This is a genomic window from Haemophilus parahaemolyticus, assembly GCF_002015035.1.
Classification (GTDB): Bacteria; Pseudomonadota; Gammaproteobacteria; order Enterobacterales; family Pasteurellaceae; genus Haemophilus_A; species Haemophilus_A parahaemolyticus.
In genome coordinates this window covers 671610-786952 of sequence record NZ_MUXY01000001.1, presented here as the reverse complement: position 1 = coordinate 786952, position 115343 = coordinate 671610, and the positions used below count along the sequence as shown (strand labels likewise).

The window sequence follows — 115343 nt, the reverse complement described above, 5'->3', positions numbered from 1 at the left end:
TGATTTGGTGGTACGGAATCAGGCGTTTTATAAGCTGTTGCGTGATGGTGTACGGGTGGAATATACGCTAAATGGTGAGCAAAAAATCGAGATGGCGCGTTTGGTGGATTTCGAGCATTGGGGAAACAACCGTTTTGTCGCCGTCAATCAATTGGAAATCCGCAGCCGTAAAGGGAGCAAGCGGATTCCTGATATTATCGGCTTTGTAAATGGCTTACCGTTGGTGGTATTTGAGCTCAAAAATCCGCTGCGTGAATCGGCGGATTTGTTGCAGGCGTTTAATCAGTTTGAAACCTATAAAGATGAAATTGCCGAGCTGTTTGTTTACAACCAAGCTTTAATTATTTCAGACGGCATTGCTGCCCGTTTGGGTTCGCTTTCGGCAGATTTCCAACGCTTTACGCCGTGGAAAGTCGTGGATGAAAAGGCAAAAAGTAAGCGGTTGGATTTTGGCGATGAATTGCAAAATCTATTAAACGGCTTGATGACACCGCAAAAACTGCTGGATTATGTACGTTATTTTGTGCTGTTTGAACGCGGTTCTAATGGAGCGTTAATCAAGAAAATCGCGGCGTATCATCAGTATTACGGTGTGAATGAAGCCGTAGAATCCACAATTTTTGCCACAAGCGAGCAAGGCGATAAACGCATTGGCGTGATGTGGCATACGCAGGGTTCGGGCAAATCCATTTCAATGCTGTTTTATGCTGGCAAATTGCTCTCCCAACCTGAATTGAAAAATCCGACGATTGTGGTAGTTACCGACCGCAACGATTTGGACGGTCAGTTGTTCCAAACTTTTTCTTCGGGTAAAGATTTAATCAAACAAACACCGCAACAAGTGGAAGATCGCGAACAACTGCGCCAACTGCTCGCACAAAATGAAGTGGGCGGCGTGTTTTTTACCACCATTCAAAAATTCGCTCTAAATGAAGAAGAAAGCCGCTTCCCTGTGTTAAATGAACGCAGCAATATTATTGTGATCAGCGATGAGGCACACCGCAGCCAATATGGCTTTACACAAAAGCTGCATAACGGCAAATTTCAGGCAGGTTATGCTCGCCATTTGCGCGATGCGCTGCCTAATGCTTCGTTTATTGGCTTCACGGGTACGCCAATTAGCCTTGAAGATCGCGATACACAAGATGTTTTCGGTCAGTATGTATCTATTTACGATTTGCAAGATGCGGTGGAAGATGGTGCAACCGTGCCGATTATTTACGAAGCTCGCCAAATCAAGCTGGCGGAGAATGCTAATCACGATGAATTATTTGCAGAAATTGATGAACTGCTGGAAGGCGAAGAAAACCCGAAATTACGCTTGCGAGAAAAATTGCTTGGTTCGGAAGCACGATTGCACGATTTAGCGGTCGATTTTGTGCAACATTTTGCAAAACGCAATGAAGTGGTGGACAGCAAAGCGATGATGGTGGTTTCCAGCCGTCAGATTTGCGTGGACTTATACAATGAAATCATCAAACTGCGTCCTGAATGGCATTCGGACAATATTAACGAAGGGGCGATTAAAATTGTGATGACGGGTTCTGCTTCCGATGCGCCGGAAATGCAGAAACACGTTTACAGTAAACAAGAAAAACAAACGCTGGAACGCCGTTTTAAAGACCCGAACGATCCGCTGAAAGTGGTGATTGTGCGCGATATGTGGCTGACGGGCTTTGATGCACCGTGCTGTAACACTATGTATCTTGATAAGCCAATGAAGGGGCATAACCTAATGCAAGCCATCGCACGAGTAAACCGTGTATTCGCTAACAAAAGTCGCGAAAACGGTGGACTTATCGTGGATTATGTTGGTTTAGCAGAAGAATTACGAGCAGCCACACAGCAATACACCAACTCTACCGGCAAAGGGCAATTAGCGGAAGATGTGCAAAGCGTGTTCTTTAAAATGAAAGAACAGCTTGAATTTATCCGAATTTTGTTTGCGATACCAATTGAAGGCGAAGCATTTGATGTTCAGATCGCAATTTCTGAACAAGAACCTGCATTGTTGCTAAAAGCTATAGCGACAGCAGCAAACCATATTGCTACGCTCGACCAACTGCCTAATGAAGGCAAAGCATACGATCAACATTGGCATAATGCAGATGATATTGAGCCACGTAAAAAAGCCTTTTTGAAAACGGCAGGAAGCTTGAAAAAAGGTTACGCTTTATGCGGGGCATTACCTGAAATCGAACCATATAGTCAAGAAGTGGCTTTTTATGATGCGGTGCGTGCTGTGCTTGCCAAACGTGAACAAAACGGAAAAGGGACAACGGAACGCTTAATTCAGCTTAAAGCATTAATCAATCAAAGTATTATATCTGAAGGTACCATTGATTTATTTGATTTGTTGGGCAAAGAACAAACTCAGATTAATTTGCTTTCCGACGAATTTTTGCAAGCGATCAAAAACAGCGAGACTAAAAGCCTGTGGGTGTTGGCGATGGAGCGTTATTTAAAGCAGGAAATTAAAGCCAAAGCCAGCAGAAATCTGACCGCACAAAAAGATTTTGAGCAACGTTTGCAAGAAGCTCTCACGCAATATCACAATCACAACTTGAGCGTGGTGGAAATTCTTGATGCACTTGTGCAGATGGGGCGGGATTTCTCCGAACGCTTATCGCGAGGCGAAAAACTCGGTTTAAGCACGGCAGAATTAGCGTTTTACGATGCACTTTCTCAAAATGAGAGCGCCAAAGAATTGATGAACGATGAAGTGCTTTCTAAACTCGCTAAAGAGATTACCGATATTTTACGCCGCTCAGTCAGTATTGATTGGCAACACAAAGAAGCCGTGCGGGCAAGAATTAGATTACTCGTTCGACGTGCCTTACAAAAATATAAATATCCACCTGATCAGGCAGAAGGTGCAGTGGAGTATGTGTTGAAGCAAGCGGAAGAGATTGCGGATGAGCTTTCAGCTTAAGTAAGAATAATGACTATCTGAATCAGTAGAAGATAGTCATTTTTTTCTGTTCTCAAAGAATAAAAAATTATGATTTCAACAAACTTCCCTTAGACGCTTTCAGATATTGCAACATCGACCAAATTGTTAATGCAGATGCAATATAAAGTAGAATAAACGCAAGCGTTTCCATTAAATCGCTTTGTCGCCAGAGCATTCCACCTAAAGCAAGCATCTGTGCAGTGGTTTTAATTTTTCCCCAAATAGAAACAGCAACGCTAGTGCGTTTACCCAGTTCAGCCATCCATTCACGCAAAGCAGAAATAATAATTTCACGGGCAATCATAATGCAAACAGGGATGGTAATCCACCAAGTGTGGTAATATTCCACCACGCAAACAAAGGCAACTGCGACTAAAACTTTATCTGCAACGGGGTCTAAAAATGCACCAAGTGGAGTGGTTTGGTTCCATTTTCTTGCCAAATAGCCATCGAACCAGTCGGTAATGGATGCAATAAAAAAGATGAATGTTGTGATTTCGGGGGAATATGTGATTGGCAAATAAAAAACAACTACAAAAAGTGGAATTAAAGCCAAACGGAAAAGGGTTAGATAGGTTGGAAAGTTTAATTTCATTATGTTTGCAGGTTGGGAAAATTTATTAGCGAAAGTGTATCATATTTTCACTGTAGATTTCGATTGACTTTCGTATAATTTATAGATAATTTGCATTTAATTTATGGTTCTTTGCCCATAGATAAGAGAAAATATTTCGTTTTTCAAACAAGTTAAAGGAGAACTTATGGAAAACCGTTTAGAACAGGGCTACGCGGGTAGCCAATCGTTGATTAGCACACACAAAGTGCTACGTAATACCTACTTATTATTAGGAATGACACTAGTCTTTTCTTCTCTTGTTGCCTTTATTGCAATGAGCACAAACGCACCCGCATTACCTTGGTGGGGGTTATTAGTAGGCTTTTACGGCTTACTTTTTTTAACTAATGCAACGGCAAATAGTGCCACAGGTCTAGTGAGCGTATTCGCCTTAACTGGCTTTTTAGGCTATACCTTAGGCCCAATTCTTAACCGCTATGTTGGTGCAGGCTTAGGCGATGCAGTTGTATTAGCATTAGGTGCTACAGCATTAGTGTTTTTTGCTTGTTCAGCTTATGTATTAGCCACCAAAAAAGATATGTCATTCTTAAACGGGATGATGATGGCACTTTTCGTGGTCGTTTTAGTGGGCGTTATCGCAAATATTTTCTTAGCAATGCCCGCATTAAGCCTTGCATTAAGCGGTTTATTTGTGATTTTCTCAAGCGGTGCGATTTTGCTGACAACTAGCAACATCATTCAAGGTGGTGAAACCAACTATATTCGTGCAACCGTTGATCTTTACGTTTCACTTTACAACCTTTTTGTGAGTTTCTTACAAATTTTTGGCGTGTTAGGAAACGATGACTAATGGCACAAATTGAGCTGAATGGCACATTTTATCAAGTAGATAACGATGGTTATTTGTTAAACCTTGATGATTGGTCAGAAACATTTGCAACATTGATGGCGGAGCGTGATGGTATTACGCTCACGCCTGAGCATTGGGAAATTATTCAGCTGGTGCGAGAGTTTTATCAAGAATATAAAACCTCTCCAGCAATTAGAATGCTAGTTAAAGCAATGTCGCAAAAATTTGGCGAAGAGAAGGGGAGTAGTCGTTATTTACAACGTTTATTTCCCGACGGGCCTGCTAAGCAAGCAACAAAGTTTGCAGGCTTGCCAAAACCAGCGAAGTGTTTGTAACAGTAATTTGCAAATTATGTTGAAAAAACAACCGCTTATAATGAATAATTTTTACAAGCGGTTATTTTTTGCTTCTTTATTGCAATTTTCCTTGTAATTTCATCTATTTTTGTCTAAATTCTTCAGGTTATTTTGTTATTTATAAAAGGTCAAAAAATGAGCCAATTAGATTTAATCAAATCTTCTATCAAATCTATTCCTGATTATCCAAAAGCAGGCATTATTTTCCGCGATATTACTTCGTTACTTGAAGTACCAGAAGCCTTCAAAGCAAGTATTGATGCGATTGTAGATGAATTTAAAGATAAAGGGATTACCAAAATTGTTGGTACAGAATCACGTGGTTTTATCTTTGGTGCTCCTGTGGCTTTAGCTTTAGGCGTGCCTTTCGTTTTAGTTCGAAAGCCTAAAAAATTACCACGTGAAGTGATTTCGCAATCTTACCAATTAGAATATGGCGAAGATACACTTGAAATCCACACTGATTCTGTGAATGCAAACGACAATGTTTTGGTGATTGACGATTTATTAGCAACAGGCGGTACAATTGATGCAACCGCAAAACTTATCCGCAAATTAGGCGGTAAAGTCGAACACGCCGCTTTTGTGATCTGCTTACCAGAATTGGGCGGTCGTGAACGACTTGAGCAAGAAGGCATTAAATCATTCACTTTAGTGAATTTCGAAGGGCACTAATCGAGTCATTATTATCAATGAGTTATCAAGTTTTAGCACGTAAATGGCGTCCGCAACGTTTTTCCGAAGTGGTGGGGCAACAACACGTTTTATCCGCATTAGAAAATGGATTACGTGAAAATCGCCTGCACCACGCTTATCTTTTCTCTGGCACGCGCGGGGTGGGTAAAACCTCAATTGCGCGTCTTTTTGCGAAAGGATTAAACTGTGAAACGGGCATTAGTGCAACACCTTGTGGCGAGTGTGCGAACTGTAAAGCGATTGAAGAAGGGCGTTTTATTGACTTAATTGAGATCGATGCAGCCTCTCGCACCAAAGTGGAAGACACCCGCGAACTACTTGATAACGTGCAATATAAGCCAACCGTTGGGCGGTTTAAAGTTTATTTGATTGACGAAGTGCATATGCTTTCTCGTCATAGTTTCAACGCATTATTGAAAACGTTGGAAGAACCGCCTGAATATGTCAAATTCTTGTTAGCGACGACAGATCCGCAAAAATTGCCGATTACGATCTTATCACGTTGTATGCAATTCCATTTGCGTGCATTAGATCAGCATCAAATCGCTGATCATCTTGAGTTTATTTTAAAACAAGAAAACATCCCTTACGAACTGCCTGCCGTTGAGAAATTAGCCAAAGCTGCTCAAGGCAGTATTCGTGATTCTTTAAGTTTGACAGACCAAGCGATTGCAGTCAGCAATGCCAATATTACGCTTGAAGCAGTCAGCCAAATGCTTGGTTTGATTGACGATCATCAACCGCTTGAATTGGTGATGGCACTTTCACAAGCCAACGGTGAAAAAATACTTTCTATCATTCAACAAGTAGCGGAAAAAGGCGTCGATTGGTCGCAATTATTAAGTGATGTAGCAGAGACCTTGCATAAAATCGCTCTATTGCAATTGGTTAAATCGCCTGAAACTGACGAAACACCATTGCACTTGTTAGCAAAACAGATTGCACCTGAAGATGTGCAGTTTTTCTATCAAATGATGTTGATGGGCAAAAAAGAGTTACCATTCTCACCAGAACCTCGTGCAGGCGTGGAAATGACTTTCTTGCGTGCATTAGCCTTCCACCCAAAACGAGTGGAAGAGATTAACTGTGTGCAGGTGCAAACCCAAACAGTTAACATACCCCCTGCAAGCCGACCTTCGACATCGTCTGAGCAAAATATCGCTCAGCTTAAAGCACGCTTAGTACCAAGTGAAAAAGTGGCTCAGTCAACAGCACAGGCGGTAGAAAATTCACCACAATTTGCAAAACCGCAAGAAAACCCAACCGTTTACACTCCAGCTGTAGCTCCTCAAGTTCAAACGCCTCCTGTCTCTGTGCCTACGATGTCACCTGCATTAGCGGCAATGCAAGCGAGAAAACAGCTACAACAGACACAAGATCAGCTAGCACAAACCGAAAAAAAAAAGCCGAATAATGCCGTAATGCCTTCAATGCCAAACCATGCTCCTGCCAAAAAAATGAATTTGCAAGAGCGGTTTATGTATTTGGCGGAAACCGAAAAAGCCGAACTTGAGCACGAAAAACAATCGAAGCAAACGGTCGTTACCAATGACGAAGAGTATCGCTGGACTTGGCTCAACCCCGAATTAGAAAATCAAGAAGAAACAGCAAAACCCTCCGATATTAAGCAAGCTATTTTACAAGAACGCACCCCCGAATTAGTAGCGAAAACCATTGAGTTAGCTTGCCAACAAGATGAATGGGCAGCATTGGTTAATGAGCTTAAATTAGGCGGATTGACTCGCCAGATTGCATTAAATAGCTACTTGGCAGAAAAGCAAGATCATGAGCTTCATTTAGTGCTAAAACCGAATATGGCACATTTAGATAGTCCAGAAGCACGCCAAAGTTTAGCTGATGCGTTATCGGGAAAAGAGCTTACTTATCAACTCACTATTGCCGATAATCCCGAACGCAAAACTCCGCTTGAAATTCGCCGTGCTATTTTTGAGGGATTAACCCAAGAAGCAAGAAATGCCTTGCTGAATGATGCTAAGTTGAAATTATTACGTGAAGCGTTTGATGCCGAGCTGGATGAATCAACGATTAGGGCGGTAGCGAAAGCCTAGGGCTTCCGTTCTACGCATAAAGTACGTTTGTGCTATTGAGGGATTTGTGTCCTATAAGGTACATTTTTATCATTAACCTAGGGTGTGTAGCCCTAGATATATACATATAAAAAACTATGCATGCATTAGAAATCAAAAATCTTATCAAAACCTATGCTACGGGCGTTCAAGCGGTAAAGGGCATTGATCTTACCGTCGAGCAGGGCGATTTTTATGCCTTGCTTGGGCATAACGGGGCGGGTAAATCAACGACCATTGGCATTATTAGTTCACTCGTGAATAAAACCAGTGGTTCGGTAAAAGTCTTCGGCTATGATTTAGATACCCAAAAAACACAGCTCAAACAGCAAATCGGCTTAGTGCCGCAAGAGTTCAACTTCAATCAATTTGAGAAAGTGGTGGATGTGCTCACGCAGCAAGCGGGATTTTATGGCATTCCATTAAAAGAAGCCAAAGCACGTGCAGAAATATGGCTGAAAAAATTGGATTTATGGGAAAAACGTACGCATTTAACTCGCGAATTGTCGGGTGGGATGAAACGTCGGGTAATGATTGCTCGGGCTTTAATGCATAACCCAAAATTGCTGATTTTAGATGAACCTACTGCGGGCGTAGATATTGAACTTCGCCGTTCGCTGTGGGATTTTTTACGGGAACTCAATCAACAAGGCACCACTATTATTCTTACCACGCACTATCTTGAAGAAGCGGAAAACCTCTGCCGAAATATAGGCATTATTCAGCACGGAAAATTGATTGAAAATACATCAATGAAGTCTTTGCTGGCAAAATTGGAGACCGAAATTTTCGTGCTGGATTTGCAAAATATGCCTCAAAATAGGCCGCTTGTGATTGAGCATTATCCGCATAAATTATTGGATGAAAACACGCTAGAAGTGGAAGTACAGCGTGCTCAAGGCTTAACTAACTTATTTACGCAATTGACTGCACAAAATGTGGAAGTGTTAAGTATGCGAAATAAATCGAACCGCTTGGAAGAACTTTTCCTCAAAATGGCTAATTAATATGAATTTAACTGGATTTTTTACGCTCGCAACTAAAGAGAGCAAACGCGTTATTCGCATTTGGAGACAGACACTCGTGCCACCGGTTATTACTACCACGCTCTATTTCTTGATTTTCGGGCAATTAATTGGTGGACGTATTGGTGATATGCACGGGGTAAGCTATATGCAGTTTATTGCTCCTGGACTTGTGATGATGAGCGCAATCACAGCCTCTTATGTCAATTCCGCCTCATCATTTTTCTTGAGCAAATTTACCAAAACTTATGAAGAGATGCTCATTTCCCCTCTTTCAACGCATAACATTATTTGGGGTTATGTCGTAGGCAGTGTTGTTCGCGGTGGGCTGGCTGGTATTTTAGTAATGCTGGTTGCTTTGTTGTTTATCACCTTTGATATCCACTCTTGGTTGATGATTTTTTCAACGCTTTTACTGACAACGATTAGTTTCGCACTAGGTGGGCTAATCAATGCGGTGTATGCGAAAACATTTGACGATGTAGGTTTAATCCCCACTTTCGTTTTAACACCACTTACATACTTGGGTGGTGTGTTTTATTCGATCTCATTACTGCCTGATTTCTGGCAAGCAGTGTCCAAGTTCAACCCCATTGTATATATGATCAATGGTTTCCGTTATGGATTTTTAGGTATCAGTGATATGCCCATTTTTTACACATTTTTGGTATTGGGATCGTTATGTATTATGTTATACTGGTTTGCCTTTTCACTGATTGAGAAAGGTGTAGGATTACGTTCCTAATTTTCTTTGCCACGGATTGCACGAGAGTTTTGCTAAAATTAGGAAAAATTCTACCGCTTGTTGCTCTCGTGCTCATCTCAAAAGGAACCCAAAATGAAATTCAAAAAACTCTGCTTTGTAAGTGCACTCTCTCTTTTCTCAGCCTCTAGCTTCGCACAAGATATTACCGTTTTTGCTGCTGCCTCAATGACCAACGTGCTTCAAGAAATCAACAAAGATTTTGAAAAAGCCAACCCGCAAGATAAAGTTACATTCTCGTTTGCCTCTTCTTCTGTGCTTGCGAAACAAATTGAACAAGACGCCCCAGCGGATGTATTTATTTCAGCTGATACAAAATGGATGGATTACGTTAAAGAAAAACAACCTGCAAAAACCCAAAATGTGCATAATTTAGTGAAAAACGACCTTGTGTTGATTGCACCGATTGAAAGTAAAATCGAAGCAAAAAGCATTCAAGCGGTCGATTTTAACAAGGAATTAGCAGGGGGGTATTTATCGGTAGGCGATCCATCACACGTGCCTGCGGGCAAATATGCAAAAAAAGCACTTGAGTATTATAAACTCTGGGATGTCTTAGAAAGCAAGTTAGTTCGAGCAAAAAATGTGCGTGATGCGTTATCTTATGTAGAACGCAACGAGGCCCCATTAGGGATTGTTTATGCAACTGATGCGAAAGTTTCTGCAACTAAAGTGAAAATCGTGGCAACGTTCCCAAATGAAAGTTATGGCGAAGTGGTTTATCCTGCTGCAACAGTAAGTGATAAAGCGGAAGCGAAAAAATTCCTCGATTTCTTAAAAACACCTGCAGCTCAAGCGAAATTTAAAGAAGCTGGCTTTTATCCAGTACAATAATTTGTAACTTTCAACCCCAATAAGGTTGAATTATGCCTAACCGAGGGTATTTATACCCTCGGCAACAACTGAAACTGTCTATGTTTTTCTTTTCTCAACCCGAACTCAATGCTATTTATTTGAGCCTTAAAGTCGCCACGATTGCGATTCTTTTTGCTCTACCTGTTGCCATTTTTATTGCTTGGATACTTTCACGCAAACAATTCTGGGGCAAGCAATTGCTAAATGGTATTGTGCATCTACCGCTTGTTTTACCCCCTGTAGTGATTGGCTATCTCTTGCTTATTGTGATGGCAAAACGTGGGGCGATTGGGCAATATTTGTGGGAGTGGTTCGGCTTTTCTTTCAGTTTTTCTTGGCGAGGTGCGGTATTATCCTCTGCGGTAATGGCTTTTCCGCTGATGGTGCGTTCTATCAAACAAGCCTTTGATGCAATTGATCCTAAACTTGAACAAGCAGCTAGAACATTAGGTGCAAGCCCACTTAAAGTCTTTTTTACGCTTAATCTTCCACTCTCATTTTCAGGCGTCATTGCAGGAGCAGTATTAGGTTTTGCCCGTTCGCTTGGAGAATTTGGGGCAACTATTACTTTCGTATCTAATATTCCAAATCAAACTCAAACGATTCCAGCAGCTCTTTTCACCTTTATCGAAACGCCTGATGGAGAACTCGCCGCAGCCCGCCTTTGTGCGATTGCGATTGTAATTTCTTTAATCGCCCTTTCCGCATCAGAGTGGTTAGCAGAAAGACAAAAGCGGTATGCGAAGTAGGAACAATAACTCTTAACGCTCAAACAATCGACGTTCCAAACTCTCTTGTTGTTCCACTAAAATCAGAATAGCCGCATCTCCACCCCACTCTTTTGGTGCTTGATGCAAAGCTAATACTTTCGGATGTTGGACTAACCAGCGAGGGATTTGATCTTTAAGCGTTCGAGTACCAAACCCTGTCATAATGCTCGCACAATAAACGTGTTCACGTTCGCAAGCTAAAATTAAAGCGGCTAACTCTTTTTTCGCTTTTTCTTTGGTTAGACCGTGCAGATCTAAGAACAGTTCTGGTTGGAAATCGCCTCGGCGAAGCTGTTTTAAAATATAAGGATCAACATCTTCACGTAAATAGCGAACTTTTTCATTTTCTTCTTTCAAAAGTGGTTCATATTCATCTGAAAAGAAAAATTCGGTATCTTTTTGTTCTTGCACTTCACGCAGTTCGTTGATTTTTTTACGTGGTGGTTGGCTTGGGATAAAAGTATCTTGCTTGATTTTTTTTGTGCCTTTAATCGCTTCACGGAATAGTGCGAAATCATCTGTCTCTGTCATTATTTTCTCCTTGTTTGGGGCTATTTTAGCACAATAAAAAAGTTGATACATCCAAGCTAAAAAGGGATAATGCCCGTTATTTTTAAGGGGATAGTATGTATCAACACAATTTAGAGTTGCTTGAAGAGATTTCTGCTTCAAGTGCATTGCAAGATTTAAAAACCATTCAAGATATGATGCGTTGGGCGTATAGCTATTTTAATGCTTCTGATCTTTATTACGGACACGGCTATGAGAACGGTTGGCAAGAAGCACAGCAGCTTGTTTTGAGTGCACTATACTTGCCCGCAGATGTGCCCGAAGCAATGTACGCGTCACGCTTAACCGATGTAGAAAAAATGCGTGTAGTTGAGCTTATTCAAGCTCGTTTAGGTACGCGTAAGCCTGTCGCTTATTTAACCAACTCCGCGTGGTTCTGTGGCTTAGAATTTTATGTCGATGAACGCGTGATTGTACCTCGCTCACCAATTGGTGAACTTATTCGTGACCAATTTGCAGGCTTTATTAACCATAACCCCAAACGTATTCTAGATCTTTGTACTGGTAGCGGTTGTATAGCAATCGCTTGTGCAGAAACGTTCCCAGAAGCGGAGGTTGATGCGGTAGATTTATCGCTTGATGCGTTAGATGTGGCTCAGCTTAATATTGATCGTTATCAATTATCAGATCGTGTGTTCCCAATTAGTTCGGACCTTTTTAATGATATTCCGAAAGACAAATACGATCTAATTGTGACCAACCCCCCTTATGTGGATCAGGAAGATTTAGATGATATGCCAGAAGAGTTCCATTTTGAGCCAGAATTAGCACTTGGTTCAGGCGAAGATGGGTTGGATATTACTAAACGTATTTTAGCCGAGGCTTCTGATTATTTATCGGAAGATGGCACGTTAATTTGTGAAGTTGGCAATAGTATGATTCACTTAATCGCACAATATTCCACCGTACCATTTAATTGGATTGAATTTAAACAAGGCGGTTTGGGCGTGTTTAGTTTAACTAAAGCACAGTTGGATGAATGCCGTCATTTATTTTGTTGCTAGTTTTGAGAACATTATATAAAACATCACTACTTGAAGTTAAATAACATAGCAGATAAATAAGCAACAAAACACAAGCGGCAAGATCTGCAAATTATTTTGTAAATCTTACCGCTTGTGGTTATTTCACAAACCTGACTAAATCCACCAAACTATCAAGCACTAAATCGGCTTTTTCGTACCCGGCTTCGGTGATCTCTTTGCCTGTTTTTACCAGTACTTTTGTTTTTACGCCCGCATTTTCAGCAGCGAGCAGATCTTCTAATTTATCGCCCACCATATAAGATTTTTCAGGATCAATATTTAAATCTTTAATCGCCTGTAAGAACATTCCCGCTTTCGGTTTACGGCAATTGCAATCTTCACGATATTCGCCTTTACCCTCTGGGTGATGTGGGCAGTAATAAATGCCATCTAGTACCACGCCATAATCTTCGTCTAATGACCAATCCATCCATTCTGTCAATTGGGTAAATTGTTCTTCAGTGAAATAACCGCGGGCAATGCCCGATTGGTTAGTCACTAACACGAGTAAATAACCTTTATCTTGCAATTGTTTTAACGCTTTGCCCACACCTTCAATAAATTGAAAATCATCGATTTTATGTACATAACCGTGGTCGATATTGATTGTGCCGTCGCGGTCGAGAAAAATCGCTTTATGTGCCATTATTTTGCTCCTTTTAGGTAATCGACCACAATTTGGTGGTGTTCGCTGGTTTTGAATTTATCGAACACTTTTTCAATTACGCCTTGTTCGTTTACTAAAAAGCTAATGCGGTGGATACCATCATAGATTTTGCCCATAAATTTTTTCTCACCCCATACGCCAAAAGCCTCAGCAACTTGGTGATCAGGATCGGAAAGTAAAGTAAAATTCAGCTCTTTTTTCTCGATAAATTGAGTCAATTTTTTGGGAAGATCGGGGCTAATGCCGAGCACTTCTACATTCAATTTAGAAAGTTCCGTATGACTATCACGCAATCCGCAAGCCTGAGTAGTACAACCTGGAGTAAGGGCTTTAGGATAAAAATAAACAAGGACTTTTTTGCCCGCAAACTGAGCAAGAGAAACAGACTGTTCGTTTTGATTAAGAAGAGTAAATTGTGGCGCTAAATCGCCTGCTTGTAGTGTGTTCATTTTTTTGAGTTCCGTATCACTCCCTTCTGTAAAAAACGCTTTAGGCAAAGAAGGAAGCTAAGTAGATATTTGTAAATTCCAGCCATAAATAAACCGCTTGTATCTTATCACAAGCGGTTATTTTCTTAAATTTTTTGTCAATTAATCCAAAAACTTCTCCAGCAGTTCATTTAAGAATAACTTACCGTGCTGAGTAATTTGCCAGTGAGTTGCTGTTTCGGTAATGTAATTTTGACTTAATGCCCAATCCATTTTAGGTTTAACCAGCTCAGCAGACAACCCCGTGTATTGCTCAAATTCCGCTTTAGGTACAGCCTCAAGCAAACGGAATCGGTTCATAAAGAACTCGAATGGGCGATCTTCTGGAGCAATCTGCTCTTGCGAATAACGGTATTCGCCTCGCATATAGCCTTTCGGGTGTTTGGTTTTGCTGAAGCGGTAAATTTCGCCCGTTGGGTAACTAATTTTACCATGAGCACCGCAGCCAATCGCTAGGTAATCGCCAAAACGCCAATAGTTTAAATTATGTTGGCATTGAAAGCCTTTTTTCGCATAAGCGGAGGTTTCATACTGCTCGTAGCCTGCTTCAGTTAAAAGTTGATGTCCTTGCTCAAAAATATCCCACAATTCATCATCGTCGGGCAAAGTTGGTTGGCGGTAATAGAACATCGTATTAGGCTCGATGGTCAGCTGATACCAAGAAAGATGCGGTGGGTTTAACGCAATTCCTTGCTTCAAATCTTCCAACGCTTGTTGAACCGATTGGTTAGGTAAACCGTGCATTAAGTCGATGTTAAAACTTTTTAACCCTGCATTTGCAGCGTTTTGTGCAAATTTGACCGCTTGTTTTGCCTCTTGGCTATCGTGAATTCGACCAAGTTTGAGCAGTTTTTCTGGCTCAAAGCTCTGAACTCCCATTGAAATACGCGTTACGCCTGCTTTGGCATAGCCAATAAAACGCTCAGCTTCGGCTGTGCCTGGATTGGCTTCAAGTGTAATTTCTAAGCCCTCTTCAAACGGGATTTGTTGTTGAATTTTATACAATAGATGCCCAATTCCTTCTGCAGAAAAAAGGCTTGGCGTGCCGCCTCCGATAAAGATGGAATGGATTTTGCGGTTGCCGATTGCTTCACGGTAAGCGGTTAAATCTTGCGATAAATCTGCAAGTAGGTGTTCGATATATTCAGCTTCAGGAATGATGCCTTTTTGTGCGTGCGAGTTGAAATCGCAATAAGGGCATTTTTGCACGCACCAAGGAATGTGAATGTATAAGCTAAGCGGTGGGAGGGTTAATTGCATAATTGACCTTAAAAAGAAAACGCACCGAAGTGCGTTTTCATTGAACAAATTATTCGCCCCAAACGTCGCGGGCAATCTCTCGAATAAACGCAAGTTTCGCCCATTGTTGTTCTTCGGTCAAGATATTTCCTTCTTCGGTGGAAGCAAAGCCACATTGCGGGCTTAAGCAAAGTTGGTTGATATCCACATATTGCGTTGCTTCTTTAATGCGGGCAATGATTTCATCGCGATTTTCTAATTCGCCGCTTTTGGAAGTCACTAAGCCAAGCACCACTTGCTGATCTTTAATAAAACGTAGTGGTTTGAAATCGCCTGAACGATCGCTGTCATATTCCAAGAAGAAACCATCTACACGGCAAGTGCCGAATAGCGTTTCTGCAACAGGTTCGTAACCACCTGATGAGAACCACGTTGAACGGAAGTTACCACGACAAATGTGCATTGTAATGGCTAAATCAGCAGGTTTTGCGTCAATGATTTTATTGACCATATAAACGTAATCTTTGGCGATTTGGTCAAGATCAAAACCGCGAGCTTGGTAGGCTTCGCGTTTATCTTCGGCACAGAATTCGCCCCAGCTTGTGTCATCTAATTGAAGATTGCGACAGCCAAGATCGTAGAAAATGTGCATCGCTTTGATATACGCATCCGCAATATCGTCTAATAATTGTTGGTTGTTATTTTCATAACGAGGGATTGCCACGTAGTCAGTTGCTCGCACGTTGGTGATTAAATGCAACATTGATGGCGAAGGAATAGTTAATTTCACTTCTGTTTCGCCCGCTAATTTTTGTAATGAACGGAAGTGCTCTACAAATGGATGCGATTCAGAGAAGTCGATTTTATCCACAATTTTTAACGTTTTTGGGCGAACATTGTGGTGTTTGAATTGTACCGAGAATTTTTCAGCATCCACTTCTTCTACACCATCAAGGGCACTCAAGAAATCTAAGTGCCAGAATGTACGGCGAAATTCGCCGTCGCTTATTGCGTGTAAACCTACCGCTTTTTGCTGTTCAACTAATTTTGCAATCTCATGATCTTCTACCTGAGTTAAATCTGCACAAGAAATATCGCCACAACTGCATTGATGACGAGCATGTTTTAATGCTTCAGGGCGTAAGAAACTGCCAACAATATCAAAACGAAATGGTGCAGAAGTGCGAGGTTGTGCATTGGGAAAAAGGTGAGACATAAAAAATCCTTTGTTATTATTTAAATCTGTTATAAGAATTGTAACAAACTTTCACTTTATTCAAGTTGAAAATTTCTTTTCTTTATTATAAATAACTTTCATTTTAAATCTATACTAAAAAGCACGCTAAACGCCTTTAGTTGGGTAGTTGGGCTAAAAACCGCTACCTCTTTTGGATTATCTCGAAAATAGTTCATCTATTTTTTAATCAATTAAACTTAAAAAGCGTGATCTAATTCACAAAACTGTAACATTATCCTATCTTTATTTAATAAGTTGTTTACAATCAAGCCCGACTAGCAATTGCTATCAGAAAAAAATATTTCTTTTTTGTAGGTGAACCTTATGGCTCTATTTCTTAGTATTTTCCCAATAGTATTATTGATTTACCTAATGGTAAAACGTAATGCTCTTCCATCTTATGTTGCTCTACCTTGGATTGCAGCAGTAGTATTAATTATTCATTTGGTCTTCTTTGCAACTGATGTTTCCATTATTAGTGCAAAAATTGCATCAGCGGTGGTTGATGTATTAACGCCTGTAACGGTTATTTTCGGTGCGATTCTCTTTAACCGCTTCTCGGAAGTGTCTGGCGTAACAAACACACTGCGTAAATGGTTAGGTAACATTAACCCAAACCCTGTAGCACAGTTGATGATTATCGGTTGGGCGTTTGCTTTTATGATTGAGGGGGCAAGTGGCTTCGGTACCCCAGCAGCCATCGCAGCACCAATCTTAGTTGGTTTAGGGTTTAACCCAATTCGTGTGGCGATTCTTGCGTTAATTATGAACTCAGTGCCAGTTTCATTTGGTGCAGTAGGTACACCAACATGGTTCGGTTTCGGTCCATTGAACCTTCCAGAAGATAAAATCTTAGAGATTGGTTCTATGACAGCAACTATTCACTCGATTGCGGCATTTGTCATTCCTGTGATTGCGTTAAGTTTTATCGTAACTTGGAAAGAAATTCGTCAAAATATCATTTTCATCTACTTAAGCGTATTAGCTTGTGTAGTACCTTATTTCTTACTTGCTCAAGTAAACTACGAATTCCCATCATTAGTAGGTGGTGCAATCGGTATGTTCTTATCAATCTTCTTAGCAAATAAAGGCGTTGGTTTAGCGAAAGTAGAAAATACTTTAGATAATACCGCCGTAACAGGTAAGGAAGTTGCAAAAGCATTGTTACCAACAGGTTTATTAATTGTTTTCTTAATCTTAACTCGTGTTAAACAATTACCACTCAAAGCAATGATGAACAATGCAACTGAATGGGTCGGTATGCAATTAGGTTCATTAGGTCACTTTGAGATCAGTGAAGGTTTAATTTTCAGCCTGAAAAATATCTTCGGCACAGGTATGAATGCAAGCTATAAATTGCTTTATGTACCAGCGTTGATTCCATTTGTAATCACAGTATTAATTGCAATTCCTGTGTTCTCAATGTCTGCAAGCAATGTGAAAGGTATTTTCTCAAGCAGCTTAAAACAAGTTCGTAACCCATTCATCGCTCTAATCGGTGCGTTAATTATGGTGAACTTAATGTTAGTGGGTGGCGATGAGTCAATGGTGAAAATCATCGGTCGTAGCTTTGCTCACGCAACAGGGGAATATTGGACAATCTTCGCATCATATTTAGGTGCAGTGGGTGCATTCTTCTCAGGTTCAAATACCGTTTCGAACTTAACATTCGGTAGTGTACAATTATCGACAGCAGAAATAACCGGTATTTCAGCAACATTGGTTCTTGCATTACAATCTGTTGGTGGTGCGATGGGTAATATGGTATGTATCAATAACATTGTAGCGGTAAACTCTGTATTAGGCATCGAAAACCAAGAAGGTGCAATCATTAAGAAAACCGTCGTACCAATGTTTATCTATGGTGTCATTGCTGCAGTGGTAGCATTAACAATTATCCCGTTATTCTTTAATATATAACGAAAACAAGCGGTCGAAATCTGCAAACGTTTTGTAAAATATAACCGCTTGTAAGGTGTGTGAACCTTTGATTCACGCACGCAGAAGTAAAATTTATGCGTGGATTTTCAATTCACACACCTACCCCAGAAATCAAAAGGAAGCATTTGCTTCCTTTTGTCATTTATGGCTTTCTAAATACGATTATTTCTTATTTTTATTTATTAGGTGGGAATTCAAATGAACGTGAATTTTTATGTAACCTGTATCGCCGACATTGTGAAAAGTAATGTGGCGAAAAACAGCGTGTTATTACTCGAAAAACTTGGATGTAATGTTATTTTCCTTGAAAAACAAGGATGTTGTGGACAACCTGCAATTAACAGCGGATATGCAAAGGATGCCGTAGCAGGAATGAAAAAATTAGTTGAAACTTTTGAAGTGAATGATTATCCAATTGTAGCCCCTGCGGGTTCTTGCGTATATGCAATCAAAAACTACTCAGAATATTTCACTCGTTTTGGTGAACCTGAATGGGCAAAACGTGCAGAAAAAGTTGCAAATCGTTTCCACGATTTAACCGCTTTTATTGTGAATGTTTTAGGCAAAACCAACGTGGGGGCACGCTTAACAGGCAAAGCCGTTTATCACCCATCTTGCAGCTTAACGCGTAAATTAGGCGTGGTGAATGAGCCATTAACCCTGCTTCAAAATGTAAAAGGGTTAGAGTTAATGCCAATTCACAACCAACAAACTTGCTGCGGTTTCGGCGGCACATTCTCGGTAAAAATGGCAGAGATTTCAGGTGAAATGGTAACAGAAAAAGTCGTGAATATCTCAGAAGTAGCGCCAGACTATTTAGTCGGTGCAGATGTCAGCTGCTTAATGAACATTGCAGGTCGTTTAAGTCGTGAAGGTAAAAACGTAAAAGTAATGCATATCGCAGAAGTGCTAATGCAAGAAGAGGGAGAAGCGTAAGATGTCACATTTACAAACCAGTCACTTGCCGTTTAAACAACGTGTGGAACAACAAGTTAATAACGAAATTATGCGTAAAGCGGTAGTAAAAGCACAAGAAACTATCGGTGCAAACCGCCAAAAAATGGTGGACGAATTAGGCAACTGGGAAGAGTGGCGAGAGCTTTCTAAACAATTCCGTAACCATGTTTTAGCGAACTTAGACGCATACCTTTACCAATTAAGCGAAAAAGTGACTCAAAATGGTGGGAAAGTTTTTTTTGCAGAAACCGCAGAAGAAGCGACCGCTTATATTCGCCAAGTTGCATTAGAAAAAAAGGCGAAAACCATTGTGAAATCAAAATCAATGGTGACTGAAGAAATCGGGATGAACCACGTTTTAGAAGCAGAAGGCATCAAAGTGGTGGAAACCGACTTGGGCGAATACTTACTACAAATCGTGGGTGATAAACCATCGCATATCGTTGTACCTGCAATCCACAAAGATCGTCACCGTATTCGCAAAGAATTGCATGAAGTTTTAGGCTATGAAGGCAGTGAACAACCAGAAGAGATGAACGCTTTTGTGCGTAAAACTTTACGCAAAGATTTTTTAGAAGCCGATATTGGGATTTCAGGTTGTAACTTTGCTGTGCCAGAAACAGGTTCTGTCTGCTTGGTAACGAATGAAGGTAACTTACGTTTAGCCACCACAGTGCCAAAAACACATATCGCAGTAATGGGGATGGAGCGTATTGCCCCAACGTTCAAAGAAGTGGACGTGTTAATCACCATGCTTTGCCGTAGTGCGGTAGGTGCAAAATTAACAGCATATAACACTTGGTTAACTGGCCCTCGCTTAGAAGGTGAAGTTGATGGCCCTGAAGATTTTCACTTAGTGATTGTTGATAACGGTCGTTCAAAAATTTTAGAAAGCGAATTTGAAGAAGTTTTACGTTGTATCCGTTGTGGAGCGTGCTTGAATACATGCCCTGCGTATCGCCAAATCGGCGGTCACGGCTATGGTTCAATCTATCCAGGACCAATCGGAGCGGTAATATCTCCGTTACTTGGTGGTTATGATGAATTTAAAGAGTTACCTTATGCTTGTTCGCTTTGTAATGCGTGTAATAGCGTTTGTCCTGTAAAAATTCCACTGGCACAACTTATCTTAAAACACCGTGAGAAATTAGTGGAAGAAGGTCGCACACCGAAACTTGAACAAATTGAAATTAAAGGCTTCACCTTTGCTAACTCACACCCAGCCGTGTGGAATGCCAGTGTGAAAGTGGGTGCCAAATTGATGGGTAAACTGATCCGCAATGGTAAAGCGCCAATTCAAGCAGGTGCATTAGGTGAATGGACAAAAGCACGTGATTTACCAACCCCTGAAGGCGAAAGCTTCCGCGAGTGGTTTGCGAAACGTAAGTAATTAGATGCTCAAGCTCTCTCCCCTTATGGGAGAGAGAAACTTTGCATCTATTTTCATCATAACTAAGGACATAAAAATGAACCTAGAAAACAGAGAGAATTTCTTAAATAAATTAGCGGCGAAAATGGGGCGTGAACGCAAACTCGTACCAGATCAAATGGAAGCTCCAGTAAACGATCACCCAACAACCCGCTTAACGCACCTTTCACAACAAGAGTTGTGTAACGAATTTATAAGTTTTGCTAAAGTATTGTTGGTTGATGTAGTGGAAACCAAAGAAGCTGATGTAGCACAAGCAGTGCTAGATGTCTGCCAAAAATATGGCGGCGGTAGCGTAGTGTTAAATAACGATGTACGCTTGACAGAGCTTGGCATTACTGATGCTGTAAAAGCAAACTTCGACAGCTATGTATGGAATTTTAGCAAAGATGAAGAGAATATCGAAAAATCCGCTGCAGCCAACATCGGTATTGTCCACGGCGAATATGGTTTAGCGGAATCGGGCGGTATAGTGTTATTTGCCACCAAAGATAACGGACGTTCAACTAGCTTGCTCCCAACCACTTCTATAGTAGTTGTGCGTAAAAGCAAAGTATTACCGCGTGTGGCACAATTAGCCCAAATTCTGCACGAAAAAGCACAAGCAGGCGAACGTATGCCGTCTTGTATCAATATCATCTCTGGTCCAAGTGCGACCGCAGATATTGAGTTGATCAAAGTTGTTGGCGTACATGGCCCAGTGTCAAAAATCTATGTGGTAATTGACGATCTATAAAGCGATCTATTTAAGAACTAACAGGATGCAAGATTTGCTCTAAAAAGCACCGCTTGTAACAGAAAAGGCTTGCATTCAAATCTCTTTTTCAATAGAATATATGGCATCCATGCGACTATAGCTCAGTTGGTTAGAGCACCACCTTGACATGGTGGGGGTCACTGGTTCGAGTCCAGCTAGTCGCACCATACACTGTACCTAAGCGGTTTGAAAAGAACCTATAAAGCCTTGAACCACAACGGTTCAGGGCTTTTTTATTGCCCTAATTATACCTAACAAAACCTATGAAAGCCTAGATTTTTAGTTATACGTTTAGTTATACTGATGAGGTCGTCGTAATAGTCGTATAACTAAAAAATAGCACGTATAACTAAACCGCTTACAAATACCGAAATAGAAAAAGCAAAACCCAGAGATAAAGATTACACATTATCAGATGGGCAAGGGCTTTATTTGCTGATTAAATTCAATGGTTCGAAATTATGGCGGTTCAACTATTACCAACCTTTCACTAATCCAAAAAAACGAGTTTTATTAGGCGTGGGGAAATATCCCGATATATTTTTAGCACAGGCAAGGGAGAGACGGGCTGAAGATCTGGCGTTACTTGTTCAAAATGTTGATCCGCAATCACACCGCAAACAGGTAGAACTAAACAACCAACTCACTAAGGTGCAGATTTTTTATGACCAAATACAATTTTCTTTTCAAACAACAAGTCATCGAATTTTATCTTCGAAATGGTAAAAATCGTTCACTTACCCGCAGGCATTTTCAATTTGCCGAAACAACATTAGAACGTTTTAACTAATTTTATCATAGTGGAATCAGTGGGTTAGTGGTGCTAGGTAAGAAGCAAAATTACTCACCTGAATTTAAACTTAACGTGATACAAGCGGTTAAAAATAGGCAATTTTCTGCAGAACTGCCTATTTATACTTTGGCATTACCAATTCAAGTGTGATTAACCGATGGTTTCAAGTCTTTGAAAAACAAGGTATAAACGGTTTATTGCCCAAAGCTAAAGGTCGCCCAACCATGAAACCGAAATACCCTAAAATATCGCCTAATCCTAAAAGTGGATAATCTATTACAACGCAATTTTACGGCAACACAACCATAATGAAAAATCGACAACCCTTTACATTCCGACCAAGGTTGGCAGTATCAGATGATAGGCTATCAAAATATACTCATGGAGAATGGTATTCAACAGAGTATGAATTGTTTAGATAACAGTGCGATGGAACGTTGCTTTGGACGATTAACGGAATGTTATTACGGTAAATGATTTGAGACATTAGAACAACTGGAAAAAACAATCCACGAGTATATTCATTATTACAACCATAAGTGCATTCAGGGAAAACTAAAAGGACTGAGCCCTGTGAATGCAGAACTCAGTCCTTGAACTAAATAAGTCTAACTTTTGGGGAGTAGATTAAATTTCCGCCGTTTCCTTTTTAAATAGGATTCTTTATCGCTTGTTAATAAGCAAAATTAGAAGTTCGCATTACGCGGAGCACGTGGGAATGGGATTACTTCACGAATGTTTTGTAAGCCCGTTACATACACGATTAAACGCTCGAAACCTAAACCAAAGCCAGCGTGTGGCACGGTACCGTATTTGCGAAGATCGCGATACCACCAGTAATCTTCAGGATTTAAGCCCATTTCCACCATACGCTTATCTAACACATCTAAACGCTCTTCACGTTGTGAACCACCGATGATCTCACCGATTCCTGGTGCTAATACGTCCATTGCCGCCACAGTTTTGCCGTCGTCATTCAAACGCATATAGAACGCTTTGATATCTTTCGGATAGTTTTTCACCACTACTGGCGATTTAAAGTATTCTTCCGCCAAGAAACGTTCGTGTTCAGAAGAGAGATCGATACCCCAAGACACTGGGAATTCAAACTCTTTGCCTGATTTTAATAAGATCTCGATTGCATCGGTGTAATCTACTTGTGCAAATGGCGAAGCGATGAAGTTCTCAAGACGAGTAATTACCTCTTTGTCGATATGTTTTGCGAAGAATGCCATATCGTCAGGGCGTTCTGCTAATACCGTTTTGAATACATATTTCAACATATCTTCCGCTAATTTTGCGTTGTCCGCTAAAGTAGCGAATGCAAATTCAGGTTCAACCATCCAGAATTCCGCTAAGTGGCGGGTTGTATTTGAATTTTCAGCACGGAATGTAGGTCCGAAGGTATAAACTTTGCTCAATGCACACGCATAAGTTTCACCATTTAACTGACCTGATACGGTCAAGAAAGACTCTTTACCGAAGAAATCTTGGCTAAAATCTACTTTGCCTTCTTCTGTGCGTGGTAAGTTTTCTAAATCAAGGGTAGAAACGCGGAACATTTCGCCCGCACCTTCTGTATCAGATGCCGTAATTAACGGGGTTGCCACCCAGTAGAAACCTTGTTCGTGGAAGAAGCGGTGAATCGCTTGTGCCAAGCAGTGACGAACACGTGCCACTGCACCGATTAAGTTTGTGCGTGGGCGAAGGTGAGCCACTTCGCGTAAGTATTCGATAGAGTGGCGTTTTGCTGCCATTGGGTAAGTGTCGGGATCTTCAACCCAACCAACCACTTCAACATTGGTTGCTTGTAATTCAACCGCTTGACCTTCTGCAGGTGATTCTACGATTTTACCAGTCACAATCACAGAACAACCTGCTGTTAAGCGTAACACTTCATCTTGATAATTTGGTAAATCGTTATTGATGATTGCTTGGATTGGATCGAAACAAGAACCGTCATATACAGCTAAGAATGATAAACCTGCTTTTGAATCGCGACGGGTACGCACCCAACCGTGCACAGAAACTTCTTCTCCTACGGCAACGTTGCCTGAAAGAATTTCTGAAATTGATGGAAATTTAGACATTGAATACCTCAAAATTATTTTGATCAATTTTTAATAAAAAATCGTTGCTTATTTTACAAGAAATTCCGCAATGAATGGGGGATTTTTTACATTTTCTTACAAAAATGCTAGAAATTTGATCGAATTAACTAGAAAATTTTGCTATTCGTTTTATGCTAAAGCCTAAATTCTTCTCGTTATGGTATTCACGAATATGATGACCCAGTATCTAAAATCCTTTATCACAAAATTTCGGCGAGGATTACACAAAAAACTTCGCCAAACGAATCGCATTTCACGTAAAAGCATTGAATTTGCTTGTCTGCTTATCGGAGCAAGTTTTGTTTCGCTTTCGGCATTGGGTTTCGCTAAATTAGCCGAACTTGGTTTGCATTGGAATAGCATTTGGGCAGCAAAATATCCGCTAGCGGTTTGGTTTATTTTACCGCTTGGAATGGCGTTACTTGCGTGGTTTACCGCAAAATATACACCTTATGTATCGGGCAGTGGTATTCCGCAAGTGATTGCTTCAATGAGCCTGCCGCACGGTTCGCTTAAAAGTCGTTTGGTGATTTTTTGGCAGACGATTTGGAAAATTCCACTTACTTTTTTGGCAATGTTAATTGGTGCATCGGTAGGGCGTGAAGGTCCTTCAGTGCAAGTAGGTGCTGCTGTCATGTTAGCTTGGGGAAATTTTTGTCATAAGCATGGCTATGCGTTTAAAGGTTTAACGGCAAACGAACTGATGGCAGCGGGGGCAGGCGGTGGTTTAGCGGCGGCATTTAATGCACCGCTTGCAGGTGTGATTTTTGCGATTGAAGAATTAGGTCGAGGAATGGTGCTCCGTTGGGGTAGACGTGTTGTACTTGGCGTGCTTGCCTCAGGTTTTATTTTGGTGGCGATTGAAGGAAATAACCCCTATTTCCCGCAATATCAAGGGGCTACAACTGTGCCTAAAATGATTTTATGGGTTGCATTGTGCGGGGTGATTTGTGGCATTATAGGGGGATTATTTGCCCGCTTGTTGGCAAAAGGCGTGGCAGGCGTTTCGCCTGCTAAAATTCGTGGTTGGGTTCGTCGCCATCCTATTTATATGGCATTAATTTTAGGCTTGGTATTGGCAGGGCTTGGCAGTTACACCAACGGGCAAACCTATGGCACAGGCTATGAAGTCGTGAGCAGAGCATTAAGTGGCGAAACTATCGAACCACAAGCGGTTGGAATTGCCAAACTTTTTGCAACGGTAACCACTTACTGGACGGGCATTGCAGGCGGGATTTTCACACCATCTTTAACTGTTGGTGCAGGCATTGGGGCGGAAATTGCAACGCTTACAGGCGGGATTGTCGATCAGCGTTTGTTGGTGTTGCTCTGTATGGCTGCTTTTCTTGCAGGCGGAACGCAATCCCCAATTACCGCCAGTGTCGTTGTGATGGAAATGACAGGAAGTCAGCCCGTATTGTTTTGGGTATTGGTTGGTAGCCTTATCGCTTCAATGGTCTCTCGTTATTTCTGCCCGAAACCGTTCTATCACTTCGCCGCAGGACGTTTCCGCCAACGCGTGCAAGAAGAGGCGAAAGAACAAAAAGATTGTTGATAAAACAATCACTTATTGCAAGTTTAAAAATTTTTTTACATTTTTTGAAAAAATAGTGAACTTTATAAAAATGACTTAGTCAGATAAATCGCTAACTGATTGAAATTATCAGCAAAGTTTTTTTCATTTTCTTAATAAGACCTCCGCCCGTTTTCGATTTTTGATTACGGGCTTTTTTTTGCGTATTTCATCGTGATTTCAATATGTTACAATAATGCCAATTATTTTAAGCAAGTGACATTCTATGAACAAAAACCAAACCTTCTTTTTCTACGATTACGAGAGTTTTGGCGTTAATCCTGCCTCGGATCGTCCCGCCCAATTTGCAGGCATTCGCACCGATAGCGATTTCAACATCATTGGCGAACCTGTCATGTTTTATTGCAAACAAACACCTGATTATCTGCCAGCCCCTGAAGCAGTTATGGTAACGGGGATTTTGCCTCAACAATGCAATGCAGAGGGTTTGTCAGAGCCCGAATTTTCTGCAAAAATTCACGCTGAATTTAGCCAGCCTAATACTTGTGTGATGGGGTATAACAATATCCGTTATGATGATGAAATGACACGTTATACCTTCTTTCGTAATTTTTTTGATCCTTATGAATACAGCTATAAAAACGGCAATTCGCGTTGGGATTTGTTAGATGTGGTACGAGCGTGCTATGCGTTACGTCCAGATGGCATCAATTGGGTTACTGATGAAGAGGGGATTCCTAATTTTAAATTGGAAAATCTTACCAAAGCGAATGGGATTGAGCACGAAAATGCCCACGATGCGATGGCGGATGTGTATGCAACTATCGCAATGACGAAATTACTTAAAGAGAAACAACCTAAATTGTTCAATTATTTCTTTGAACATCGTGGCAAAAAAGAAGTAGAAAGTTTGATAGATACGGGCGAAATGACACCGCTTGTACACGTATCAGGTATGCTTGGTAATTATCGTGGTAATACTGCGTGGGTAGTGCCGATTGAGTGGCATCCAACCAATAAAAACGCCGTCATTGTGTGCGATTTATCGGGCGATATTCAAGGTTTACTGAATGATGATGCTGAAGCCCTCAAAACTCGTCTTTACACCAAGCGTGAAAATTTAGCCGAAGGCGAATTGCCTGTACCGTTGAAATTAGTGCATATTAATAAATGCCCAATTTTAGCCCCTGCGAAAGTACTTTTACCCGAAAACGCAGCTCGTTTAGGTATCGATCGCGAACTTTGTCTGCAAAATTTAAAAGTATTAAAACAGCATAAAAGTTTATTACGCCAAAAAGTGAGCGAAATTTTTAGCGATGAACGCACTTTTGCACCAAGTGAGAATGTGGAAACCACGCTTTATGATGGTTTTTTCTCGCCTGCAGATAAAAATAATATGGCAATTTTACGTACACTTAAGCCCGAAGAGTTAGCACATCACGGTTTAAAATTTGCCGATCCGCGTGTGGAACAATTGTTATTCCATTATCGTGCTCGCCATTATCCTGAAACCCTAACTCGAGCAGAGCAAGTCAAATGGCAGAAATATTGCAATCAGCAGATTGATGCCAAAGCAGAGCAGTTCGCCCAATCAATCGAAACGTTATCTCAAACTTATCACGATGACCCAGAAAAACTGCAATGGCTTGAGCAACTCATGGCATATGCTGAAGAAATTTCAGAAGCGAAACCTGTTTATGTACAGGGAGAAACCATGCAACCGCATTTGGTGGATGATTTAAATAAAGTTGCTGAACAGGCAATGAGTAAAGAAGAGAAGTTAAAGCAGCTTAAGGCATTGATTAAGTAGTTTAGTTTTGCCACATTGGTGAATCCTATTTTGAAACAAATCTTATACGGAAAATTACTAATTTAAAAACCTACGTTTTTACGGTAGAATCACGGCAATTTTTTCTAATTTAAAGTAAAGGTTAAAGTTTATGCAACAGCAATATAATCCAAGTGAAATTGAACCGAAGGTTCAACAATACTGGGCAGAAAATAAAGTTTTCAAAGCGATCAAAGACGAATCAAAAGAGAAATATTACTGTCTTTCTATGTTCCCTTACCCATCAGGTCGCCTGCATATGGGACACGTACGTAACTACACTATCGGCGATGTGGTTTCACGCTATCAACGTATGCTGGGTAAAAACGTGTTGCAACCCTTTGGTTGGGATGCATTTGGTTTACCTGCTGAAGGGGCAGCAATTAAAAACAAAACCGCACCAGCAAAATGGACTTACGAAAACATCGCCTATATGAAGAAACAACTTCAACTTTTAGGCTTTGGTTTTGACTGGGATCGCGAAATTGCGACTTGCAAACCCGATTACTACAAATGGGAACAATGGTTCTTCACGGAGCTTTATAAAAAAGGTTTGGTGTACAAAAAAAACTCAACCGTAAACTGGTGTCCGAACGATGTAACTGTGCTTGCGAACGAGCAAGTGCACGACGGTTGTTGCTGGCGTTGTGATACCCCAGTGGAACAAAAAGAGATTCCACAATGGTTCATTAAAATCACCGATTATGCCGAGCAATTATTAGGCGGTTTAGACAATCTTCCGCAATGGCCGGATATGGTGAAAACCATGCAACGCAATTGGATCGGTCGTTCTGAAGGGGTCGAAATCACCTTTGACGTGGCGGATACCAATGAAAATGTGGCGGTTTACACGACTCGCCCTGACACTTTCTATGGTGTGAGCTATTTAGGCATTGCCGCAGCGCACCCATTAGCTGGACTCGCAGCTCAAAATAATCCTGAACTCGCGGCTTTCATTCAAGAAGCGAAAAACGCCAAAGTAGCAGAAGCTGATCTCGCGACCATGGAGAAAAAAGGAATGGCAACAGGCTTGTTCGCTATTCATCCACTCACAGGTGAAAAATTACCAATTTGGGTGGCGAACTTTGTATTAATGCATTACGGTACAGGTGCGGTGATGGCTGTGCCTGCACATGATCAACGCGACTACGAATTTGCCAATAAATACGGTTTACAAATCAAACAAGTCATTGCACCGCTTGCAGGACAAGAAATTGACTTAAGCAAAGAAGCGTTTACCGAACACGGTGAATTAGTAAACTCTGCAGAATTTGATGGTTTAGATTTTGACGGTGCATTCAACGGCATTGCGGATAAACTCGAACAATTAGGTGTGGGCAAACGCCAAGTGAATTACCGTCTGCGTGACTGGGGCGTTTCTCGCCAACGTTATTGGGGGGCACCAATTCCAATGCTTACCCTTGAAAACGGTGATGTAGTGCCAGCTCCATTAGAAGATTTACCGATTATTTTGCCTGAAGATGTGGTGATGGACGGTGTGAAAAGCCCAATCAAGGCTGATCCAAACTGGGCGAAAACCACTTTCAACGGTGTGCCTGCGTTAAAAGAAACGGATACTTTCGACACCTTTATGGAGTCTTCTTGGTACTACGCTCGTTATACGTCACCAAAATTTGCCGAAGCAATGCTTGACAAAGACGAAGCAAACTACTGGTTACCGGTGGATCAATATATTGGTGGTATTGAACACGCGACGATGCACTTGCTCTACTTCCGTTTCTTCCACAAACTCTTGCGTGATGCAGGTTTTGTAACCAGCGATGAGCCAGCCACCAAATTATTGTGCCAAGGTATGGTGCTTGCGGATGCGTTCTACTACACCAGCCCAACCAACGAGCGTATTTGGGTAAGCCCAACGCAAGTAACCCTTGAGCGTGATGAGAAAGGTCGTATCATTAAAGCGACCGATCCTGAAGGACGTGAACTAGTTCACACAGGTATGACTAAAATGTCGAAATCGAAAAACAACGGTATCGACCCACAAGAAATGGTGGAAAAATACGGTGCGGACACCGTTCGCTTGTTTATGATGTTTGCATCGCCTGCGGAAATGACCCTTGAATGGCAAGAGTCTGGCGTGGAAGGGGCAAAACGCTTCTTAGGTCGTGTGTGGAATTTGGTGTATCAATACCAACAAAATCCAGCAAAAACGGCTTTAGATGTGACCGCACTTTCTGCAGATCAAAAAGCCCTTCGCCGTGAAGTACACAAAACCATCGCGAAAGTGAGCGATGATATTGGTCGCCGTCAAACCTTCAACACCGCGATAGCAGCCATTATGGAGTTGATGAACAAACTCACCAAAGTACCACTTGAAAGTGAGCAAGATCGTGCCGTGATGGCTGAAGCATTAAGTGCCGTAGTGCGTATGCTTTACCCAATCACTCCGCACATCTGTTTTGAATTGTGGCAAGCACTTGGTAATGAAACAGCGATCGACACTGCAGAATGGGTAAAAGCCGATGAATCTGCAATGGTGGAAGATGAAAAACTTATTGTGGTGCAAGTAAATGGTAAAGTGCGTGGTAAAGTCACTGTGGCAGCAGATGCGGATGAAGAAACCGTGAAAACTATCGCTTTTGCTGATGAAAACGTGAAGAAATTTACCGACGGCCAACACATCGTGAAAGTGATTTATGTGGCAGGTAAATTGTTGAATGTGGTGGTGAAACCATAATCTGTAGGGTGTGTGAACCGTAAGGTTCACGCACGTAGCGATTTGATTGCGTGCGTGGATTGTACTAATCCATATACTCTACAAAAAAGGTAACTTTATATGATTAAATCAATCAAAACATTACTGCTTGTGGCAACAGTAGCAACGCTTTCCGCTTGTGGCTGGCATCTCAAAAACAATGAGGTTCTTCCTCAAGAACTTCGTACATTAGCCTTTGAAAGTGCTGATGAGCATAGCGATATTTCACGCACACTTCGCCAACAGCTTCAATTAAATGATGTTACTTTGGTAAAAGGGCAAGAGAATATTGCTAAATTACGTTTAGTAAATGCTTCAAGTAGTAGCAAAGTGGTTTCAGTATTTAAACAAGCACGTGAAGCTGAAAAATTATTAAGCTTAACCGTTCAAGTGATTATTGAAGTGCCAAATAAAGGTGCTTATCCTTTAGAAGTTTCTGTGCATCGCACCTTCTTTGATGACTCTCGTGCGGCATTGGCAAAATCTGCTGAACAAGAGATGATTATGCGAGATATGTATCAACAAGCTTCTCGCCAATTGATTATCAAAATGGCGGGGCTGCATAAAGAGCTTAATCAACAAAAATAAAAGTAGGGTGGGCTTTTGCCCACCATTTTATTATCTGGTGGGTTGAAAGCCCACCCTACAGAAAGATAGACTAGATTTAACGCTTATGCTAAAACTTTTCCCAGAAGCACTTTCTCAGCAACTCTCTAAAAACCTCTCTCCGTTTTATCTGCTTACAGGTAGCGATTTACTCCTGCTTAACGAAAGTAAAGATCTGATTATTCACACCGCTCGCACACAAGGTTTTGATGAAAAGACCGATATTACTGTGGGAAATGACACCAAATGGGATGAAATTTTTGAAATGGAACAATCAATGGGGCTGTTTTTTAATCGTCAAATCATCATCCTCAACTTACCTGAAAATCTGACCGCTGCAATTGCCAAACACCTAGACACCCTTAGCCAGCTTGCTCATAGTGATTTATTGCTGATTTTCAGCTTACCTAAATTGAGTAAAGCAGTCGAAAAACAGGCGTGGTTTACCAAAATTGAGTCGCAATTAGTGCAAGTGAATTGCCAAACGCCAGAAATAGGAAAGCTACCTAATTGGTTAGCCACCCGTGCGAAAATAATGGATTTGCAGATTGAATCTGAAGCAGCACAACTTCTTTGCTATAGCTATGAAGGCAATTTGCTTGCCTTTAAACAGATTCTTCAACAGCTCCAACTGCGTTTTACCGACGGAAAAATTACGCTAAACCGAGTGAAAGAAGTAGTAGAACTTTCTGCTCAATTTACCCCATTCCAATGGATTGATGCTTTACTTGAAGGTAAAACAAGCCGTGCGGTTCACATTCTACAACATCTACAAAATGAAGAAGTACAGCCTGTCGTATTGTTGCGTATTATTCAAAAAGAGCTGTTTATCCTGTTAGAAATTACACGTTCGCCCACGCCTGTGCTGCCTAATCAACCATTATTTACAGGTAATCTACGCACCGAATTTGACCGCTTGAAAATCTGGCAAAACCGCCGAGCTTTTTATATTCAAGCCTGCCAGCGTTTTACCTACGCAAAATTATATAGACTGATTCAAGACTTAGCCCAGCTTGAAAAAGCAGTGAAGCAAGAATTTAGTGATGATGTATGGATGGAGCTAGAAAGGTTTTCTTTTGGGTTTAAATAGGTATAGTATAAAATAGGGCGAACTCCTATTCGCCCTATTTTCTTTCAATTAAGCTATTAGATTTCTAACAACAAACGTGTTGGATCTTCTAATAAATCTTTCACAGTAACTAAGAATCCTACAGACTCTTTGCCATCAATTAAACGGTGGTCATAAGAGAGAGCCAAATACATCATTGGGCGGATAACCACTTGACCATCAACGGCTACAGGGCGGTCTTTAATGGCATGCATACCCAAAATTGCACTTTGTGGTGGGTTGATGATTGGAGTTGACATCAATGAGCCAAACACTCCACCGTTAGTGATCGTGAAGTTACCGCCAGTTAAGTCTTCTACGGTTAATTTTCCATCACGCCCTTTTACTGCTAACTCTTTAATCGTTTTTTCAATGTCTGCCATTGAGAGTTTATCGCAATTGCGGAGCACTGGGGTAACTAATCCCCGCGGGGTGGAAACTGCAATACTGATGTCGAAGTAATTATGATAAACCACATCATCACCATCAATAGAAGCATTAATTTCTGGATAACGTTTTAATGCTTCCACTACTGCTTTGATGTAGAACGACATAAAGCCTAAACGTACGCCGTGTTGTTTTTCGAATTTGTCGCCATATTGTTTGCGTAAATTAATAATTGGTTGCATATCTACTTCATTGAAAGTAGTGAGCATTGCTGTACTGTTTTTGGCTTCAAGTAAGCGTTCTGCAATACGTTTGCGTAAACGGGTCATTGGCACACGTTTTTCGCTACGTGCAGAGTAAGCCACTGTGCTCACAGTGTTTTGTTCGGTAGCAATATTCGCTTTGGCTTGTTGAGCTTCACGTTTGGCAAGGTAAGCGTTGATATCTTCGCGAGTTAAACGACCGCCTACACCTGTGCCTTGCACTTGGTTCGCTTCAATGCCGTGTTCTGCTAGTAAACGACGGATAGCAGGACCTTGAGAGCCCGCATCTGAATGGTCGTTTTCAATTGCTGATTTTTGGCGATCTGCTGGAGTAGGCTCAACATCATTATTTGCAACATTTTGGATAAAATCGCCCGCTTGTGCGGTATCAATTTTTCCTAACAATTGGGAAGATACCACAGTTGCACCTGTTGCTTGAGTGATTTCAACAAGTACTCCATCTACTGGTGCAGGCACTTCAAGAACGACTTTGTCGGTTTCGATTTCGACTAAGACGTCATCACGGGTTACTCGGTCTCCCGCTTGTTTATGCCAAGTTGCGACAGTTGCATCAGCAACCGATTCAGGGAGTATGGGAGTAAGAATTTCAGTTGTCATATCTAGTTCCTTTTTTATCTCAAGCCTAAATTAAAGCGTTAAGGCTTGTTCAATCAATTCACGTTGTTGTTTGTTATGTAATGAGGCGTAGCCCACCGCTGGTGCAGCAGAAGCTGGTCTACCTGTATAAGAAAGTTTTGCACCTTCAGGAATGACATATTCAAAATTATGTTTACTGCAATACCAAGCACCTTGGTTTTGAGGTTCTTCTTGACACCATACGAAATCAGTTACGTGAGTATAAGGTTCAAGAATTTTTGCTACCTCTTCGTAAGGGAACGGGTAAAGCTGTTCAATACGAACAATTGCTACATCAGTTTGTGCTTTTTTGCGACGTTCTTCAATTAAATCGTAGAACACTTTGCCTGAACACATTACCACACGTTTTACTTGGCTTGGTTCAATGGCATCAATTTCTCCAATTGCATTTTGGAATGTGCCTTCCGTAAGTTCTTCTAATGAAGAAATCGCAAGTGGATGACGGAGCAATGATTTTGGTGTAATGGCAACCAATGGGCGACGCATTTTGCGGATCGCTTGACGACGAAGCATATGATAAACCTGTGCTGGCGTACTTGGGATACACACCTGGATGTTCTGTTCAGCACAAAGTTGTAAGTAGCGCTCAACGCGAGCGGAAGAGTGCTCTGGACCTTGTCCTTCATAGCCGTGTGGAAGTAACATTACTAAGCCACACATTCTGCCCCATTTTTGTTCGCCTGAACTGATGAATTGGTCGATTACAATTTGTGCACCGTTGGCGAAGTCACCAAATTGGGCTTCCCAAATGGTTAAGGTTTTTGGATCTGTGGTCGCAAAACCATATTCAAAAGCAAGTACGGCTTCTTCAGAAAGTACTGAGTCCCACACTTGGAAACGCCCTTGGTTGGCGTGTAAGTGTGTAAGAGGCACAAAGCCTGTACCGTCGTTTTGGTTGTGAACAACTGCGTGGCGGTGGAAGAAGGTGCCTCGACCTGCATCTTCACCAGAGATACGCACGTGCGTGCCTTCATCTAATAAAGTCGCATACGCCATGGTTTCCGCCATTCCCCAATCGAATGGTTTGTTACCAGCAGCCATCTCTTTACGATCGTTGTAAATTTTTTCAACGCGAGAATGGGCTTTGACATTTTCAGGGTATTCCGCCACACGTTTTGCAAGAGTTAAGAAACGATCTTGCGGGAATTGGTTTTCGTAAGGGGCTGTCCAGTCGTAGTTGAGATATTGTAACCAATCGACAGCTGCCATATCCATTTCACGCCATTCTGGCACAACGCATTCGCCTTGGTCTAACGCATCACGGTAATTGTTCATCATCGCAATAGCTTCATCTTGATTGATCACACCTTCAGCTACTAAGCGATCTTCATACACTTTACGCGGTGTTGGATGTTTTTTGATAATGCTATACATCATCGGCTGCGTTGCTAATGGCTCATCTGCTTCGTTATGACCGTGGCGGCGATAAGAGATTAAATCAATGAAAATATCACGTTTGAAGAGGGTACGATATTCCACCGCCATTCGTGCTGCAAAAGCGACCGCTTCTGGATCATCACCGTTTACGTGGATGATTGGTGCTTGGATCATTTTGGCAATATCAGTACAGAACTCTGTTGAGCGAGTATCGTTTGGGTTCGACGTGGTAAAGCCAATCTGGTTATTGATCACGATGCGGATTGTGCCACCTACGGTATAACCACGAGAGTTTGCCATATTTAAGGTTTCTTGCATTACGCCTTGACCTGTTACCGCAGAGTCACCGTGCACGGTAACTGCTAACACGTGGTCGCCTGTTTTATCGCCCGCTCGTTCTTGACGAGCACGTACAGCACCTACAACGACAGGGTTTACGATTTCTAAGTGAGAGGGGTTGAACGCAAGGGTTAAGTGAACATTTTTATCATCCACAGCAAAATCGGAAGAGAAACCTTGATGATATTTTACATCGCCCGTACGGTTATCATCTGCGTGTTTGCCTGCAAATTCATCAAAGAGTTCACCAGGTTTTTTACCGAGTACATTGACCAACATATTCAAGCGTCCACGGTGTGCCATTCCCATTACCACATCATTCACACCTTGACGGCTGGCGTGGCGGATAATCTCTTTCATCATTGGGATAAACGCATCAGAACCTTCAAGTGAGAAACGTTTCGCACCAGGGAATTTCGCCCCGATGTAGCGCTCCAAACCATCAGCGGCAGTCAATTCTGAAAGTAAATTTACTTTTTCTTCTTTTGAGAAAAGTGGTTTATTCAGCACGCTTTCCATCTTCGCTTGGAGCCAGTTGCGTTGTGTCATATCTTGCACGTGCATAAACTCAAGCCCAATGGTGCCAAGGTAGGTTTCTTTTAATGCTTTCGCGAGATCGGAAAACTTCATCGTATCTTTACCAAACACATATTTACCGACCGTCATTGTTTCGTTTAAATCCGCCTCGCTAAAGCCGTGGTGATGGTAATCCAATTCAGGCACACTTGAGGTTTTCCAGCGGTAATAGTTGAGCGGGTCAAGGTTTGCTTGTGTGTAACCACGGAAGCGGTATGCGTTAATCCATTGCAATAGACGCACTTGTTTTGTGCTTGCTTCTGGATCTACAACGGTTACTGCTTCTGGGATATTTTCACGGGCAAGCTTGCGGAAATAATCACGCACTTGAGAATGAGGTTGCTCAACTACTGTGGTTGAAGGGAAGGAATCAAAAATGGCTTTCCAAGACACATCAATGGAGTTCGGATCGTCTAGATATTGTTCGTAAATTTCTTCTACGTAAGTTTGGTTTGAGCCACCGAAAGGGCTGGAGGCAAGCCAATCATCAAAGTTTTTGTATTGATATTGCATAGCAGTCTAACCTGTATGGGTTGTATAGGACTTCCCAATTATACTCTAATTTTGGAGTGAGAACTGTGAGCAATGTCATATTTTTAACAAACTTTTAGCAAATCGAAGAAGAAAATTGACCGCTTGAGATACTCATACTGAATGAAGTAAATACGAAGAAATTTATTTAATTACACTGACAAACCCCACTACATACATCACCGTGTAAATTATGATGATGGTTATGATGGTGCGAGTAAAATGCCACATTCTGAGCAAACTGATCGCCAAAAAAGTGAATGAAATGCGGATCGTTGGTAATCACTTCAGGCGTTCCTGCACAGCAAATATGACGGTTCACGCAAATCACTTCGTCTGTATTTGCCATTACAATATTCAAGTCATGCGAAACCATTAAAATCGCACAGTTCAGCCAACTGCGAGTATTATTTAATAGCTGATAAAGTTCTGTCTGCCCAGAAATATCGACCCCTTGCATCGGCTCATCAAGCACTAAAAGTTGGGGTCTGTCTAAAATTGCCCGAGCCATCAGGACACGCTGTAATTCCCCTCCAGATAACTTTTGCATACTATTTTCTGCTAAATGCTCAATCGAAAAGAGCTTTAACGCTTCATCAATCGCAGATGGCTTGCAATAAGGCTTAAGTGAGAGAAATTTTTTCACGGTAATCGGCATAGAGTGATCAAGGTGCAATTTCTGAGGCACATAACCGATTTTTAAGCCTTTTTTATGTTCCACTTTACCTTTTGTTGGTGTCAGTAGCTTGAGTAATACTTTTAATAATGTCGATTTTCCCCCACCGTTTGGTCCAACAATGGTCATTATTTTATTGGCGTAAATGGTTAAGTTGATATTTTGCAAAGCCTTATTGCCATTAAATTCCACTTCAATTTGTTTAAGAGAAACTAACTCTTCACCTTTGGTTTGGTTCGGTGATTTTTCTGAGCGGGTTAATGGTGTAATTTGATGGATTTTCATACGTTTTCATGAAAAATTTAGGGATTTATTCGGTGGTTCAAATTAACGGATTTTTATCTAAATGACAAGATGGAATTTTTCTTTTACAATCTTGTCGAAGATTCTCAGTAAATTTACATAAAAAAACGCACAGGATAGATTTTGTCACGTATTATTTTCGCAAGAGATCGAAGACGGAAAAAAAAGAAAATTAGAATATTTCTGTTTTTGATGGCGGTACTTTCTATTGGTATTGGCATTGCCCTTTCATTAAAAAAACAAACACCACGGAATGAATCATCGCAAGAAAATGTCATTATTTTAGATAATTTAGATAACGATATAATCGATGACGTAGAAAATCCGAATTCAGACACTGAACAAGCAGAGAAAAAACAAGATTTAACCGAAGATCCTAATGCTACTTCTTACGATGATGAATTAGCCTCTGAAGATGATGAGGAAGAAGGTGAGGAGGGTAAATCCAAAGTATTACAAGAAAAATTGCCAGAAGAAGCAGAGCAATTGATTAGCGATATTGTCAATATTGCGGATGAAGCATTACGTATTCAAGATCAATTTAGCTATGTAGTTACCAAGGATGATAAATTAAGCGATGTGCTTGAGCAGTCAGGTTTAGGCGATGATGATGCGAGAGCATTAATTTTCCAATACCCTGAATTAGGCAAGCTTGAAGTAGGACAACAATTCTACTGGGTGTTAGACAATTTTGGTGAATTAGAATACCTTAATTGGTTGGTTTCTGAAAAAGAAGAACGTATTTACGAACGCCAAGAACATGGCAAGTTCAGTTACCAACGTATTGAGAAAAAAGGCGTTTGGCGACAAGATGTGGTAAAAGGGGAGATTCAAGGCAGTTTTACCACTAGTTTACGAAATGTCGGGTTATCAGATCGCCAAATCAAGCAACTAGCGGTCGGATTACAATCACAAATTGCAACCAGCAAACTCAAAAATGGCGATAGTTTTGCGATTTTAGTTCGCCGAGAATATATCAATGATACAGTGACTGATATTGGTAATGTAGAAGGAATTTTGATTGAAAGTAGCAATAAACGCTATTATGCCATCCAAGCATCAGATGGACGTTATTATAGCAATCACGGGGAAACGCTAACCAAAGGTTTTGCACGTCAGCCGTTGTTGTTTACCGCTCGGGTTTCTTCACCGTTTAATCCTCGTCGCTTGCACCCCATTACCAAACGCGTTCGTCCGCATAATGGGGTAGACTTTGGAATTCCAATGGGCACACCCATTATCGCACCAAGCGATGGCGTAGTTGAGCACGTTGCATTCCAAGCTAAAGGGGCTGGGCGTTATATTAAAATTCGTCACGGGCATATTACAACCGTCTATATGCATCTGAGTAAACCATTAGTGAAAAAAGGGCAAACAGTGCGAAAAGGGGAACGGATTGCGCTATCGGGCAATTCGGGCGGTTCAACAGGACCTCATTTGCATTATGAATTTCATATTAATGGTAGACCTGTGAATCCAATGACCGTGAAATTACCAGGCTCTGGCTCAGGTATGGCAAGTAAAGATCGTAAAAACTTCTTAGAACGTGTGAAAAACGTTCAAGCGAAACTTAAACTTTAAAATATGAAGTAGGAAATTATGAAAAAAAATCAGATGGCAAAATTAGGCTTTACCCTATTCTCAGCAGGATTAATCTCTGCAAATGTAATGGCAGATGATGCGAATTTAAAAGCAACTCTTGAAAAAATGGGAGCAACGAATGTTCGCATTAGTGATTCGGCAATCCCTAATTTTAAAACGGCAAGTTCAAATGAAGGTGTGGTTTACATCAGCAACGATGGACATTATGTCTTAAATGGTCAGATCCAAGTATTAGAACTTAAAAATGGTAAGGTAACTGATATTACGCATCAATCCAAAATGGCTGAGTTAAATGCGTTACAAAATGAGATGATCACTTACCCCGCTAAAAATGAGAAGTATGTGGTAAATATTTTTATGGATATTACCTGCCATTACTGCCATTTAGTGCATCAACGAATTAAAGAGTATAACGATGAAGGTATTACCCTTCGCTTTTTAGCTTTCCCACGCGGTGGAATGAACACACAAACTGCAAGACAAATGGAAGCAATCTGGACGGCAACGGATAAAGTGAAAGCATTAAATGACGCAGAAAATGGCGAATTACCAAAAACATTAAAAGCACCGAATATTGTGAAAAAACATTACGATTTAGGAATTCAATTTGGTGTTACAGGCACGCCTTATATGGTTACCGAAACAGGTAGTGTAATTGGTGGTTATGTGGAACCAAAACAGCTTGCGAAAATGTTGGCGGAAGAAAAATAGATTGTGCAAAAAATTATAAAAAAACGACCGCTTTTAACGCAGGAAAAACTCTCTGATCATCCGCTGTTAAACCGTTTGTATCAAAGCAGAGGCATTCAATCAGTGCAAGAGCTTGAACGAACTTTGAAGTTTTTACATCGTCCACAACAGTTAGCGGGCATTGAACAAGCGGTCGGAATTTTGGTACAGGCTTACAAAAAGCAATCTCGAATTGTGATTGTAGGCGATTTTGATGCGGATGGTGCAACCAGTACAGCATTGACTTTATTGGCATTACGCCAGCTAGGTTTTACCCAAGTAGAATATTTGATCCCCGATCGTTTCTCACAAGGTTACGGACTAAGTCTAAGCGTGGCGGAAATGGTGGTAGCTAAAGGGGCTGATTTAGTCATTACCGTCGATAATGGTATCTCCTCTTTTGAAGGGATTGAGTATTTGAAATCACAAGGCATTCAAGTTCTTGTTACCGATCATCATTTACCTGCGGATAGCTTCCCAAATGCCGATGCGATGGTTAACCCTAACCTGCCCTATTGTGAATTTCCATCAAAATCCTTGGCAGGTGTAGGTGTTGCGTTCTATGTAATGCTGGCGTTGCGTGGCAAGATGCGGGACGAAAATCTATTTACTGGCACCGAACCCAATTTAGCTGAATTGCTCGATTTAGTAGCACTGGGTACGGTTGCCGATGTTGTACCACTTGATCACAATAATCGCATTTTAGTTCATCAAGGATTAAGCCGAATTCGCTCTGGTGCTTGCCGTGCGGGGATTAAAGCCTTGGCTGAGGTGAGTAAACGCGATTTAAGTCATTTGCAAGCGGCTGATTTAGGCTTTGCGATTGCACCGCGATTAAATGCAGCAGGGCGATTAGAAAATATGTCGCTCGGTGTAGAATTGCTCGTTGCGGATAATATGGATGTGGCTCGCCAATTAGCATTTGAGCTAGATAGTCTCAACCAAACTCGCAAAGAATTTGAACAAGAGATGAAAACAGAGGCTCTGTCGATTTGTGCGAAATTACCAAAACTCTCGCAAAAAGGTCAAGCTCACGGTATAACACTTTATCAGCCTGACTGGCATCAAGGTGTGATTGGCATTTTGGCTTCTCGTATTAAAGATCAGTTTCATCGCCCTGTGATTGCTTTTGCCCAAGAGAGTGAAGAAAGCAAATTTATCAAAGGTTCTGCACGCTCAATTACAGGGTTACATATGCGAGATGTGTTAGAGCGAATTGATACACTTTATCCAGATTTAATCGTCAAGTTCGGTGGACATGCGATGGCGGCTGGTTTAACTATTCATCAAGATCATTTTTTGAAATTCCAGAAAATTTTTGATGAAGTGATTAACGAAATGATTGAACCAGAGCTATTGCAAGGTATCATTTACACTGATGGTGAATTACAAGCGGGCGAATTTTCACTTGAAATTGCTAATCTATTACAACAGGCAGGACCTTGGGGACAACATTTTCCAGAACCAACGTTTGAAGGAGATTTTAAAATCCTACAACAGCGATTGTTAGGGGGAAACCATCTAAAAATGATGCTAGAAAACCAACAAGGTATGTTATTAGATGCCATTTGGTTTAATATTGATACCCGATTATTCCCTGATCTTTCAATTAAACAAGCGAAAATAATTTACAAACTTGACATAAATGAGTATAAAGGCAATAAGAATTTACAGTTACGTGTAGAAAATGTAATTGTTTAATAATTATATTGAATAAATATAGAAATTCCTCGTATAGTATTGTAGAATTTTGGCGATTTCTTGAATACTTTGTTTTTATGAAGTGTTGAGATGGTTCAATAAATAGTCTTTTATTTATAAAGGAAATTCAAATAATGAAAAAAACAACAGTTTTTCGTAGTTTTGCACTATCTGCAGCAGCATTAGCAGTAGCAGCTTGTGGTAACTTAAGCAAAGTTTCAGATGAAGGTTTTATTGAGAACCCAGTATTCCCTAAGATTTCTGAATCAGTATTCAATCATGATGGTTCACAATTTGGTTCGTGGCCAAACTGGGAAAATGTTCGTCAAATCGAACGTGGTATGAATAAAGAACAACTTTATTACTTAATTGGTCGCCCACATTTCGATGAAGGTCTATATGGCGTTCGTGAGTGGGATTATGCATTTAACTACCGCGAAAATGGTGTTCATAAAATTTGTCAATTCAAAATCGGTTTTGATAAAAATATGAACGCACAAAGTTTCTTCTGGTATCCAAATGGTTGTAATGGTAATTCATCATTCAACCTAAGTGGCGACTTCTTATTTGATTTCGACAAAGATGTATTAACGACTAAAGGTAAAGAAGTTGTTGATAACGTTGCGGCACAATTAAAATTATCAGGTGCACAACAAGTTAAAGTTGCAGGTTACACAGACCGTTTAGGTTCAGTTGAATACAACCTTAACTTATCAGATCGTCGTGCGAAAATGGTTAAAGCACGTTTAATTGAACAAGGCGTAACAGCACAAATCGAAGCGGTAGGTTACGGTAAAGCAAACCAAGTTAAAGCGTGTGATGGTATGAGCGGTCAAGCTGAAAAAGATTGTTTACGTCCAAACCGTCGTGTAGAAATTTTTGCTAACGGTGGTGTATTAAAACAAAGCGAAGGTGGTAATGTTGCAGGTCCTAATGGTCCAGCACCGCTTTACCAAACTCCAGCATATAACTCTGGTAAATAATTTACAGGATTTATAGTTCTGAGTAGAATATAAGGGTAGCCAGTAGGTTACCCTTTCTTTTATTCGTTTTTTAAAAAGGAATTTTTATGCAATATCAAGCCATTGCCTTTGATTTAGATGGCACATTACTTTCCCCGAATGCAACCATTCTGGAATCAAGCAAACAAGCGATTCAAAAGGCAAGAGAAAAAGGTATAAAAGTCTATTTTGTAACAGGTCGTCATCACACCGCAGTTCGTCCTTACTATGCAGAAATGAATTTAGATACACCAGTAGTTTGCTGTAACGGCACTTACCTCTATGATTTCCAAAAAGATGATGTATTGGAAAGCAATCCACTCACGCCAGCATTAGCCTCAATGCTGATCAATAATGCACAAGCAGAGGGCATCCACGTTTCTGTCTATTTTCGCAATGCAATGACCTATGAGGAACTTAACCCGCATTTTGTTAAATTACAAAAATGGGTGGATTCTTGCCCAGAAAATGTGCGACCTGATGTACATCAAGTGGAAAAATTTCAAAAAGAAATTGATAGTGGGGAAACTGTTTGGAAAGTGCTAATTAGTGATCCTGATTTAGCAAAAATGCAAAAGTTTGTTGAAACTTTACCCCTTGATCAAGTAAGTCCTGAATGGTCTTGGGTTGATAGAGTGGATATTACTGCAGTCGGTAACAGTAAAGGAAAAATGTTAGTCAAATTGCTTGAACGTGAAGGTATCAATCCTGCTCAGGTGGTTGCTTTCGGCGATAATTTTAACGATATTTCAATGTTACAACAGGTTGGGCTAGGTATTGCTATGGGGGGCTCAGAAGAGGAGGTACGACGCAAAGCAGATAAAACCATCGGTTTGAATAGTGAAGATAGTATAGCCAAAGAACTAACGCAATTATTCCAGCTTTAAAATTATAACGATAATATACAATGAACACATTCGTCGTTAATCCTAAAAATTCCATTGCCCGTCGTATTGGGCTTCATTTCTCCATTATTATTGCATTTGCTACGCTGATGAGCGGAATTTCTTTGGGTATTATGTGGAGTAATCATGCTGATGCAAGGTTGATTAATGTTGCAGGTTCTTTGCGTTACCAAACTTATCGTTTTTTGCCTGAAATGGAGTATTATCCTGAAATTCGTCAAGCCCGTTTAGCTGAGTATCAAGCCAGTTTAAATGCGTTACATGATGAGTTACCAGATTATGCGCCACAGCTAGTGATTCAAGGTTATAAGAGTCTGATTACGCATTGGACTCAAATGGTTGAGTATGTTGAAAATCAAGATAAAGCACAGTACTTGAGCAATGTAGAGTATTATGTTGATGAAATAGATTCTTTTGTCAAACATTTACAAGCGTTTGCTGAACTTAAGTTAATGATTGTGATAGGTGTAATTGTAATCTCAATGTTGCTAATTATCTCGTTTGCTTACTATGGGGTATGGTACACTCGTCGACGCATTATCTGCCATCTTGATCAGCTCGTTTTAGCTAGCCAACAAATTCAACAAGAAGATTTTAACCACGTCGAATTAGCGATCAACGAGCCCAATGAACTTGGTGTTTTGTCGAAAGCTTTTACCCAAATGGCAAGTGAATTGGAAAAATTATATAGCTCACTTGAAGAAAAAGTGGCAGAAAAAACGCGCCGTTTAACCGCCGTAAACCGCTCCATTATGGTGCTTTATCACTGCTCGCAAATGTTGACTTCTAAGCCTATTAGCAAAGAGCTTCTACATCAAGTGTTGGAAACGGTGCTAGATAATGAACAGCTTAAAGGCATTGCGATTGAAGTTTATGGGGCGGATTATTGGAATGTTAAGATTGACCGAGGCTCGCTTTCTAACCATTGGCAACAACACGAAATCGCGATTGAAAATGAAAAAATTGCGATGTTACGTTGGAATCCTTCTTTGCTTTGTCCTGATGAGCGCCTAATTCAGAGTGTATCAGAAATGATAGGGCGAAGTGTTTATGTTGTGAAAAACCATAAGCAGCAACAGCAACTTATTCTGATGGAAGAACGGTCGATTATTGCCAGAGAATTGCACGACTCTTTGGCACAGTCGCTAACCTTCTTTAAAATTCAGTTGAGCTTGCTTAAGCGTAATGGCGAAACAGCTCAAGATTGGCAAAAACAAGCGAGCATTCTAAATGATTTAGAAAAAGCACTGAATGATGCGTATAGCCAATTGCGAGAGCTACTTTCAACGTTCCGCTTAACCATTGAAGAGTCTAATTTGACCAGTGCATTAGAGCGAATGCTAGATACCTTGCGTGCCCGTACTTCCGCTCGAATTCGCCTAAACTGCAAATTGCCTTCTTTGATGTTTAACGCTCAAGAGCAAGTGCACGTATTGCAAATTACTCGTGAGGCAGTCATCAATGCAATTAAACACACTGATGCAACTGAAATTGATGTAATTGCAGACACCAATGCCGAGGGTGAACATTACCTGATCATACAAGATAACGGCAAAGGTGTTGAAACCATTTTAGAACCCGAAGGGCATTACGGTTTGACCATTATGAAAGAGCGTGCTTCTGAACTACACGGTGAATTGAATTTCCACAATCGCCCAGAAGGTGGCTTTCAAGTGATGGTTGTATTACCAAATATGTTAGGACAACGCTAATACAACAAGCGGTTAAAAAATTCCATTATTTTGCAAAAGGACAGAAAATGCAGATTCGAAAATCAATAGAAACTGATTTCCAAAGCATTTTAGATATTTACAACCAAGCAATTCCAACCCATCAAATTACCGCAGATCTTGAATTGGCCACTGTGGAAAATCGCCGTGCGTGGTTTGATTTCCATCTTTCAAGCGATAAATATCCGATCTGGACGGTGGAAGATGAAACAGGGGTTGCAGGTTGGTTTAGTTTTTCCCCCTTTTATGAGCGCCCTGCTTTTGTGCATACATCTGAGATTAGCATTTACTTAGACACAAGAGCAAAAGGCAAAGGTTACGGCTCAAAAATCATTGAATTTATGCAATCTGAAATGTTGAATCATCAGATTAATACATTGATGGCGTATGTGTTTGAAATGAATCAAGTGAGCCAAAACTTGATGTTTAAGCACGGGTTTGAACAATGGGGCAGATTCCCGAATATTGCCAATATGGGCAAAGATGAACAAAACAACGACAAATGGCGCACGCTTTTGATGTTGTCGTATCAGAAAATGCCTGAGTAGGCTTTTAATTTAAATGCACCTTCGTTGATATAAGGTGCATTTTTCATTAGAAATACTAATCATAAACCTTAATTTATATCCAGTACATGTTTCTTAAAATATGACCTAGATCACATTTTTACACTGCATTGCTTGTTAAGATCACAAACAAGTTAACACACTCAGAGGGGATTTTATATGAAAGACGTACGTATTGAAGTAGATTTATTAGGTGAAAGAGAAGTACCAAATGAAGCGTATTGGGGGATTCACACCCTCCGTGCGATTGAGAATTTTAACATTTCAAATAACACAATTTCCGATGTGCCTGAGTTTGTGCGTGGTATGGTAATGGTCAAAAAAGCAACCGCATTAACCAACGCAGAATTGGGCGTGATTCCCAAAAAAATCGCGAATGCGATTGTGCAAGCTTGCGATGAAATGCTAGAGAAAGGTCGCTGTATGGATCAATTCCCATCTGATGTTTATCAGGGCGGAGCAGGTACTTCTGTGAATATGAATACCAATGAAGTGGTTGCGAATTTAGCGTTGGAAATGTTAGGTCAGCCTAAAGGTCGTTATGATATTGTGAACCCGATGGATCATGTGAATGCGAGCCAATCTACTAACGATGCTTATCCAACAGGTTTCCGCATTGCAGTGTATAACAGTGTGCTTAAATTGATTGAAAAAATCCACTATTTACAACAAGGTTTTGAAGCGAAAGCAGTCGAATTTGCTGATGTTTTGAAAATGGGGCGTACTCAATTGCAAGATGCGGTACCAATGACGGTAGGGCAAGAATTCAAAGCCTTTGCGGTGTTGTTGGAAGAAGAAGTTAAAAACCTCAAACGCACAGCAAAATTACTGCTTGAAGTCAATTTAGGGGCAACTGCCATCGGAACAGGATTGAATACGCCAGAAGGTTATCCTGAACTCGCGGTTAAAAACTTAGCAAAAGTAACCAATTTACCTTGTGTACTTTCTGATAACTTAATTGAAGCAACATCCGACTGCGGTGCCTATGTGATGGTGCACGGTGCATTAAAACGCTCGGCCGTAAAACTTTCTAAAGTATGTAATGACTTGCGCCTGCTTTCATCAGGCCCACGTGCTGGCTTAAATGAAATCAACTTACCAGAGTTACAAGCAGGTTCTTCCATTATGCCTGCAAAAGTAAATCCTGTGGTGCCAGAAGTGGTAAACCAAGTGTGCTTTAAAGTGATTGGTAACGATAACACTATTACATTTGCTGCAGAAGCTGGGCAATTACAACTGAACGTGATGGAGCCTGTGATTGGTCAAGCGATGTTTGAAACGATCTCACTCCTATCAAATGCGTGTGTGAATTTACGCGATAAATGTATTGATGGCATTACTGTAAACCGTGAAACTTGCCAAAATTATGTATTCAATTCCATTGGTATCGTCACTTACCTTAACCCGTTTATTGGACATCATAATGGTGATATCGTGGGTAAAATCTGTGCTCAAACAGGTAAAGGTGTACGTGAGGTGGTATTAGAAAGAGGATTGCTTACAGAGGCTGAATTAGATGATATTCTCTCTGTTGAGAACTTGATGAACCCAACGTATAAAGCAAAACGTTTTAACGAAGAAGAGCAAAGTCAGCTAAGTAGTAGATTTTGATAATTGGTTTAGGACTTGCAAAACGCCAATAATCGGCTATACTACGTGGCGAGTTAGTTAGACAATCGCTGGTTTATTGAAGCCCTTAACCGTGTTCGCACGACCTAGTGGGACAAGTAAACGAGAGGAAAGTCCGAGCTACACAGGGCAGAGTGCCAGATAACGTCTGGGCGGCGTGAGCCGACGACTAGTGCAACAGAGAGCAAACCGCCATTTTTAGAAATGGTAAGGGTGAAAGGGTGCGGTAAGAGCGCACCGCGTGGGTGGCAACACTTCACGGCAGGGTAAACTCCACTCGTAGCAAGACCAAATAGGAACTCAATGGATGGCCCGTCCAGAGTTCGGGTAGGTTGCTTGAGCATAATAGTGATGTTATGCCTAGAGGAATGATTGTCCAAGACAGAACTCGGCTTATCGACTAACTCATCTTATTCCAGCGAACTGTTTTTAAGGTTTTAAAAGCGGTTCGCTTTTTTCTATAAGGACATAATATGAAGTATTTTATTACGCTCTTCTTTTCGTTCTTCTCAATTGGTGTCTTCGCCCATCCACACGCTTTTGTCGACCTGAAAACCCAAGCACTGATTGAAAATCAAACGCTAAAAGGCTTCCGTATGTCTTGGACGTTGGATGAAATTGCTTCTAGCACGTTAATTTATGAAATGCAGTCGAGTGCAGACCCTGTTAAAGCCAAGCAAGATTTAACTAAAGAGATGATTGATACGGCAAAGCAAGACCACTATTTCAGCTATCTCTACAATCAGAAAAACAATCTGATTCCTTTTACCGAAACGCCTTCTGATTACGGCTTCGTAGTGGAAAATAACCGCATTATTTTTTCGATGAACGTCTATCTAAGCGTGCCACAAAAACTGAGCATTGTGCCTATCACATTGATGAGTTACGAGCCAACCTACTATATGGCGATGGAGTATAATGACCAAAGTGATGTCTCTATTGATGATAAAAAATGTGAAATCAAAGTGGTGCAACCGAAAGTGGATGATACTTTGAAACTTTATGCCTCAAGTTTGGACAAAGATCAGACACCAGAAGATCAATCACTTGGGCGTGCCTTTGCCCAAAAGGTAGAGATGAAATGCAAAAATCAAAATTAACCGCTGCTTCTTTGATCGTGTTAGCCTTATTGGCAGTCGCTGTTTATTGGGTTTATCCGCTCTTGCTGCATAACGTGATACTGTGGCAAAAAGCGTTTAACTTACAACTTTCTAGCTCACTTAATCAGCTTAGTCAACAACATCAAGAAGCGGGTATTACCCTTATTCTTATTAGTTTTTTCTACGGTATTTTTCACGCTATAGGTCCTGGACACGGTAAGTTTATTCTCACGAGCTACTTAGCTTTAGAACAGTCGAAACTTAAACAAGCTGTCAAAATTAGCTTGGCATCTTCCATTGTGCAAGGGATCGTTGCTATTTTGCTAGTGTCGATTATCATTGTTGCCTTTACGCTTTCTCGCACATATTTCAATTTAACGCTTAAATGGGTGGAGCGGGGCAGTTTTATGCTGATGATTTTGCTAGGGGTTTATTGGATTTATCAAGCGTGGCAAGGCATTCGCCCGCCTAAATTGCAGATTAGAAAAATCAGTCTAATGCAAATGCCCCAAGAAAAAACACCGCTTGTTTCACATCACATTCATCATGAGCATTGTGGTTGCGGACATCAACATCTGCCTTCATCAGTACAAATGAACCAATCAACAGGTTGGAAAAGCCAACTTTTCTTGATTTTGAGTATTGGATCGCGCCCATGTTCTGGGGCAATTTTAGTGCTGTTTCTCTCTTATACGCTCAATATTTACCTTTGGGGCATATTGGCTACTTTAATGATGGCACTTGGTACAGGCATTACACTTACAATCTTTGCGTTGATTGTGATCTTTGCACGTCATAAAGCCGTGCAATTAAAAATGTGGTATTTCCCTGCTAAATTTAGCTTTCCGATAGCAAGTAGTTTGAAATTTTTGACCGCTTGCGTGCTGATTGGAATGGGTATTTTGTTATTACATAGTAGTTTTATTGAGGCTACTACAGGGACGATTTTTAGACGGTAGTTTATAGTTTCTTGCGACTATGTGTTGGTTGCACAATAAAACTGATAAATTTTATTTGTATTATGATTCCTATTTAACCAACATTGCTAACATCTTTTACTAGGATCTGGTTTTTTATTCCTGTAGCCATATCCGCTAACACATCCATTTGATTAATAGTAATGTATTTGCCTTGAACAGTAATCATACCTGATTTTTGGAAGCGTCCAAGTAAGCGGCTAATAGTTTCAATCGTTAAACCGAGATAATTACCAATATCTCCACGCGTCATCGTTAAACGAAATTCACGAGCAGAGAAGCCTCGAGCTGCGTAACGTTGAGATAGATTGTGTAAAAATGCAGCTAATTTTTCTTCTGCACTCATTTTGGAAAGTAACAAAATCATTTCTTGATCACTTTTAATTTCATTACTCATTAAACGCATGATTTGATGGCGGATTTTTGGCATTTTCCCTGCAAGATCATCAAGAATATCAAATGGGATTTCGCAGATCATTGCAGTTTCTAAAGCTTGAGCAAAACCAATGTGCTTCATATTCATGATAGCATCAAAACCGATGAGATCGCCTGGAAGATGAAAAGCCGTGATTTGTTCTTCGCCATTTTCGCTTAATGTATAGCTTTTTAATGTGCCAGAACGAAGGGCATAAATTGAGCGAAGTTCATCGCCAGATTGGAAAATAATTTGAGATTTTTGTACAGGTTTTTTACGCTCAATGATGTTATCAAGTTGAGTCAATTCATGTTCGCTTAACGTAAAAGGGAGGCAAAGTTGGCTAATACTGCAATTTTGACAGTGGATCGTACAGCCTGTTCTTCCTTGTGTTTTTGCCTCTGGCACAATTTTCATAACCATTTCCGCATAAATTCTATAAAAGTTTGATTTAACGCAAAGTCTAACATTTATTTTTGAATGAAGAAAGTATAACTTTTACCCCAAGAGAGTTAATTTTTCTTGTGAATTTATTCCAAAATTTTTCAAAAATGAGAAGTATCTCTCATTTTTCTTCGCAATTATTTGCTAATATACAAGCAACAAAAAGACCAATACAGGGACAATAAGGAGTCTATTATGTACAAACACATCTTAGTTGCAGTCGATCTTTCTGAAGAAAGTCTTGTTTTATTACGTAAGGGTGCTGGACTTGCAGAAAAATGTGGTGCGAAATTATCTGTTATCCACGTAGATGTAAATTTTTCTGATTTATACACTGGTCTGATTGATATTAATATGTCAGCCGTGCAAGATAATGTTTCAGTTGAAACAACGAAAGCATTAGATGAGCTTGCAAGCAAAATAAACTATCTTGTTTCAGAAAAACTTAATGGCACGGGCGACTTTTCTCAAGTGATAGAAGAAGCCGTAAGTAAATATGGCATTGATTTATTAATTACAGGGCATCACCAAGATTTTTGGAGTAAGTTTATGTCGTCAACTCGCCAGGTGATGAATAACGTTGCTATTGATATGCTTGTTGTCCCTCTTGATGATGAATAAGTCTTAATTTTACATTGGTTCATTTTATGCCGCTTGTAGTTAGAACAACTCAAGCGGTTATTTTTTGCTAAAAAATTGCTAAATTAGTAACAGATAAATAAAATTCATTGCTTTTATTGGATTATTTTTCACAAATTCGATTGAAAAGTGTGTAGAATAGTGCAGTTATAAATAAACGATTTGAGTAATTTTTTAGTCTTTAAACAGAACGAGCGTTAATTAGAATGAAAACGACATCGCAAATTAGACAGTCCTTTTTGGATTTTTTCCATAGCAAAGGACATACTGTAGTAGAAAGTAGTTCGTTAGTTCCTGAAAACGATCCTACTTTGCTTTTTACCAATGCCGGTATGAACCAATTTAAAGATGTTTTTCTCGGTGTAGAAAAACGCCCTTATACTCGTGCAACGACAGCACAACGCTGTGTGCGTGCAGGTGGTAAACACAACGATTTAGAAAACGTAGGCTATACAGCTCGCCATCATACATTTTTCGAGATGATGGGTAATTTTAGTTTCGGTGATTATTTTAAACGTGATGCTATTCAATTCGGTTGGGAATTTTTAACTTCTCCAGAATGGTTAGCTTTGCCGAAAGAAAAACTTTATGTGACTGTTTATGAAACAGATGATGAGGCTTACGATATTTGGCATAACCTTGTAGGTGTGCCAGCAGATCACATCATTCGTATTGGCGACAATAAAGGTGCACCTTATGCTTCAGATAACTTCTGGGCGATGGGCGATACAGGTCCTTGTGGTCCTTGCACAGAAATTTTCTACGACCACGGTGAAAAATACTGGGGCGGTTTACCTGGTACACCAGAAGAAGATGGCGACCGTTATATCGAAGTTTGGAACATTGTGTTTATGCAATTTAACCGCTTGGCGGATGGCACAATGGAAAAATTACCGAAACCATCAGTAGATACGGGGATGGGGTTAGAGCGTATGACTGCGGTAATGCAGCACGTAAACTCAAACTATGAAACAGATATTTTCCAAACCCTAATCAAAACAACAGCGGAATTATTGGGTGTTAAAGATTTAGACAATAAATCATTACGCGTAATTGCAGACCACATCCGTTCTTGCTCATATTTAATTGCAGACGGTGTTATACCTTCAAATGAAGGCCGTGGCTACGTTCTCCGTCGTATTATCCGTCGAGCAGTGCGTCACGGTAATTTATTAGGTGCAAAAGAAGCATTCTTCTATAAATTAGTACCAACACTTGCAGAAGTAATGGGGCACGCAGGTGAAATCGTTGCACAGAAACAATCTTTCATCCAACAAACATTAAAAGCAGAAGAAGAGCAATTTGCTCGCACTCTAGAGCGTGGTTTAGCACTGCTTGAAGATGCATTAGCGAAAGTGGAAGACAAAACCCTTTCAGGTAAAGTAGCATTCAAACTTTATGATACTTACGGCTTCCCGCTTGATTTAACCGCTGATGTTTGTCGTGAGCGTGATATTTTAATTGACGAAGCAGGTTTTGATGCTGAAATGACAGCTCAACGTGAGCGTGCAAAAGCAAGTAGTAACTTTGGTGCAGATTACAGCAATGTCATCAAGATAGACGGCATAACTGAGTTTGTCGGTTACGATCATGTAACAGCTGATGCAACTGTAGTTGGCTTATTCAGTCAAGGTAAAGCGGTTGATGTAATTCAATCTGGTGAAACTGCGATTATTATCTTAGACAAAACGCCATTCTATGCAGAAATGGGTGGTCAAGTGGGTGATAGCGGTCTAATCTCATCAGAAATTTGCCAGTTTAATGTTGCTGACACCCAAAAATATGGGCAAGTGTTTGGTCATTATGGTCAAGTAGAATCAGGCGAATTACGCATAGGCGATAAAGTTTCTGCTGAAGTGAATGCAACTCGTCGTCATAGCATTGAACTAAACCACTCAGCAACGCACTTATTACACTCTGCATTACGTGAAGTATTAGGTGAACATGTTGCTCAAAAAGGTTCATTAGTCAACGAAAACGGCTTACGTTTTGACTTCTCTCAACCAGAAGCAATCACTAAAGTTCAACTTGAAGAAATTGAGCGTATTGTAAACCGTAAAATTCGTGAAAACATCCCTGTCATCATTGAAGAAATGGATATTGACTCTGCAAAAGCAAAAGGTGCAATGGCTCTCTTCGGTGAAAAATATGGTGATGTAGTACGAGTGGTTGAAATGAGCGAATTTTCAATTGAACTTTGTGGTGGTACACACGTCCAAAGTACAGGAGACATTGGTTTCTTTAAACTCACCTCTGAAGGTGCAGTTGCAGCAGGTGTTCGCCGTGTTGAGGCAATTACGGGCGAAATAGCACTTGCTTGGATTCATCAATTACAACAAGTATTACAACACTCTGCAGAATTATTAAAAGCAGATAACACCTCACTTGTGGAAAAAATCCAACAATTACAAGACAAATCAAAACGCACTGAAAAAGAGTTACAACAACTTAAAGACAAACAAGCTGCTCTTGCAGGCTCTGAAATTGCTAAACAAGCTCAGCAAATCAATGGCGTAAATGTGGTGGTAACTCAATTAGACAATGCTGAAGCGAAAACCCTAAGAACGATGGTTGACGACTTGAAAAATCAGCTCGGAAGTGCCATAGTTGTTATAGGAACAGTAGCTGATGAAAAAGTGAACTTAATTGTAGGAGTAACCACTGATTTAACTTCAAAAGTGAAAGCTGGCGAGTTAGTCGGTGAAATGGCAAAAAAAGTCGGTGGTAAGGGTGGTGGCCGTCCAGATATGGCAATGGCTGGCGGTTCTGAACCACAAAATTTATTACAAGCACTGAACTTTGCACAAGAATGGATTCAAGCAAAATTATAATTTAATACCTAGGTAGGGAAGAATGAATCAGACTTGCCTTGACCTTAAAATTTTATTGGGTCTTTTATCTTGGAGGTAGCAATGCTTATTTTAACTCGGAAAACAGGAGAAAGTTTACTCGTAGGAGATGACGTAGAAATTACCGTACTTAGTGTACGAGGAAGTCAAGTAAAGCTAGGTGTGAATGCACCGAAAGATATTGCAGTTCATAGACAGGAAATCTATCAAAAAATTAAAGATACTGAGTCACAACAATCTGAGTAACTAATAATAAGAAAGAAAATTATTTGAATTTTAGATTATCGGATCATTGTATTCTACTTGAATATCTAAGCAATATATTTGATAAAAGAACCACTTACAGTATAATGTAAGTGGTTTTTTATATAAAAAAAGGAATAAAAATGAAAGTAATTATCCCTGTTGCAGGTTTAGGAACTCGTATGCTACCTGCAACGAAAGCTATTCCAAAAGAAATGCTTACTGTTGCAGATAAGCCATTAATTCAATATATCGTCAATGAATGTGTAGCTGCAGGCATTAAAGAGATCGTCCTAGTGACTCATTCTTCAAAAAATGCCATCGAAAACCATTTTGATACGTCGTTTGAATTAGAAACGATGTTAGAAAAGCGTGTTAAGCGTCAATTACTTGAAGAAGTTCGTTCTATTTGCCCTAAAGATGTGACTATTATGCATGTCCGTCAAGGGAACGCAAAAGGCTTAGGTCATGCGGTTTTATGTGGTCGTACTGTAGTGGGTAACGAACCATTTGCGGTTGTGTTACCTGACGTGATTTTGGCTGAATTCAGTGCAGATCAGAAAACTGAAAATTTGGCTGCAATGATTAAACGTTTCAATGAAACAGGTTATAGCCAAATTATGGTGGCACCAGTGCCAATGGATGAAGTAAGCAGCTATGGTATTGCAGATTGTAATGGTGTTGAAATTCCAGTGGGTGGTTCAGCTGAAATTGTTAAAATGGTAGAAAAACCATCAAAAGAAGAAGCCCCATCTAACCTTGCGGTAGTAGGTCGTTATGTATTTTCATCCGCAATTTGGGATTTATTAGAAAAAACACCAGCAGGTGTAGGTGATGAAATTCAATTAACTGATGCGATTGATATGTTAATTGAACAAGAAACCGTTGAAGCATTCCATATGACTGGTAAAACATTTGATTGTGGTGATAAACTTGGTTATATGCAAGCATTTACAGAATACAGTTTACGTCATGATAAATTTGGTAAAGAATTTAAAGAATATATTAAATCTTTAGCATCAACTCTTTAAAGTGGTATAGTAGAATAAAGGGTAGTTATTTACTACCCTTTGTTGCTTGGATAAATACGTTTATGCTCGTCCAGCACTTCCTAATACTCCCGATGAAATGCCCATCATTTCGTTGGCTTCTAACCAGCGGTCAAGATAACCTGTTTTGAATAAAGTTTTGTTGTTGGATTCAGAATAAATCCACATATTCTGGGCGATTTCTTGTTGTAGTTGTTCGCTATTCCAAGTAGAGCAACCTAAACAAATAATAAAGTGTTCAGGTGCATCTGTTGTGCCTAAGGTATCCAACACATCGCCCGATGTGGTTAGCATAATGTCATCTGTGATTTTATAAGAGTGCAAGAAAGATTGTGCTGTTTTGGTGTGGACAATAAAGCCGCGATCTTGGCTTACAGGACCACCGCTTAATACCATCTGATCTTTTTTGTAATCACGTTGATTTGCCATTTGGAAATCCATTCTAGTGAGCAATTCCAGTACAGATAAATCGGTTGGCATATTGATGATTAATCCCATGGCTCCGTTGTTATTGTGTTCACAAATATAAACAACGGCACGATCAAAATAAGGATCGTCCATATCTGGGGTTGCAATTAAAAATTTACCTTGTAAGTTTCCTAACATTCTCTTTTCTCGTTAAATATCACCAAAGCAGACTTGTAAAGCGGTAATTGCTGCGAGGGAGGCAGTTTCTGTGCGTAATACTCGTTTGCCCAATAACACCTCAGTAAAGCCTTCTGCCTCTGTCATCGTAATCTCTTCGGGAGAAAGCCCGCCTTCAGAACCAATGAGCAATCGCACGCCCTCTTTCGGCATATTCGGCAATTGACGGATCGTATATTGGGCTCTTGGATGTAAATTCAACTTAAGCATGCCATCTTGCTCTTTGCACCAATCAGTAAGTTTCATCATTGGACGAATTTCAGGGATTTCATTACGTCCGCATTGCTCACAAGCCGCAATCGCAATTTTCTGCCATTGTTGTAATTTTTTATCTTGGCGTTCTTCGTTTAATTTTACACCACAACGCTCCGACCAAAGAGGTGTAATGGTTTTTACGCCTAACTCTACGGATTTCTGAATGGTAAACTCCATTCGATCACCACGTGAAATCACTTGTCCTAAATGAATATGCAAAGGCGATTCGCGATCATCTAATTCACTAGAGTGAATTTTTGCAATAATTTGTTTTTTTTCGACCGCTTGTAACGTGGCGTGAAAGATATGGTTAGATCCATCAAATAAAATAATGGTATCGCCCTCATTCATTCTCAATACACGCCCAACATGGTTGGTGGCATCTTCGCTTAGAATACAGCTTGTTTGATTTGCTATTGGAAAGGGATGATAAATTCTAGGTATTCTCATAATAAAAGGTTACAGGTATATTTTACTAAGAAAAAGCCGCCATATACCACGTACGTTTAATAACCTACGGCATATACAACGACTTTCTATTTACTTGAATATTAGATTTGTGGATCTTAAGTAATTATTCCTAAGTTCGCACCACATCTACTATTTTAACGTGAAATATATACTCTGTATAGAATTACAAAATCTCTTTCGCTTTTGTTACAACGTTTTCAACGGTGAAACCGAAGAGTTTGAATAACTCGCCTGCCGGTGCGGATTCACCGAAGCTATTCATACCTATGATACGACCTTCAAAGCCCACATATTTGTACCAGAAGTCGGACAATTGTGCTTCAATAGCAACACGTTTAGTCACTGAACGAGGTAATACTGATTCACGGTAAGCCTCATCTTGCTTATCAAACACGTTGGTGCTTGGCATTGAAACCACGCGTACTTTTTTACCTTCAGCTTCTAACACTTCTGCTGCTTTCACCGCTAATTCAACTTCAGAACCTGTTGCGATTAGGATTAAATCTGGCGTACCTGCTGCATCTTTTAACACATAACCACCCCGTGCTACATTCGCTAATTGCTCTGCAGTGCGATTTTGTTGTTGAAGATTTTGACGGGTGAAGATTAACGCACTTGGACCATCATGACGCTCAACGGCAGCTTTCCACGCAATTGCAGATTCTACTTGGTCAGCTGGACGCCACGTTTCAAGATTTGGAATGTAGCGTAATGCTGCAGTCTGCTCAACTGGTTGGTGAGTTGGACCATCTTCACCTAAACCGATTGAGTCGTGCGTATAAACGAATAACACGCGTTGTTTCATCAATGCTGCCATACGTACAGCGTTGTGAGCGTACTCATAGAACATTAAGAAGGTCGCCCCGTAAGGAATGAAACCACCGTGTAAAGCAATACCATTCATAATCGCAGACATACCAAACTCACGTACGCCGTAGTTGATGTAGTTACCATCGACATTGTGATCTGCACGAATAGGTTTAGAGCCAGACCATAACGTTAAGTTTGAGCTAGCTAAATCTGCCGAACCACCTAAAAACTCTGGTAACACGTGAGCGTAAGCTTCAATCGCATTTTGTGAGGCTTTACGGCTTGCAATGTTTGCAGGATTTGCCTGTAATTTTTCGATAAATGTTTGGCTTTCTGCTTCCCAATTTGCTGGTAATTCACCACTCATACGGCGTTTAAATTCTGTTGCCAATTCTGGATAAGCGGTTGAATATGCTGTAAATTTTGCATCCCAAGATTGTTCTTCTTCAGCACCTTTTGCTTTTGCATCCCACGCTGCATAAATATCTGCAGGAATTTCAAATGGCTCATATTCCCAGTTTAAAAATTCGCGTGCTGCTTTAATTTCTGCTTCTCCTAATGGTGCTCCGTGGCAGTCATGCGAGTTACATTTATTTGGTGAACCGTAACCGATAATGGTTTTACAGATAATTAACGTTGGACGTTCTTTCTCGGCTTGTGCATTTTCAATCGCAAATTTAATTTGCTCAGGATCGTGACCATCGACATTACGGATTACTTGCCAGCCATACGCTTCGAAACGTTGTGCTGTGTCATCGCTAAACCAGCCATCTACGTGACCATCAATAGAGATATTATTGTCGTCATAGAAAGCAATTAACTTTCCTAAACCTAATGTGCCTGCAAGTGATGCTGCTTCGTGTGAGATCCCTTCCATCAAGCAGCCATCACCTAAGAATGCGTAGGTGTAGTGGTTCACAATGTCGTGGCCTTCACGGTTAAATTGTGCTGCTAGGGTTTTCTCTGCAATCGCCATACCTACCGCATTGGTAATACCTTGACCAAGTGGCCCTGTGGTAGTTTCAACACCTGGAGCATAACCATATTCAGGGTGACCTGGCGTTTTTGAGTGTAATTGACGGAATTGTTTTAAATCTTCAATAGAAAGGTCGTAGCCTGTTAAGTGTAAAAGGCTATAAATTAACATTGAACCGTGACCATTTGACAGCACAAAGCGGTCGCGATCTGCCCATTTTGGATTGTTTGGGTTATGTTTTAAAAAATCACGCCATAATACTTCTGCAATATCTGCCATACCCATTGGTGCACCAGGGTGACCAGAATTGGCTTTTTGGACGGCGTCCATACTTAATACACGAATCGCATTTGCTAAAACTTTACGCTCAGCCATCGTCATTCTCCCGTTCATTTTGATTAAATTAAGATTATTTTTGATTGCTCGTGATTGTAATCAAGTTTATTTCAAAACTCAAAAAAATCATCTACTTTTTGTGATCTAGCTCACATAAATTCTGCATTAAATTAGCGGTTGATCTTCGCTCAACTTTCACTTAGAATACGCACTCTTTTAGGCGTTAAGCATAAGCTTAACATATTATTAATCACATATGGTACTTATCAGCGGTTCAATTATAATAATAGTTGAAACAAGATAAGTGGCGATATGGCTTCTTATGAGGTTCTCCAATGAAACAAGGTATTCACCCAGAATATACTGAAATTACTGCAACATGTTCATGCGGTAACGAAATCAAAACTCGCTCAACAGTGGGTAAAAACTTAAACCTAGACGTTTGTGGCAACTGCCACCCATTCTATACTGGTAAACAACGTGTTGTTGATACTGGTGGTCGTGTTGAACGCTTCAACAAACGTTTCAGCATTCCAAGCACAAAATAATTTAGATTGTGTGAAAAAGAACCTCGCATTTGCGAGGTTTTTTTGTCTGCTATGCTTTTTTAATGTTAAGATGTGCAGATAAGAAAAATGAGGCTGAATTTTATTTAAATTCAGCCTCATTTTTTCTTATTACAATTTTATTTAATTAGTGAAAGATAGCGTGCAAGATATAGTAAATAATAATTGAAAGTACTGCACCTGCTGGTAAGGTAACAAACCACGATGCAACGATATTACGGATAATACCTAAGTTTATTGCCGCGATACCACGAGCGAAACCAACACCTAGAATTGCCCCTACTAAAGTTTGTGTAGTTGAGATGGGTAAACCAGTACCAGATGCAAGAACTACAGTAATAGCACAAGCAAATTGTGCGGCAAAACCACGGCTTGGTGTGAGCTCAGTAATTCCCGTCCCTACAGTTGCCATCACTGATTTACCCATTACCGCTAAACCAAAGCCCATACCTACAGCACCAAGAGGCAATACCCAGGCTGCCATACGAGTTGGACCTTCAACTAAACCGCCTTGTCTAATAATAGCTTCAACAGCTGCAAGTGGGCCGATTGCATTAGCCACATCGTTTGAACCATGTGCGAAAGCCATTGCACAAGCGGTTAAAAGCATCAAAATACTGAATATTTTTTCAACGCCACTGAAGCCACTTTTATCTTTCACTTTATTCTCAAAAGTGCGACTACGAAAATAAAGCACACCGATTACGCCAGCGATAATAGCTAAGCCAAGTGAAATACTAAAAGTTTGCCAGCCAGTTAAGTTAAGACCAACGTGTTTTAAACCTTTTGAGATAGTTACAATACAAAGAATAAAAATGGTAACAGCCATATAGAATGGGCCATATTTCTTTGCTTGTTTGAACGGTTCTGTGCGGTTAAAGATCAGTTTTTGTGAGTTCACGAAAATCACGAAAGCAATAATTCCAGCCAGCACAGGGGTAATGAACCAACTACCTACAATCCCTGTGAGTTGTCCCCATTGAATTGAGCTAGCACCAACGGTAACCAAAGCAAAACCAATTACTGCACCAATAATAGTGTGCGTGCCTGAAACAGGCCAGCCCATTTTAGTTGCAACAATCAGCCAAACACCTGCCGCACAAAGAGAAGACATCATCCCAAGTACTAAAATTTCAGGCATGTTAGTAAAAGTATCAGGCTGGATAATACCACTTTTAATGGTATCAGCCACTTCACCACCTGCAAGATAAGCTCCTGCAAGTTCGAAAATCATTGCGATAATAATTGCTTGTTTGATGGTTATTGTGCCTGAGCCTACAGAAGTTCCCATTGCATTTGATACATCATTTGCACCAATACCAAACGCCATTAAAAAGCCTAAAACAGCTGTAACAATCACTAAAATTGAGCCGTATTCTTGTAAAAGTTCCATCAGTTGTCTCCTACGCTTTTGCAAGCATCAGCTCGATTCTCGAACCAATACGCTGAGCTTGATCTGCTAAGATGCTGATTCGCTCAATACATTTATATAAAAACATAACATCAATAGGGTTTAATTCCGCTTCTAAGCCGAAAAGCGTACGACGTAGGGCGATTTGAAGTTGATCCGTATCATCTTCGATTTTATATAGCTCTAAAATCATGTCATTCACGAAGTGGCGTTCTCGACCTCGGAAACCTGTTTCAAGCAACTCATCAAGCTCACCTAATACTTTGCGTACTTGGCGACAAGAATCGAGGCTACGGAAGATAAATTGACGAAATGCGGGTTGCATAATTTCTGGCACTTCCAGATGACGGCCAATAACACGAGTTGCGATATCTTTTGAATAGTTTGCTAATTTATCCAGTTGCGTAACAATTTCTAATAAATCTGAGCGTTCAACGGGAAGAAATAATCCGCGAGGTAATTTTAATCGAATCTCACGTTTGAGGAGGTCAGCATTACGTTCTAATTCCACAATATGGTTTCGAATTTCTTCTGCTGCATCCCAATCGTGATTGAAAGAGGCTTCAAAAAAGGGGTCTAACAACTCACTGCATTCAGTTACTTTTACAGAGAGTTGTTTGAGAGGTTTGAGTGGCGATTGTGCGAATAAACCTAAAATGTTATTCATTGCCATAAAATTTCTCCATTATAATGAATTTAAAATGATCTTGCTGTGAAAAGTAGACAAAATCGCCTATATTTTACTTAATGTTATTGGAAAGATCACGGGGTAATTGCGGTAGGGACTTGTACAAGCGGTTAAATTTTGCAAAAGTTTTGTAGAATTTAACCGCTAGGATGATTTGAGATTAGCTATAAACGGAGAAATTAATAAATTTTTTAAATCAAATATGATGCACCACCAATCTTTTTCCTTGGTGTTTCAACACTTCCGCATCCAAACCAAATATGTTCTTTAGATGCTCGGTTGTGATGATTTCTTCAGGTGTGCCTATCATCACAATTTCTCCATTTTTCATCGCTACAATCGTATCGGCATAAGCTGCTGCCATATTGATGTCGTGCACGACCATTACGGTGGTTAAGGCAAGTTCATCAGTCAGTTTTCTCAACAATCGCATTAACTCACGGGCATGGAACATATCAAGGTTATTGAGCGGTTCATCAAGCAATACGTGGCTAGTTTTTTGGCAGAAGGTCATTGCAATTAAGGCTCGTTGGCGTTGCCCACCTGAGAGTTCATTCAAAAAACGGTTGGTAAGATGGAGTAGCTCAAAACGCTCAAGGGCTTCAGCTACAATTTCATGATCAAGCGGTTGAATTTTGCCTTGATGATGCGGATAACGCCCGAACATCAGCAAATCTTGCACAGTAATGCGGCTGTGGATCACGTTGTCTTGGGTTAAGATCGCCAAATGCTGTGCAATAGTGCGAGAATCGGTGGTCGCAATATTGTAATTATCTAGCAAAACTTGACCGCTTTGAATCGGGTTTAAACGGGCTATGAGCGAGAGCAGGGTAGATTTGCCCGCACCGTTTGCACCCACAAGAGCAGTAATACCCCCATTTGGAATAGAGAGGTTAATGTTTTTTAGAATCGGACTTTGCCCGATGTGATGGGAAAGATTTTTAACTTCGATCATTTTTGTTTTTTGAGCATTAAATAGATAAACACGATGCCACCTAAGAATTCGATCACGACACTTAGCACACCTTGTAATTTGAACAGTTGTTCAAACACCGCTTGCCCTAATACCAACGTGATGGCGGAGATGATGAATGTGAGCGGAATACGAATAGCGTGTTGCATTGTTGGGCTGATGGCGTTCACAATGGCACAAACCAGTAATCCTAAAAAGAGGATTGGCCCGACTAAAGCGGTGGACACCGACACCAACAAGGCACAGCAGATGAGTAGTTGATGTGAAAAGCGGTTGTAGTTAATACCTAAACCAATGGCTTTGTGTTTTCCGAGCATCAATACATCTAGCTTGTGGCGTTGTGTCCAAATCCAGATACTACTTAGTAAGGCGATGATGATTCCGATGGTTAAAAGGGTTGGATTGGCACTATTAAAGCTCGCAAAAGAGGAGCTTTGTGCGACGGCAAATTCTTCGGGGTCGATCATACGTTGCAAAAGGTTGTTCACACTACGAAAGAATACGCCAAACACCACACCAATCAACAACATTCGGGCGATGTCGGCATTGTCTTTGGTGAGCGTACGGAATAGCAATAGAGCGGCACCAAGCATCAGCAAGGTTTCAAACGCAAATTTGTTTGCAATCGGAAGTTGAGTAAAACCGAGTCCACCGAGCAAAAACACGAGTACGGTTTGAAGCAGCAAGTAGAGCGAGTCAAATCCCAAAATACTTGGCGTTAAAATCGGGTTGTTCGTCAGCGTTTGAAATAATAAGGTTGAAACGCCAATGGTGTATGCTACCGTCAGCAATAACAACAGTTTTTTGCCACGAAACGGCAGAATAAAATCCCAATTCCCGTTGCTGTTAAACAGCATAAAAAACAGACTGCTTGCAAGCAGAATCAGACTTGAAATAATCAAAACTCGGGATGTTTTCATACTTTTTTCCCCCTAAAGAGCAGATAGAGGAAAATCACTGTGCCGACGATGCCGAAAATCGTTGAAATCGGCACTTCAAACGGATCGTTTACCACTCGCCCGAGAATATCACATGTAAGAATGAGATTCGTTCCAAGTAACACCACAACAGGCAGATTCTGGCGAAGTCGATCGCCTGCCAGGCGTGAAACAATGTTCGGTACGACCAAACCAATAAACGGAATTTGCCCAATGGTGACGACAATTACCGCGGTAATCATGGCGACAATAATCAAGGCAATCCACGTCATTTGATGGTAGTTAATGCCAAGACTGGTGCTGATATTCTGTCCAAGTCCTGCGATGCTGAGTTGGTCAGCAAGAATGTAGATGATGACGGCTAAGGCTGCGGTCAGCCAAAGCAGTTCATATCTTCCTGCTAAAACGCCTGAGAAATCGCCTGCAAACCAAACGGAAAGTAGCTGCAAACTATCGGTTTCGTAGGCAATAAAGGTAGTTACTGCTTCAATAATATTGCCGAAAATAATCCCAACTAAAGGTAACATCAGTTTTTGATGGGGCGGTAGATTACGCATTAGCAGCATAAAAATTGCCATACCAATGAGTGCCGTTACGGTTGCAAACGACATTTTGAAAATGAGTGGCATTGCAGGGAAGCAAAGGCTTGCAATTAAAATCCCCACCGCTGCACTTTGGCTTGCCCCAATCATACTAGGTTCAATAAAACGGTTTTTCAGCACAATTTGCAGCACCATACCTGCCACGCTGAGCGTTGCACCAACAAGGATGACGGCAAGGGTGCGAGGTAAGCGGCTAATAAAGAAAAGTTGCGATTGCTCAGACTGGCTAAACAATTCGCTCCAATGAAAATCCGCTACCCCCACGGACATACTGAGGGGGCAGAGGATTAAAAGTAAAAAAAGATTAAAAAACGTGAGCTTTCGCATTATTTAGAGAAGGCTTGTTTGATGTGGTTAAGATCTAAACGCATTTGTTCTACGCTGCCAGCTGCAAGGTATGCTGAACTGCTGAGGTAAATGACGTGTCCGTTTTTCCATGCCTTTGTTTGATGGACTAATTCGTTATCTAACACTTCTTGTGCCGTTTTCCCTTCTTCACCAATGGCTGCGGTGCGGTCTAACACGAATAACCAATCTGGATTTACTTTTTGTAAGTATTCGAATGAAATTGGTGTACCGTGGTTTGCTCCTTTGGTGTTCACTTCAAATTTTGCTTCAGGAATATTAAGAGCAGAGTGAACCCAACCTAAGCGACCAACAGGGCCAAATGCGGACATTTTGCCACCATTAACAAGCACGATTAAGCCATTTCCTTTACCTTTTACCGCTTCTTTGGTTTCAGCGATTAAGGTTTCAAGCTCCGCTTTTAATTTTGCGGCTTCCGCTTCTTTATTGAATAATTTACCGTAGTTTTCGATATTGTTTAAACCACCTTGCAAAGTGTTCACTTCTTTCGGTGTGGTTACATCAATCGTCGTTGCAATATTTTTTAACTCATCGACTTTTTTTGCTGCACGGCTACCTACAATAATTAAATCTGGTTTTAAGCTGTTTAATGCTTCGTAATTTGGCTCAAAAACAGTACCGATATTCACCGCTTTTTCTGTCGCTGGTTTTAAATATGGCAAGGTACGAGCCACATCAGGACTACCTGCAACAGGTACACCTAAATGTGCAAGCGTATCAATTGCTGCAGCTTCAAATATAGCAAGTTTGGTTGGTGTTTGAGTGAAAGTAACATCACCACGAGCGGTCGGAATGGTCACATCTTTTGCAAATGAGAGAGAAGAGCAAGAGACAGCAAGGGCTAAGGTAAGTAGTGTTTTTTTGAACATAAATATTCCTATTAAATAGAAAATGACAGAAGGAGATCTTATTGAAAACAATTCTCAAGAAAGCTGTAATCTTACCCGATAATATTCGAAATAGGAAGATCTATAGATAAAAATGCTTGCTCACTACTTACCTTTAGTCAAGAGCTGGATATTTACAAGCTATTCAGCAGCATAGCCTTGTTTAGGCAGAAGTTTTCCATCTAAATAAGCCATCTTGTTTCTTAATTCGAGGCGTCCTTCGGTAAACCATTTAATCACAAGCGGATAAATTTGATATTCTTGCTCACGGGTTCTAGCTTCCACTTCTTCGATGCTATCTTCAGGGAAGATTGGTACTTTCGCTTGTAAAACAATCGCACCACCATCCACTTCTTCATTGACAAAATGAACGGTTGTGCCGTGTTCATTGTCGCCTGCTTCAATCGCACGTTGATAGGCGTTTAAGCCTGCATATTTAGGAAGAAGAGAAGGATGGATATTTAAAATTTTTCCTGCAAAGCGTTGAGTAAATTTTGGGGTAAGAATTTTCATATAACCAGCAAGGACGATCAAATCTACTGCTAGGCTTTGCAAATAATCGCCAATGGCGTCGTCCATTTCGAGGTTATTGGCAAAATTTTTGCGAAGAAAGACCGCTTGCGGAATCTGTGCTTGTTTGGCTCGAACTAAGCCGTAAGCATCATCTTTGTTACTTACCACACAAGCAATTTGGGCGGGAATATCGCCTGAATGGCAGGCATCAATAATAGTTTGTAAGTTTGTTCCCTGACCAGAAATAAGGACGGCAATTTTTTTCATTTTCTTCCTTATAGAAATCAGCCCAAAAGGGCTGAATTGAAATTTAAGATTTTATTATTGAATCTCAACCTGTGCTTCGCCTTCGCCAAGAGGTGCAATTTTGCCGATAACCCACGCTTTTTCGCCCGCTTGTTCAAGCAATGCAAGAGCGGTTTCAACCTCTTTTTCTGGTAATGCAATTACCATACCTACGCCACAGTTAAAAGTGCGGTACATTTCATAACGACTAATATTGCCTTTTTCTTGTAACCAGTTAAAGATCGCAGGCCATTGCCAACTTGATTCATCAATCACTGCTTTAGTGTTATCAGGCAATACACGCGGGATATTTTCCCAGAAGCCACCGCCTGTTAAGTGAGCAATGGCGTGAACTTCTGTCTGTTTGATCAGCTGTAAAATTGATTTTACATAGATTTTGGTTGGGGCTAATAAATGTTCACTAAGTGATTTGCTTTCCAATAAGTCCGCTGGATTTGCACCACTTACTTCAAGCACTTTACGAATTAACGAATAACCGTTTGAGTGTGCACCGCTTGAACCGAGTGCGATTAAGGTATCGTCCGTTTTCACTGCTGTGCCGTCAATAATCTCTGATTTTTCTACCACGCCTACGCAGAAACCCGCTAAGTCGTAGTCGCCTTCGTGGTACATTCCTGGCATTTCAGCGGTTTCGCCACCGACTAACGCACAGCCAGACATTTCGCAACCGTCTGCAATACCTTTGATCACACTTGCTGCCACATCAACGTCTAATTTCCCTGTAGCATAGTAATCTAAGAAGAAAAGCGGTTCTGCACCTTGTACGATTAAGTCATTCACACACATTGCCACTAAATCTTGACCAATGGTATCGTGTTTTTTCAAGTCAATCGCAAGGCGTAATTTTGTGCCAACGCCATCTGTGCCAGAAACTAAAATTGGCTCTTTATATTTGGTTGGTAAAGCACATAATGCACCGAAACCACCCAATCCGCCCATGACTTCAGGGCGGCGAGTGCGTTTTACATCGCCTTTGATACGTTCGACTAATTCATTCCCAGCGTGAATATCTACGCCAGCATCTTTGTAGCTCAGTTGTGTGTTGCTCACGATTAACCTCAATCAGTTGAAATAAAAATCGGGCAGATTATATCATCAAGCAAACGTTTGCGGAATAAAAATTTAAAGGATTGACTTATGTTTCAAATACAGTATTATTTTGAATGTAACAATTTTGTTACATTTAATATATATAAAAATAAAAGGATCTAGTATGCAAACTAACAATGAGCTTTATCAACTTGCATTAAGCAAGATTAAATCGAATGGCTTAGTATTAAAAAATCAATCAGACGCACAAAAACTTCGTTCTATCAGATATGTTGAAAATAAAGTAATGGAACTTGCAGTCCTTAATTTAGAGAGATAGTAACATTTGATAATTAGAAAATATTATATACAAGAAATGGATTTAAGGCAAAATTTGATGGGAATGACCGATGGTTAATTAGACTATTTGGTACCTATAATAAACCTCTCAAAGAATATTTTGCATCATCTGAATGTAATCATCATTTAAGAACTAAATAAGGACAAAAAGTGGAAAATTTATTTATTGATAATAGTATTATTGCTAACTATTTTATTCTTGGTATTTGTTTATTAGTAATGGCTTCTTTTGTAGCAGGTTATATTGATTCTATTGCTGGAGGTGCAGGCTTAATTTTAATTCCTGCATTCTTAATGGTTGGTCTTCCTCCTCAATTAGCATTAGGTCAAGAAAAACTAGTTAGTACTATTGGCACAATCGCGGCTATTAAAAACTTTATGCAAAGCAAATCTATAGTTTGGAAAATTATTCCCATAGGGATTGTTTCTGCATTATTAGGTGCCTATATTGGGGCAGAAGTTATTTTAATGCTACCAACACATGTTATTAACTATATTATTTTTGCATTTTTACCTTTGGGTTTAGCTGCCACTTTATTTAAAGGAAAATTACTCAAGCAAGAAAATCAAGAGCAAGAAATTAAAAACTCAGCATTATCTATTTTTATTACCTGTTTAATAGTTGGTTTTTATGACGGTTTCTTTGGACCTGGTACAGGCAGTATTTTTATTATAGCATTATTCTTAATTAATAAATTAAGTCTATTGCGTGCTTCTGCGACCTCTAAAATTTTTAATTTTTCCTCTAATATTGGTGCATTCGTATCTTTTATTATTGCAGGTAAAATGGCATTTTTAATAGGTATTCCAATGATTATTGCTAACCTTGTAGGAAACCATATTGGTAGTAAACATGCAATTCACAGTAATGGTGAAATTATCAAAAAAGTGTTGGTAATTACTGTAGGTCTATTGATGTGTACTTTGGGTTACAAAGCCTTATTCGCTTAATACAAAGGGGGTTGAATACGTTTTAACAAGCGAGATTCGACCTCTTTTGTTTTTTCAATCTTGCATAACTTTTTAAACTGTACTATCTTAGTAGTGCATATAAATATAGGAGAAACAAAATGAAAACCACAACCGCACTAGTTACAGGTGCAACCGCAGGCTTTGGCTTGGCGATCTGTAAAAAATTGATCGAAGCAGGCTATAAAGTGATTGGTACGGGCAGACGTGCAGATCGATTAGCAGAAATTCATTCACAATTAGGAAATAATTTTCTACCACTTGCCTTTGATATTCGCGATGAACAAGCCACAATTAACGCGCTAAATACCCTTCCTGAAGGCTGGCAAGCGGTCGATTTATTAGTGAATAATGCAGGTTTAGCCTTGGGATTAGAGCCAGCTCATAAAGCAGATTTACAAGATTGGTATCAGATGATCGATACCAACATTAAAGGATTGGTTACTATCACTCGTCTTGTGTTGCCAAATATGGTGGCTCGTAATTACGGGCAGATTATCAATTTGAGTTCAATTGCAGGTACTTATCCTTATGCAGGCAGTAATGTATATGGTGGAACTAAAGCTTTTGTCACACAATTTAGCTTAAATTTACGAGCCGATTTGGCAGGCACAAAAATTCGAGTAAGCAATGTTGAACCGGGTTTATGTGGCGGTACGGAGTTCTCTAATGTGCGTTTTCACGGCGATGATGAAAGAGCGGCAAAAGTGTATGAAAACGTGCAATCAGTTCAGCCTGAAGATATTGCGAACATTGTATTATGGCTTCATCAACAACCTGAACACGTGAACATTAATCGCATTGAAGTAATGCCAACCGCTCAATCTTTTGCGGGAATGAGCGTTGCAAAAGATAACTAAAAAATAATAGGAAAAAATATGTCAGACACACTTCTCAACCCTTATTTCGGCGAATTTGGCGGAATGTATGTGCCAGAAATTTTAGTGCCTGTTTTAAAGCAATTAGAACAAGCCTTTGTGGAGGCTCAAAATGATCCTACATTCCAAGCAGAATTTGCTGATTTACTCAAAAATTATGCGGGAAGACCGACCGCACTTACCCTTTGCCGTAACTTAACCAAAGGCACAAAAACTAAACTTTATCTTAAACGTGAAGATTTATTACACGGTGGTGCGCACAAAACCAATCAAGTGTTAGGACAAATTTTGCTTGCCAAACGAATGGGCAAAACGCGTATTATTGCCGAAACTGGTGCGGGTCAGCACGGTGTGGCGACCGCCCTTGCTTGTGCTATGTTAGATATGCCATGCCGTGTTTATATGGGCGCAAAAGATGTTGAGCGTCAATCGCCAAATGTGTTCCGTATGCGTTTGATGGGTGCAGAAGTGATTCCTGTACAAAAAGGCTCTTGTTCTTTAAAAGACGCCTGTTGTGAAGCGATGCGAGACTGGTCAGCAAACTATGAAACCACCCATTATTTACTTGGCACCGCTGCAGGCCCCCATCCATTCCCGACGATTGTGAGAGAATTCCAAAAAATGATTGGGATTGAGACTAAACGTCAAATTCTCGAACGAGAAGGTCGTTTACCTGATGCAGTGATTGCTGCCGTCGGTGGCGGCTCGAATGCAATTGGTATGTTTGCGGATTTCATTGAAGAAACCGCTGTGAAACTCATCGGCGTAGAACCTGCGGGTAAAGGTATTGAAACGGGCGAACACGGTGCACCGCTCAAACACGGCACAACAGGTATCTACTTCGGAATGAAATCGCCAATTATGCAAGATAAAGATGGACAAATTGAGGAATCCTACTCCATTTCTGCAGGCTTAGATTTCCCTTCCGTCGGGCCACAACACGCTTATTTAAATGCGATTGGTCGTGCTGATTATGTATCGATTACTGATGAAGAAGCCCTCAACGCATTCCAAAAATTGGCAAAACACGAAGGTATTATTCCTGCATTAGAAAGCTCACACGCATTAGCTTATGCCTTGAAATTGATTAAACAAAATCCTGAAAAAGAACAACTTTTAGTGGTTAATCTTTCAGGACGAGGCGATAAAGATATTTTTACCGTTGATAAAATTTTAAATGGAGGCACAAACTAATGAGCCGTTTTGAAACGCAATTTGCTGCACTTAAAGCAAAAAATGAAGGTGCTTTCGTGCCGTTCGTTACCCTTTGCGACCCTACTTTCGACCGCTCTTTTGAGATTATTTGTACACTTGTCGATAACGGCGCGGATGCTTTAGAACTCGGTTTTCCTTTTTCCGATCCACTCCTTGATGGCCCTGTTATCCAAGCGGCGAATAATCGTGCTTTAACTGCAGGTCATAGCAGTGAAGATAGCTTTAAACTATTGGAAAAAGTGCGGTCAAAATATCCAGAGATTCCGATTAGCTTATTACTTTGTGCCAATTTAATTTTTGCCAAAGGTTTAGAGGCTTTTTATCAACATTGTGCAGAAGTCGGTGTTGATGCTGTGCTTGTAGCAGATATTCCGTTACTGGCAAAAGAAGATTATGTGCAAGCAGCTAAAAAACACGGCATTCAACCTGTCTTTATTTGCCCACCAAATGCGGACGAGAAAACGATCCAAGGTGTAGCGGAAAATAGCGAAGGATATACTTATTTGGTCTCACGTGCAGGCGTAACCAGTGCTGAAAATCAAGCTCACGCAGCAAATTTGGGCACCCTTGTAGAACAGCTTAAAGCCCATAATGCTCCACCAATTTTACAAGGCTTCGGCATTGCACAGCCCGAACAAGTAAAAGAAGCTTTAGCTTTGGGTGCTACTGGTGCGATTTCAGGTTCTGCAACAGTAAAAATTATTGAGCGAAATTTAGATAATCAGGCGAAATTGCTCGAAGAACTTGGTGCGTTTGTAAGAGAAATGAAACAAGCAACCAAAGGCTAAATTAAGTAAAGAAAAACAAGCGGTTAAATTTTCTGGTTTGAATCACAAGATTAAGGAAATTTAGCCGTTTTTTCTTTATAATTTCAAAATTCTATTGACATTCATAAATTAAGGACGAAAAAATGCTACTGCACTGCACTGCACTGCACAAACTTAACGTTAATTGCAAGCAAAAAATTGTAAATTTTTCAAAAAATCTCACCGCTTTCACTTCTATATTAAATAAATGCGGAGGCTTAAATGGCTAAGTCTCCGTCAAAAATTCAATCGGTTGAACCGAACATTGCTAATTTAGCAAACGGCTGGTTAGCCTCGTATAAACTCAACTATAAATTAGAGCAAGAACAATTAAATACGGAAATTGATAAAGCTTTAGATGCTTACTTCAGCAAAAATGGAGGCGTTGGCGGAAATCGTCCCGATGCAAAATTATTATTGCGTTCAAATATTACTCAAAAAGATTACCCAATTCTTATTGAATATAAAGGTTATAAAGATAAATTAGCCAAACTAGATGCGGATGGAAATGTTGAAAATCGTTCATCTAAGAATGAACCTATTTTTAAAAATATCAATGGATATGCAGTAAATGGTGCCGTGCATTATGCCAATGCATTATTACATCATACAAGTTATACCGATATTATTGCGATTGGTATGACTGGTTATAAAGAATCTCATACAGATAAGTTATGCTATGAAATTGGTGTGTATTATGTATCTAAAGCAAATTTAGGTATTGGACAAAAAATAGGAGAATTCTCAGATTTTTCATTCTTAGCTCCTGAGCATTTTGAAGATTTTATTACACAAGTAAATAATCTTTCTTTATCTCAAAATGAATTAGAAAGAATAAAAGCTAAACGTGAAAATGAAATAGATGCTAGTTTGACAAAACTAAATAATGATATTTATCAGAATGAATCTGGATTAGGCGAAAATGATAGGGTTTATTTAGTTGCAGCATCTATTATGGCAACTTTAGGTGTTCAAGGTAAGGTTTCTCCGCTTGAAAAAGAAGATTTAAAATCTAAAACAGAAGAAGGGGAAAGAGATGGCGATATTCTAATCAGAAAAATAAACGCTTTTTTATCAGCTAAAAATTTACCTCAGGAAAAGAAAAACTTAATTGTTCGAACATTATCAAATACTATTTTGACAGAGAATATCAACAAAGTTGTTGATGGAGAAAGTCAATTAAAACGAGTATTTATAAAAATTGTTGATGATTTGGGTATTTATTACAAAATTGGCTTAACTACCGATTTTACAGGAAAATTATTTAATGAAATGTATTCTTGGCTTGGATTTAGTCAAGATAAATTAAATGATGTTGTTTTGACACCGTCTTATGTTGCAACACTTTTAGCTAAATTAGCTCGTGTAAATAAAGATTCTTATGTGTGGGATTTTGCAACGGGGTCGGCAGGTTTACTTGTTGCTGCAATGAATGAGATGCTAATTGATGCTAAAAACAGCATTACATCTCCAGATGAATTACGTCAAAAAGAAGCTCATATTAAAGCTCATCAATTATTAGGTGTTGAGATCTTATCTAGCGTATATATGTTAGCCATTTTAAATATGATCTTAATGGGAGATGGCAGTTCAAATGTATTAAATAAAAACTCATTATCTGACTTTGAAGGGAAAGGATTTGAAGATAAAGCATTTCCAGCAGATGCCTTTATTCTGAACCCTCCTTATTCTAAAGAAGGTAACGGTATGATCTTTGTTGAAAAAGCCTTGAATATGATGAATAAAGGTTATGCAGCGGTTCTTATTCAAGATTCCGCGGGAACAGGTAAAGCAAAAGAAATTAATCAACGTATTCTGCAAAAACATTCTTTGATTGCAAGTATAAAAATGCCAGCTGATATATTTATTGGTAAGTCTAGCGTGCAAACAGCAATTTATGTGTTTAAAGTTGGCGAAAAACATGAAGAAAAACAACTAGTAAAATTTATTGATTTTACAAATGATGGCTACAAACGCTCAAGCCGTAAAAAAGCGAAAGCCAGTACAAATTTACGTAATGTTGATCATGCAACAGAACGTTATCAGGAATTAGTTGATTTAGTAAAATTTGGTAAAGGAGAATTAAATCACTTTACTGAAAATGAATATATTGAAGATAAAATCTCGGTATCAGGCGATAATGCTGGTTGCGATTGGAATTTCACTCAACACAAAAAAATTGATACGAAACCTACCCTTGATGATTTTAAGAAAACCGTTGCCGATTATTTAGCGTGGGAAGTTTCACAATTATTAAAAAAGGAAGGTGAACAGGGAAAGTAATTAACTCTCGCTTGCAGAAATTAGAAGAAGAATTTTTAGCAAGTGGGGGAGAATGGAAAAGAACAATTTTAAAAGATTGGTTTACTATAAATACTTCTGTTAGCTTTGATAAGGGTAATATAGAATTATCAAACAATAGTAACGGTAACGATTATGAGTTTATTGGAAGAACGTCGATTAACAATGGTATTCAAGGTTATGTGAAACATTTGGGATTTGAGCCTAATAATGGCAACACATTTTCTGTTATTCAAGTTGGTGAAAATATTGCTCAATTTAGAAAACACAAATGGTATGGTAGCCAAAATTTATTCTTATTAACTCCAAAGTTTGATTGGATTATAAGCCACTATAAATATATGATTGCTTGTATAAATAGTGGGTTAAAAATCTTTGATAAGAATTATTCGAGCTATCCTACAATGAACACGTTAAATAACTTGGTAATTTTTCTTCCTATAAGAAATGAACAGCCAGATATTTCTTATATGCATCATTTTATTAGTGAACTGCAAGCGGAACGGTTGCAGGAACTGCAAGCGGAACGGTTGCAGGAACTGCAAGGCTATTTACAAGTAACAGGGCTATCAAACTATACATTGACCGATGAAGAACAACGAGTGATAGATTCTTTTAGTGAGGTTGATTGGGATGAATTTACGTTTAGTTCATTATTCGATTCAATTCAACAAGGAGAAAGATTAACAAAATCTGATCAAATATCTGGAGATTTGCCATTTGTTATGTCTGGGATAACAAATACTGGTGTCGTAAAATATATTGGTAATTTTGTTACTCAATTTCCTAAAAATTCAATAACTATTGATATTTTTGGTAATACGTTCTATCGCTCTATTGTTTTTGGTGCGTCTGATGATGTGGGTGTATATTGGAATAGAGAAAATGAGAAAAGCAAGAATGTAATGTTAATACTTGCGGGTAGTATTCAGAAAGCATTAAGAGGTAGGTTTGAATATGGGAATAAATTGAGATCTTCAAAATCCTATAATTTAAAATGCCATTTACCAACAAAAAATAATGATCCTGATTATAAGTTAATGAAAACATTAGGCTCAGCTATTCAGAAATTAGTGATCGCCGATGTCGTTAAATACGCTGATCGTGAGTTATCGACTTATCAAAGTGTCATTGTTTAATCTCCTTCACAAGCGGTTAAATTCTATTAGCTTTTTGCAAAATTGTTCTTTGTAAAACTCTTAGAAGATTTAACCGCTTGTTTTCGTTATAATACCCGCAATTTTATCTAAGTATTTATTAAGAGAGTTTTGAATGGCGACTATTGCACAAAATCCACTGGTGTTAGTGGATGGTTCTTCTTATTTGTATCGTGCGTTTCACGCATTTCCACCGTTGACTAACCGAGAGGGCGAGCCTACGGGGGCGATGTATGGTGTGGTAAATATGTTGAAAAGTTTGATTTCACAAGTTGAGCCTAGCCATATTGCGGTGGTATTTGATGCTAAGGGTAAGACTTTTCGTGATGAGCTGTTTGAACAATATAAATCGCATCGTCCGCCGATGCCAGATGAGCTACGTTCCCAAATCCAACCGCTACATGCCATTATTAAGGCATTGGGGATTCCGCTGATTTCGGTTGAAGGTGTGGAAGCCGATGATGTGATCGGTACGCTTGCAGTGCAAGCTGCAAAAGAAGGTAAGCACGTTCTAATCAGCACCGGCGATAAAGATATGGCACAATTAGTGAACGATCATATTATGCTGATTAACACGATGAATAACACCTTACTTGACCGAGAAGGCGTAATTGAGAAATATGGCATTCCACCTGAATTAGTGATTGATTGGCTTGCGTTACAAGGCGATTCGTCGGATAACATTCCTGGTGTAAAAGGTGTGGGCGAGAAAACCGCACTTGCCTTGTTGCAAGGTATTGGCTCAATTAAAACCATCTATGAAAATTTAGATAAAGTGGCGGAATTAAGTTTCCGCGGGGCAAAAACGTTTGCTCCGAAATTGTTAGCTGAAAAAGAGATGGCGGATCTTTCTTATTTATTGGCAACGATCAAAACTGATGTTGAGTTGGACGTTACTCACGATCAACTCACTACTTCACCGCAAGATCGCGATAAATTGGTGGAGCTTTTCGGTAAATATGAGTTTAAAAAATGGCTCAATGAGGTGATGAACGGCACAAATCCTGTGACGACTAGCACCAAAGAACGTATTCCAACCAATTATGAAGTCACGCAAGCGGTGGAAAAAACAGAAAGTTTTGCGAAAGTAGAGATCGATCGTTCAAAATATGAAACGGTAACGATAGAAACACAACTTACAAAATGGATAAAGAAAATCCAAAAAGAAAAATTGGTTGCAGTCGATACCGAAACGAATGCGTTGGATGTGATGTCGGCAGAGCTTGTAGGGATTTCATTTGGACTAGCTTCTGGTGAAGCGTGCTATATTCCATTGACTCACAAAGAAGAAGTGAGCGAACAAGCTGGGCAGGGCGATTTGTTTGTAGAAAGCACTGCAACCTTGGGCTATGAATTAGTAAAAAATCAGCTTGATTTAACCGCTTGTTTAGCACAATTAAAGCCGATTTTGGAAGACGAGCAGATCAAAAAAATTGGGCAGAACATCAAATATGATTTAACGGTATTTGCTAATCACGGCATTGAAGTGCAAGGTGTGGCGTTTGATACAATGCTGGAATCTTACACCCAAAATAGCACAGGGCGTCATAATATGGACGACTTGGCAGAACGTTATTTAGGGCATAAAACCATTGCATTTGAAGAGATTGCGGGCAAGGGTAAAAATCAGTTGACCTTCGATAAAATTGCGTTAGATGTTGCCTCTGAATATGCGGCAGAAGATGCAGATGTAACGATGAAATTGCATCAAACCTTGTTCCCAGAGCTTGAAAAAACGCCGACTTTGTTGAAACTGTTTAACGATATTGAAATGCCGCTAGTGCGTGTGCTTTCGCATATTGAACGCAATGGTGTATTGATTGATCCGCAAAAGCTGTTGGCACAATCCCAAGAGATTGAACAGCGTTTGGCGGAAGTGGAGGCAGAAGTGCATCAAGCTGCGGGGCAGGAGTTTAACCTGGCTTCTACGAAACAGCTACAAGAAATTTTGTTTGAAAAACTCGGTTTGCCTGTGAAGAAAAAAACGCCTAAAGGTGCTCCTTCAACTAACGAGGAAGTGTTGGAGGAATTGGCTCAAGAAGGGCATATCGTGCCAAAATTGTTGATAGAACATCGTGGATTAAGCAAGTTGAAATCGACTTATACTGATAAATTACCGCAGATGATTAACCCAAAAACAGGACGAGTACATACCTCTTATCATCAGGCAGTAACCGCAACAGGGCGACTTTCTTCGAGTGATCCGAATTTGCAGAATATTCCAATTCGAAACGAAGAGGGCAGACGTATTCGCCAAGCCTTTATTGCTCGTGAAGGCTACAAAATTGTGGCAGCGGACTACTCGCAAATTGAACTTCGCATTATGGCACATCTTGCCCACGATGAAGGTATGCTAAAAGCCTTTACAGAGGGTAAGGATATTCACCGATCAACAGCCGCGGAGATTTTCGGTGTGTCTCTTGAAGAAGTGACTAACGAACAACGTCGCAATGCGAAAGCGATTAACTTCGGCTTGATTTATGGCATGTCGGAATTTGGTTTATCGAACCAGCTCGGCATTTCTCGCCAAGAGGCAAGAAGTTATATGGATGCTTATTTCAACCGCTATCCGAATGTGTTGCAATTTATGACAGATATTAAAACCAAAGCTGCAGAGCAAGGTTATGTAGAAACTCTGTTAGGAAGACGATTATATTTGCCTGAAATTAAATCAAGCAATGCAATGCGTCGCAAAGCGGCAGAACGTGTGGCAATCAACGCACCAATGCAAGGAACGGCAGCAGATATTATCAAAGTTGCGATGATTGGTATTGATAAAGCAATTCTGGGGGATGAAAACATCAAAATGATTATGCAAGTACACGATGAGTTGGTATTTGAAGTGAAAGCGGAAATGGTCGAACATTACAGCCAGTTGATTAAGACGGAAATGGAAAAAGCGATAAAATTGCACATACCATTGATTGCAGATGTTGGTGTGGGCGATAATTGGGATGAAGCACACTAGTTTTTAATACTAGTCTAATAGTACAACGGGAAACTTTTTGTTTCCTTGTTGTCAAACGAGCAAATTCATTCCCAATATAAAAGGAAAATCAATGAACACATTATTCAAAAAATCGTTGTTTAGTATTGCAATTTTTTCGCTAATTTCAACCGCTTGGGCGGATGAAAAAGCGGTGGCAGAATTGCAAAGCCGTTTGGAAAAAGTGACCCAATATAGCGCGGATTTCGATCAAACCGTACGTTCTAGCAAAGGTAAACAAATTCAATCAGGTAAAGGCAAGTTTATGGTAAAACGCCCAAACTTGTTTAGAATGGATACCCAACAACCGCAAGAAAATCAGATTATCTCTGATGGCAAAAATTTATGGTTCTATGATCCATTTGTTTCACAAGTGACCGTAAATACAGTTGAAGATGCAGTGAATAATACGCCTTTTGTGCTCTTAACTAGCAATAACAAAAGCCATTGGGATCAATATGATGTGACCCAAAATGCCGATACTTTCGTATTAAAACCAAAAGCGAAAAAAAGCAGTATTAAACAGTTTGACGTGCGAATTGATGCAAATGGCGTAATGAAAGGCTTTAGTACTATTGAACGCGATGGACAAAGTAATCTCTATTTATTGCGTAATATTGCATCATCAAATTTATCAAACGATTTATTCAAGTTCAGTGTACCGAAAGGTGCTGAAGTGGATGATCAACGTAAAAAATAATGAACTTAACAAGCGGTTGTTTTTTCATAAAATTTAACCGCTTGTTTACAAACTAAATTTAAAAAGATAATGAAAACGATTTATTTACAGCGTGATCTAAAAGAATGGCAACAGTTTGTCGAACTGCTTGAGCAAGCGGTGAAAGAAGACAAATTAGAGCAATTCTTTTCACTTTTCTTAACGCCAGATGAACGTGGTTCTTTAGGCTTACGCACCCAAATTGTGAGACATTTGCTGAGTAATGATTTGTCTCAACGTGAAATTCAGCAAAAATTGAATACCAGTGCAGCAACTATCACTCGCGGTTCGAATATGCTAAAAACGCTTGATGCTGAGTTTTTAACTTGGACGAACGAGAAACTCAATGGTAAAGCGTAGAAAAAGCCGAAAGCGTCGTTCATCAGGTTTATTTAAAAGTGCCAAAAAGCTTTTTAATTTGGTATTGAGTTTTTACATACCAAAAGAAGTAACAAGTAAATTAGGATGGGCATGGTTTGGCTCAAGCCGAGTTGGGACGCCGCTTTTAGTGGGATTATTGGGTGTTATTTTATTATTTAGTACTGTACCTGTACCCTATTCGTCTTATATGGTACAACAAAAAATTAACCATTTATTAGACAGAAAACCTTATGAAATCAAGAAAAAATGGGTAAGTTTGGATAAAATTTCTTGGCAAATGCAAATGGCGGTCATCGCTTCTGAAGATCAAAAATTCGAAAGCCATTTTGGGATTGATTTAAATGCCATTCAAATTGCGTTGCAAAACAATGCGAAATCCAAAAAAGTGCGGGGGGGCTCAACGATTTCCCAACAAACGGTCAAAAATATGTTTCTTTGGCACGGGCAAAGTTGGATTCGTAAAGGCATTGAATTACCACTAACCTTTGCCATTGAACAGCTTTGGGGAAAAGAGAGGATTTTAGAAGTTTATTTAAACATTGCTGAATTTGGTTATGGTATTTTTGGTGTGGAAGCGGCTGCCCAAACTTTTTTCAAGAAATCAGCAAAAAATCTGACTTTAAATGAAGCTGCCTTATTGGCTGCCTCGCTACCTAATCCCAATATTTACCGAGTAGATCGCCCAGGAGTTATTATGAAAAAACGTCAAGTGTGGATTATTCGACAGGTTTCTGCATTAGGTGGGCAACAGTATTTGAGTCGGTTGGAGTAGGTTATAGGAAAGATACATAGTAGATAAAATCGTTCTTGTCTATAGGTGAGGGGTTTATTCTCTCCTAAAATCGGTTAAATTTAATACCAGACTGGGGACTATATGAAGCCCCTTTTTTATATACCTATTTTTTTATAATCGCTCCAAGCAAGCCACGCATAATTTGCTTGGTAACTTGATTGCGTAGATTTCTCCCAACTTGTTGAGCCACTTGGCTCACTATTTGTTCAGCAAGCGATTGATCTTTTTTCTTTTTCGAACCAAAGATCGAGGCAAGCATTCCTCCTAAAAATCCTTCTTCCTCTTCAGCATTTGCAGTTTGCCCTCGATTTTGCACCGCTTGTGATTGAGCATTTAATACTTCAAAGGCGGATTCATTATCGACATAAGCACTATAATGGCTGTAAAGATCATCCTGTTTCATTAAACGGCTACGCTCGGTTTCAGTTAATGGTGTGAGCTGACTTTTGGGTGGGTAAACTAATGCAATTTCCACTGGCGTTGGCATTCCTTTTTCATCTAAGACTGAAATCAAAGCTTCGCCTACACCTAGTGAGGTAATTGCTTCGACTACATCTATATCTTTATTCGCTCGGAAGGTTTCCGCTGCTGATCTCACGGCTTTTTGATCCCGAGGCGTAAAGGCTCGCAAAGCGTGCTGTACGCGATTACCTAGCTGACCTAACACTGAATCAGGTAAATCAAGTGGATTTTGGGTTACAAAATAAACGCCAACCCCTTTTGAACGGATTAAACGCACTACTTGCTCAATTTTATCCACTAAAATTTTCGGTGCACCATCAAACAATAAATGAGCTTCGTCAAAGAAAAGGACAAACTTCGGTTTTTCTGGATCGCCTACTTCTGGCAGAATTTCAAAAAGTTCTGCCATAAACCAAAGTAAGAACGCACTATATAGACGTGGTGAATTAATCAATTTCTCTGAGTTTAAGACATTAATCACGCCTTTACCATCGCGGGTTTGCAGCCAATCTTCAAGATTTAATGCAGGTTCACCAAAGAGTTTTTCAGCCCCTTCATTTTCCAGAGCAAGTAAAGCCCGTTGAATTGCTCCAATGCTTGCAGTTGAAACGTTACCATATTCCACTTGGAATGTTTTGGCGTTTTCGGCAACATATTTGAGCATTGCACGCAAATCTTTTAGGTCAATCAACAATAAACCTTGGTCATCTGCCACGCGGAATACGAGGTTTAATAAGCCTTCTTGGGTATCGTTTAAGTTAAGCAAACGAGCAAGCAGCATCGGGCCCATTTCTGAAATAGTAGTACGAAGTGGAATGCCGGTTTCGCCGAAGACGTCCCAATAAGATACAGGGTAGCCACTCAAATAGCTTTCGTTACCTAGCTGGAATTGTTCGATACGTTCTGCAATTTTGCCTGAAAAACTGCCCGCTTGTGAAATCCCCGAAAGGTCGCCTTTTACATCGGCGAGGAAAACGGGAACGCCTTCATCACTGAATGCTTCAGCTAATTTACGTAATGTAACGGTTTTCCCTGTACCTGTTGCACCAGCAATTAAACCGTGGCGGTTTGCCATTTTGGCAACCAGTGAAATAGTTTTCCCTGAATGGGTTTGTGCGATTGAGAGTGTCATAATGTGCTCTTTCTCCTTTTAAGATTTTACGCCAATTTGGTAGCCATTTTCCCAGTAATTTCGATGAGTATTTGGCAATTTTCCTTGGCAATATTGGATGCGTTTTTGGAACATCTCTGTTTTCTGACTACGAAATGATTTTCCTACACGGAAGCCGTCTAAATACCAGTCATCTAAATCATTGCATTGAGTCGTATCAATACGTTGATGTCCGATCATCGTTGTTTTTGTTTTAACAATCTGTTTATGATGTCTGACATTACCGCTTATCGTATTTCCTTTATTAAAATTGGCTTGGGATTCGCCAGAATAACCTTGGGCTACTTTCGCAGGCTTACGTTCAGGGTTGTGTCGAAAGCCTTCAGTGAAATCCGTCCACATTTCTTCTGTTTTTGCCGTGCAAGCAGTTAAAAAAAGTGCAGAACAGACCGAAATAAGTAATTTTTTCATATTAGCGTGTTGAGGATGAAGAATGTTTGTTAAAGCGAGGGCGACTCACTTTAGGTAAAGGTAATAAAGCATTTGTGTCATATTGACTGACAGGAATTACGTGTCCGATATATTCCTCAATCGCAGGTAGATTCACCGCATAGCGTTCGCACGCGAAACTGATGGAATGTCCATATTGTCCTGCTCGCCCTGTTCGTCCGATTCGGTGCACGTAATCTTCGCGATCATCGGGTAGATCGTAATTGAACACGTGCGTGACTTCAGGAATATGTAAACCTCGAGCCGCAACATCAGTTGCTACTAAAATATCTAATTCGCCTTTGGTAAAGCTACCTAGCAAGTTCAATCGTTTCTTCTGCGGAATATCGCCTGTAAGTAAGCCAACGCGGTGCCCGTCAGCTTGTAAATATCGCCAAATTTCTTCGCAGCCGTGTTTAGTATTAGAGAAAACTATACAACGTTCAGGCCACTCTTCCTCTAAGAGCGTGAGTAATAATGCCATTTTGTCTTTGTTAGATGGATAGAATAGCTCTTCTTTGATTCGATGCCCTGTACGTTGAAGCGGTTCAATTTCAACATATTTTGTCTCATTCATATCTTCATACGCTAACTCACGTACACGTGGCGAAAGCGTTGCTGAGAAAAGCATCGTAAGGCGTTCGGTTGGCTTCGGACATTTACGCATTAAATAGCGAATATCTTTAATAAAACCGAGATCGAACATTCGATCCGCTTCGTCTAACACAATCACTTGTACGCAATTGAGATTGATAATGCCTTGTTTTACATAATCAATCACACGCCCTGTTGTGCCAACTAAAATATCAACACCTTTTTCAATCTCTTGCACCTGTTTTTCATAGCCATCTCCACCATAAGCAAGTGCGAGTTTCAAGCGAGTTTGTTTAACTAGCAGTTCAGCATCGGAAGCAATCTGCACTGCAAGTTCTCTAGTCGGGGCTAGAATCATTGCTCGAGGCTGGTTTTTCTGCGTTTGTAGATCGTGTGTGAGTAGATGATGAAAGGTTGCAATGAGAAAAGCCATCGTTTTGCCTGTGCCTGTTTGAGCTTGACCTGCAATATCATTGCCATTTAACGTAATAGGTAATGTTTGCGCTTGAATGGGTGTACAAAACTCAAAGCCTTTACTATCAAGGGCAGAAAGCACTTTTTCGTGAATTGGGAAATCGCTAAAGCGTTGTTCGGTAAGATGTGTTAGCATAGGAATTCCTTGTTGAATAAATAGCCTAGAAAATAGGCAAAAATTAGAGAGAATAATACCTGAAAATAAAGAGTCTAGAAATAAATATTTCTCTAATAAAAAATGGCTAACTCATTTTGAATTAGCCATTAAAGCATTATTCTATCTTTAATTTTTTCCCTACGACAATTTTGTTATTTTTAATGTTATTCAGCTTACTGAGTTTTTCAGGTGTTGTATTGTACACACGGGCAATTGAATACAACGTTTCATTTTGTTGAACTAGGTGATAGCTATTATTTGATTTTTGGATTTTACGTGATGAATCTTCTTTTTTGCTCTCGTTTGTTTTTTCTTTTCCCATTGGAGTATCAATTTTAGTTTCAGTACGATTTGCTGATTTTTCGTTATTTTTGACCGCTTGCGTCATATCAGGTTTATTGTCTACTTTTTTTTCTTTAGATACTTTTACTTTAGGTTCTTTCTCAGTAACTGTTTTATTATCTAAAGAATTACCATTTTGCTTGCGGTAAGAAACTAAGCCATCATAAATTGCTTTTGCAATTTGCTTGCGATAGGTTGCTGTAGAGAGCTTTTGCTCTTCAACGGGATTCGATAAAAAACCCGTTTCGACTAAGACAGAAGTAATATCTGGCGAACGGAGCACGCTTAAACTTGCGTGTTGTGGTTGTGATTTGGCTAATGAAGTAATTTTTGCCATTCTTCCAATCACCTTTGTTCCTAATGCATATCCTGTACGTTGTACGTGAGAAAATTGCAAATCAAGTACTGTTTGGTTTAAGTAACGTTCGTTATTGTGTGCCAAAATCCGTCCTGCTCCACCCAAAAGCTCTGATTTTTTTTCACTCTCTTCTAGCAATAAACCCATTTCATCGTTAGCTCGACGGTTAGAAAGTACCCAAACGGAAGCACCTTTCATATTATCATAGCGAGGAGATGAATCAGCGTGAATTGAAACCAGATAGTTCGCACGATTTTTACGGGCAATTTCTGTTCTCTCAGGTAATTGTACAAAGGTATCCGTTTTGCGAGTCATAACAGCTTTGAAATTAGGATCGGCATCAAGTAAGGCTTTTAATTCTTTAGCGATAGCAAGCGTAACATCTTTCTCTTTAATACCAAGTTTTTTTCCAATGGCCCCAGGATCTTTTCCACCGTGTCCAGCATCAATTGCCACAACGGTTTTTGCATAACTATTTACACTTAACAGACCGAACCATGCGATCGTTAAGAAATGGATAAACTTATTCATATCATTCCTTTTATTACAAATTACAAGCGATTAAATTTTTGTGATTTTGTGCAAAAATGAGGTGATTTGGATGCCTTTCTCTGATTTTGGAGATAAATGCAGATTTCTGCCCTCTTCTGCATAATCAATTTGCACTAGAATATCTGCTTCTGGGATCATTCCCTCGCCTTTTGATGCCCATTCTAATAAACACAATGTTTGCGGGCGGAAATAGTCGCGAATGCCCATAAATTCAAGCTCTTCAGGATCAGCTAAGCGATATAAATCAAAGTGATACACAGAAATTGGCGAGAGTTGATACTCTTCTACTAAGGTGTAAGTAGGGCTTTTTACGTTACCTTGATGACCAAACTGGCGAACAATACTACGAGTAAGCGTGGTTTTCCCTGCACCTAAATCGCCATTCAAATAAATCACCACACCTTCACTTGGGGTTTGCGTTAAGTAATCTTGAATTGCAGAGGCGAATTGTTGCCCGAATTGTAATAAAGCTTCTTCGTGAGGAAGATAAAAAGCATTAGGTTCTGTCATAACAAAAATAACTTATTTAAAATAAAAACGAAAAGTAAATTGATATGAAGAAATTTGAAGAAAAAAATGGAGCGGGAAACGAGGCTCGAACTCGCGACCCCGACCTTGGCAAGGTCGTGCTCTACCAACTGAGCTATTCCCGCATTTGAGGTCATTCAGAATTGAATAGCGACATTATACAAATTTCTCAGTGCCTCACAAGCAAAATTTTTAAAAAATGTCGCAAGTGAGGAAAAATATATCAATTCAAAGGAAATTTAATCAAGTTTAATAAAATACTCACGATAAAACTTCAGTTCGTTAATTGATTCTTTAATATCATCTAAAGCTAAATGAGTATTTTGTTTTTTGAATAGTTCTAGAATTTCAGGCTTCCAACGGCGAGCCAGCTCTTTTAGGGTGCTCACATCTAAATGGCGGTAATGGAAGTAATCCGCCAAATCTGGCATATATTTGTATAAAAAGCGTTTATCTTGTGCAATGCTGTTGCCACAGATTGGTGAAACACCTTTTGGTACCCATTTTTTAAGAAAATCTATAGTTTGTAACTCAGCGGCACGCTCCGTTAGCTTACTTGCTTTCACTCGCTTAATTAAGCCATTTTCGGTATGCGTTTTTACGCACCAATCGCTCATTTTACCCAGTAGTTCATCAGATTGTTTTATAGCAAGAACAGGGCCTTCTGCTAAGATATTCAGATCTTTATCAGTCACAATCGTCGCAATTTCAATAATGCGTTCTTTTTCAGGATCTAAGCCTGTCATTTCAAGGTCTATCCAGATTAAATTTTGTTTATCTTGGCTCATTTTTATTCCTTTTCTGTTCTATTTTTTAATAATTCTATCACGTACGCGGGCACAAAAGGCTCAATATTACCGTGATGTTTATGAATTTCTCTCACCATGGTGGAAGAAAGGTAACGCCATTCTACTGAAGGTGGTAGGAAAATCGTTTCTAAGCCGTGGGCTAGTTTATCATTTAATTGAGCAAGCTGAATTTCATATTCCAAATCATCACTACCACGAATGCCGCGCACTAATGCAGTTGCTTCGTACTGTTTTGCAAAATCTGCAAGCAAGCCTGAAAAACTGACCGCTTGTACATTGTCTAGTGTTTGGCAACTTTGTTCAACTAGTGCTGTACGCTCTTCGAGTGAAAACATTGGCTGTTTACTTGGGTTCTTGGCAATTGCCACAATGATTTTATCGAACAAGCTCGCGGCACGGCGAATAATATCTAAATGCCCATTAGTAATCGGGTCGAACGTTCCCGCATAAATTACAATATTCTTCATCTTTATTTTTCTAAATAAGGGGCTAATAAATGCAAGTGGCGAGCTAACGCACCTTGATTTTCTTTTAATACCTCAAAGCCATAACGAGCAATTTTTTCTCGAGCATTCCTATTTTCAAGTAAAAATGCAACCGTTTGTGCCAGTGCTACTGCTGAACTTTCTATTTCAATGACACCGTGCACAGAACGTAGTTTGGCAAAAATTTCTGGTAAATTATAAGTATGAACACCAGAAATAACAGGAAGTTCAAACGCAATTGGCTCCAGTGGATTGTGTCCCCCGTGTTTGACTAAACTTCCGCCAACAAAAGCAATTTCCGCCAAACCATAAAGCACCATCATCTCACCCATTGTGTCTCCAAGTAACACTTGGATTGTCTGTTCAAGCGGTTCAAATTGGGAACGTTTTTTATAAGATAGCCCCGATTTTTGAATAAGCTCTTCTACCTGATTAAAACGTTCAGGATGGCGCGGTACTAAAATCAACAGCAAATCTGGGTGTTTTTTAAGCAGTTCTTGATGGGCGTTTAATATGATTTTTTCTTCGCCCTCGTGCGTACTTCCTGCAATCCACACTAAACGCTTACTAACATTTAACGCCTCTACTGTCTCAAATACTTTTTCTCTGAGATGTTTAGTAATCTCAAGGTCAAATTTTAAATTTCCTGTGTTGACTAATTTTTCGTGCGGATAACCTAAATCCAAGTAGCGTTGTTCGCTGACTTTATCTTGAGCTAAAATCATATTGATGCGTTGCCACGTACCTTTTAATGCACATTTAATCCAACCGTAACGTTTAGCTGAGCGGGGAGAAAGGCGAGCATTCGCAACAATAAAGGGAATATTTCGTTGATGAAAACGTGCAATCAGATTCGGCCAGAGTTCGGTTTCAATCACAATCATCAATTTAGGTTGCACAAAATCAATAAAGCGATTGATTGCATCAGGTAGATCGTAAGGCAAATAAAAGTGTGACACACTTTCGCCAAATGCGTCTTTTACTCGTGCTGAACCTGTTGGTGTAACGGTTGTAATCGTAATTGGCAATTTAGGATAGCGCACTTGAATCGCTTTAATTAATGGTGTTGCAGCAATAACTTCCCCCACAGAGGCAGCGTGCACAATAATTCCGTTTGGTGTAGGCTTCGTGAAATGGGGATAAATCCCATAACGTTCACTCAATCGTTTGCGATAATTGGGCTGTTTTAAGCTTTTCTTCCACATAAAAAGCAAAATTAGTGGCTGAATGCAATAGCTCAATAAAGTGTACCAAAAACGAAGCATTGATAAAGTTTCTCCAAGCGGTTAATTTTGCTGAACGGTTTACAAAAATTGGGGATTATTCTAGCATAAAATCCTAGGAATCAGATAAAACAAAGCCGCTATCATTGATAACGGCCTAAACAAAATCGTATTAAAGCACTCGGCGTGATTGTGTATAAGTTCTTGCCCAGTAACTTTCTGAAAGAGAGCTAGTTGTAACCCCTTGGCTTGTACTGGCGTGAACAAATTTTCCGCCACCGATATACACACCTACGTGATTATTCTTTCGGAAAAAGACTAAATCGCCTGGTTGTAAATCTGATTTAGAAATGGAACGACCTGAATGACGTTGCTCCGCTGTTGAACGAGGAAGATGAACGTTAAAAGCACCACTCATTGTTTTTTGTACAAAAGCTGAACAATCAATTCCCGCTGTACCTGTACCACCTAAACGGTAACGTGTTCCCACCCATTGGCGATAAACTTGATTCACTTTTTGTGAGCCACTTTTCTCTGAGTTTGTGGTTTTACTTTGATTCGCTTTTACTTTTGCAGATTTTTGCTTCGCATTTTGCTGAATTTGCTCTGCTGTTGCCGCTTTAGCCACAATACGTGCTTTAACTTGGTGGGTTGAGGTGCTACTTAAACTCGCATTTGCTTGAAGCGTAAAGCCTGCGAATAGAACAAACAATGAGAGTTTTAGTTTGGTTAAAAAAGGAGATTTCTTATTCATAATGTTGTCTCGCCAGAACAACTAAAGCGTGTTTATTCCTATTAAAAAGATTAATCAATATGCAATAAAAAATTATTGCGAAAACAGGTCAGAGGAGTATAACTTATTTATTCGATAATGTCCGTAAAAATTTTATCTCTTCTGCCCAAATATCAGGATTGATTGTCTCTAAAATCATCGGAATGCCATCAAAGCGGTCATCTTTCATAATAAATTCGCAAAATGCTGTGCCAATTGTGCCTTCACGTAACGTATCGTGACGGTCTTTTCGGCTGCCTAATGGTGTTTTTGAACCATTGAGGTGCATTCCGCGTAAATATTTAAAGCCAACCACTTGTTCAAATTCGGCAAAAGTTTTTTCGCATTGTTCAAGTGAGCTAATATCGTAACCCGCTGAAAAAGTATGGCAAGTATCTAAACAGACGCCCACACGATTTTTATCCTCTACTTGTTCAATAATCTCTGCCAGATGTTCGAAGCGATAGCCTAAATTTGAGCCTTGCCCTGCCGTATTTTCAATGACCGCAACTACATTTGGCACTTTACTCACGGCAATGTTAATTGATTCTGCAATTCTTGCTAAACAGTCTTGCTCAGAAATTTTATTTAAGTGAGAACCAGGATGGAAATTAAGCAATTTCAAACCAAGCTGATTGGCTCGTTCCATTTCATCAATAAAAGCCACTCGCGATTTTTCTAAGCCTTCCATCTCAGGGCTACCTAAGTTAATCAAATAGCTGTCGTGTGGTAGAATTTGATCCACAGTAAAATGATGTACTTGGCAAAAGCGTTTAAATTTCTCAATGGTTTCTGCTTTTAATGGTGGTGCTTTCCATTGACGCTGATTTTTGGTAAACAGTGCAAAAGCATTTGCACCAATGTCTACCGCACGCAACACAGCTTGCTCAACACCACCTGATGCACTCACATGAGCCCCAATATATTTCATCGCATTTCCTCTTCTTGTCTATTTTTGTTCTATAAAAGTTGTGTAGAGTGTAATATAGAGACATTCACTCAATATTTTTGGTTTATTTTATGAGCAATACTCACATTAATGATTTTTCACTTTTATGTCGTCTATTCGGTAATCTTTTTTATCGCCAACCAAATGATCCTATTTTAGCAAGTACATTTGCGTGGCTTGCTCAAGGTGGACTTTGCCAGCAATGGGCATTAGATACCGACAGCCAAAGCGAACTTTCGCTAACCTTGTTAGAAAAACAGGCTAACCCTACCGAATTAGCCCCAAGCTATCAAGCACTTTTTGCAGAAAATGGAGAAATTCCGACCGCTATTTCTGCTTATAAAGTTTCTGTTGAAGATTTTATTGTCTTTAGAAATGAACGTGGAATGCCTGCATTGAAGCAAGCCGATCACGTTGCATTGTTATTACTTACAGCCTCTTGGATTGAAGATCATCTGGATTCTACCCAAGCTCAGCAAATGTTGTTTGAAAAATATCTTCTGCCTTGTATGAATAAATTTTTAGGTTTAGTGGAAACAAAAGATAATGGTTTTTACAAAGCGCTTGCCCAACTTACCCGCGATGCGTTAAGTGCTATGGCAGATGAATTGGACGATGAAGATATTTAAAAGAGATTTAAACTAGATTTAATTTACCTTTAAGGAAGTGCTATGAAATACTCACATCTCATCACCATTTTAGTTAGCCTTGCATTGACAGGCTGTGCCTTAACACCAGCACAAAAAGCACAAAGAGAAGCAGAGAAAATTAAAGCTCAACAGCTGCTTTCAATTGAATTAGCCAAACAGTGTGATGCAGAAACCGCTTCACTGATGGAGCAAAAACTTAATCCGCCAGTTAGCCAAACGGCTGAAGAAAAGGAAAAATTGGATAAAGCCTATGCGGAAAAAATCCAAAATCCGATTTTCCAAGCCTGCCATAAAATGGCGTGGGATAGCTATAAAGCACAAGCAGAAGTAGAAGAGATGCAACAATATTACCGCTTTGAACGCCCATATTGGGGCTCACCGTGGCATTATTGTTATATTTGTTGGTAGCTGATTTTTCCGTTATAATAGCCTCTTACAAGCGGTAAGATTTTGTAACAAATTGTCAAAATTTTACCGCTTACTTTTTCTTGTGGTTCGAGAACCTCCCACATAAAAAAACTAAGGATACACAATGAACCTATCTCAACAACCTAAAAAAGCCCTCGTGATTTTCTCAGGCGGGCAAGATTCCACTACTTGTCTTTTCCAAGCGATTAAAGAATTTGGCAAGGAAAATGTTGAAGTGGTGACCTTCCAATATGGGCAACGCCACGCGATTGAGCTTGAAAAAGCCGAATGGATTGCCAAAGATGTTGGCGTAAAACAGACCTTAATTGACACATCGGTGATCAAAGCGATTACCACCAATGCCTTGATGCAAGAAGCTGCAGAAATTCAGCAAGAGGGCGATAAACCAAATACCTTCGTGGATGGACGCAACGCCTTATTCTTACTTTATGCGGGGATTTATGCCAAAGGGCAGGGCATTTCGACCATTTACACAGGCGTGTGTGAAACCGATTTCAGCGGTTATCCTGATTGTCGTGATGTATTCGTAAAATCAATGAATGTAACGATGAACTTGGCGATGGATTATAACTTCAACATCCGTACACCGTTGATGTATCTCACCAAAAAAGAGACGTGGAAATTAGCAGATGAGCTGGGCGTGTTTGACTATATTCTTGAACACACACACACCTGCTATTTAGGCGTGGAAGGCGGCTGCCACACTTGCCCAAGCTGTGTGTTGCGTGAAAAAGGCTTGAATGAATACCTTGCAGAAAGAGAGAAAAAAGATGTTTAAAATCGCGAAAGAATTTAGTTTTGATATGGCTCATATGCTCGATGGGCATGATGGCAAATGTAAAAATCTGCATGGGCACACATACAAATTGCAAGTTGAAGTAGCAGGCGAGTTAGTCGCAGAAGGGGCAAAACGTGGGATGGTGATGGATTATGCTGATCTGAAAGCTACCGTAAAAACACATATTTTAGACCCGATGGATCATGCGTTTATTTACGATCTTAACAGCCCAAAAGAGAGCAAAGTGGCGAATTTGTTAATCGATTTAGATTCAAAAGTCTATGGCATTCCAAGCCGATCCACGGCGGAAGAGATGGCAAAATATATGTTTGATAAGCTCAGAAAAGAGGGGTTGACAGTTACTCTTATTCGCCTGTGGGAAACGCCAACGTCTTACTGTGAATATTCGCAAGCCCCACACTTACAAGCGGTGTAAATTGATGAGTAAAATGCAAAATACCATTTTTAGCACCATCACTTACCCGATTGTTGAGATTTTTGAGAGCTTGCAAGGAGAAGGTTTTAACACGGGAATACCGAGCATTTTTGTCCGTTTTGGCAAATGTAACCTTACTTGCCCGTGGTGCGATACCGATTATATGACGTTTGAAAGTTGGACGTTGGAGCAGATTTTAGCCAAAGTGAAATCCTATTCAGCAAGGAATATTATCATCACAGGTGGAGAGCCAACTATTCAATCTAATCTAGGCGTGTTATTGGATGCATTCAAACTAGAGGGCTATTTTTTAGCGATTGAAACTAATGGCTTGAAAGAAGTACCGAAACAGATTGATTATATTGCAACTAGCCCGAAACGGTTGTATCAAGAGAAATATCAACGCCGTTGTATTCCTTTTGCTCATGAAGTTCGCATTGTGGCGGATGAAAATGTGTTAGCATTTTGCGAGCAGATTGAGCAACAAATTCAAGCAGAGCATTATTATCTCTCGCCGTGCGAAATTGATGGCAAAATGAATTTGCTCGAAACAATTACCCAGTTAGGGCAGCTTAATCAGCGCATAAATAAACCCAAATGGCAGCTGAGTTTGCAAACGCACAAGATTGTGGGGATTGAGTAAATGAATAAGAAATAGGGTATTATGTAGCAGTTACACAAAGTTATTTTTAACAATGGTCGTAACTGCTGTGTAATGCTCATTATTTAATCATAAAATATTCCATTTTTACTTCTACAATCGTGTTCAATAATTGTTCCGTCATCTCTCTATAACTAAGTTTCGTTGGTTTCTCTGCCAATACAATTCGTTCAATTTCAGCTAAATCTAAATTATTAAGATAAGCATAATTCAGAGCAGTTTGTAGGGCAGGAAGGCTCGGATTAAATGCTGCATTTTCTGCATAACGCCCTGTTATTATCTCCCCATTTCTAAATAAAATTGCAATGCCGTGCGGGCTATTTGAATAAGGGCAATGAGCCTGATTGGCTGCATGGATAGCCTCCTGAACTAGCTGATCAGGATGATTTTCATTAAGTTGGTGATCTTCTTGATTAAGTAATAATGTATGAATGTCTAAATTTTTCGGACCAAAAGCATCAGGTAAATAACTATGCAGTGGATTATGTTGGCTATGTGGCAAATGGATCGCAATGTTTTCAGCTTGATGCAATTCATTCATAAATTGGCGGCAGTGTCCACATGGCGTATAGTTTACTACCATATCACTAATTCGTTTTTCGCCTCTTAGCCAGGCGTGGCTAATTGCACTTTGCTCCGCATGAATGGTTTGCTGAATGGCGGTATGGGCAAATTCTTGGTTCGCACCAAAATAAAAATCGCCGTGCTCACCAATCGCAATTGCGCCCACTTTAAAATGTGAAATGTCAGTATGGCTATAACAAGCAGCAACAGGTAAAAGTTGCATCGCTAGGGCTAAGGGTTCTAGTTTCAATTGTTGGCATACTTGCTGAACTTGTTGATGAGAAAGGAACCCCGCCCAATTTTGACGACTAAAAATATGAAGCAGTGCTTGATTAAGCGGTCTATTTTCCGATAAAGTTTGCGAAATGGCATCTTGCATAACTCTCTCCCAATGCAAAAAAGATTAAAAATCTAACCGCTTGTTATTAAAGCATAAATTTATTTTTATTACGAGGGGTTCACTTCTTTACGAACAATCAATCTTGAAATTTGTGAACTTGCTCACATTTATCAACTAACATTGATAGGCATAGACTTTAACAATTTATTAACGAATAGGTAATTCCTATATACTTTATTGAGTGAAGTAATTTGTATCTATCAAGTGAAAGACATATGCTTATCAACACAAAGAGCACAGGCTCTTTGATTTATTTTTTAATATTACATACATAAAGAGGGAACAAATTATGTCAAAAACATCAATCGGTTTAGATAAAGTTGCATCAGCAGAATTGGCTTCAAAATTAAATGATTTATTGGCAAGCTATCAAGTGTTCTATACTAACGTGCGTGGTTATCACTGGAATATCAAAGGTGTGAACTTCTTTGAATTACACGCAAAATTTGAAGAGATTTATACTGATTTAATTACCAAAGTAGATGAGTTAGCAGAACGTATTTTAACTTTAGGCTACACACCAAATAATGCCTATAGCCAATACTTAAAAGTTTCACGTATTCAAGAAGATATTGCAGTAAGTAGTGCTCAAGACTGTTTATCTGGCACATTAGCAGGTTTAAAAGTGTTACTTGAACAACAACGCGAAATTCTTGAACTTGCAGGTGAAGCAGGTGATGAAGGTACAAATTCTCAAATGAGTGACTACATCAAAGAACAAGAAAAATTAGTGTGGATGTTTCAAGCAGCGTGCCAAACTTGCTACGCTTAATTTTAATTATTAAATAAATTAAAGGCTAACAGTGAAATGATCTGACCCCAAAAAGTTAGACTTATTTAGTTTAAGGACTGAGTTCTGACATTCACAGGGCTCAGTCCTTTTAGTTTTCCCTGAGTACGTTCATGGTTGTAATAATGAATTTACTCAGGGGTTGTTTTTCCTGTTGGTCGAACATCTCAAATTATTTACCGTAGTAACATTCGGTTTTTAATTGTCCAAAGATGCTTTTCATCGCTCTATTATCTAAACTATTTCCCTTCCTTGATATTTTTTAATACCCTGATACATATATAAATACTGTTATTGATTTTCAAACCAACTCTCTAAAATCAAACAAGCCGAAATTGAATCCACTTTATCTTTTTTCAGTGCTTTATAACCACCGCGAGCGAAAATCTCTGATTTTGCTTCAACTGTGGTTAAGCGTTCATCTTGCAATTCCACAGGTAAGTTAAAACGCCCATTTAGGCGGTTGGCGAATTTTTTTGCTCTCTGTGTAAGCGGTTGTTCTGTACCATTCATATTGAGAGGTAATCCAACCACAAGCAGATCGGGTTTCCACTCTTGGATCACTTTGCCAATCATATCCCAATTCGGAATGCCATCTTGGGCTTTAAAGGATGGTAAGCCTTGTGCTGTGCCTGTAATGCTTTGCCCTACGGCACAACCGATGCTATAAGTGCCAAAATCAAAGGCTAAAACGGTTTTTGTCATTGATGTTATTCCTTATTTATTTTTAGTTCTTTTAAGCAATTGTCTGTAATAATCCCACGCAAAATATTGACCAGGATCTTGTTTTCGACCCGGGGAAATATGCTGATGCCCTGTAATTCGCTCATCGGTAATGGCGGGGTAAGCGGTCTGAATTGCTTGGGTTAATGCAACAAGGCTTTCATATTGAGCTTGGGTAAAAGGCTGATTGTTCGAACCTTCAAGTTCAATGCCAATTGAAAATTCATTGCACTTTTCGCGCCCTTCAAAATTTGATACCCCTGCGTGCCAAGCCATATCGTTAAAATTCACATATTGGGTAATTTCGCCTTGTCGATTAATTAAGCAATGAGCAGAGACGCGTAAATCCTTGATTTCTTGGAAATAAGGATGGGCATTGGGATCAAGTTTCCCTTGAAAAAAATCATCAATGAAATGCTCGCCAAATTGTTCGGGTGGTAAGCTGATGTAATGAATGACCAAGAGCGAAATATCATTGATATTAGGGCGAGGGTTAAAGTGAGGTGAAGGAACTTGTTTTTGGCGAATCAAGCTGCCATTTTTTAAGGTTAAATCCATAGCGTTTTGTGGTAGAATTCTGCTATTTAAAATCAATCAAATCGAGAGAGAAATGCTTAGCTATCGTCATAGTTTCCACGCAGGAAACCACGCAGATGTGCTTAAACACATTGTGCAACTTCTTATTTTACAGTCGCTCAAACAAAAAGAGAAAGGCTTTTTATATTTAGACACTCACTCTGGCACAGGGCGTTATAGTCTATTTAGTGCAGAATCAGAAAAAACGGGTGAATATTTAGAAGGGGTAGCTCGCCTTTGGGAACGGGGTGATTTGCCTGAAGAAGTTGCACTTTATATTGATGAGTTAAAAAAAATCAATTGTGGCGGTAAATTAAAATATTATGTAGGGTCGCCATTGCTAGCAGTCAACCAACTTCGCCCGCAAGATCGTGCGATTTTAACCGAGCTTCATCCAAACGATTTTCCATTATTACGCCAAGAGTTTGCTAAAACAGAGAATGTGCAGACCAAACGTGAAAATGGTTTCCAACAATTAAAATCAGCATTACCACCGAAAGAACGCCGTGGCTTTGTACTCATTGATCCGCCTTACGAGCTTAAAGAAGATTATGAGTTAGTGGTAAAAGCCATTGAAGAAGGCTACAAACGCTTTGCGACAGGCGTGTATGCGATTTGGTATCCTGTGGTGCTTCGCCAACATTCAAAACGTATTGTGCGTGGTTTACAAGAAACGGGTATTCGTAAGATTTTACAAATCGAACTTGCTGTTCGCCCAGATTCAGACCAACGTGGGATGACCGCAAGTGGGATGATTGTGATTAATCCACCTTGGCAGTTAGAAAGCCAGATGAAGAAAATTCTACCTTATTTAACCGAAGTGCTTGTGCCAGAAGGTACGGGCTCTTGGACTGTTGATTGGATTACGCCAGAATAATCTGTCCCCATCTTGGTTTTAGCCGAGATGGGGATTTTTTTGTGAAATTTTCAGTAAAAACAACCGCTTATATACGAGGAATTTATAATGGAACAATACAAATATGACTTTATTGAATTCGCACTCAGTCGCCAGGTGCTTAAATTTGGCGAATTTACCTTAAAATCAGGCAGAAAAAGTCCTTACTTTTTTAATGCAGGTTTATTCAACACAGGTCGAGATTTAGCTAAATTAGGCGAGTTTTATGCTCAAGCTATTCAAGCCTCAAAATTAGATTACGATGTGTTATTTGGCCCAGCTTATAAAGGGATTCCTATTGCAACAACGGTTGCTGTTGCGTTAGCTAAGCAATTTGATGTAGATAAACCTTGCTGTTTTAACCGCAAAGAAACGAAAGATCACGGTGAAGGTGGCAACTTAATTGGCTCTCCACTTAAAGGTAGAATTTTGTTAGTGGATGATGTGATTACTGCTGGTACAGCCATTCGTGAATCAATGGAAATTATCCAAGCAAACCAAGCCGAATTAGCAGGGGTTTTAATTGCATTAAACCGTAAAGAAAAAGGCAAAGGCGAGCTTTCAGCTATTCAAGAAGTAGAACGCGATTATGGTTGCCAAGTCTTCTCAATCGTAGATTTTGATGATCTGGTACAATTTATTGAGAAATCGACAGAATACGTCCCATTTTTGCCTACGATGAAAGCATACCGTAAGCAGTATGGAATATAATGAAAAATTTTCATTTTTACCGTTAATAAATTTCATAAATATTAAATTCGTTTTTCTTGTATCTCAATGCTAATTCACTTAAATTATTGAATACCTTAATAAAATTACGATAAGGAATAAAAATGACTAAAAAACTCCCGTTACACGCTGATACTGTTGGCTCCTATTTACGTTCTGATGCTTGGAAACAAGCTCATGCTGATTACAAAGCAGGAAAAATTTCACTTGAAGAGCGTGACGCAATTGTAGAGCAAGAAGTGCGTAAATTAGTAGATGCTCAACTTGAAGCGAGTATTCAAGTGGTCACCGACGGTGAATATCACCGTTCTTGGTGGCACATCGATTTCTTAGAAAATTTAAATGGTATCGAAGGTTATGTGCCAGAAAAAGCTTACGCATTCAAAGGTGTCAAAGTTCGCCCTTACAACACCCGTTGCTGTGGTAAAGTTTCTTGGAATCCAAACCACCCATTTATTGAGCATTTCAAAAAATTCAATGCGATTGTTGATGGTCGTGCGGTTGCAAAATTTACCATCCCAAGCCCGAATCAATTAATGTACCCTGTGCAATGGGATCACGGTGTGTATACAACCCGTGAAGAGTTTGCCAAAGATGTACAACAAGCTTATAAAGAAGCAATCAAGGCCTTCTATGAAGCGGGTTGCCGTTATTTACAAATCGATGATGTGTACTGGGGCTCTCTCTGCAACAACCACGCACAACCTACTTTTGAAGCAGACAAAGCACAAGCGGTTGCGAACGTGCAGGCGATTCTTGCAGATAAACCAGCAGATATGATCATTACCACTCACGTTTGCCGTGGTAACTACAAATCTTCTTACTTATTAACGGGTGCCTATGATCCTGTCGCAGATGGATTATTTGGTCAAACCAACTACGATGGTTATTTCTTAGAGTATGATGATGAACGTTCAGGTGGTTTCGAGCCGTTAAAACATTTTGCGAACAACAAAGGACGCGTAGTGTTAGGTTTAATCAGCTCAAAATTCCCAGAACTGGAAGATAAAGAAGCGATCAAAGCACGTATTCAAGAAGCAGCAAAATATGTGCCACTTGAGCAACTTTGCTTAAGCCCACAATGTGGTTTTGCATCAACCGAAGAAGGTAACGTAATGACTGAGGCTCAGCAATGGGCAAAAGTCCGTCACGTTGAAGAGATCGCAAAAGAAGTTTGGGGCGAAGATTAATTTTTCCATTTCATAGAAAAATCAACCGCTTGTAGAGTATTCTACAAGCGGTTGATTTTATATTGGGCTTTGCAAAATAAGGACAGATTATGTAAATATTTTATCTTCCAATTGTCATATCGAACAAAAAGACCACCTCTTCCGATACGGTCTGCTTTTCTAATATTTTACCGTATGTCCATAGCTTTCAATGATACCTTTGATACGCTCTAGCACCTCTTTCGGTGGTGGTAATACGCCTTCTAATTCATATTTATAACCTAAAGTTTCCCACTTATGTGCACCTAAACGGTGGTAAGGTAAGAGTTCTACTTTCTCGATATTTTCCATACCTTGAATGAACTGCCCTAAACGGTGAGCAGAATCATCGTCATCGGTATAGCCTGGTACAACCACATAGCGAATCCAGGTACGTTTGTTCAGTTTTTGTAAGTAACGAGCAAAATCAAGAGTGCGTTTGTTTGACACACCGACGAGATCTTGATGAATTTCATCGTTTAGTTGTTTTAAATCTAACATTACCAAGTCAGTAACTTCCAACATTTCATCAACAACAGGACTATAGTGCCGTACAAAGCCATTGGTGTCTAAGCAGGTATCAATACCTTCGGCTTTACAAGCTCGGAACCAATCACGTACAAATTCCATTTGTAATACTGCTTCGCCGCCAGATGCGGTAACACCACCGCCTGTCGCTTTCATAAAATGTTTATAAGTTACTACTTCTTTCATTAGGTCTTCAACGCTAATCAGTTTGCCACTATCTAAATCCCAAGTGTCGCGATTATGACAGTATTTACAACGCATTAAACAGCCTTGTAAAAACAAAATGAAACGGATACCAGGACCATCAACTGTTCCACAAGATTCATAAGAATGATAACGTGCCATTACTGACATAATTCTCTCCTAATACAATGCTGAAATTCGATAATATATTGAAATAAAGAATCTGTACTAGCTCATTTATTTCAAGACATTAAATGAAACAAGCGGTCAGATTATACAATCATTTTGCAGAACCTGACCGCTTTTCCTTAGAACACTAAGTGTTAATTACATACATTCTGTGAATGTACGAGTAATTACGTCTTGTTGTTGTTCTTTAGTTAATGAGTTGAAACGTACTGCGTAGCCTGAAACACGGATTGTTAATTGTGGGTATTTTTCAGGGTGTTCAACCGCATCTAATAAGGTTTCACGGTTTAATACGTTTACGTTCAAGTGTTGACCGCCTTCTACTTCTGCCTCGTGATGGAAGTAACCATCCATTAAGCCCGCAAGGTTACGTTTTTGTGATTCGTAATCTTTACCTAATGCATTTGGTACGATTGAGAAGGTATATGAGATACCATCTTTCGCATACGCAAATGGCAGTTTAGCCACAGAAGTTAAAGACGCTACCGCACCTTTTTGGTCACGACCGTGCATTGGGTTTGCACCTGGTCCGAATGGTGCACCTGCACGACGACCATCTGGGGTATTACCTGTTTTTTTACCGTATACCACGTTAGATGTGATAGTAAGAACAGATTGAGTAGGTACTGCGTTGCGGTAAGTTTTGTGCGTTTGGATTTTTTTCATGAAACGTTCAACTAAGTCGCATGCGATGTCGTCTACGCGGTTGTCGTTATTACCAAATTGTGGGTATTCGCCTTCAATTTCGAAATCTAATGCCACATTTGAAGCGACAACATTACCATCTTTATCTTTAATGTCGCCACGAATTGGTTTCACTTTCGCATATTTAATTGCAGATAATGAGTCAGCCGCAACAGAAAGACCTGCGATACCACACGCCATTGTACGATATACATCACGATCGTGGAACGCCATTAACGCTGCTTCGTAGCTGTATTTATCGTGCATAAAGTGGATGATGTTTAATGCAGTCACATATTGTGTTGCTAACCAATCCATAAAGTGATCCATACGGCTCATTACATCATCAAAGTCTAGGTATTCAGATGTAATTGGTTGAGTTTTAGGGCCTACTTGTGCACCAGATTTTTCATCAATACCACCGTTGATTGCGTATAGCATTGTTTTCGCTAAGTTCGCACGAGCACCGAAGAACTGCATTTGTTTACCGACAACCATTGGTGATACACAACACGCGATTGCGTAGTCATCATTGTTAAAGTCTGGACGCATTAAGTCATCGTTTTCATATTGAACTGATGAAGTATCAATTGAAACTTTTGCACAATAACGTTTGAAGCCTTCAGGTAATTGTTCAGACCAAAGGATAGTTAAGTTTGGTTCTGGAGATGGACCCATTGTGTAAAGGGTATTTAAGATACGGAAGCTGTTTTTAGTTACTAATGTACGACCATCTAAGCCCATACCTGCTAAAGTTTCAGTTGCCCACATTGGGTCACCTGAGAATAACTGATCGTATTCAGGTGTACGTAAGAAACGCACCATACGTAATTTCATGACTAAGTGGTCAATTAACTCTTGGGCTTCTTCTTCTGTGATTTTACCTGCTTTTAAGTCACGTTCGATATAGATATCTAAGAATGAAGAGACACGACCGAATGACATTGCCGCACCGTTTTGAGATTTAACCGCAGCTAAGTAAGCGAAGTAAGTCCATTGAACTGCTTCTTGTGCTGTTTCTGCAGGACGTGAAACGTCGAAACCGTAATGCAGCCATTTGTTTGATTTGACCTAAAGCACGGTGTTGTTCTGCAATTTCTTCACGTAATTGGATTGTTGCTTGAATATCTTCACCTGCTTCTAAGCGTGGTTGTAATGATGCAAATTGACGTTGTTTGTCTTGCATTAAGAAATCCGCACCATAGATCGCTAAACGACGGTAGTCACCGATAATACGACCACGACCGTAAGCATCTGGAAGACCAGTGATTACGCCTGATTTACGACAGCGTAAAATATCTGGAGTGTATACATCAAATACACCTTGGTTGTGAGTTTTGCGGTATTCAGTAAAGATTTTTTGTACTTCAGGATTTAAGGTACGACGATAAACATCGCAAGAACCTTTAACCATTTTGATACCACCGAATGGGATGATGGCACGTTTTAATGGGGCATCTGTTTGAAGACCAACGATTTTTTCTAATGCTTGGTCAATATAACCAGGTTTGTGAGAAGTAATCGTAGAAGGAATATCGCAGTCGATATCATACGGTTCGTGCGTTTTATTCTCAACTTTGATTTTTTCCATTACTTCTTCCCATAATTTAGTGGTTGCAGCAGTCGCACCCGCTAAGAAAGACTCATCACCTTCATATGGAGTATAGTTTTTTTGGATAAAATCACGCACGTTTACTTCGGTTTGCCAGTCACCAGCAGTAAAACCTTCCCATGCTTTTTGTTGAGTTTCAGTTAATTGAGTCATTTTAAATCCTCTATTTGTTTTAAATAAAATTTGTGATGCCGAAACATCGTAGTTTGTAAAATCTCGGCGAAATTTGACCGCTTACATCTTAGTTCAACTTCTCGCCAGATTTATAAATAGGTTATTTTTAGTGCTTACGAATATATAAGAACCACTGCACTAAGCCGATAAAGAACACACCACCTACGATATTACCTAAGGTAACGGGAATTAAGTTCTTTACCACAAAATGATATAAATCTAAGTCTGCATATTGCATTGGATCAACGCCAATCGCTGTCCAGAAAGAGGCATCTGAAGTATGGGCAATGACCATGCCCATTGGAATCATAAACATATTTGCTACACAGTGTTCAAAGCCAGATGAAACAAATAACGCAATAGGTAAAATCATAATAAAGGCTTTATCGGTTAATGATTTCCCTGCATTTGCCATCCAAACAGCAATACACACCATAATGTTGCACAAAATACCTAGTGTAAAGGCTTCTACCCAAGAATGATGAATTTTATGTTGTGCCGTTTTTAAAATGGTCAACCCCCATTGACCATTCGCTACCATCATTTGACCTGAAAGCCAAATTAAAACCACAACACTTAAACCACCGATAAAGTTTCCACCATAAACGATAAACCAGTTTCTAAACATTTGGAACCAAGTAATACGGTGTGTTGCTTTTGCGACTGCGGTTAATGTAGATGAAGTGAAAAGTTCTGCTCCAAAAATCACGCACATAATCACGCCAAGAGAGAACACCATACCACCCACTAATTTAGATAATCCCCACGCAACATCTGCTGTGCCTGTTTGCGTTGTAGTATAAAAAACGAAAGCAAGACCGATAAAACCACCGGCTAAAATTGCAGAGATAAAAGAATAGAGTTGATGTTTAGTTGCTTTATAAACTGCACCATCTTCGGTAATTTTCGCCATTTCAGCAGGAGAAAACATAGGCAATCCTTTTATGTTTACATTGATGCTTATTCAATAATTTTTCTGAATAAACTAAAATTGAAGGAATAATAAGATTTGTATGGAATTATAGACCTGTTCCACCAATCTGAAAATCAAAAACTTACCTATTTGGGGGAGGTTGAACACCTTTTTTTGATGTATCTCAACTTTACAAGAAATAGCAAACTTTTATTAAATTTAAATTAACTCTTTTTTAACAATTTATTAAAACAATGTTTACTGATTACCTTACTTATTTTTTTAATTTATTTTTTTCCAATACAGTATCAATCGAAAATCAGCTCATTATTATGTTTGCAAGTGCTTTTGTGAGTGCTTCTCTGCTACCAGGTAATTCTGAAATTGTTTTTAGTACCATTGCTACACAAACCATTTTATTTGAACACGCTTTGATTACCTCTCCACTTATTTGGCTTGTTTGTGTTGCAACAATAGGTAACACATTAGGTAGCTTACTCACGTTGTACTTTGGGAGACTTATTCCTGAGCCAAAATCTTTAAATCATAAATATGCTGAGTGGGTAATACATAAATTAAATCGTTATGGAACAATAATGCTTCTGCTGAGTTGGTTACCTCTGCTAGGAGATCTGCTTTGTGGATTAGCAGGTTGGCTCAGACTTCCTTTAGTAAAAAGTGCCTTTTATATTTTTATGGGTAAACTCATTCGATATTTGCTACTTTTAATCACAATTTACCCGCTTGTAAAATATGTTTTGTAGCAAAAAGGCTGAAACCTTAACAATTTCAGCCTTTCTTTATTTTAGTTATACATTATTCTGCTTGTTCTTTCTGCATTGGTGGCACTTCTTTACCGATTTTGGCATAAAATTCCACTACAAAATTATCAAAACGGTCTTCATCAATCGCTTGGCGAATTTGTGCCATTAAACGTTGATAGTAACGCAAATTGTGAATGGTATTTAATCGTGCGCCTAAAATTTCACCGCATTTATCTAAATGGTAAAGATACGCTTTAGTGTAATTTTTGCAGGTGTAGCAATCGCATTCTGGATCAAGAGGACTGGTGTCGCTCTTATATTTTGCGTTGCGGATTTTTACCACACCATCGCTAACGAATAGATGTCCGTTGCGTGCATTGCGGGTTGGCATTACACAGTCGAACATATCGATCCCACGGCGAACACCTTCCACTAAGTCTTCAGGTTTACCCACTCCCATTAAATAACGCGGTTTGTCTGCTGGTAATAATGGTGTCGTGAACTCTAAAATGCGGTGCATCTCTTCTTTCGGTTCGCCTACGGCTAAACCACCCACCGCATAGCCATCAAAACCGATATTGACTAGCCCTTCGGCAGAAATTTTGCGTAATTCTTCATAAGTACCGCCTTGTACAATACCAAATAACGCTCTTGGATTTTCCAATTCATCAAAGCGATCACGGCTGCGTTTTGCCCAACGTAACGACATTTCCATTGATTTTTTTGCATAGTCGAAGGTTGCAGGATATGGGGTACATTCGTCGAAAATCATCACGATGTCTGAACCTAAATCGTACTGAATTTCCATTGATTTTTCAGGCGAAAGGAAAATTTTTTCGCCATTGATTGGGTTTTGGAAAGTCACGCCTTCTTCTTTAATTTTGCGTAATTTGCCTAAACTGAAGACTTGGAAACCGCCTGAATCCGTTAAAATCGGCCCGTGCCATTGCATAAAATCGTGCAAGTCGCCGTGCATTTTCATAATTTCTTGCCCAGGGCGTAACCATAAATGGAAGGTATTGCCGAGTAAAATTTGTGCACCTGTAGCAGCTACTTCTTCAGGGGTCATTCCTTTTACTGTACCGTAAGTACCTACAGGCATAAACGCAGGGGTTTCAACATAGAACTCACCTTTGGGGCGAGAGAAGGTTAAGCGACCACGACGAGCATTACCGTTGGTCTTTTTTAATTCATACTGCATAAAAATCCTTAATAGAGAAACAGTCTATTATTTTTATTCAAGCGGTCAAAAACCGCCACACTTTTGCTAAATGCAAATTTAAAAACGAATGCCAGTGCCAAGCCCTAATCCAAAGCCTACGCCGTTTGAACCACCGCCGACATTTGCACCGCCAGAAAAGCTACAGCCTGCTAATAAACAAATTAAAAGCAGGCTTATTGCAAATTTTTTCATTTAAAAATTCCTTAGTTTTGTAGAACTTGTTATATTTCTGCCATTCTAAACAGAGGGGTATTCTACCCGTTTTTATTCTGAACAGCCAATAGAAAGGAGAAAGTATGAAATTTATTTACAGAATCGTGGCGTTTTTCGTGGTTGCAATTGGTGTAGTGGCAGTGGCTTCTGCTAATTTACTTAGCATTTCGGAAAAAGAAATTAACGACTATCTACGTACACAGCTTGCTGAAAAAATCCCGCTTGCCGATAGTGTGGGGATACCAGGTTTAATGCAACTGGATTACCAGTTGCATGATTTAGTCACGCAAATTGGTCAAACCAACGAGAAAAAAGTTGAAATTCAAGGTATTGTGGATGGCTTGTTGATTGCTCGTGGTAAAAAGCACGAAGCAAAAATTAAGATAAATTTAGACACTATACCTTATTTTGATCCTGAAAAAGGGGCAGTTTACTTAAAAGATGTCCGTCTACTTAGTTGGGAAGTTTCACCAGAAAAATATCAAGAAACCGTACAATTTTTCTTGCCTATGCTTTTTGATGGTTTAACGAATTTATTGAATCGTTCGCCTGTTTATACGTTAGATGAAACTAAAACCAAAGAAATGCTGGTGAAAAAATTTGGTAAGGCAATTATTGTAGAAAAAGGCATGTTGCGTTTAGAAACCAGCCTTTTCTAACCCTAAATAAAAGGAGAAAGAATGAAAACGATTGAACAATTGTTTGCCAATAATCACGCTTGGGCAACTAAAATGAAAGATGAGCAATCTGATTATTTTAAAGAGCTTGCAGAACACCAAAATCCAACTTATCTCTGGATTGGCTGTTCAGATAGTCGCGTGCCAGCTGAAAAATTAACAGGGCTTGGGCCTGGTGAGTTATTTGTCCATCGTAATGTAGCAAATATGGTGATTCATACTGATCTTAACTGCCTTTCTGTGGTGCAATATGCCGTGGATGTATTAAATATCAAGCACATCATTATTTGCGGACATACTAACTGCGGAGGCATTAAAGCTGCAATGGGCACGGTGCAAGATCTCGGTTTAATCAGTAACTGGTTGCTTCACATTCGCGATCTTTGGTTTAAGCACGGGCATATGCTTGGCAAGTTATCGCCTGAACATCGAGCTAATATGTTGACCCGCTTAAATGTTGCTGAACAGGTTTATAATTTAGGTTGTAGTTCTATTATTCGAACCGCTTGGGATAAAGGCAAAACACTCTCTATTCATGGCTGGGTATATGATGTGAACGATGGCTTTCTAATCGACCAAGGCGTAATGGCAACCAGTCGTGAAACGTTGGAAATCACTTATCGTAATGCCATCGCAAAATTGATCTCCGAAGCCAATGAACTCTCTGAAAAAACGACGCATGAAAAAGAAGTAGAGCAAGAAGTTCAAAAACTGCAGGAAGCACTTGCAGAGCAAACTGTCACAGAATAGAGCAAAAATCAGCATATAAAGGTTGTTGACATAGGGGGGAATATCAAACCTTTTTCTTATATTGAAATAATGTTAACTGACCTTTGCAATATCGTAAAAAAAGCAGCCTATATTAGACTGCTTTTTAAAGGAACTTTTTTTCATTGCAAATATCTAAGTAAGTACCCTAATAATAGGGTCAACAATCAGAGGACTAAACATGAAATTGATAAAAATCTTACCTGCATTAGCGATGACATTTGCTGTTTCTGCTTATGCAAAAGAAATGCCTAAAATGGAAAAAGCATCAGACACTATGGCAACTCTTCCTGCTATTATGGATAAAACCGTTGTATATACCTGTAACAAAAAAACTGTCACTGCGGTATATCAATTTGAAGATCAAGAACCTAGTGCTGCGATGTTAAGTGTGGGGAATAAAATTATCTCGAAAAACTTTATGCGTAATAAAGAAACGGCAGACTTTACTCAATTTGTTGCTGGCGATTATGTTTGGAATGTAGATAGTGGATTAACTTTAGATAATTTTGACACTGTGATTCCAGTAAACTTAATCCAAAAAGGTAAACAAAGCGATACAATCGTTGTTAAAAACTGTGATATTAACACTAAAGCTACTGCAAAAGCGAACAGATAATGTCATCTGTTGATGAGCGATTATTTTAGATAAAAATTTAACGCTGTTAATTTTATAAAATAAAGAATGTTGTGCTAATTCTATAGGAATGCACAACATTTTTCTTATTTATATCTAAATTAATCAAGTTTAAAAAATTTTCTGCTAAATTTAAGTAAAATTCTACCGCTAGACAAATGCTAGAAACTCTTGCACAATGTTGCCAATTTCATCGTATATTTGAGTTGTGAATAACGTTCACAATGCTATAAGAAGTTGGAGGATTTAATGAAAAAACTTTCTGGTGCAGAAATGGTGGTGCAATCCTTGTTAGATGAAGGCGTGGAATACGTTTTCGGCTATCCAGGAGGCTCAGTGTTAGATATTTATGATGCAATTCATCAATCAAGCCTTAACCACGTGTTAGTTCGTCACGAACAAGGTGCGGTGCATATGGCAGATGGTTACGCTCGCTCAACGGGCAAAGTGGGTTGCGTGTTGGTGACTTCAGGTCCTGGTGCAACCAATGCGATTACAGGGATTTTAACCGCTTATACCGATTCTGTGCCGCTTGTGATTATCACAGGTCAAGTGCCTTCTTCGTTAATCGGTTCAGATGCGTTCCAAGAGTGCGATATGATCGGCATTTCTCGCCCTGTGGTGAAACACAGCTTTATGATTAAAGATCCGCAAGAAATTCCTGAAACCATCAAAAAAGCATTCTATATTGCTTCAACAGGTCGACCTGGTCCTGTGGTGATCGATATTCCAAAAGATATGGTAAATCCTGCCAATAAATTCGCTTATGAATACCCGAAAGAAATGGCATTGCGTTCTTACAATCCAACTGTGCAAGGGCACAAAGGGCAAATCAAACGTGCATTAAAAGCCTTGATGGTGGCAAAAAAACCTGTGCTTTACGTAGGTGGCGGGGTAATTTCAGCAGAATGTAGCAACGAGCTTGTTGATTTTGCGAAGAAATTAAACTTACCTGTAACCAGTTCGTTAATGGGATTAGGGGCTTATCCTAGCTCAGACCGCCAATTCCTTGGTATGCTTGGGATGCACGGCACTTATGAAGCCAATAATGCAATGCACGAAAGCGATTTGATTTTAGGTATCGGTGTGCGTTTTGATGACCGTACGACTGCAAACTTAACAAAATATTGCCCAAATGCAAAAGTTATTCACGTAGATATTGATCCAGCTTCTATCTCAAAAACCGTTCAAGCTTACATTCCAATCGTAGGCTCAGCGAAGAATGTGTTAGATGAATTTTTAAGCTTGCTTGAAGATGAGAATTTGGCAAAAAATCAGGCAGATTTGACCGCTTGGTGGAAACAAATCGACGAATGGAAAGCAAAAGATTGCTTGAAATTTGAAGAGAGTTCAGAGGTTATTAAACCGCAACAAGTCATCCGCTTAATCCACAAATTGACGAATGGCGATGCGTATGTTGCTTCAGATGTGGGTCAGCACCAAATGTTTGCCGCATTGCATTATGGCTTTGATAAACCTCGCCGTTGGATTAACTCTGGCGGTGCGGGCACAATGGGCTTCGGCTTACCTGCTGCAATTGGGGTAAAATTTGCACACCCTGAAGCAACTGTTGTGTGTGTTACGGGTGATGGTTCAATTCAAATGAATATTCAAGAGCTTTCTACCGCTAAACAATACGACACGCCAGTGGTGATTGTCAGCCTTAACAACCGATTCTTAGGAATGGTAAAACAGTGGCAAGATATTATTTATCAAGGTCGTCACTCACAAGTGTATATGAACTCATTGCCAGATTTCGCGAAATTGGCGGAAGCTTACGGACATGTGGGCATTACCATCGATCATCCAAGTGAATTGGAAGAAAAACTCACACAAGCCTTTGCGATTAAAGATAAATTGGTCTTTGTCGATGTGCGTGTAGATGAAACCGAGCACGTTTACCCGATGCAAATTCGTGGCGGTGCAATGAATGAAATGATTTTAAGCAAAACGGAGCGTACAGATGCGTAGAACATTATCAGTCTTACTTGAAAATGAATCAGGTGCTTTATCTCGCGTGGTTGCCCTTTTCTCACAACGTGGCTTTAATATCGAAAGTTTAACTGTTGCTCCAACCGATGATGAAAGCCTTTCACGTATGACTATCGTAGCAAACGGTGATGAAAAAATCTTAGAGCAGATTGAAAAACAACTTCACAAACTCATTGATGTATTCAAAGTGATTAACCTCAGTGCCTGCGAACACGTAGAACGCGAAGTGTTATTACTGAAAGTGCGTGCTACAGGCTCTGCTCGCGATGAATTAAAACGAATGACCGATATTTTCCGTGGGCAAATCGTGGACATCGCTCCAAAACTTTACACCATTCAATTAACAGGTACGAGTGAAAAACTTAACGCCTTTATTGATGCGGTGAAAGCGGAAACCACCATCGTTGAAATCGTACGTTCTGGTTTAATCAGCCTTTCACGCGGCGAAAATAACTGTCTATAACCTCCAACTTTAACCCCACGCCCTCGTGGGGTTATTTTTTATATATTCACTGCTTTTATCCTATAAGAACCGTAAAATATTTTGTATAATTACTCCCAAATCTTACCGCTTAAAGCGGTTATTTTTCGATCAAAATTTACAAAAGAAACAAGCCCGAGGTATTTATGAAAAAAGAAGAAGTAGGACACAATTTCTTAGCTCGTTTAGGTAAAACTCGTTTACGTCCAGGCGGTAAAATTGCCACTGATTGGTTAATCGCAAATGGCGATTTCAACAAAGATAAAAAAGTGCTTGAAGTAGCGTGTAATATGGGGACAACCGCAATTCAGCTTGCCAAAGAGTATGGTTGCCATATTACGGGCATTGACTTAGACGAAGAAGCCTTAGAAAAAGCACGTGCAAATATCAAAGAAAATGGCGTAGAAGAGTTAGTAGAAGTACAACGTGCAAATGCTACCAAACTCCCATTTGAAGATAACAGCTTTGATATTGTGATCAATGAAGCAATGCTGACTATGTTGCCAATTGAAGCAAAAGAAAAAGCAATTCGCGAATATCTCCGTGTGCTTAAACCGAATGGTTTATTACTCACTCACGATGTGATGCTAAATACTGATGATGCAGAAGGCGTAATCGCTGATCTACGCGATGCGATTCACATTACCGTTACGCCACTGAAAAAAGAGGGTTGGAAAGAGCTTTTCCACCATTGTGGTTTCCGTAATGTAGATACTTACTCAGGCGATATGTCTCTGCTTTCACCAAAAGGGTTAATTACCGATGAAGGCGTGCTTGGTGCAATGAAAATTATCAGCAATGCACTTAAACCAGAAAACCGTGAAACCTTTACTAAGATGTTCAAAACTTTTAATGACCCAGAGAAAAAAATGGGCTTCATTGCTGTGTGTAGCCAAAAATAGCCTATGTTAGAACAAATCCAAACGTGGTATCGCCAGAAATTCAATGATCCTCAAATCGCAGCTCTTGCAGGGATTTTGCTAATTGGCTTTGGGATCATCTATTTTTTCAGTAATCTCATTATGCCTTTACTGATTGCGATTGTTCTGGCTTATTTGCTAGAAGTGCCAATCCGCTTAATTGAACGCTTTATGCCAAGAACATTCAGTGTCGTTATTGTGCTTGGCTCAACACTTTCGCTCGTGTCATTTTTATTGGTCGTATTGCTGCCAAGTTTATGGAATCAAGCGGTCAATTTTATTCGCGATTTGCCCAATATGCTCAATCTCTTGAGTGAATGGGTGCAAACCTTGCCAGAACACTACCCTGAGCTAATTGATTATTCTATGTTGGATAGCGTGGTTAGCTCGGTGAGGGCAAAAATTTTGGGCTACGGCGAATCGTTGCTTTCCATTTCAGTGAACTCGCTGATTAACTTGGTTGGCTTAGGCATTTATGCATTTCTCGTGCCGTTAATGGTGTTTTTCTTGCTGAAAGATAAATCCCTCTTTTTAAATTCGCTTGCCAATTTATTGCCGAAAAACCGCCGTTTGGCAACCCGTGTTTGGGTGGAAATGCAAGAGCAAATTGCGAATTATATTCGCGGAAAATGTTTAGAAATCGCCATTGTTGGCGTGGTCACCTATATCATTTTTATCTTCTTTGATTTACGCTATCCGCTCTTGCTCTCAGTCATCGTTGGACTTTCCGTGCTAGTGCCTTACATTGGTGCGGTACTTGCGACGATTCCAATTGCCTTGATTGCTCTGATGCAGTTCGGTTTATCACCTGAGTTCTACTACTTAATTTTGGCATTTGTCATTAGCCAATTATTAGACGGTAATTTAGTCGTTCCGTTTTTATTCTCTGAGGCAGTGAATTTGCACCCATTAACCATCATTATTGCTGTCCTTATTTTTGGCGGATTATGGGGGTTCTGGGGCGTGTTTTTTGCAATTCCATTAGCAACCTTAGTCAAAGCCGTATTTAATGCGTTTGCTTCTAGAGAAGAAAATTAATTTTTAGACTAAATATGTTTTCTTTAACGTAGGGACAGGGCTTATTCCTGTCCTGTTTTATTTGATAAGCGGAGGAATCCATTCTTCCCTCACAATCAAATTAAGCGGTCTAATTTCCCTTATTTTTTACCAAAGAAGGATAATATGTTAGTTTCTGATTTCCATTTTGATTTACCCGCTGAGCTTATTGCTCGCTATCCAACCAAAGAGCGTACTGCCAGCCGACTGCTCTATTTAAACGGCAACACGGGCGAATTTGCAGATCAACACTTCACTGATTTACTCGAACATTTAAATGAAGGTGATTTGCTTGTTTTTAACAATACCCGCGTAATTCCAGCTCGTCTTTACGGACGGAAATTAAGTGGCGGTAAGGTCGAAGCCTTGGTTGAACGTGTATTAGATGAACATCGCTGCTTAGCTCACGTACGTGCATCTAAAGCACCTAAAGAAGGCACGGTATTAGTGTTTGGTGAAGATAAACTAGGCGAAGGTAATGGCTTAACGGCAACAATGACTGAGCGTCATGACACTCTCTTTGAATTGCAATTTGAAGGCGAAGCACCGCTTTTTGACTTGCTACAACAAGCAGGGCATATGCCTTTACCGCCATATATCGACCGTCCTGATGAAGATGCTGACCAAGAGCGTTATCAAACAGTTTACAGTAAAGTATTAGGGGCAGTAGCTGCACCAACTGCGGGCTTGCATTTCGACCAAAATTTATTAGCGAAATTAAAAGAGAAAGGCGTAAATACCGCTTTTGTCACGCTTCACGTTGGAGCGGGGACGTTCCAACCTGTTCGCGTGGAAAATATTTTAGATCACAAAATGCACGCAGAATATGCGGAAGTGTCGCAAGATGTCGTCGATCAAATCTTACAAACTAAAGCGAATGGCAAACGTGTTATCGCCGTGGGTACAACTTCTGTTCGCTCCATTGAAAGTGCAGCACAAGCGGTCAAAAATCCTGAATATTTAATCGAACCATTCTTTTCAGACACTTCGATTTTTATCTATCCAGGCAAAACCTTTAAAGTGATTGATGCGTTAGTAACCAACTTCCACTTGCCAGAATCTACGCTCATTATGTTAGTTTCGGCATTTGCTGGCTATCGCACTACAATGAACGCCTATGCTCACGCAGTAACAGAGAAATATCGTTTCTTTAGCTATGGCGATGCAATGTTTATTGAGAAAAATCCTAATGCATTGAAAGATGTGCCATAGATAAAAATAAAGGCATTGTAGACAAAATAGTTGCTATTGAAGTGGGAGTAGGGATAAACCCTACTCTTACGAGAAACTCAAGCTAATTGCTTAATCGTACAATAGTTATGTAATACTGTAAAAAGGGCGTATTTATATACGCCCTATACATTTATTTTAAATTAAATCCAACCAAGTTCATACGCAATAAAGAGTAACGTAAAACCTGTTAAATAAGTTAAACCAACAACAGCTAACCAGAATAATCCGCCTTTCACTCGATGCTCACCTTTTAAAACGAGTGAGAAGTTTAACCAACCAAAAATTGGTGTGGAAACGAAAGAACAGATCATCGCAAATGAAAGTAATTTCGCTACATCGCTCATAAAGAAGAGGATGATGATAATGCCGATGGCTGCCGCAGCTGTCATCCAAATATTTAAGCTTGCCACTGAACTCTCTTTTCTACCTAATAAAATACGCAATGCTTCATTGTTTGCTCGTGAATAGCCATCGATAACCGTAATGGTTGTGCCGAACATACACATAAAAGCAATTACTGCGATGAGTAATTTAGACCAATCACCAATAGCAAAAGCATACATTTTGATAAGTTGTGCAATATATTTTACGCCCGCTTTTTCAACGACTTCGCCTGAGCCATATTGTACTAATGCACCGAGTGCTAAGAAAACAATCGCTAAAATTGCTGTGCCGATAAACCCAATATTGAAGTCTAAAATACCGTCTTGATAGCTCACTTTGCTTAAACGACGTTTTGCAACCACCCACATTGAATTGATTGCTGAAATCTCAATTGGGGCAGGCATCCAACCCATCAATGCAACGATAAAGCCAAGAGAGGCTAAATTCCAAGGGGAAGGCTCAATAAAATCAGGTGCAACTTGTACACCACCTTTTAATGTTGCGATAACTACCGCAGAAACGGTTGAAACTGTTAAAGCGATCATAATGAATTTAGACAAGCGGTCTAAAAATTTGTATTGACCGAGTAAAAGAATGCCTAGTGTGACGGCAATAATAATGGTGCTTGCGGCTGGAATGCTGATATCCCAGTTTAATCCTAACGCAGAAATAATAAATTTGAAAATTGCTGCAGTAACAATCCCCACCGCTGCAGTGTTAATCATCGTGGCGATCACATTCAAGATAAAGAAAATGACTAAGTAGATGCCGCCTTTTTCTTTATAGCCTTCAAGCAAGGTTTTATTTGAATTAAGCGTATATTGCACGCCGAAACGGAAGAAAGGATATTTAAAAAGGTTTGCTAAGATAATGATGATAGCAAGTTGCCAACCATAGATAGCTCCCGCTTGAGTAGATGCTACGATGTGTGAACCACCTACGGCAGCAGATGCCATTAAGATACCAGGCCCAAGTGCTTTAAACTTTGAAGTCCAAGTTGAGTGTTCTTCGATTTGTTGTGTCATGAAAAGTCCTATGTATGTAGATTTGTTTTTTGGCGATTGTAATTTAAAAATCTAATAAAATATAGAACTTTATTTTAAAAACTAGTTTTTAAAACTTTCTGTTGTAAATAAAAATTGGGTTTTATAAATTAATTTAGAAATGGATTCTAGGATTAGCTAATTTCTTGGTTTTTTATGCTAGTTTGATGCATAAACTTAGATGAATAAAAATTTTAAAATAATTGCTCAGAGTTAGTTCTTAGACAAACATTATCATTCTACCGCATGGATAGGAATAAACTCTGCCCTTTGTATCTATGAGAGCGAATATTGATCGCTTGATTATGGTAAGTGCTAATAATACTCGTGAATATTTTTACCATACCCCATCAACAACATGCTGATAAAAATCACATGATTTTTTATAACCCTGTTCACAGGCCTTTTTAAACCACGTTTTTGCAATCGTGTTACTTTGTGGAACACCCCTACCGTCTAAATAACTAAATCCTAACATTACTTGTGCTCGTACATTTCCTTGATCGGCTGCGTGGTAATACCACAAAATCATTTTTTCACAACGATCTTTTTCTTTCGATGGAATAAAATCTTCCTTTGGAGGGGGAGGAGGAGCACTTGCTGAATGGAAATAATGAATAGAAGATGATTCATCCTTAGCTTGGTAAGGCGTGTCATTTTTGGCATCTTGATAGGTAATAAGCATCTCATTACTTGCAATATGTTTTGTCGCGAATTCCGCTTCGTTTGATTTTGCTGAAATTGAATAAAAAATGCCTAAGATAAATGCAGTTAAGCAGAAAAAATGTGTCGTAATAGCCATAGTTTTTTCTATATCAACGAATAAATAAGAAAAATAAAATTTACTTGATCATAATAGAAGCGATTGTAATTTGTTTTTTTTTTTTGCAATAATTGTTTAAGTTTTATGCTGTTAAGGAGAGGGAGTATGGCCAATATAGTAAATCAACTCATTTTATTAGCATTATGGTGGTGGATTATACAACAATAATTTGAAATGAGGAGATTTAATCGTTGATGAGAAGAGAAATGTAGGAATGGAAATAGAAAAGGCTGATTTCAAAATTCGTATATGCTCAAATTTAAATCAGCCTTTTATAATCGTTAAATTATGCTTTTTGTGTGTTATAGGCTTCCAATGCACGTAATGAGTAAGTGTAAGCTGCACCAGCATTTAAAGCGATAGACATCGCTAATGCAGCAGCAACTTCATCTTCTGTCGCACCTGCACGAACGGCTTCTTCAGCGTGAACGCCAATACAACTTTCACAACGTGTTGTAACGGCTACTGCTAATGCAATTAATTCACGAGTTTTCGCATCTAACACGTTACCTTCTGCAGCAGCTGCACCAAGTGCTTGGTAAGCTTGTAACATTTTAGGATATTTTTTACCTAAACCACCGAAAGATTTTTTCACATGAGCGACGTCATTTTTCCAATCTGCAAACATAATAGTTCTCCTTAAATTTACGATAATGTATGTTTAACTGATGTGTGTATTATAAGAAAAATAAGCTATAATAATTGTCAGAATTTCTCAATCTTTATCGCAAAAATCTTATGATGGACTATTTAGATAAACTAACCTTACTTGCTCAAGTGCAAGGTAAAATCAATATTCGTTGTTTATTTCAAGGAGATTGGCAAGTTGAGCATCATACCAATTTAGCTCAAGAAGAAGGTATTTTTCACATTATTGAACAAGGAGAATGTTGGCTAACGCTTGTGGAAGATACGTTCCATTTAAAAGCGGGCGACCTTTTTTTCTTGCCCCGAAATTGCCCACATCGTATGCAGAGTAGAGTGAATCTTTCTCAAAAAACAACCACTATAACGACTTCACAAGGTTTATTTGAGCTTCGTCAAATTGGGCAGAAATCCCCCGATCTTAAAATGTTTTGCGGCTCTTTTTTATATCAAAAAGATGCATTGTTGATAGGAGCTTTGCCAGATTATTTACATTTTCATTTGCCTGAAACTCCAGTTCAACCGCTGTTACAACTTTTCTTAAAAGAAGCTAACGAAACTAATCAAGGCTCAAAATCAGTGATTGATGCGTTGGCTAACGTGCTTTTTATCTATATTTTACGATATGCCCTTAAAATAGGATGGGTTGATTCGAGCTTGCTTGCAGCATTTGAAGATAAAAGGTTAAACCAAGTGCTGACAACAATGTTGAACGAACCGCAAGCAGAGTGGAATTTGGAACAATTAGCGGAAATGGCAGCAATGTCGCGTGCAACTTTCTGTCGTGTGTTCCAGCAAAAAATGCAGATGCCTCCAAAGAGATTTCTTAACCAAATTCGATTACAACAAGGTGCGTATTTACTTAAGCATACCCCAAAAAGTGTACTTGAGGTTGCTTTAGAAATTGGTTATCAATCAGAGGCACATTTTAGTAAGGCATTTAAAATAGCTTATGGTATTACGCCAAGCCAATATCGGAAATAAAAATCTCGCTAAAGTTGTAATTTAAGCCTATCAAGGTATAATATGCACCGTTTTATTTAAATTAAGCACATTCAAAAAGAGGAAGCAATGGCTAAAGAAGATTGCATTGAAA

At 39.6% G+C, this 115343-nt stretch carries 108 protein-coding genes, 2 tRNA genes, 1 other RNA gene, 3 pseudogenes and 1 riboswitch (2 of these 115 cut by a window edge); of the genes and pseudogenes, 69 read left to right on the top strand and 45 right to left on the bottom strand.

The genetic code is table 11. The annotated features are described in order from the left end of the window. On the top strand, positions 1–2932 hold the 3' portion of the coding sequence (locus tag B0185_RS03815) for a type I restriction endonuclease subunit R (RefSeq protein ID WP_005706726.1). The gene continues 233 nt to the left of window position 1, outside the view; only the last 2932 of its 3165 coding nucleotides appear in the window; the start codon falls outside the window, past its left edge; the stop codon is at positions 2930–2932. A 67-nt stretch (positions 2933–2999) separates the two neighbouring features. Here the strand turns inward: B0185_RS03815 and pgsA are convergent, their stop codons facing one another. Next, entirely contained in the window at positions 3000–3548 is a 549-nt protein-coding gene (gene pgsA / locus B0185_RS03810) for a CDP-diacylglycerol--glycerol-3-phosphate 3-phosphatidyltransferase (RefSeq protein ID WP_005706714.1), read from the bottom strand. Positions 3549–3714: 166 nt separating this feature from the next. On the opposite strand from pgsA, the gene B0185_RS03805 reads away from it, so the two are divergent. From B0185_RS03805 to modB, 8 genes are all read left to right on the top strand, one after another. Beyond that, positions 3715–4380 carry a Bax inhibitor-1 family protein gene (locus tag B0185_RS03805; protein ID WP_005706734.1) on the top strand — a complete coding sequence of 222 codons (666 nt, stop codon included), beginning with the start codon at positions 3715–3717 and terminating at the stop codon, positions 4378–4380. After that, positions 4380–4715 (top strand): TusE/DsrC/DsvC family sulfur relay protein, encoded by a 336-nt coding sequence (locus tag B0185_RS03800; protein ID WP_005706677.1) that lies wholly within the window; start codon positions 4380–4382, stop codon positions 4713–4715. The genes B0185_RS03805 and B0185_RS03800 overlap by 1 nt, the downstream gene beginning before the upstream one ends. 156 nt (positions 4716–4871) lie before the next feature. Beyond that, positions 4872–5411, top strand: coding sequence for an adenine phosphoribosyltransferase (gene apt, locus B0185_RS03795; RefSeq protein WP_005706676.1), 540 nt, complete (start codon positions 4872–4874; stop codon positions 5409–5411). Positions 5412–5428: 17 nt separating this feature from the next. Next, positions 5429–7501, top strand: coding sequence for a DNA polymerase III subunit gamma/tau (gene dnaX, locus B0185_RS03790; RefSeq protein ID WP_005706651.1), 2073 nt, complete (start codon positions 5429–5431; stop codon positions 7499–7501). A 116-nt stretch (positions 7502–7617) separates the two neighbouring features. Beyond that, positions 7618–8526: an ABC transporter ATP-binding protein gene (locus B0185_RS03785; RefSeq protein WP_005706658.1), complete on the top strand. Its 909-nt coding sequence runs from the start codon at positions 7618–7620 to the stop codon at positions 8524–8526. A gap of 1 nt (position 8527) precedes the next feature. After that, positions 8528–9289, top strand: coding sequence for an ABC transporter permease (locus B0185_RS03780; protein WP_005706682.1), 762 nt, complete (start codon positions 8528–8530; stop codon positions 9287–9289). Between the two features lie 93 nt (positions 9290–9382). Continuing rightward, entirely contained in the window at positions 9383–10141 is a 759-nt protein-coding gene (gene modA, locus B0185_RS03775; RefSeq protein ID WP_005706671.1) for a molybdate ABC transporter substrate-binding protein, read from the top strand. An 80-nt stretch (positions 10142–10221) separates the two neighbouring features. After that, complete coding sequence (gene modB / locus B0185_RS03770) at positions 10222–10911, top strand: molybdate ABC transporter permease subunit (protein WP_005706733.1); 690 nt, start codon at positions 10222–10224, stop codon at positions 10909–10911. A 12-nt stretch (positions 10912–10923) separates the two neighbouring features. Here modB and smrB read toward each other — a convergent pair whose 3' ends face one another. Next, positions 10924–11463 carry an endonuclease SmrB gene (gene smrB, locus B0185_RS03765; protein ID WP_005706718.1) on the bottom strand — a complete coding sequence of 180 codons (540 nt, stop codon included), beginning with the start codon at positions 11461–11463 and terminating at the stop codon, positions 10924–10926. A gap of 95 nt (positions 11464–11558) precedes the next feature. Between smrB and prmB the strand changes: the two genes are divergently transcribed. Next, positions 11559–12506, top strand: coding sequence for a 50S ribosomal protein L3 N(5)-glutamine methyltransferase (gene prmB, locus B0185_RS03760; RefSeq protein ID WP_005706725.1), 948 nt, complete (start codon positions 11559–11561; stop codon positions 12504–12506). 118 nt (positions 12507–12624) lie between these two features. On the opposite strand, the gene gmhB is transcribed toward prmB, so the two are convergent. From gmhB to B0185_RS03740, 4 genes are all read right to left on the bottom strand, one after another. Next, a complete protein-coding gene (gmhB, locus tag B0185_RS03755) occupies positions 12625–13173 on the bottom strand; it encodes a D-glycero-beta-D-manno-heptose 1,7-bisphosphate 7-phosphatase (RefSeq protein WP_005706704.1) in 549 nt (182 codons plus the stop codon). After that, positions 13173–13643, bottom strand: a complete 471-nt coding sequence (gene bcp / locus B0185_RS03750; RefSeq protein WP_005706720.1) for a thioredoxin-dependent thiol peroxidase — start codon at positions 13641–13643, stop codon at positions 13173–13175. Before bcp ends, gmhB begins: the two co-directional genes overlap by 1 nt. Positions 13644–13784: 141 nt before the next feature. Then, on the bottom strand, positions 13785–14942 hold the full coding sequence (gene hemW, locus B0185_RS03745; protein WP_005706742.1) for a radical SAM family heme chaperone HemW: 1158 nt from the start codon (positions 14940–14942) through the stop codon (positions 13785–13787). Positions 14943–14991: 49 nt separating this feature from the next. Continuing rightward, complete coding sequence (locus B0185_RS03740) at positions 14992–16137, bottom strand: 5-methyltetrahydropteroyltriglutamate--homocysteine S-methyltransferase (protein ID WP_005706735.1); 1146 nt, start codon at positions 16135–16137, stop codon at positions 14992–14994. Positions 16138–16482: 345 nt separating this feature from the next. Between B0185_RS03740 and B0185_RS03735 the strand changes: the two genes are divergently transcribed. The 7 genes and pseudogenes from B0185_RS03735 (at position 16483) to B0185_RS03705 (ending at position 22637) form a co-directional block, all read left to right on the top strand. Continuing rightward, positions 16483–18078: a lactate permease LctP family transporter gene (locus tag B0185_RS03735; RefSeq protein WP_005706732.1), complete on the top strand. Its 1596-nt coding sequence runs from the start codon at positions 16483–16485 to the stop codon at positions 18076–18078. A gap of 219 nt (positions 18079–18297) precedes the next feature. Beyond that, positions 18298–19035: a (Fe-S)-binding protein gene (locus B0185_RS03730; protein ID WP_005706687.1), complete on the top strand. Its 738-nt coding sequence runs from the start codon at positions 18298–18300 to the stop codon at positions 19033–19035. 1 nt (position 19036) lies between these two features. Further along, the gene (locus tag B0185_RS03725; RefSeq protein WP_005706685.1) at positions 19037–20446 is read left to right on the top strand and encodes a LutB/LldF family L-lactate oxidation iron-sulfur protein; all 1410 of its coding nucleotides are present in this window, start codon (positions 19037–19039) and stop codon (positions 20444–20446) included. 76 nt (positions 20447–20522) lie between these two features. Further along, the gene (locus B0185_RS03720) at positions 20523–21221 is read left to right on the top strand and encodes a LutC/YkgG family protein (RefSeq protein WP_005706712.1); all 699 of its coding nucleotides are present in this window, start codon (positions 20523–20525) and stop codon (positions 21219–21221) included. 111 nt (positions 21222–21332) lie between these two features. Continuing rightward, positions 21333–21409: transfer RNA gene (locus tag B0185_RS03715), tRNA-Val, on the top strand. A 169-nt stretch (positions 21410–21578) separates the two neighbouring features. Further along, positions 21579–21968: an integrase arm-type DNA-binding domain-containing protein gene (locus tag B0185_RS03710; RefSeq protein WP_078208079.1), complete on the top strand. Its 390-nt coding sequence runs from the start codon at positions 21579–21581 to the stop codon at positions 21966–21968. Continuing rightward, positions 21907–22637, top strand: a pseudogene (locus B0185_RS03705) (IS3 family transposase). The gene B0185_RS03710 and the pseudogene B0185_RS03705 overlap by 62 nt, the downstream one beginning before the upstream one ends. A gap of 84 nt (positions 22638–22721) precedes the next feature. Here B0185_RS03705 and asnS read toward each other — a convergent pair. Further along, positions 22722–24125 (bottom strand): asparagine--tRNA ligase, encoded by a 1404-nt coding sequence (asnS, locus tag B0185_RS03700; RefSeq protein WP_005706696.1) that lies wholly within the window; start codon positions 24123–24125, stop codon positions 22722–22724. 193 nt (positions 24126–24318) lie between these two features. Between asnS and B0185_RS03695 the strand changes: the two genes are divergently transcribed. From B0185_RS03695 to holA, 5 genes are all read left to right on the top strand, one after another. Next, on the top strand, positions 24319–25701 hold the full coding sequence (locus B0185_RS03695) for a chloride channel protein (protein WP_005706736.1): 1383 nt from the start codon (positions 24319–24321) through the stop codon (positions 25699–25701). A gap of 244 nt (positions 25702–25945) precedes the next feature. Beyond that, positions 25946–27490: an exodeoxyribonuclease I gene (gene sbcB / locus B0185_RS03690; protein ID WP_005706694.1), complete on the top strand. Its 1545-nt coding sequence runs from the start codon at positions 25946–25948 to the stop codon at positions 27488–27490. A 130-nt stretch (positions 27491–27620) separates the two neighbouring features. Then, a complete protein-coding gene (gene leuS / locus B0185_RS03685) occupies positions 27621–30206 on the top strand; it encodes a leucine--tRNA ligase (protein ID WP_005706654.1) in 2586 nt (861 codons plus the stop codon). A gap of 99 nt (positions 30207–30305) precedes the next feature. Beyond that, complete coding sequence (locus B0185_RS03680; protein ID WP_005706706.1) at positions 30306–30812, top strand: LPS-assembly lipoprotein LptE; 507 nt, start codon at positions 30306–30308, stop codon at positions 30810–30812. Positions 30813–30897: 85 nt separating this feature from the next. Then, positions 30898–31920, top strand: a complete 1023-nt coding sequence (gene holA, locus B0185_RS03675; RefSeq protein WP_005706680.1) for a DNA polymerase III subunit delta — start codon at positions 30898–30900, stop codon at positions 31918–31920. Positions 31921–31976: 56 nt separating this feature from the next. On the opposite strand, the gene odhB is transcribed toward holA, so the two are convergent. The 3 genes from odhB to znuC form a co-directional block, all read right to left on the bottom strand. Beyond that, positions 31977–33206: a 2-oxoglutarate dehydrogenase complex dihydrolipoyllysine-residue succinyltransferase gene (gene odhB, locus B0185_RS03670; RefSeq protein ID WP_005706700.1), complete on the bottom strand. Its 1230-nt coding sequence runs from the start codon at positions 33204–33206 to the stop codon at positions 31977–31979. Between the two features lie 30 nt (positions 33207–33236). Continuing rightward, a complete protein-coding gene (sucA, locus tag B0185_RS03665; protein WP_005706649.1) occupies positions 33237–36050 on the bottom strand; it encodes a 2-oxoglutarate dehydrogenase E1 component in 2814 nt (937 codons plus the stop codon). A gap of 166 nt (positions 36051–36216) precedes the next feature. After that, complete coding sequence (gene znuC / locus B0185_RS03660; RefSeq protein WP_005706701.1) at positions 36217–37029, bottom strand: zinc ABC transporter ATP-binding protein ZnuC; 813 nt, start codon at positions 37027–37029, stop codon at positions 36217–36219. 210 nt (positions 37030–37239) lie between these two features. On the opposite strand from znuC, the gene mepM reads away from it, so the two are divergent. The 11 genes from mepM to B0185_RS03610 all read left to right on the top strand — a co-directional run bounded on the left by mepM (position 37240) and on the right by B0185_RS03610 (position 48969). Beyond that, positions 37240–38628, top strand: coding sequence for a murein DD-endopeptidase MepM (mepM, locus tag B0185_RS03655; RefSeq protein WP_005706702.1), 1389 nt, complete (start codon positions 37240–37242; stop codon positions 38626–38628). A gap of 18 nt (positions 38629–38646) precedes the next feature. Beyond that, positions 38647–39360, top strand: a complete 714-nt coding sequence (gene dsbC, locus B0185_RS10120) for a bifunctional protein-disulfide isomerase/oxidoreductase DsbC (RefSeq protein ID WP_005706722.1) — start codon at positions 38647–38649, stop codon at positions 39358–39360. A 3-nt stretch (positions 39361–39363) separates the two neighbouring features. Next, the gene (gene recJ, locus B0185_RS03650) at positions 39364–41079 is read left to right on the top strand and encodes a single-stranded-DNA-specific exonuclease RecJ (protein WP_005706703.1); all 1716 of its coding nucleotides are present in this window, start codon (positions 39364–39366) and stop codon (positions 41077–41079) included. A 134-nt stretch (positions 41080–41213) separates the two neighbouring features. Further along, positions 41214–42062 carry an OmpA family protein gene (locus B0185_RS03645; RefSeq protein WP_005706737.1) on the top strand — a complete coding sequence of 283 codons (849 nt, stop codon included), beginning with the start codon at positions 41214–41216 and terminating at the stop codon, positions 42060–42062. Between the two features lie 86 nt (positions 42063–42148). Then, positions 42149–42967: a pyridoxal phosphatase gene (locus B0185_RS03640; protein ID WP_005706668.1), complete on the top strand. Its 819-nt coding sequence runs from the start codon at positions 42149–42151 to the stop codon at positions 42965–42967. 20 nt (positions 42968–42987) lie between these two features. Beyond that, the gene (gene narQ, locus B0185_RS03635) at positions 42988–44697 is read left to right on the top strand and encodes a nitrate/nitrite two-component system sensor histidine kinase NarQ (RefSeq protein WP_005706728.1); all 1710 of its coding nucleotides are present in this window, start codon (positions 42988–42990) and stop codon (positions 44695–44697) included. Between the two features lie 47 nt (positions 44698–44744). Further along, positions 44745–45263: a GNAT family N-acetyltransferase gene (locus tag B0185_RS03630; protein ID WP_005706648.1), complete on the top strand. Its 519-nt coding sequence runs from the start codon at positions 44745–44747 to the stop codon at positions 45261–45263. Between the two features lie 177 nt (positions 45264–45440). Next, the gene (gene aspA, locus B0185_RS03625; RefSeq protein WP_005706673.1) at positions 45441–46892 is read left to right on the top strand and encodes an aspartate ammonia-lyase; all 1452 of its coding nucleotides are present in this window, start codon (positions 45441–45443) and stop codon (positions 46890–46892) included. A 49-nt stretch (positions 46893–46941) separates the two neighbouring features. Beyond that, positions 46942–47322, top strand: an RNA gene (rnpB, locus tag B0185_RS03620) — RNase P RNA component class A. A gap of 61 nt (positions 47323–47383) precedes the next feature. Then, positions 47384–48010: a DUF1007 family protein gene (locus B0185_RS03615; RefSeq protein WP_005706661.1), complete on the top strand. Its 627-nt coding sequence runs from the start codon at positions 47384–47386 to the stop codon at positions 48008–48010. After that, positions 47992–48969 (top strand): nickel/cobalt transporter, encoded by a 978-nt coding sequence (locus B0185_RS03610; protein ID WP_005706656.1) that lies wholly within the window; start codon positions 47992–47994, stop codon positions 48967–48969. The genes B0185_RS03615 and B0185_RS03610 overlap by 19 nt, the downstream gene beginning before the upstream one ends. Positions 48970–49042: 73 nt before the next feature. On the opposite strand, the gene B0185_RS03605 is transcribed toward B0185_RS03610, so the two are convergent. After that, positions 49043–49819: an FNR family transcription factor gene (locus B0185_RS03605; RefSeq protein WP_005706691.1), complete on the bottom strand. Its 777-nt coding sequence runs from the start codon at positions 49817–49819 to the stop codon at positions 49043–49045. Positions 49820–50041: 222 nt separating this feature from the next. Here B0185_RS03605 and B0185_RS03600 point away from each other — a divergent pair, with 222 nt between their 5' ends. The 4 genes from B0185_RS03600 (at position 50042) to galU (ending at position 54608) form a co-directional block, all read left to right on the top strand. Then, on the top strand, positions 50042–50467 hold the full coding sequence (locus tag B0185_RS03600) for a universal stress protein (protein ID WP_005706679.1): 426 nt from the start codon (positions 50042–50044) through the stop codon (positions 50465–50467). A gap of 224 nt (positions 50468–50691) precedes the next feature. Further along, positions 50692–53316 (top strand): alanine--tRNA ligase, encoded by a 2625-nt coding sequence (gene alaS, locus B0185_RS03595; RefSeq protein ID WP_039863267.1) that lies wholly within the window; start codon positions 50692–50694, stop codon positions 53314–53316. 81 nt (positions 53317–53397) lie between these two features. Continuing rightward, positions 53398–53580, top strand: a complete 183-nt coding sequence (gene csrA, locus B0185_RS03590) for a carbon storage regulator CsrA (protein WP_005706740.1) — start codon at positions 53398–53400, stop codon at positions 53578–53580. A gap of 140 nt (positions 53581–53720) precedes the next feature. Beyond that, positions 53721–54608, top strand: a complete 888-nt coding sequence (gene galU, locus B0185_RS03585) for a UTP--glucose-1-phosphate uridylyltransferase GalU (RefSeq protein WP_005706729.1) — start codon at positions 53721–53723, stop codon at positions 54606–54608. A 60-nt stretch (positions 54609–54668) separates the two neighbouring features. Here the strand turns inward: galU and B0185_RS03580 are convergent, their stop codons facing one another. The 3 genes from B0185_RS03580 to tkt all read right to left on the bottom strand — a co-directional run bounded on the left by B0185_RS03580 (position 54669) and on the right by tkt (position 58158). After that, positions 54669–55232, bottom strand: a complete 564-nt coding sequence (locus B0185_RS03580; protein ID WP_005706670.1) for a YqgE/AlgH family protein — start codon at positions 55230–55232, stop codon at positions 54669–54671. 12 nt (positions 55233–55244) lie between these two features. Further along, positions 55245–55976: a 16S rRNA (uracil(1498)-N(3))-methyltransferase gene (gene rsmE, locus B0185_RS03575; protein ID WP_039863270.1), complete on the bottom strand. Its 732-nt coding sequence runs from the start codon at positions 55974–55976 to the stop codon at positions 55245–55247. A gap of 184 nt (positions 55977–56160) precedes the next feature. Continuing rightward, complete coding sequence (gene tkt, locus B0185_RS03570) at positions 56161–58158, bottom strand: transketolase (protein ID WP_039863272.1); 1998 nt, start codon at positions 58156–58158, stop codon at positions 56161–56163. Between the two features lie 296 nt (positions 58159–58454). Here tkt and rpmE point away from each other — a divergent pair, with 296 nt between their 5' ends. Next, positions 58455–58667 carry a 50S ribosomal protein L31 gene (rpmE, locus tag B0185_RS03565; protein WP_005706713.1) on the top strand — a complete coding sequence of 71 codons (213 nt, stop codon included), beginning with the start codon at positions 58455–58457 and terminating at the stop codon, positions 58665–58667. A gap of 145 nt (positions 58668–58812) precedes the next feature. Here the strand turns inward: rpmE and B0185_RS03560 are convergent, their stop codons facing one another. The 8 genes from B0185_RS03560 to purM all read right to left on the bottom strand — a co-directional run bounded on the left by B0185_RS03560 (position 58813) and on the right by purM (position 66419). Next, a complete protein-coding gene (locus B0185_RS03560; RefSeq protein WP_005706647.1) occupies positions 58813–60078 on the bottom strand; it encodes an inorganic phosphate transporter in 1266 nt (421 codons plus the stop codon). 10 nt (positions 60079–60088) lie between these two features. After that, entirely contained in the window at positions 60089–60769 is a 681-nt protein-coding gene (locus B0185_RS03555) for a TIGR00153 family protein (protein ID WP_005706657.1), read from the bottom strand. 211 nt (positions 60770–60980) lie between these two features. Further along, positions 60981–61739 carry an iron ABC transporter ATP-binding protein gene (locus B0185_RS03550; RefSeq protein WP_005706690.1) on the bottom strand — a complete coding sequence of 253 codons (759 nt, stop codon included), beginning with the start codon at positions 61737–61739 and terminating at the stop codon, positions 60981–60983. Further along, the gene (locus B0185_RS03545) at positions 61736–62677 is read right to left on the bottom strand and encodes an iron chelate uptake ABC transporter family permease subunit (RefSeq protein WP_005706660.1); all 942 of its coding nucleotides are present in this window, start codon (positions 62675–62677) and stop codon (positions 61736–61738) included. Before B0185_RS03545 ends, B0185_RS03550 begins: the two co-directional genes overlap by 4 nt. Further along, entirely contained in the window at positions 62674–63624 is a 951-nt protein-coding gene (locus B0185_RS03540) for an ABC transporter permease (protein WP_005706678.1), read from the bottom strand. Before B0185_RS03540 ends, B0185_RS03545 begins: the two co-directional genes overlap by 4 nt. Further along, positions 63624–64532, bottom strand: a complete 909-nt coding sequence (locus B0185_RS03535; protein ID WP_005706667.1) for a siderophore ABC transporter substrate-binding protein — start codon at positions 64530–64532, stop codon at positions 63624–63626. The genes B0185_RS03540 and B0185_RS03535 overlap by 1 nt, the downstream gene beginning before the upstream one ends. Before the next feature lie 159 nt (positions 64533–64691). Further along, a complete protein-coding gene (purN, locus tag B0185_RS03530; RefSeq protein ID WP_005706731.1) occupies positions 64692–65330 on the bottom strand; it encodes a phosphoribosylglycinamide formyltransferase in 639 nt (212 codons plus the stop codon). 54 nt (positions 65331–65384) lie between these two features. Continuing rightward, entirely contained in the window at positions 65385–66419 is a 1035-nt protein-coding gene (gene purM, locus B0185_RS03525; protein WP_005706664.1) for a phosphoribosylformylglycinamidine cyclo-ligase, read from the bottom strand. Between the two features lie 163 nt (positions 66420–66582). Between purM and B0185_RS03520 the strand changes: the two genes are divergently transcribed. The 11 genes from B0185_RS03520 (at position 66583) to mtgA (ending at position 78941) form a co-directional block, all read left to right on the top strand. Continuing rightward, positions 66583–66738, top strand: a complete 156-nt coding sequence (locus tag B0185_RS03520) for a hypothetical protein (RefSeq protein ID WP_005706666.1) — start codon at positions 66583–66585, stop codon at positions 66736–66738. 170 nt (positions 66739–66908) lie between these two features. Further along, a complete protein-coding gene (locus tag B0185_RS03515) occupies positions 66909–67709 on the top strand; it encodes a sulfite exporter TauE/SafE family protein (protein ID WP_005706721.1) in 801 nt (266 codons plus the stop codon). 119 nt (positions 67710–67828) lie between these two features. After that, complete coding sequence (locus tag B0185_RS03510; protein ID WP_005706717.1) at positions 67829–68587, top strand: SDR family oxidoreductase; 759 nt, start codon at positions 67829–67831, stop codon at positions 68585–68587. 18 nt (positions 68588–68605) lie between these two features. Continuing rightward, positions 68606–69799: a tryptophan synthase subunit beta gene (gene trpB / locus B0185_RS03505; protein WP_005706693.1), complete on the top strand. Its 1194-nt coding sequence runs from the start codon at positions 68606–68608 to the stop codon at positions 69797–69799. Beyond that, positions 69799–70608, top strand: coding sequence for a tryptophan synthase subunit alpha (gene trpA / locus B0185_RS03500; protein ID WP_005706710.1), 810 nt, complete (start codon positions 69799–69801; stop codon positions 70606–70608). The genes trpB and trpA overlap by 1 nt, the downstream gene beginning before the upstream one ends. Positions 70609–70848: 240 nt before the next feature. Then, the gene (locus tag B0185_RS03495; protein ID WP_005706686.1) at positions 70849–72909 is read left to right on the top strand and encodes an N-6 DNA methylase; all 2061 of its coding nucleotides are present in this window, start codon (positions 70849–70851) and stop codon (positions 72907–72909) included. Positions 72910–72920: 11 nt separating this feature from the next. After that, the gene (locus B0185_RS03490; protein ID WP_005706683.1) at positions 72921–74066 is read left to right on the top strand and encodes a restriction endonuclease subunit S; all 1146 of its coding nucleotides are present in this window, start codon (positions 72921–72923) and stop codon (positions 74064–74066) included. A gap of 133 nt (positions 74067–74199) precedes the next feature. After that, positions 74200–77052, top strand: coding sequence for a DNA polymerase I (gene polA, locus B0185_RS03485; protein WP_005706697.1), 2853 nt, complete (start codon positions 74200–74202; stop codon positions 77050–77052). A 91-nt stretch (positions 77053–77143) separates the two neighbouring features. After that, positions 77144–77770: an outer membrane lipoprotein periplasmic chaperone LolA gene (gene lolA / locus B0185_RS03480; protein ID WP_005706692.1), complete on the top strand. Its 627-nt coding sequence runs from the start codon at positions 77144–77146 to the stop codon at positions 77768–77770. A 69-nt stretch (positions 77771–77839) separates the two neighbouring features. Continuing rightward, complete coding sequence (gene trpR, locus B0185_RS03475) at positions 77840–78148, top strand: trp operon repressor (protein WP_005706681.1); 309 nt, start codon at positions 77840–77842, stop codon at positions 78146–78148. Further along, entirely contained in the window at positions 78135–78941 is an 807-nt protein-coding gene (gene mtgA / locus B0185_RS03470; RefSeq protein ID WP_005706688.1) for a monofunctional biosynthetic peptidoglycan transglycosylase, read from the top strand. Before trpR ends, mtgA begins: the two co-directional genes overlap by 14 nt. A 124-nt stretch (positions 78942–79065) precedes the next feature. Here the strand turns inward: mtgA and B0185_RS03465 are convergent, their stop codons facing one another. The 11 genes from B0185_RS03465 to nfo form a co-directional block, all read right to left on the bottom strand. After that, a complete protein-coding gene (locus tag B0185_RS03465; RefSeq protein ID WP_005706707.1) occupies positions 79066–80556 on the bottom strand; it encodes a helicase HerA-like C-terminal domain-containing protein in 1491 nt (496 codons plus the stop codon). Positions 80557–80574: 18 nt separating this feature from the next. Next, positions 80575–81006, bottom strand: coding sequence for a hypothetical protein (locus B0185_RS03460; protein WP_005706724.1), 432 nt, complete (start codon positions 81004–81006; stop codon positions 80575–80577). 1 nt (position 81007) lies between these two features. Further along, on the bottom strand, positions 81008–82228 hold the full coding sequence (rhlB, locus tag B0185_RS03455) for an ATP-dependent RNA helicase RhlB (protein WP_005706698.1): 1221 nt from the start codon (positions 82226–82228) through the stop codon (positions 81008–81010). Between the two features lie 136 nt (positions 82229–82364). Then, positions 82365–83480 carry an N-acetylmuramoyl-L-alanine amidase gene (locus B0185_RS03450; protein ID WP_005706727.1) on the bottom strand — a complete coding sequence of 372 codons (1116 nt, stop codon included), beginning with the start codon at positions 83478–83480 and terminating at the stop codon, positions 82365–82367. A 30-nt stretch (positions 83481–83510) separates the two neighbouring features. Beyond that, on the bottom strand, positions 83511–84011 hold the full coding sequence (tsaE, locus tag B0185_RS03445; protein ID WP_005706655.1) for a tRNA (adenosine(37)-N6)-threonylcarbamoyltransferase complex ATPase subunit type 1 TsaE: 501 nt from the start codon (positions 84009–84011) through the stop codon (positions 83511–83513). Positions 84012–84078: 67 nt separating this feature from the next. Beyond that, positions 84079–84154 (bottom strand) — tRNA-Gly (locus tag B0185_RS03440). Between the two features lie 114 nt (positions 84155–84268). Further along, positions 84269–84817: an oligoribonuclease gene (gene orn / locus B0185_RS03435; protein WP_005705339.1), complete on the bottom strand. Its 549-nt coding sequence runs from the start codon at positions 84815–84817 to the stop codon at positions 84269–84271. A 2-nt stretch (positions 84818–84819) separates the two neighbouring features. Further along, entirely contained in the window at positions 84820–85305 is a 486-nt protein-coding gene (gene coaD / locus B0185_RS03430) for a pantetheine-phosphate adenylyltransferase (RefSeq protein ID WP_005705328.1), read from the bottom strand. A gap of 2 nt (positions 85306–85307) precedes the next feature. Further along, complete coding sequence (gene waaA / locus B0185_RS03425; RefSeq protein WP_005705284.1) at positions 85308–86588, bottom strand: lipid IV(A) 3-deoxy-D-manno-octulosonic acid transferase; 1281 nt, start codon at positions 86586–86588, stop codon at positions 85308–85310. Positions 86589–86718: 130 nt separating this feature from the next. Further along, positions 86719–87300, bottom strand: coding sequence for a C40 family peptidase (locus B0185_RS03420; RefSeq protein WP_005705303.1), 582 nt, complete (start codon positions 87298–87300; stop codon positions 86719–86721). 103 nt (positions 87301–87403) lie between these two features. Further along, positions 87404–88249, bottom strand: coding sequence for a deoxyribonuclease IV (gene nfo / locus B0185_RS03415; protein ID WP_005705271.1), 846 nt, complete (start codon positions 88247–88249; stop codon positions 87404–87406). An 89-nt stretch (positions 88250–88338) separates the two neighbouring features. On the opposite strand from nfo, the gene B0185_RS03410 reads away from it, so the two are divergent. The 5 genes from B0185_RS03410 (at position 88339) to B0185_RS03390 (ending at position 91203) form a co-directional block, all read left to right on the top strand. Continuing rightward, positions 88339–88896: a TorD/DmsD family molecular chaperone gene (locus B0185_RS03410; RefSeq protein WP_005705310.1), complete on the top strand. Its 558-nt coding sequence runs from the start codon at positions 88339–88341 to the stop codon at positions 88894–88896. Between the two features lie 42 nt (positions 88897–88938). Further along, positions 88939–89325: a hypothetical protein gene (locus B0185_RS03405; protein WP_005705305.1), complete on the top strand. Its 387-nt coding sequence runs from the start codon at positions 88939–88941 to the stop codon at positions 89323–89325. A 76-nt stretch (positions 89326–89401) separates the two neighbouring features. Next, positions 89402–89446: riboswitch (PreQ1 riboswitch) on the top strand. A gap of 3 nt (positions 89447–89449) precedes the next feature. After that, the gene (queC, locus tag B0185_RS03400) at positions 89450–90124 is read left to right on the top strand and encodes a 7-cyano-7-deazaguanine synthase QueC (RefSeq protein WP_005705295.1); all 675 of its coding nucleotides are present in this window, start codon (positions 89450–89452) and stop codon (positions 90122–90124) included. Next, on the top strand, positions 90117–90560 hold the full coding sequence (gene queD / locus B0185_RS03395) for a 6-carboxytetrahydropterin synthase QueD (protein ID WP_005705332.1): 444 nt from the start codon (positions 90117–90119) through the stop codon (positions 90558–90560). Before queC ends, queD begins: the two co-directional genes overlap by 8 nt. A gap of 13 nt (positions 90561–90573) precedes the next feature. Further along, complete coding sequence (locus tag B0185_RS03390; RefSeq protein ID WP_005705268.1) at positions 90574–91203, top strand: 7-carboxy-7-deazaguanine synthase QueE; 630 nt, start codon at positions 90574–90576, stop codon at positions 91201–91203. Between the two features lie 79 nt (positions 91204–91282). Here B0185_RS03390 and cdd read toward each other — a convergent pair whose 3' ends face one another. Then, positions 91283–92164, bottom strand: a complete 882-nt coding sequence (gene cdd / locus B0185_RS03385; protein WP_005705250.1) for a cytidine deaminase — start codon at positions 92162–92164, stop codon at positions 91283–91285. A gap of 310 nt (positions 92165–92474) precedes the next feature. Here cdd and B0185_RS03380 point away from each other — a divergent pair, with 310 nt between their 5' ends. Then, positions 92475–92957, top strand: coding sequence for a Dps family protein (locus B0185_RS03380; RefSeq protein WP_005705257.1), 483 nt, complete (start codon positions 92475–92477; stop codon positions 92955–92957). A gap of 65 nt (positions 92958–93022) precedes the next feature. On the opposite strand, the pseudogene B0185_RS03375 reads toward B0185_RS03380, so the two are convergent. From B0185_RS03375 to ampD, 3 genes and pseudogenes are all read right to left on the bottom strand, one after another. Then, positions 93023–93234 (bottom strand): annotated as a pseudogene (locus tag B0185_RS03375) (IS3 family transposase); the annotation flags it as partial. A gap of 32 nt (positions 93235–93266) precedes the next feature. Further along, positions 93267–93680, bottom strand: a complete 414-nt coding sequence (gene ruvX / locus B0185_RS03370; RefSeq protein WP_005705261.1) for a Holliday junction resolvase RuvX — start codon at positions 93678–93680, stop codon at positions 93267–93269. Positions 93681–93692: 12 nt separating this feature from the next. Beyond that, positions 93693–94256 (bottom strand): 1,6-anhydro-N-acetylmuramyl-L-alanine amidase AmpD, encoded by a 564-nt coding sequence (gene ampD, locus B0185_RS03365; RefSeq protein ID WP_005705289.1) that lies wholly within the window; start codon positions 94254–94256, stop codon positions 93693–93695. Between the two features lie 52 nt (positions 94257–94308). Between ampD and B0185_RS03360 the strand changes: the two genes are divergently transcribed. The 3 genes from B0185_RS03360 (at position 94309) to B0185_RS03350 (ending at position 97088) form a co-directional block, all read left to right on the top strand. Then, on the top strand, positions 94309–95151 hold the full coding sequence (locus B0185_RS03360) for a 23S rRNA (adenine(2030)-N(6))-methyltransferase RlmJ (protein ID WP_005705320.1): 843 nt from the start codon (positions 94309–94311) through the stop codon (positions 95149–95151). An 87-nt stretch (positions 95152–95238) separates the two neighbouring features. Next, positions 95239–95880: an orotate phosphoribosyltransferase gene (gene pyrE / locus B0185_RS03355; RefSeq protein WP_005705265.1), complete on the top strand. Its 642-nt coding sequence runs from the start codon at positions 95239–95241 to the stop codon at positions 95878–95880. A 122-nt stretch (positions 95881–96002) separates the two neighbouring features. After that, positions 96003–97088, top strand: coding sequence for a 5-methyltetrahydropteroyltriglutamate--homocysteine S-methyltransferase (locus B0185_RS03350; RefSeq protein WP_005705254.1), 1086 nt, complete (start codon positions 96003–96005; stop codon positions 97086–97088). 159 nt (positions 97089–97247) lie between these two features. Here B0185_RS03350 and pflA read toward each other — a convergent pair whose 3' ends face one another. The 3 genes and pseudogenes from pflA to focA form a co-directional block, all read right to left on the bottom strand. After that, positions 97248–97988: a pyruvate formate lyase 1-activating protein gene (gene pflA, locus B0185_RS03345; RefSeq protein ID WP_005705307.1), complete on the bottom strand. Its 741-nt coding sequence runs from the start codon at positions 97986–97988 to the stop codon at positions 97248–97250. A gap of 156 nt (positions 97989–98144) precedes the next feature. Next, positions 98145–100455 (bottom strand): annotated as a pseudogene (gene pflB, locus B0185_RS03340) (formate C-acetyltransferase). A gap of 127 nt (positions 100456–100582) precedes the next feature. Further along, a complete protein-coding gene (focA, locus tag B0185_RS03335; protein WP_005705331.1) occupies positions 100583–101407 on the bottom strand; it encodes a formate transporter FocA in 825 nt (274 codons plus the stop codon). A 236-nt stretch (positions 101408–101643) separates the two neighbouring features. On the opposite strand from focA, the gene B0185_RS03330 reads away from it, so the two are divergent. Continuing rightward, complete coding sequence (locus B0185_RS03330; RefSeq protein WP_005705340.1) at positions 101644–102153, top strand: YqaA family protein; 510 nt, start codon at positions 101644–101646, stop codon at positions 102151–102153. Positions 102154–102205: 52 nt separating this feature from the next. Here B0185_RS03330 and tgt read toward each other — a convergent pair whose 3' ends face one another. Together tgt and B0185_RS10425 are read right to left on the bottom strand one after the other, a co-directional pair. After that, positions 102206–103354 carry a tRNA guanosine(34) transglycosylase Tgt gene (gene tgt, locus B0185_RS03325; protein ID WP_005705276.1) on the bottom strand — a complete coding sequence of 383 codons (1149 nt, stop codon included), beginning with the start codon at positions 103352–103354 and terminating at the stop codon, positions 102206–102208. 78 nt (positions 103355–103432) lie between these two features. Then, positions 103433–103567: a hypothetical protein gene (locus tag B0185_RS10425; RefSeq protein WP_005705263.1), complete on the bottom strand. Its 135-nt coding sequence runs from the start codon at positions 103565–103567 to the stop codon at positions 103433–103435. A 104-nt stretch (positions 103568–103671) separates the two neighbouring features. Between B0185_RS10425 and B0185_RS03320 the strand changes: the two genes are divergently transcribed. The 8 genes from B0185_RS03320 (at position 103672) to queA (ending at position 111331) form a co-directional block, all read left to right on the top strand. Further along, positions 103672–104247 carry a YceB family lipoprotein gene (locus B0185_RS03320; RefSeq protein WP_005705324.1) on the top strand — a complete coding sequence of 192 codons (576 nt, stop codon included), beginning with the start codon at positions 103672–103674 and terminating at the stop codon, positions 104245–104247. Between the two features lie 21 nt (positions 104248–104268). Beyond that, on the top strand, positions 104269–105015 hold the full coding sequence (gene can, locus B0185_RS03315) for a carbonate dehydratase (protein ID WP_005705304.1): 747 nt from the start codon (positions 104269–104271) through the stop codon (positions 105013–105015). Positions 105016–105214: 199 nt separating this feature from the next. Next, the gene (locus B0185_RS03310) at positions 105215–105652 is read left to right on the top strand and encodes a hypothetical protein (RefSeq protein WP_005705287.1); all 438 of its coding nucleotides are present in this window, start codon (positions 105215–105217) and stop codon (positions 105650–105652) included. Positions 105653–105919: 267 nt separating this feature from the next. Continuing rightward, positions 105920–107641 (top strand): acetolactate synthase 3 large subunit, encoded by a 1722-nt coding sequence (locus B0185_RS03305; protein ID WP_005705291.1) that lies wholly within the window; start codon positions 105920–105922, stop codon positions 107639–107641. Beyond that, entirely contained in the window at positions 107634–108125 is a 492-nt protein-coding gene (gene ilvN / locus B0185_RS03300; protein ID WP_005705321.1) for an acetolactate synthase small subunit, read from the top strand. Before B0185_RS03305 ends, ilvN begins: the two co-directional genes overlap by 8 nt. A gap of 164 nt (positions 108126–108289) precedes the next feature. Continuing rightward, positions 108290–109045 (top strand): class I SAM-dependent methyltransferase, encoded by a 756-nt coding sequence (locus B0185_RS03295; protein WP_005705286.1) that lies wholly within the window; start codon positions 108290–108292, stop codon positions 109043–109045. Between the two features lie 3 nt (positions 109046–109048). Beyond that, the gene (locus B0185_RS03290; protein ID WP_005705311.1) at positions 109049–110101 is read left to right on the top strand and encodes an AI-2E family transporter; all 1053 of its coding nucleotides are present in this window, start codon (positions 109049–109051) and stop codon (positions 110099–110101) included. 144 nt (positions 110102–110245) lie between these two features. Beyond that, positions 110246–111331, top strand: a complete 1086-nt coding sequence (queA, locus tag B0185_RS03285) for a tRNA preQ1(34) S-adenosylmethionine ribosyltransferase-isomerase QueA (protein ID WP_005705333.1) — start codon at positions 110246–110248, stop codon at positions 111329–111331. Positions 111332–111492: 161 nt separating this feature from the next. Here the strand turns inward: queA and B0185_RS03280 are convergent, their stop codons facing one another. The 3 genes from B0185_RS03280 to B0185_RS03270 all read right to left on the bottom strand — a co-directional run bounded on the left by B0185_RS03280 (position 111493) and on the right by B0185_RS03270 (position 114230). Next, positions 111493–112761 (bottom strand): NRAMP family divalent metal transporter, encoded by a 1269-nt coding sequence (locus B0185_RS03280; protein WP_005705296.1) that lies wholly within the window; start codon positions 112759–112761, stop codon positions 111493–111495. 355 nt (positions 112762–113116) lie between these two features. Further along, a complete protein-coding gene (locus B0185_RS03275; protein WP_005705309.1) occupies positions 113117–113581 on the bottom strand; it encodes a tetratricopeptide repeat protein in 465 nt (154 codons plus the stop codon). Positions 113582–113888: 307 nt separating this feature from the next. Continuing rightward, positions 113889–114230 carry a carboxymuconolactone decarboxylase family protein gene (locus B0185_RS03270; protein WP_005705270.1) on the bottom strand — a complete coding sequence of 114 codons (342 nt, stop codon included), beginning with the start codon at positions 114228–114230 and terminating at the stop codon, positions 113889–113891. A 113-nt stretch (positions 114231–114343) separates the two neighbouring features. Here B0185_RS03270 and B0185_RS03265 point away from each other — a divergent pair, with 113 nt between their 5' ends. Beyond that, the gene (locus B0185_RS03265) at positions 114344–115231 is read left to right on the top strand and encodes an AraC family transcriptional regulator (protein ID WP_039862911.1); all 888 of its coding nucleotides are present in this window, start codon (positions 114344–114346) and stop codon (positions 115229–115231) included. 87 nt (positions 115232–115318) lie between these two features. Further along, a protein-coding gene (infA, locus tag B0185_RS03260; protein ID WP_005705342.1) for a translation initiation factor IF-1 crosses the window boundary here: on the top strand, positions 115319–115343 show its start. 194 nt of this gene lie beyond the right edge of the window; 25 of the gene's 219 nt are visible here — the first part of the coding sequence; its start codon is at positions 115319–115321; its stop codon lies beyond the right edge, outside the window.

What these genes read in the sequence shown, in the direction of transcription:
- B0185_RS03520 (WP_005706666.1), top strand. Translation starts at nt 66,583, where the DNA reads ATGCAAACTAACAATGAGCTTTATCAACTTGCATTAAGCAAGATTAAA.
- alaS (WP_039863267.1), top strand. Translation starts at nt 50,692, where the DNA reads ATGAAAACGACATCGCAAATTAGACAGTCCTTTTTGGATTTTTTCCAT.
- coaD (WP_005705328.1), bottom strand. Translation starts at nt 85,305, where the DNA reads ATGAAGAATATTGTAATTTATGCGGGAACGTTCGACCCGATTACTAAT.
- B0185_RS03270 (WP_005705270.1), bottom strand. Translation starts at nt 114,230, where the DNA reads ATGTTTGCAGATTGGAAAAATGACGTCGCTCATGTGAAAAAATCTTTC.
- B0185_RS03605 (WP_005706691.1), bottom strand. Translation starts at nt 49,819, where the DNA reads ATGAAAATTGTGCCAGAGGCAAAAACACAAGGAAGAACAGGCTGTACG.
- bcp (WP_005706720.1), bottom strand. Translation starts at nt 13,643, where the DNA reads ATGAACACACTACAAGCAGGCGATTTAGCGCCACAATTTACTCTTCTT.
- B0185_RS03640 (WP_005706668.1), top strand. Translation starts at nt 42,149, where the DNA reads ATGCAATATCAAGCCATTGCCTTTGATTTAGATGGCACATTACTTTCC.
- prmB (WP_005706725.1), top strand. Translation starts at nt 11,559, where the DNA reads ATGTATCAACACAATTTAGAGTTGCTTGAAGAGATTTCTGCTTCAAGT.
- ruvX (WP_005705261.1), bottom strand. Translation starts at nt 93,680, where the DNA reads ATGACAAAAACCGTTTTAGCCTTTGATTTTGGCACTTATAGCATCGGT.
- B0185_RS10425 (WP_005705263.1), bottom strand. Translation starts at nt 103,567, where the DNA reads ATGAAAAAATTTGCAATAAGCCTGCTTTTAATTTGTTTATTAGCAGGC.
- orn (WP_005705339.1), bottom strand. Translation starts at nt 84,817, where the DNA reads ATGAGCCAAGATAAACAAAATTTAATCTGGATAGACCTTGAAATGACA.
- znuC (WP_005706701.1), bottom strand. Translation starts at nt 37,029, where the DNA reads ATGAAAATCCATCAAATTACACCATTAACCCGCTCAGAAAAATCACCG.
- cdd (WP_005705250.1), bottom strand. Translation starts at nt 92,164, where the DNA reads ATGCAAGATGCCATTTCGCAAACTTTATCGGAAAATAGACCGCTTAAT.
- dsbC (WP_005706722.1), top strand. Translation starts at nt 38,647, where the DNA reads ATGAAAAAAAATCAGATGGCAAAATTAGGCTTTACCCTATTCTCAGCA.
- trpB (WP_005706693.1), top strand. Translation starts at nt 68,606, where the DNA reads ATGTCAGACACACTTCTCAACCCTTATTTCGGCGAATTTGGCGGAATG.
- B0185_RS03360 (WP_005705320.1), top strand. Translation starts at nt 94,309, where the DNA reads ATGCTTAGCTATCGTCATAGTTTCCACGCAGGAAACCACGCAGATGTG.
- B0185_RS03295 (WP_005705286.1), top strand. Translation starts at nt 108,290, where the DNA reads ATGAAAAAAGAAGAAGTAGGACACAATTTCTTAGCTCGTTTAGGTAAA.
- B0185_RS03350 (WP_005705254.1), top strand. Translation starts at nt 96,003, where the DNA reads ATGACTAAAAAACTCCCGTTACACGCTGATACTGTTGGCTCCTATTTA.
- gmhB (WP_005706704.1), bottom strand. Translation starts at nt 13,173, where the DNA reads ATGGCACATAAAGCGATTTTTCTCGACCGCGACGGCACAATCAATATC.
- rpmE (WP_005706713.1), top strand. Translation starts at nt 58,455, where the DNA reads ATGAAACAAGGTATTCACCCAGAATATACTGAAATTACTGCAACATGT.
- B0185_RS03405 (WP_005705305.1), top strand. Translation starts at nt 88,939, where the DNA reads ATGAAATACTCACATCTCATCACCATTTTAGTTAGCCTTGCATTGACA.
- polA (WP_005706697.1), top strand. Translation starts at nt 74,200, where the DNA reads ATGGCGACTATTGCACAAAATCCACTGGTGTTAGTGGATGGTTCTTCT.
- modA (WP_005706671.1), top strand. Translation starts at nt 9,383, where the DNA reads ATGAAATTCAAAAAACTCTGCTTTGTAAGTGCACTCTCTCTTTTCTCA.
- aspA (WP_005706673.1), top strand. Translation starts at nt 45,441, where the DNA reads ATGAAAGACGTACGTATTGAAGTAGATTTATTAGGTGAAAGAGAAGTA.
- queC (WP_005705295.1), top strand. Translation starts at nt 89,450, where the DNA reads ATGAACCTATCTCAACAACCTAAAAAAGCCCTCGTGATTTTCTCAGGC.
- smrB (WP_005706718.1), bottom strand. Translation starts at nt 11,463, where the DNA reads ATGACAGAGACAGATGATTTCGCACTATTCCGTGAAGCGATTAAAGGC.
- sbcB (WP_005706694.1), top strand. Translation starts at nt 25,946, where the DNA reads ATGAACAAAAACCAAACCTTCTTTTTCTACGATTACGAGAGTTTTGGC.
- csrA (WP_005706740.1), top strand. Translation starts at nt 53,398, where the DNA reads ATGCTTATTTTAACTCGGAAAACAGGAGAAAGTTTACTCGTAGGAGAT.
- apt (WP_005706676.1), top strand. Translation starts at nt 4,872, where the DNA reads ATGAGCCAATTAGATTTAATCAAATCTTCTATCAAATCTATTCCTGAT.
- B0185_RS03725 (WP_005706685.1), top strand. Translation starts at nt 19,037, where the DNA reads ATGTCACATTTACAAACCAGTCACTTGCCGTTTAAACAACGTGTGGAA.
- trpA (WP_005706710.1), top strand. Translation starts at nt 69,799, where the DNA reads ATGAGCCGTTTTGAAACGCAATTTGCTGCACTTAAAGCAAAAAATGAA.
- hemW (WP_005706742.1), bottom strand. Translation starts at nt 14,942, where the DNA reads ATGCAATTAACCCTCCCACCGCTTAGCTTATACATTCACATTCCTTGG.
- B0185_RS03265 (WP_039862911.1), top strand. Translation starts at nt 114,344, where the DNA reads ATGGACTATTTAGATAAACTAACCTTACTTGCTCAAGTGCAAGGTAAA.
- ampD (WP_005705289.1), bottom strand. Translation starts at nt 94,256, where the DNA reads ATGGATTTAACCTTAAAAAATGGCAGCTTGATTCGCCAAAAACAAGTT.
- B0185_RS03535 (WP_005706667.1), bottom strand. Translation starts at nt 64,532, where the DNA reads ATGTTCAAAAAAACACTACTTACCTTAGCCCTTGCTGTCTCTTGCTCT.
- mtgA (WP_005706688.1), top strand. Translation starts at nt 78,135, where the DNA reads ATGGTAAAGCGTAGAAAAAGCCGAAAGCGTCGTTCATCAGGTTTATTT.
- B0185_RS03550 (WP_005706690.1), bottom strand. Translation starts at nt 61,739, where the DNA reads ATGATCGAAGTTAAAAATCTTTCCCATCACATCGGGCAAAGTCCGATT.
- B0185_RS03495 (WP_005706686.1), top strand. Translation starts at nt 70,849, where the DNA reads ATGGCTAAGTCTCCGTCAAAAATTCAATCGGTTGAACCGAACATTGCT.
- B0185_RS03615 (WP_005706661.1), top strand. Translation starts at nt 47,384, where the DNA reads ATGAAGTATTTTATTACGCTCTTCTTTTCGTTCTTCTCAATTGGTGTC.
- lolA (WP_005706692.1), top strand. Translation starts at nt 77,144, where the DNA reads ATGAACACATTATTCAAAAAATCGTTGTTTAGTATTGCAATTTTTTCG.
- B0185_RS03785 (WP_005706658.1), top strand. Translation starts at nt 7,618, where the DNA reads ATGCATGCATTAGAAATCAAAAATCTTATCAAAACCTATGCTACGGGC.
- B0185_RS03275 (WP_005705309.1), bottom strand. Translation starts at nt 113,581, where the DNA reads ATGGCTATTACGACACATTTTTTCTGCTTAACTGCATTTATCTTAGGC.
- B0185_RS03450 (WP_005706727.1), bottom strand. Translation starts at nt 83,480, where the DNA reads ATGAATAAGTTTATCCATTTCTTAACGATCGCATGGTTCGGTCTGTTA.
- B0185_RS03465 (WP_005706707.1), bottom strand. Translation starts at nt 80,556, where the DNA reads ATGACACTCTCAATCGCACAAACCCATTCAGGGAAAACTATTTCACTG.
- B0185_RS03280 (WP_005705296.1), bottom strand. Translation starts at nt 112,761, where the DNA reads ATGACACAACAAATCGAAGAACACTCAACTTGGACTTCAAAGTTTAAA.
- B0185_RS03320 (WP_005705324.1), top strand. Translation starts at nt 103,672, where the DNA reads ATGAAATTTATTTACAGAATCGTGGCGTTTTTCGTGGTTGCAATTGGT.
- trpR (WP_005706681.1), top strand. Translation starts at nt 77,840, where the DNA reads ATGAAAACGATTTATTTACAGCGTGATCTAAAAGAATGGCAACAGTTT.
- queA (WP_005705333.1), top strand. Translation starts at nt 110,246, where the DNA reads ATGTTAGTTTCTGATTTCCATTTTGATTTACCCGCTGAGCTTATTGCT.
- B0185_RS03290 (WP_005705311.1), top strand. Translation starts at nt 109,049, where the DNA reads ATGTTAGAACAAATCCAAACGTGGTATCGCCAGAAATTCAATGATCCT.
- B0185_RS03680 (WP_005706706.1), top strand. Translation starts at nt 30,306, where the DNA reads ATGATTAAATCAATCAAAACATTACTGCTTGTGGCAACAGTAGCAACG.
- tgt (WP_005705276.1), bottom strand. Translation starts at nt 103,354, where the DNA reads ATGCAGTATGAATTAAAAAAGACCAACGGTAATGCTCGTCGTGGTCGC.
- B0185_RS03410 (WP_005705310.1), top strand. Translation starts at nt 88,339, where the DNA reads ATGAGCAATACTCACATTAATGATTTTTCACTTTTATGTCGTCTATTC.
- rsmE (WP_039863270.1), bottom strand. Translation starts at nt 55,976, where the DNA reads ATGAGAATACCTAGAATTTATCATCCCTTTCCAATAGCAAATCAAACA.
- B0185_RS03695 (WP_005706736.1), top strand. Translation starts at nt 24,319, where the DNA reads ATGATGACCCAGTATCTAAAATCCTTTATCACAAAATTTCGGCGAGGA.
- purN (WP_005706731.1), bottom strand. Translation starts at nt 65,330, where the DNA reads ATGAAAAAAATTGCCGTCCTTATTTCTGGTCAGGGAACAAACTTACAA.
- B0185_RS03800 (WP_005706677.1), top strand. Translation starts at nt 4,380, where the DNA reads ATGGCACAAATTGAGCTGAATGGCACATTTTATCAAGTAGATAACGAT.
- narQ (WP_005706728.1), top strand. Translation starts at nt 42,988, where the DNA reads ATGAACACATTCGTCGTTAATCCTAAAAATTCCATTGCCCGTCGTATT.
- odhB (WP_005706700.1), bottom strand. Translation starts at nt 33,206, where the DNA reads ATGACAACTGAAATTCTTACTCCCATACTCCCTGAATCGGTTGCTGAT.
- tsaE (WP_005706655.1), bottom strand. Translation starts at nt 84,011, where the DNA reads ATGACAGAACCTAATGCTTTTTATCTTCCTCACGAAGAAGCTTTATTA.
- rhlB (WP_005706698.1), bottom strand. Translation starts at nt 82,228, where the DNA reads ATGCTAACACATCTTACCGAACAACGCTTTAGCGATTTCCCAATTCAC.
- B0185_RS03740 (WP_005706735.1), bottom strand. Translation starts at nt 16,137, where the DNA reads ATGTCTCACCTTTTTCCCAATGCACAACCTCGCACTTCTGCACCATTT.
- B0185_RS03560 (WP_005706647.1), bottom strand. Translation starts at nt 60,078, where the DNA reads ATGGAACTTTTACAAGAATACGGCTCAATTTTAGTGATTGTTACAGCT.
- B0185_RS03735 (WP_005706732.1), top strand. Translation starts at nt 16,483, where the DNA reads ATGGCTCTATTTCTTAGTATTTTCCCAATAGTATTATTGATTTACCTA.
- B0185_RS03330 (WP_005705340.1), top strand. Translation starts at nt 101,644, where the DNA reads ATGTTTACTGATTACCTTACTTATTTTTTTAATTTATTTTTTTCCAAT.
- B0185_RS03540 (WP_005706678.1), bottom strand. Translation starts at nt 63,624, where the DNA reads ATGCGAAAGCTCACGTTTTTTAATCTTTTTTTACTTTTAATCCTCTGC.
- B0185_RS03630 (WP_005706648.1), top strand. Translation starts at nt 44,745, where the DNA reads ATGCAGATTCGAAAATCAATAGAAACTGATTTCCAAAGCATTTTAGAT.
- B0185_RS03555 (WP_005706657.1), bottom strand. Translation starts at nt 60,769, where the DNA reads ATGGCAATGAATAACATTTTAGGTTTATTCGCACAATCGCCACTCAAA.
- B0185_RS03645 (WP_005706737.1), top strand. Translation starts at nt 41,214, where the DNA reads ATGAAAAAAACAACAGTTTTTCGTAGTTTTGCACTATCTGCAGCAGCA.
- B0185_RS03305 (WP_005705291.1), top strand. Translation starts at nt 105,920, where the DNA reads ATGAAAAAACTTTCTGGTGCAGAAATGGTGGTGCAATCCTTGTTAGAT.
- mepM (WP_005706702.1), top strand. Translation starts at nt 37,240, where the DNA reads ATGGCGGTACTTTCTATTGGTATTGGCATTGCCCTTTCATTAAAAAAA.
- B0185_RS03380 (WP_005705257.1), top strand. Translation starts at nt 92,475, where the DNA reads ATGTCAAAAACATCAATCGGTTTAGATAAAGTTGCATCAGCAGAATTG.
- leuS (WP_005706654.1), top strand. Translation starts at nt 27,621, where the DNA reads ATGCAACAGCAATATAATCCAAGTGAAATTGAACCGAAGGTTCAACAA.
- B0185_RS03600 (WP_005706679.1), top strand. Translation starts at nt 50,042, where the DNA reads ATGTACAAACACATCTTAGTTGCAGTCGATCTTTCTGAAGAAAGTCTT.
- B0185_RS03310 (WP_005705287.1), top strand. Translation starts at nt 105,215, where the DNA reads ATGAAATTGATAAAAATCTTACCTGCATTAGCGATGACATTTGCTGTT.
- B0185_RS03390 (WP_005705268.1), top strand. Translation starts at nt 90,574, where the DNA reads ATGCAAAATACCATTTTTAGCACCATCACTTACCCGATTGTTGAGATT.
- tkt (WP_039863272.1), bottom strand. Translation starts at nt 58,158, where the DNA reads ATGGCTGAGCGTAAAGTTTTAGCAAATGCGATTCGTGTATTAAGTATG.
- B0185_RS03580 (WP_005706670.1), bottom strand. Translation starts at nt 55,232, where the DNA reads ATGTTAGGAAACTTACAAGGTAAATTTTTAATTGCAACCCCAGATATG.
- sucA (WP_005706649.1), bottom strand. Translation starts at nt 36,050, where the DNA reads ATGCAATATCAATACAAAAACTTTGATGATTGGCTTGCCTCCAGCCCT.
- pgsA (WP_005706714.1), bottom strand. Translation starts at nt 3,548, where the DNA reads ATGAAATTAAACTTTCCAACCTATCTAACCCTTTTCCGTTTGGCTTTA.
- B0185_RS03720 (WP_005706712.1), top strand. Translation starts at nt 20,523, where the DNA reads ATGAACCTAGAAAACAGAGAGAATTTCTTAAATAAATTAGCGGCGAAA.
- waaA (WP_005705284.1), bottom strand. Translation starts at nt 86,588, where the DNA reads ATGCTTCGTTTTTGGTACACTTTATTGAGCTATTGCATTCAGCCACTA.
- B0185_RS03780 (WP_005706682.1), top strand. Translation starts at nt 8,528, where the DNA reads ATGAATTTAACTGGATTTTTTACGCTCGCAACTAAAGAGAGCAAACGC.
- can (WP_005705304.1), top strand. Translation starts at nt 104,269, where the DNA reads ATGAAAACGATTGAACAATTGTTTGCCAATAATCACGCTTGGGCAACT.
- pyrE (WP_005705265.1), top strand. Translation starts at nt 95,239, where the DNA reads ATGGAACAATACAAATATGACTTTATTGAATTCGCACTCAGTCGCCAG.
- ilvN (WP_005705321.1), top strand. Translation starts at nt 107,634, where the DNA reads ATGCGTAGAACATTATCAGTCTTACTTGAAAATGAATCAGGTGCTTTA.
- B0185_RS03730 (WP_005706687.1), top strand. Translation starts at nt 18,298, where the DNA reads ATGAACGTGAATTTTTATGTAACCTGTATCGCCGACATTGTGAAAAGT.
- B0185_RS03510 (WP_005706717.1), top strand. Translation starts at nt 67,829, where the DNA reads ATGAAAACCACAACCGCACTAGTTACAGGTGCAACCGCAGGCTTTGGC.
- B0185_RS03460 (WP_005706724.1), bottom strand. Translation starts at nt 81,006, where the DNA reads ATGAAAAAATTACTTATTTCGGTCTGTTCTGCACTTTTTTTAACTGCT.
- B0185_RS03610 (WP_005706656.1), top strand. Translation starts at nt 47,992, where the DNA reads ATGCAAAAATCAAAATTAACCGCTGCTTCTTTGATCGTGTTAGCCTTA.
- B0185_RS03420 (WP_005705303.1), bottom strand. Translation starts at nt 87,300, where the DNA reads ATGAATAAGAAATCTCCTTTTTTAACCAAACTAAAACTCTCATTGTTT.
- asnS (WP_005706696.1), bottom strand. Translation starts at nt 24,125, where the DNA reads ATGTCTAAATTTCCATCAATTTCAGAAATTCTTTCAGGCAACGTTGCC.
- nfo (WP_005705271.1), bottom strand. Translation starts at nt 88,249, where the DNA reads ATGAAATATATTGGGGCTCATGTGAGTGCATCAGGTGGTGTTGAGCAA.
- holA (WP_005706680.1), top strand. Translation starts at nt 30,898, where the DNA reads ATGCTAAAACTTTTCCCAGAAGCACTTTCTCAGCAACTCTCTAAAAAC.
- B0185_RS03545 (WP_005706660.1), bottom strand. Translation starts at nt 62,677, where the DNA reads ATGAAAACATCCCGAGTTTTGATTATTTCAAGTCTGATTCTGCTTGCA.
- pflA (WP_005705307.1), bottom strand. Translation starts at nt 97,988, where the DNA reads ATGTCAGTAATGGCACGTTATCATTCTTATGAATCTTGTGGAACAGTT.
- dnaX (WP_005706651.1), top strand. Translation starts at nt 5,429, where the DNA reads ATGAGTTATCAAGTTTTAGCACGTAAATGGCGTCCGCAACGTTTTTCC.
- galU (WP_005706729.1), top strand. Translation starts at nt 53,721, where the DNA reads ATGAAAGTAATTATCCCTGTTGCAGGTTTAGGAACTCGTATGCTACCT.
- focA (WP_005705331.1), bottom strand. Translation starts at nt 101,407, where the DNA reads ATGTTTTCTCCTGCTGAAATGGCGAAAATTACCGAAGATGGTGCAGTT.
- B0185_RS03805 (WP_005706734.1), top strand. Translation starts at nt 3,715, where the DNA reads ATGGAAAACCGTTTAGAACAGGGCTACGCGGGTAGCCAATCGTTGATT.
- modB (WP_005706733.1), top strand. Translation starts at nt 10,222, where the DNA reads ATGTTTTTCTTTTCTCAACCCGAACTCAATGCTATTTATTTGAGCCTT.
- queD (WP_005705332.1), top strand. Translation starts at nt 90,117, where the DNA reads ATGTTTAAAATCGCGAAAGAATTTAGTTTTGATATGGCTCATATGCTC.